This window comes from Pseudomonas sputi, assembly GCF_021603585.1.
GTDB classification, from domain to species: Bacteria; Pseudomonadota; Gammaproteobacteria; order Pseudomonadales; family Pseudomonadaceae; genus Aquipseudomonas; species Aquipseudomonas sputi.
This window is the reverse complement of record NZ_BQHI01000004.1, coordinates 57,672-173,014: the sequence shown is the minus strand read 5'-3', so window position 1 is coordinate 173,014 and position 115,343 is coordinate 57,672. Positions and strand designations below refer to the sequence as shown.

The window sequence follows — 115,343 nt, the reverse complement described above, 5'->3', positions numbered from 1 at the left end:
CAAAGGGTCAAGTATTCAGGCAGTGCGAAACGGCGTCCGGCGCCCGCTGCCTCGTTTTCCCTAGTCATGAGAGGGCATTTTTTGTCTACATCGAACGCGTTGATCAGTGCAAAAGCCGCCACCGGCATCGAAGGGCTGGACGATATCCTGGCCGGTGGCCTGTCCCGCAGTCACGTTTTCTTGCTGGAGGGCGAGCCTGGAACCGGTAAAACCACCGTCGCGTTGCATTTTCTGCTGGCCGGTGCCCGTGCTGGCGAACGTTCGTTGTACATCACGCTGTCCGAAACCGAGCGCGAATTGCGTCAGGGCGCGGCGTCCCACGGCTGGGAACTTAACGAAAACATCGAGATTTTCGAGCTGACACCCCCGGAAAGCCTGCTCAACGCCGAGCATCATCAGAGCCTGCTCTACTCCTCCGACCTTGAACTGGGCGAGGCGACCAAACAGATTTTTGAAGTGGTCGAGCGCTTCAAACCCACGCGGGTCGTGCTCGACAGCCTCTCGGAAATCCGCCTGCTGGCACAGAGTTCCCTGCGCTACCGCCGGCAGATTCTGGCGATCAAGCATTACTTTGTGCGTTACGACGCCACGGTGTTGCTGCTGGATGACTTGACTACCGAATCCCTCGATAAAACCGTGCACAGTGTCGCTCACGGCGTGATTCGCCTTGAAGAACTGACCCCTAACTATGGCGCCGAGCGCCGTAGGGTGCGAGTGATCAAGTACCGTGGGCAGAAATACCGTGGCGGCTTCCATGACTTCACCATCATGGGCGATGGCGTGCACGTCTTTCCTCGCCTGGTGGCAGCGGAGCACCGCGGCGATTACCCACGGTTGCAACTGTCCAGCGGCATCAAGGAAATGGACGCCCTGCTCGGTGGCGGTATCGAGGCCGGTTCCAGCACGCTGATTCTGGGGCCGGCGGGCACAGGCAAATCCTTGATCACCATGATTTTCGCGGCAGCGGCCGTGGCCCGTGGTGAAAAGGCCGCCCTGTTCATTTTCGACGAAGAACTGGGCTTGCTGTTCGAACGCATGAACAACATCGGCATCGACCTCAAGGCCCTGCAGGCCACCGGCAATCTGCTGATCGAACAGGTGGACGCTGCCGAGTTGTCCCCCGGCGAGTTCTCCCACCGGGTACGACGCTGTGTCGATGAAGGTGACATCAAGACCGTGGTGATCGACAGTATCAACGGCTATCAGGCGGCCATGCCGGAAGAAAACGCGCTGGTACTGCATATGCACGAACTGTTGCTGTACCTGAATCGCAAGGGCGCCGCCACGTTCATGACCGTCGCCCAGCATGGACTGGTTGGCGACATGCAGGCCCCGGTCGACATTACCTATCTCGCCGACACGGTGATTCTGCTGCGTTATTTCGAAGCGCTCGGCAAGGTTCGCCGGGCAATTTCGATCATCAAGAAACGTACTGGCAGCCACGAATCAACCATTCGCGAATACCGTATTTCCAAGAGCGGCATGACCATCGGGGAACCGCTGGATGCCTTCCAGGGCGTGCTGCGCGGCGTGCCCACCTACCTCGGCGCGAGCAACCCGCTGCTTAAGGATGACAACTAGTGACTGTCACCGTACCGCTATCGGAGCGGGCACTGATCCTCGCCCCCTTAGGTCGCGACAGCCAGGTTGCGCTGATGATACTCAACGAGGCCGGATATGGCGGTCTGATCACCCCCGACCTCGCAACCCTTTGTACCGAACTGGAACACGGTGCCGGGCTGCTGGTGATTGCCGCCGAGGCCCTGCGGGGCCCGGAGCTGGAATCCCTGCTGGTATATCTGGATCAACAACCCGCATGGTCAGACCTTCCAATTGTGTTGCTGACGCATCACGGCGGATCAGGACAGGGCCCCTCCTCACAGCTCAGCAAGTTGTTGGGTAACGTGACGTTTCTTGAGCGCCCTTTCCATCCGGTGACCTTGGTCAGCCTGATCTCCACTGCCCTGCGCGGGCGACGACGACAATACGAGGCCCGCGATCGACTGATCGATCTGAGCGAAAGCGAACGGCGCCTGCAATCAACCCTCGAAACCCTTGAGCAGCAAGTCGAGGAACGCACGGCGCAACTGCGGCACAACGAAGAAGCCCTGCGTCAGTCACAGAAGATGGAAGCGGTCGGTCAGCTCACCGGCGGTATCGCCCACGACTTCAACAACATGCTGACCGGTATCATCGGCAGCCTCGAGCTGCTGCGCAGGCGGCTGGCCCGTGGCCGGCTGGACGATCTCGACAGCCTGATCGACCTCGGTGTGACCTCGGCCAACCGCGCCGCTGGCCTGACCCATCGCCTGCTGGCGTTCTCCCGACGTCAGTCGCTGGATTCCAAAGCGGTAAAAATGAACGATCTGGTGCAATCGATGAGCGAGCTGCTGCGGCGCAGCCTCAACGAAAGCATTCAACTGGACATGCGCCTGCACGAACAATTGTGGGTCGCCGAGGCCGACCCCAATCAGCTGGAAAGCGCCCTGCTCAACCTGGTGATCAACGCACGCGACGCGATGCCCGACGGCGGCAATCTGGTGGTCGAGACAGGGAATCAGGTGCTGGGAAGCGACTTCACCGCCGCTTACAGCAACCTGGAGCCCGGCGATTACGTCGTATTGAGCGTGATGGACAACGGCTGCGGCATGCCCGAAAGCGTGATCAATCGCGCGTTCGACCCGTTTTTTACCACCAAGCCGATCGGTCAGGGCACCGGCCTGGGCCTGTCGATGATCTACGGTTTCAGCAAGCAATCCGGTGGTCACGTCTCGATCGACAGCAAGATCGATGAAGGCACCACGGTCAAACTCTATCTGCCACGCTTCCAGGGCCAATCATTGCCTCACGCGCCGGCGCACACAGAGCAGGCCCCCGACGCCGTGGAAGGCGAAACCGTATTGATCGTCGAAGACGACCCGGCCGTGCGCGTGCTGGTCAGCGCGGTATTGAGTGAACTGGGTTATGGATTTGTCGAGGCCAGTGACGCTGACGGTGCCGTGCCTATCCTGAATTCTACCCAGCGCATTGATCTGCTGATCAGTGACGTCGGCCTGCCGGGCATGAACGGTCGGCAGCTGGCAGAAATCGGCCGGCAATACCGACCCGGGCTGAAGGTTCTGTTCATCACCGGTTACTCTGAACACGCCGCCGTCCGCGGCGGATTCCTCGACCCGGGCATGCAGATGATCACCAAGCCGTTCACCTTCGATCTGTTGACGGCGAAGGTGCGGGAAATGATCAAGAGCTGAGGCGGTTCACGCCTCAGGCCAGCAGTTCCTGAATCTTCTCCTGCAACACATCCAGATCGAACGGTTTTTCCAGGATCGGTGCCCGACGCGTGATCGGGCTGCCGGTCTCGCGGATTTCCTGCGGATAGCCGCTGATGAAGATCACCTTCAGATCAGGGCGCAGTTTGACGGCGGGCTCGGCGATCTGCACGCCGGAGATACCGCCAGGCAAGCGGAAATCGGTAATCAACATGTCCAGATGCGGCTTGCTCGCCAGAATCTCGAACGCCTGCTCGCCGTTTTCGGCCTGCAATACGCGATAACCCTGTCCTGACAGGTAGTCTGTCAGCACCATCAGGATCACCGGTTCGTCCTCGACGACGAGTACTACATCTTGTGCATCTACGCTCATGGGAAGCCTTTGTTCGGTCAATAGCTGCTGATACGACCGTGCGGTCACTCAGAGGTTGCGTTTGTTTTGCCGTTTTCCTGGAGCGGTAGACAAACGCGAAACAGGGCGCCCTCGTTGATCTTGCTTTCGACGACGATGGAGCCGCCATGGGCGGCGACGATCTGCTCGGAAATGAACAGACCCAGTCCCAGGCCGGCCACCACCGTCTTGGCGGAGACCCGTTCGAACTGTTGAAAAATGCGTTTCTGATTCTCCTCGCTGATACCGATGCCGCGATCCTGAACCTCGACCCGCGCCTGATTGCCCTGGCGGTAGACGCGTACCTGGATCGGGCTTCTACCGCCGTAGCGCAAGGCATTGGTCAGCAGGTTGGAAATCACCTGCTCGATACGGAACTCGTCCCAACACCCCTCCACAGGACTGTCGGCCTCGAAGGAAACGGTCGTTTCCGCCGCCTCGATCTGCGGGGCAAAGTTTTGCAGCAAAGTGCCCACCAACTGCACGAGATCGAAGCGATTCGGACGGATCGACAGCTTGCCGGTGCGGATCCGCGACACGTCGAGCATGTCCTCGATCAGGCGGATCAGGCTTTTGATCTGGCGCTCGTCGCGATCGACCATGGCGTGCATCTTGTCGAGGGTGAACGCAGCGGCGTTATCCCGGGCCAGGTGCATCTTGCGCAGTTGAGTCTCGAGGATAAGGCCGTTGAGCGGCGTGCGCACTTCATGGGCGACGATCGACATGAAATCGTCCCGCATGCGTACCGCCTGCTCCAGCTCGCCCTGGGTGCTTTGCAGTTGCTGCAACAGCGCTTCCTGTTCGCGACGACTCTGCTCCAGCGCTTCGACCTGTTGCTTCATCGCCTTGCTCTGGCGGTACAGGTCAACGAATACATTGACCTTGCTCTTCACCGCATGGATGTCCAGCGGCTTGTGCAGGAAGTCCACCGCACCGCTTTCATAGCCCTTGAACGCGTAATTGAGTTCACGGCCGGCGGCGCTGACGAAGATGATCGGGATGTTCTTGGTTTTCTCGGTGCCACGCATCAGCTCGGCCAGCTCGAAGCCGTTCATGCCGGGCATCTGCACATCGAGGATGGCCATGGCGAATTCGTGTTGCAGCAGCAGCGACAGCGCTTCGTCCGCCGACAATGCCTTGTAGACGGTGCGGTCTTCGCGTTTGATCAGCGCTTCGAGGGCCAGCAGGTTCTCGGGCAGATCGTCGACGATCAGCAGTTTTGCCTGGATATTACTCAGCATGCGATTCGTTCCAGCTCGACAAGCAGACGGCCGATGCCGTGTATGGGAAGTATGTAGTCCGGTTGATGCGTTTTCAGTGCCGCGCGAGGCATGGTAGCGACCTGCGCCTCGTCCGGGTCCTGCACGATGGTCAGCCCGCCCAGGTTTTTGATTTGCGCCAGGCCCCGCGCGCCATCGTGGTTGGCGCCGGTCAGTAACACGCCGGCCAGCGCCGGCCCGTAGGCATCGGCGGCGGATTCGAAGAGGAAATCGATCGAAGGCCGCGAATGATGCAGACGGTCTTCAAGGCTCAGCGACAGGCTCAGGTCCTGCTCTACCGACAAGTGATAACCCGGCGTCGCGAAGTACACGGTGCCGGGCGTGATGTTCTGTTTATCGATGGCTTCAGTCACTGGCAACGCCACTCGCCGGGAAAATACCTCGGCGAGCTGGCTGCGACGTTCTTCCGGCAAGTGCAGCACGATGATGATCGGTAGCCCAAACCCGGCCCGCAGCGAGCCCAGCAGGGTCAGCAAGGCCTCGACGCCACCGGCGGAAGCTCCGATCACAATCGCCTCGATCCGAGGCAAATCCGCTGCGCTGTTCATGATTTGCGGTAGATCCGTTCTTGTTTCACCAGCGGTTCGAACTGGTTGGAGTAGCCGGAAAAATCCAAAGTTTCCTTGCTGCCCAATACCAGGAATCCACGATGACACAACGATTCATGGAACAATCCGAACGCTCGATCCTGAAGTTTTTTATTGAAGTAAATCAATACATTACGACATGAAATTAATTGAGTTTCGGAGAACACACTATCGGTCGCCAGGCTGTGATCGGCGAACGTCACGTTCTCGCACAGGCTCTTGTCGAAAATCGCATAGCCATAGGCTGCAGTGTAGTAGTCGGCGAACGAGCGCTGCCCCCCGGCCTGCTGATAGTTGGCGGTGTAGGCGCGCACGTTCTCCATCGAAAAGATCCCCTGCTTGGCCTTTTCCAGCGAGCGCGGGTTGATGTCGGTGGCGTAGATGATAGTGCGATCGAGCAGCCCCTCCTCGCGCAGCAAAATTGCCATCGAGTAGACCTCCTCGCCCGTGCTGCAGCCGGCGATCCAGATCTTGATCGACGGATAGGTCTTGAGCAGCGGCACCACCTCCTGGCGGATCGCGAGGAAGTGCGACGGATCGCGGAACATCTCGCTGACCGGGATCGTCAGCAATTGCAGCAACTGCATGAACGCCGTCGGGTCGTGCAGGACTTTCTCCTGCAAGGCCGAGATGGTCGCGCATTCGAACTGGCTCAATGCGTGTTGCACGCGACGCTTGATCGAGGCGCCGGAGTAATCGCGAAAGTCGTAGCTGTACTTGAGATAAATCGCCTCGATCAGCAGCCGCAGTTCGATTTCACTGTTCCGTTCAACGGGATTACTACGTTCCACTAAATGCGTTCCATCTTGGGTAACCACACGCGAATCAGCGAGAACAGGCGATCCAGATCGATAGGCTTGGCCAGGTAATCATTGGCGCCCGCCTGCAGGCAGCGCTCCTGATCGTCCTTCATGGCCTTGGCCGTCACCGCGATGATCGGCAGCTTGCGCCAGCGCGGATCCTTGCGGATTTCCATGGTGGCTTCAAAACCATCCATTTCCGGCATCATCACGTCCATCAGCACCAGGTCGATGTCCTCGACTTCATTCAGTTTTTCAATCGCTTCGCGACCGTTTCGGCCAATCACCACGACGGCACCCTTGGTTTCCAGCGCACTGGTCAGGGCAAAGATGTTGCGTACATCGTCGTCCACCAGCAGCACTTTGCGCCCCTCGAAGACCTTGTCGCGGCTGCGGGCGGTCTTGAGCATCTTCTGCCGTTCATGGGACAACTGCGATTCGACTTTGTGCAGAAAGAGTGTGACCTCGTCCAGCAGACGCTCCGGCGAGCGGGCGCCCTTGATGATGATCGAGCGCGAATACTTGCGCAGTTCGGCTTCTTCGTCGCGGGTCAGGTTGCGTCCGGTGTAGACAATGACCGGCGGGAACGAGCAGATGTCCTCGGTGGACATGCGCTTGAGCAGGTCGTTGCCGAGCATGTCCGGCAGTTTCAGGTCGATGACCATGCAATCGAAAACCGTCGTGCGCAGCAGTTCCAACGCGTCCTGCGCCAGGCCTACAGCGGTGATTTCGATGTCGTCGTCGCCGATCAGGCGGGCGATGCTTTCGCGTTGCAGATCATCGTCCTCGACCAGCAGCACGCGTTTGACCTTCTGCGTCAGCTTGGCTTCAAGGCGCGCAAACACGTCCTTGAGTTCTTCGCGGGTGGTCGGCTTGACGGCGTAACCGATGGCCCCCATGTGCATCGCCGCTTCGACGCGGTCCTCCACGGAAATCACGTGCACCGGAATGTGTCGGGTGCCGGCGTGTTCTTTCAGCCGCTGCAGAACAGTCAGGCCCGAGTGGTCCGGCAGACGCATGTCCAGCAGGATCGCGTCCGGTACGAACTCTTTCGCCAGGTCATACCCTTCATCGGCACCGTGGGCGACCAGGCACTGATAGCCCAGCTCATGGGCCAGGTCATAGAGGATGTGGGCGAAATTCGGCTCGTCTTCCACCACCAGAATGCAGCGGGTATTGAACGGCGCCTTGTTGCGGTCATCGTTGAAACGCGGAATGTCGACAGTAGCCAGCGGCGAAATCGCCACCGCAGGCGCAACGACCGCAGCGGCTGGCGGACTGAATGTCAGCGGTGCTACAGGCGCGTCGCCAGGCTCGCGGTATTGCTGCGGCAGCACCAGAGTGAAAGTGCTGCCCTGTCCTGGCGCGCTGCTGACGCTGATCGAACCGCCGAGCAAGGTCGCCAGATCCCGGGAAATCGACAGGCCCAGCCCGGTGCCGCCGTATTTGCGATTGGTGGTGCCGTCGGCCTGGCGGAAGGCCTCGAAGATGCTTTCCTGCTGATCCGCCGCGATGCCGATCCCGGAGTCGCGCACGATAAAGGCAATGCGGTCGTCCGGCTGGCCGGCAATGGTCAGACTGACAGCACCGTGTTCGGTGAACTTCACCGCGTTGGACAGCAGGTTCTTGATCACCTGCTCCAGACGCTGGCGGTCGGTGAACAAGGTGATCGGGGCATCAGGCTGCAACTCGACACTGAACGTCAGTTGCTTGTCCGCCGCCAGTGGTTCGAACACGCTGCGCAAGCCATCGGCCAGACGTGCCACGCTGGTGTTTTCCGGCACCACTTCGAGTTTGCCGGCTTCCACCTTGGAAATGTCGAGAATGTCGTTGATCAGGTTGAGCAGATCGTTGCCGGCCGAATAGATCGACTCGGCAAACTTGACCTGCTCGGCGCTGAGGTTTTCCTGCGGGTTTTCCGCCAGCAGCTTGGCCAGGATCAGCGAGCTGTTCAGCGGCGTGCGCAGCTCGTGAGACATGTTGGCCAGGAACTCGGACTTGTACTTGCTCGAACGCTGCAGCTCTTCGGCGCGCTCTTCGAGCTGCATCTGGGCCTGATTGAGCTCGTTGTTCTTCTGATCCATGGCGTCGCGCTGCTCGGCCAGGATCTGTGCCTGTTCGGCCAGTTGCTCGTTGGTCTGCTCCAGCTCGACCTGCTGGGTTTCCAGATGTGCCTGGGACTCCTTGAGAATCCGCGACTGCTCTTCCAGCTCTTCGTTGGCGGTTTTCAGCTCTTCCTGCTGCACCTGCAACTCTTCGTTGAGCTGCTGGGTTTCGGCCAGCACTTCCTGCAAGCGCTGGCGATAACGCGCCGCTTCAATGGACGTGCCGATATTGCCGGCGATCAGTTCCAGCAGCGCCACGTCACGGTCGGTGAGCGGACGCAGGAAACCCAGTTCGATCACGCCATTGACCCGGTCGTCATCGCTGGTCGGTACCACCAGCACGCTGTGCGGCAGGCCTTCGCCCAGGCCGGAACTGACCTTGAAATAATCGGAGGGCACCGAATCAAGTCGAATCAGCCGCGCTTGCTGGGCGACCTGCCCGACAATGCCTTCATCGCTGTAGATCAATTGATCCTGTTGTTCCTGCTCGCGGGAGAAACCGTAAGTCGCCACGCGTTTGAGGCCGCCATGTTCCTCGCGCACATACAACGCAGCCACGGCGGTGCCGAGGTACTGGGCGCAGAATTGCAGGATATTGCGCCCCAGCAGATTGACCGTCAGTTGCCCCAGCACTTGCTCGGCGAGCTGGGTCTGGCCGTTGCGCAGCCAGGCTTGCTGTTCCAGACGTTTTGCACTGGCTTCTTGCGCCGCGAGGGTCGCACCGTAGCTTTGCGACAGGTTGAGCAGATCGCGCCGCCCCACATAAGCCAGCAGCCCGCTGATGCCTGCCACGAACAGCAGATAAAGGCTGATGCTCCAGATCGTTGTACGGCGCACATCCTCGTTGCGGGAGGCACGCAGCAACTGTTCGGTTTCAATCACATCTTCGAACTGTTTACGTATTTCGTCGGTCAGGCGCTTGCCCTTCCCCGCTTTGACCGCGGACTTGTAATCACCGCTGGTGCGCTGCAGATCGATCATCGATTGCGCATAAGTCGCCCACTCGATTTGCAGCGCTTGAAGACGACGCAGGCGATCGGTCTGAGCCGGATTGTCCGCGGTCAATTCGAGCAAAGTACTGAGTGCCACGGCGATGCGTGGCTTGGCCGTCTCGTACGGGTCGAGGAAATGCTCGTCGCCGCTGAGCAGATACCCGCGCATGCCCGTTTCCAGGTCCACGGTGAGTTTCACTGCTTCGTTGGCGTTATTGATCACCCGGTCGGTGTGCTCCACCCACTGGATGACTGACAACAAATAAGTGATCAACGAAATAAAGAAAACGGCGCTGATGACGCCGACGCCCAACGGCAAACTGACGTTGCGGCTCAGGAGTTTGCGGAACCGTTGCTCATCAACCGAAGACGGAGAGGACATGGGGCAACCTTGTCGAACTGTTCAAAACCAGAGAGTTTGCCCCAAAAGGGTGGCATGGATCCATTTTTCTCACAGTGTTAGCACTGTTTTCCCACATTTGCCCGCACCGAATCGCAACCCAACGGTTATCCTTGCCGGCCCGTTTGCGCCTATCCTTTTTTGTATCCATTCGGGAACTTGTGGCTATGCGCCACTTACTCATGCAAGAGCCCGGCAATTTTGATCGACCGGCGCAACCATCCCCATTCTTGAGAGCAGCCATTATGTCCAGTCCCGTGTCCACCATTCTTGTAGTCGAAGACGATGCCATCGTGCGCATGCTGATCGTCGATGTGCTGGAAGAACTGGAGTTCAAGGTTCTGGAGGCAGATGGCAGCGAGCAGGCGCTGGACATCCTCAAGGACATGAATCAGCCCATCGACCTGATGATGACCGACGTCGGCCTGCCGATCATGGATGGGCGCCAGTTGGCCACCGAAGCCCGCGTTATTCGTCCCGCGTTGCCGATTTTGTTTGCCAGCGGTTATGCAGAAACAATAGAAGTACCGGCGGATATGCATGTGATCGGCAAGCCGTTTTCGATCGATCAATTACGCGACAAGGTAAAAGCAATTATTAAATAAACATAATAAAAGCCACCCCTTCTAGTGATAGTGAAGGGGTGGCGCCCTCTAAGAGGCACTCTCCCTTCAGCAACTTGCACTTACACGCCAATCGTTGATAGATGCAAGATAATAAAAGAGGATACGCAAAACATAAAACCGAAAAACAAAAGGATTTGTCATGACCGTAATACATTCCGACTTCTCGAACAAAAAATACCTGTCCAGAACTATCCCCATCACCGTAACTGAAAACCATCATGTTACAAGTGACAATAGCGAGCGAGATGAAGTCATATACAAACTAACGCAGCGCGGGGAATACCTCGCCCCTTCGCAAGCTTTCACGCTGGAAGGTGCAACTCTTTCTCTGAAGTCCGGTTCGACGCTTGAGGAAGCGCTTCAGCCGGGCAGAGAAATGCTGCGAAAAATGTCCGAAACTGACGCCTTCAAAAAACTCCTGATCACTCTCAAAGTGCCTGACCACTCATTATTTGAAGTAACTTCCGAAGCCGAATTCATCGTACGATACTCCGGTAAAACTCTGCGCTTTACGAACGCCTCTAAAATTGCACCGGAACTTACAGAAACGCTCGCGACGTTGATTGACATGGCCAAGTTGACCGGAGGTGTAATCACCCTCGCTGATGAGATTGAGTTGATGCAGTGGCTGAAGTTTCATCGCTACATCGTTCCCCGAACCGCTGCCGAAAGCGTCAGATTGACAAAGTCCATGGAGTTGAAACTTCCAGCAAGTCCGCAACTTGGCAACTATTGGGAAATGATCAAAGCAGAAGGAAGCAACTCAGTCACTCTCACTGCTGTTCAACGCAGTGCGCTCCGACAACTCACCACAAGCTATACCAAAGGTCAGTCGCTGCTTGAAAATCTGAGTAATAGCATTTGGGGCGGGCGGTCTATTTCCTTCAAACGCTCGGAAGCTGCAGACGCTGTTGAAGAGCTTATTTCCAGCCCCATCGCTTTGGTGTGGGCTAACGCTTATGTGCGAGATCTAGACTGGTATGGAGCGCGAAACAATCAACCCCAGACAAATGAGTCGCTCAAGCTGATGCTGCTGACTTCGCTCTTGCTCGACCTTCATCCTGAAGTTGGGGAGCAAGAACCTCGCAATCATGTAGCAGGTTTTAACTTATACGCTGTCGAGTACATGGAGAAGTCCTTCGCCGATGTACAAGCGAAATTCGAAAGGCACCTGATCGAGAACCACCGGATTACTGAAAAGAATGTGGCATTGGCCGCTCATCTGTTGCTGGCAGAGGCCGCACCGGAATTTCTGGTCAGAGATCTGCCTCCTACCCTGTCATTGGGCACGCCGCAGTGGGTTGAATTTTGTCGAGTCGTGGCGGTGCAGGAAATCATCGCGCCAGGATCGACGCGCTCGATGACTTATGTACAGCTACAACAGCTGCTGGAGTTTGAAGCGGTCACCGAGTCGCAAAAGACGCTCGTCGCTCTGGCTGCCGTGGATCCGGTGGTTGATTGGGCGTTACTCAACAAAATCGTCACGCCGGATGACGTAAAGGCATCGGCCACGCAATCGCTGCAAGTAGCATTGGATGCGTACGCCCGACACGCCAAGACGCTTGCCGAAACGGCCGACACGTTGTCTCGTCCTCTGCCGACTCGCAAGAGCGTGGCATTGGATATCCTCAAGCAGCTCGCTCCAGGATGTACCTATCTCGAAAAAAAAGTCCTTCATCAAACGAAAAATCGACCGCTGGAGGACGCATACGCCGACCCGTTTCCCGTATCGCCTGTAGAACTGCATATGTCCAATGATCTGGTGACTGGCGACTGGGATCTGAAAAATGGCGAAAGTATCTACAACGCGTTTCCCCGAATGCTCCCCAACCTGATTGCTCCTGATGGTGAATTCTTCCGTCAGTTCCATCGCGACTATGTGGCTCATGTGCGAGCAATGAACATGCATTTGAAATCGGCATTTTCATCGTTGCCACTACCTGATCGGACGCGCCTGTTAAGAGGCAAGGTGACGATATTCACCATAAGACCGTCAGTCGCGAAAATTCAGTCGATCACTAGCCTTCCCTCGAATCCCATCGCCTCAACCCTTGAGGCATTCCTGAAAGTAACAGAGCGTGAACCGACAGAAAGTCATAAGGATATAGAAGAGGCAACGGGGCGCTACGGTGTGGTCATCTGTTCACACTTTGAAGGCCGAGTGACTTGCTACGAATTATTCACCTTACACGGTGTCTGCCGCGAAAATAACGACCTGGCAGCGCTTATCCAAAGGGAAAAGCTTTTAAGCACAACTGTTCGCAGCAGCGATAAGAACTACTTCCCACCTGCGAAGGTGCATCAGTTGCCCACAGACATCGAGTGTTATACACATGGGGTAACGCCAGGCCTCGTCAACGTCAGTTCCGGTGTAATCGATAAAATCGGTGAGTTATCAGGTTCTCCACTGGTTCCAGAAATCAATGGTTATTACCAGAGCTTCTATTCGACAGAGTTCGACCCATTGGTGAACTTCGTGCTCAAGCACCGGCCCATCGCGACCTACGATGAATTGGTAAAAGAGTGCTGGGGACAGACCAGTCTGGAGGCGCTACGAGCAAAACGTGAAAAGGATCTGGATACGTTTCTCAATTTTGTCGTGCCCTTCAAATCCTGTATCGAGGATCTGAATTCAAACGATCTGGATCGGCAGCTCCAGGGGGTGTCGGCGTGTACTTTAGAAGCCGCGATGACTGTCCTGTTAGTCGTTGGAGCGGTGGCCAAGATTGCCAGTCTTGCCGCCAAAAGCATGAGCCTTGCTACCAAGGCGAGCGCGATCGGTTCAGCGGGACTTGGTTTGGTGAGCAACCTGTTTAATCCATTGGACGGAGCTTCCGACTTGCTGTTGCACGGCGCAAAGCTTTTGCGCAAAGGGTGGCGCAGCAGTGTGGCCGCAATCGATAACGCGATTGCCGATGCGCGCAAATGGTCGGCTGGAGCGCCGTACCGCAAACTGCCCGCAACTGTTGACCCAGACACTATTCGTCTTGGGACCTGGAGGCCCGCGCAAACTTCCCAGGATGTCTTCCAGGTATGGGGTATACGCCACAATGACGAATGGTACGCTCTGAACCGATTGGGCCAGCCTTGGGGAGCCAAACTGGAGAATTTCAATTACAAATTCAAACTACCTACCCTGCCATGGCACAGGATCCTGCCCAAAAGCTACACCAAGCATTACATCAAGAAGGCTATTCCGATCGCCAAAACCAAACTGGACAATGCCATCAGCTTATTGGCCGATGTAGAGTCGAATACTGATGTTCGTAAGGTTCTCGAGTATATGTTTGGGACAGGATCCAGCGAGGCTGCCCAACATTTGGGGCTGAAACTGCGAGCAATACGCAAAGATCTTGATGCTTTCACGCTCTCCAATTTGTCGTTCAAAAAGGCCGATGTCAATGCACTGGCAGCATTGAATGTGCCTGATTACAAAAATTGGAAGAAGGCGGTAATCAACGGCGTTGTACATAAAGAATCGATCAAGAGATTTATCAAGATTTTTCCGGAGCACCTGGATGATTTTTTTCGCGCTGCAAAATACGACGAAGCCAGAATTGCCGACGTCTTGATCCATGAGATGTCACATGGCGCGCCTGGCACCCTTGATCTGTATTATGGAAAATCTCTGAATCGTGTTGAATTCGACGCAGCTTCATTAATTGATCTTGCACGCAACCCCCGCATGATTGATCCGTCATTTCCGAACCCTTACAGGACAGCGAACACCGAAAAATTCACTCATTTAAATAACTTCGAATCCATTCGCCCCAGCCTTCCAACTCTTGTTCAGAAATACCCAGCCTTATACAACGCAGACTCTTATGAAGTAGCAGTCGCTCTCCTTGACCAAACAAAATCCGACCCTGTCGGGTTTTACATAAATATGGCAACCATAGAAACTGCGCTACGCAACACCGAGATCGATCAGTTCATCGGTACATTAGAAATAAATCTTGTCAAATCAAAGATCTGACATTTTGCTCCCAGTGCAAAGACGATCTGAGTGATTAAACACAAAAATGCCAGTCCAGTTCGGGACTGGCATTCTTGCATCTACCATTTTATCCAGAACAATAAACTCAGCGGCCACGCAACCGAGTGCCCAGTACCGCCAGCGGATCAAGATCATCCAGCGCTGTGGTTTAATTGCGCCCTTTCCGCGCCTTTTAGCGCCTCCCGTTTGCAGCAAAGGAACACCCTTCATGACTCTCCTTCCCATCACCAAAGTCCTGGTCATCGGTTACGTCTGGCCCGAGCCCCGCTCTTCGGCAGCCAGTGGGCATGTGATGCAAATTCTCGAAACGTTCTTGCAGCAAGGCTGGGACATTACCTTCAGCAGCCCGGCCGGCCCCGGCGAGCACAAGTTGGATCTCACCGGGCTGGGCATTCGCGAGGTCCCGATCGAGCTGAACAACAGCAGTTTCGACACGTTCATCAGCGAGCTGGCGCCGGATATCGTGCTCTTCGACCAATTCATGATGGAAGAACAGTTCGGCTGGCGGGTGGAAAAACACTGCCCCGACGCGATGCGTGTTCTGGAAACTTCGGACTTGCAGAGCTTGCGCCATGCCAGGCATCAGCGTTTGAAGGATCGGTTGAAGGCCTGCGATGACGCGAACGACTTCCATGGGTTGTTTGCGCCTGCACTGCACGAAGAGTTCAGGCTGATGGCTGACACCGACCTGGCCATGCGCGAGATTGCCGCGCTGTATCGCTGTGATCTGAATCTGATGATCTCGCCGGTGGAAATCGAACTATTGGTGCAGCAGTTCAAGTTGCCAGCAGAACTCTTGCACTGGTGCCCGTTGATGGTTGATCCGCCCAGCGCTCCGCCAAAAACCTTCGATGAGCGCGTGGACTTTCTCAGTATCGGCAATTTCCGTCACGCGCCGAACTGGGATGCCGTTTTGTGGCTGAAATCGACAATCTGGCCGCTGATCCGCGAGCAACTGCCCAAGGCGCAACTGCGTATCTACGGAGCCTACACGCCCCCCAAGGCAGCAACCTTGCACAATCGCGCACAGGGGTTCCATATCATGAACTGGGCGGAAGATGCCTTGCAGGTCATGTCTGATGCGCGTGTTTGCCTGGCCCCCCTGCGTTTCGGCGCGGGGATCAAGGGCAAGCTGATCGATGCAATGCTGTGCGGAACGCCGAGTGTCACGACGCCGACAGGGGCTGAAGGCATGCATACCCATCAACCCTGGCCGGGGGCAATCTGCCGTACCGCGCAGGACTTCGCCAATGCCGCGGTCCAGCTTTATCGCGACGAAATACTCTGGCAAGCAACCCAATCCCATGGACAAACACTGCTCGAAGATATTTATCAGCGAGCCGTCCATGGGCCGGCACTTATCGACAAGTTGCTTGAGTGCCGCAAAAACATTCAACAACGAAGACTCAACAATTTCACCGGCAGCATGTTGCGCCATCATTTACACAAGAGCACACAATACATGTCTCAGTGGATCGAGGCTAAAAACCTTAATAAATAGCAGCGTCAGAAAACTATCCAAACAATCATCAACAAATTGCATCAACACTCACGTAGCCAGCCAATGATTTAAACCCTATAAACATCCTGCAAGTGGCTCTTCAAGCAACTAACATACCGCCACTTTTTTTGATCACTTATGCAGGATGCACTAATGGCAACTTCCAACTGGATGAGTACGACCCCCGACATCGACGCTCTGAACATCTGCGAACTGACACTGCCCGGCACTCACAACGCGGGCAGTGACTGGCGCGCCACCTATCCGTTTTTTGGCCCTCCACGTCACTGGCTGGCGTGTCAGCACGATACTTTTCATGCACAACTGAACCACGGCGCCCGTGCGCTTGACATTCGTTTGAAATATGAACCCAGTGGTGAAGGACCTCGGAAGTTCGTCATGCACCACAACGGCCATACCAACTCCCGAACGCTGAGAGACCTGGCCACCGACATAAACAACTTTCTTGCAAACAATCCGGATGAATTCATTGTCCTGGACTTCCACAACCTGGAGGGCGATGACTTCGATTTCGAATACTTCAACAACACGATTCTCAACTTGCTGGGAGACCGTCTTGTACCTCGCGCCAACCAGTCCCTCACACTTCGGGAACTAAAAGGCATCAGTCCGAAACAGCGTGTTTTTGCCGCTGCAAGATCGCACTGGAAATTCGACTACAGAGTATTCCACGATCAAATCAGTCATAAATGGTCCGGAAACGGCATTACCAACCCTGATGAATTGCGGCAATTCATTGAGAAAGTGATGGAAAACCCGCCAGGCACATGGAATGTCTGGTCGTTATCCGCCACCAGCTATACCGTCCTTGGTGGTCCCGTCGACATACATGACGAGCTGAACAAATGGTTCGACCTGGATAACAGTGACTGGGCATTGAAATGCAACATCATTAACGTCGACTTTCTCGAGGAGTCGGATCTGGTGGAATTTTGCCGCGTCGCCAACGTGTTCAAAGCCCGCCAACGCGCTGCCTGACCCGCAACGGAAACTGGCGCAACGCGCGCGCAAAGAGGCATGATCGCCGGGCGATAACAAAAAAAGCACAAGATCATGACCCGAACCGTCCGCGTCACCGACCCCTCGTATGAATTGATGGATGACCACAACGGGTTGTCCATCATCTATCGCCAGCACGGCTTTCCCTGCCCGCTGGTGCGCTGGCACTTTCACAAGGAATACGAGCTGCACCTGATCGTCGCCAGTTCGGGCAAGGTGTTCATTGGCGACTACATCGGCAACTTCTACCCGCAGACGCTGTTCCTCACCGGCCCGAATCTGCCGCACAACTGGATCAGCCAAGTGGCCGAAGATGAAGTGGTCGAGAAACGCGACATGCTGGTCAACTTCACCGATGAGCTGTTCGAAAGCGGCCATCAGGTATTCGCCGAACTCAAGACCCTGGCGCCGCTGCTCGAGCGTGCGCAATACGGCATCGAATTCCGCTCCCCGCAGACAATCCGTCAGGCCATGACCCTGATGCAACGCATCGCCGATTCAAACGGCATCACCCGTCTCGGGCACTTTTTCATCCTGATGGAATTGCTGGCGGCCTGCGACGACTACCAGCTGCTGTCCGGCGCAACCACGCCGCAACTGGCCGACGAGCACAACATCGACCGCACCAACCGCGCGGTGGATTACATTTTCGCCCACTACGCCCGCGAGTTGCCGCTGGAGGAAGTCGCCGAGCACCTGGGGATGAAGCCGACCTATTTCAGCCGCGTGTTCAAGCAGGCCACCGGGCGTAATTTCATCGAATTCGTCAACCGACTGCGCATCAGCAAATCCTGCGAACTATTAGCCGATGGCGACAAGCCGGTGACCGAGGTGTGTTTCGAGTCGGGCTTCAACAATATTTCCAATTTCAACCGGCGTTTTCAGCAGCTCAAAGGCATGACGCCTTCGCATTACCGGCGGCTGGTGGCGCAGCGCCTGACCGAACAAAACCACGGCTGAGCGCGTAAAACCTGTACGCATTCATGCCCGCCGCCCTGCTGAAATGCCCTTCCCTGCGTTTATCACGCCAATCCCGAGTGCAAAAAAGTATCGATTCAAGTGCTAGGGATGATTTGTCAGCCCTGCTTTAGAAGGCTGTAATCAGTGCACAGTCTTCCCCCGCTGGAAGAACACAAAAACAATAACTGTCCTTCTGCCCCCACCGGGTGCAGAAAAGGAGTGCACGATGCAACCCACTGCAAAAGCTCTGCTGGCCCTCACCTGCATGACCCTCAGCAGCGTCAGCCTTGGCGCCCAGACCCTGACCATCGCCACCGTCAACAACAGCGACATGATCCGCATGCAAAAGCTCTCGAAAACCTTCGAGACCGAGCATCCGGATATCAAGCTCAATTGGGTGGTGCTGGAAGAAAACGTCCTGCGTCAGCGCCTGACTACCGACATCGCCACCCAGGGCGGGCAGTTCGACGTATTGACCATCGGCATGTACGAAGCCGCACTCTGGGGCGCCAAGGGCTGGCTCGAACCGATGAAGGATCTGCCGGCCAGCTACGCCCTCGACGATGTGTTCCCGTCGGTGCGCGAAGGCCTGTCAGTCAAGGGTTCGCTGTACGCCCTGCCGTTCTACGCCGAAAGCTCCATCACCTACTACCGCACCGACCTGTTCAAGGAAGCCGGCCTGACCATGCCCGAGCGTCCGACCTGGGAACAGATCGCCGGCTTCGCTGAAAAACTCACCCACAAGGACAAGGAACAGTACGGCATCTGCCTGCGCGGCAAGGCCGGCTGGGGTGAAAACATGGCACTGATCACCACCGTGGCCAACGCCTATGGCGCGCGCTGGTTCGATGAGCAGTGGAAACCGGAATTCAACGGCCCGGAGTGGAAAAACGCGCTGAACTTCTACGTCGACACCATGAAGAAGTCCGGCCCGCCGGGTGCCTCCAGCAACGGTTTCAACGAAAACCTCGCGCTGTTCAACAGCGGCAAGTGCGCGATCTGGGTCGATGCCAGCGTCGCCGGCTCGTTCGTCACCGACAAGACCCAAAGCAAGGTCGCCGATCACGTCGGCTTCACCTACGCACCGCATCAGGTCACCGACAAGGGCTCGGCGTGGCTGTACTCGTGGGCACTGGCGATTCCGACCAGTTCCAAGGCCAAGGATGCCGCCAAAGCATTCAGCGCCTGGGCCACCTCCAGGGAATACGGCGAACTGGTCGCCAAGACCGATGGCATCGCCAACGTTCCGCCGGGCACCCGCGCCTCGACCTACAGCGATGCTTACATGAGCGCCGCGCCGTTTGCCAAGGTCACGCTGGAATCGCTGAAAGCGGCTGACCCAAGCAAACCGACCCTCAAACCGGTGCCTTACATCGGCATCCAACTGGTGACCATTCCTGAATTCCAGGGCGTGGGCACTCAGGTCGGCAAGCTGTTCTCGGCAGCGCTGATTGGCCAGACCACGGTCGACCAGGCTTTGACCGCCGCGCAGCAAACCACCGAACGCGAGATGAAGCGCGCGGGTTATCCGAAGTAATCCTGCGAAAAGCTACTCCTGACTCCTGTGTGAGCGAGCTTGCTCGCGAAAGCAATCTGACATTCAACATGGATGTCGACTGAAAGTCCGCTTTCGCGTGCTGGCGCGCTCCCACCGGGGATCTCCATAGGTCTGTATGACTCGGTTGTGATCGCCATGAATACTTCAACTGCCAAAGCCCACATCGACCTGTCGCAGCCCCGGCGCAAAAGCCGGGTGGCCAATCCCGGCTGGTTTCTGGTCAGCCCTTCGGTGGCCCTGTTGCTGCTGTGGATGATCGTGCCGCTGGGCATGACCGTCTATTTCTCGATGATCCGCTACAACCTGCTCGACCCCGGCGTTAACGAGTTCGTCGGGCTGGAAAACTTCACCTACTTCCTGACCGACTCCGGCTTCATTCCCGGCGCCACCAACACCTTGCTGCTGGTAGGCAGCGTGCTGCTGATCAGCGTGGTGTTCGGCGTGTTGATCAGTGCGTTGCTGGAGGCCAGCGAATTCTTCGGCCGCGGCATCGTGCGGGTGATGCTGATTTCGCCGTTCTTCATCATGCCCACCGTCGGAGCACTGATCTGGAAGAACCTGATCTTCCACCCGGTATCCGGGATCCTCGCCTACCTCTGGAAGCTGTTCGGCGCGCAGCCGGTGGACTGGCTGGCGCACTACCCGCTGCTGTCGATCATCATCATTGTGTCGTGGCAATGGCTGCCCTTCGCGATCCTGATCCTGATGACCGCCATGCAGTCCCTCGACCAGGAACAGAAGGAAGCTGCCCGCCTCGACGGCGCCGGCCCGATCGCGATCTTCTGGCACCTGACCCTGCCGCACCTGGCGCGGCCGATTGCGGTGGTCGTGATGATTGAAACCATCTTTCTGCTGTCAGTGTTCGCCGAAATCTTCACCACCACCAACGGCGGCCCCGGCTACGCCTCGACCAACCTCGCCTATCTGATCTACAACCAGGCGCTGGTGCAGTTCGACGTCGGCATGGCCTCGGCCGGCGGGCTGATCGCCGTGGTCATCGCCAACATCGCCGCGATCATTCTGGTGCGGATGATCGGCAAAAACCTGACTGACAAAGCCTGAGGCCTGCCATGACTCTTCAACAATCCCGCCGGCTGCAAAGCCTGCTGCTCGGCACGCTGGCCTGGGCCATCGCGATCATCATTTTCTTCCCGATCTTCTGGATGGTGCTGACCAGTTTCAAGACCGAAATCGACGCCTTCGCCACGCCACCGCAGTTCATCTTCACCCCGACGCTGGAGAACTACCTGCACATCAACGAGCGCAGCGACTACTTCAGTTTCGCCTGGAACTCGGTGGTGATTTCCTTCAGCGCTACCGCTCTTTGCCTGCTGATCGCAGTGCCGGCGGCCTACTCGATGGCGTTCTACGAAACCCAGCGCACCAAAGGCACGCTGTTGTGGATGCTCTCCACCAAGATGCTGCCGCCGGTGGGCGTGCTGATGCCGATCTACCTGCTGGCCAAGAGTTTCGGCCTGCTCGACACGCGCATCGCGCTGATCGTGATCTACACGCTGATCAACCTGCCGATCGTGGTCTGGATGGTTTACACCTACTTCAAGGACATTCCCAAGGACATCCTCGAAGCCGCCCGCCTTGACGGCGCCACCCTCGCCCAGGAAATGCTCCGCGTGCTGCTGCCGATCGCCAAGGGCGGCCTCGCGTCGACCGTGCTGCTGTCGCTGATCCTGTGCTGGAACGAGGCGTTCTGGTCGCTGAACCTGACTTCGTCCAAAGCCGCGCCACTGACCGCGTTGATCGCCTCCTACTCAAGCCCCGAAGGGTTGTTCTGGGCCAAGTTGTCGGCCGTTTCGACCCTGGCGTGCGCACCGATCCTGATCTTCGGCTGGATCAGCCAGAAACAACTGGTGCGCGGCCTGTCGTTCGGCGCCGTCAAATAAGAATTCGCAAAAGGAGCGCCACCATGGCCAACCTGAAAATCAAGAATCTGCAAAAAGGCTTCGAAGGTTTTTCCATCATCAAGGGCATCGACCTTGAGGTGAACGACAAGGAATTCGTGGTGTTCGTCGGCCCGTCGGGCTGCGGCAAATCCACCCTGCTGCGACTGATCGCCGGCCTTGAAGAAGTCAGTGGCGGCACCATCGAACTGGATGGGCGCGACATCACCGAAGTCAGCCCGGCCAAGCGCGATCTGGCGATGGTGTTCCAGACCTACGCGCTGTACCCGCACATGACCGTGAAGAAAAACATGTCGTTCGCCCTCGATCTGGCCGGCGTACCGAAAGCCGAAGTCGAGAAAAAAGTCGGCGAAGCGGCGCGCATTCTCGAACTGGGGCCGATGCTCGAGCGCAAGCCGAAACAGCTGTCCGGCGGCCAGCGTCAACGCGTAGCCATCGGCCGGGCAATCGTGCGCAACCCGAAAATCTTCCTGTTCGACGAACCACTGTCCAACCTCGACGCCGCCCTGCGGGTGCAGATGCGCCTGGAACTGCTGCGCCTGCACAAAGATTTGAAAGCCACGATGATCTACGTGACCCACGATCAGGTCGAGGCCATGACCATGGCCGACAAGGTCGTGGTGCTCAATGCCGGCAAGATCGAGCAGGTCGGCTCGCCGCTGGAGCTGTATCACCACCCCGCCAACCTGTTCGTCGCCGGCTTCCTCGGCACGCCGAAAATGGGCTTCCTCAAAGGTCAGATCGCCCGTATCGACGGCGCGAGCTGCGAAGTCTCGCTGGACGCCGGCACCCGCATCACCCTGCCGTTCAACGCGGCGAACCTGAGCGTCGGCAGCGCCGTGACCCTGGGCATTCGCCCGGAACACCTGGAACTGGCGCAAGCGGGCGACTGCACCCTGCAAGTCACCGCCGACGTCAGCGAGCGGCTGGGCAGCGACACCTTCTGCCACGTCAAGACCAACGCCGGCGAAGCCCTGACCATGCGCGTGCGCGGTGATCTGGCGAGCCGTTACGGCGAACAACTGAACCTGCACCTGGACGCTGCCCACTGCCATCTGTTCGATGCCGACGGCGTGGCGCTGACCCGCCCGTTGCGCGCGGCCGCCTGACTTCGAGACTGACCCGATGAAACTGAACCAGCAAAACCTCAATCGCCTGGCCGCCGAAGTGCAACTGCCGGCCTACAGCCTCAGCGATACCCGTCAAGGCATCGCCCACATTGGCGTCGGCGGTTTCCATCGCGCGCATCAGGCGTATTACACCGACGCGCTGATGAACACCGGCGAAGCGCTGGACTGGGCCATCTGCGGCGTCGGCCTGCGCGCCGAGGACCGCCGCGCCCGTGATGACCTCAAGGAGCAGGACTACCTGTTCACCCTGTTCGAACTGGGCGACAGCGACGACACCGAAGTCCGCGTCATCGGTGCGATCCGCGACATGCTGCTGGCCGAAGACAGCGCCCAGGTGCTGATCGACAAACTCGCCGATCCGCAGATCCGCATCGTCTCGCTGACCATCACCGAGGGCGGTTATTGCATCGATGACAGCAATGGCGAGTTCATGGCACACCTGCCGCAGATTCAGCACGACCTGACTGACCCGCAACAGCCGAAAACCGTGTTCGGCTTCCTCTGTGCCGCGCTGGCCAGGCGGCGTGCGGCGGGCATTGCGGCGTTCACGGTGATGTCCTGCGATAACCTGCCGCACAACGGCGCGGTGACCCGCAAGGCGCTTCTGGCCTTCGCCGCGCTGCTCGATCCGGACCTGCGCGACTGGATCGACGCCAACGTCAGCTTCCCCAACGCCATGGTCGATCGCATCACGCCGATGACCAGCACCGCCCATCGCCTGCAACTGGCGGACAAACACGCCGTCGACGACGCCTGGCCGGTGGTTTGCGAGCCCTTCGTGCAATGGGTGCTGGAAGACAAATTCGTCAACGGTCGTCCGGCCTGGGAAAAGGTCGGCGTGCAGTTCACCGACGATGTTTCCCCCTACGAAGAGATGAAGATCAAACTGCTCAACGGCAGCCATCTGGCGCTGACGTACCTGGGCTTTTTGAAGGGATACCGCTTCGTTCACGAAACCATGAACGACCCACTGTTCGTACGCTACATGCGCGCCTACATGGACCTGGACGTGACCCCGCAACTGGCGCCGGTGCCGGGCATCGACCTGACCGAGTACAAGGACACGCTGGTGGCGCGGTTTTCCAATCAGGCGATTGCCGATCAGCTTGAGCGTGTTTGCTCCGACGGCTCGTCGAAGTTTCCCAAGTTCACCATTCCGACGATCAACCGGTTGATTACCGATGGGCGCGAGACCAAGCGGGCGGCGCTGGTGGTGGCGGCCTGGGCGCTTTACTTGAAGGGCGTGGACGAGAATGGCGACACTTACTCGATTCCGGATCCTCGGGCGGCGTTCTGTCAGGGGTTGGTGGCGCAGGATGCTTTGATCACTGAGCGGCTGTTGGGGGTTGAAGAAATCTTCGGTACAGCGATACCGCGTTCGCCAGAATTTGTCGCAGCCTTTGAGTGGTGCCTGAACAGCTTGCGCGAAGAAGGCGTAACTCGAACTCTCGAACACCTGTTGACCTGATCGTTCCCACGTCGAGGCGTCGAACCGTCCGCGTGGGAGTGCATCAATGGACGCTCTGCGTCCGCTGTTGAATGGGGACGCGGAGCGTCTCCCGGGCTGCATTCCCACGCAGAGCGTGGGAACGATCTGGATCTTCGTGGAGCGCACATGAATAACCAACAACTCTTCCTCGGCATCGACTGCGGCACCCAAGGCACCAAAGCCATCATCCTCGACGCCACCAGCGGTCAGGTCCTCGGCCAGGGCGCTGCCGCGCACACGATGATCAGCGGCGCCAACGGCCGTCGCGAACAAGACACCGCGCAATGGCTGGAGGCCTTCGCCCTCGCCACTCGCCGCGCCCTGCTGGCGGCGAATGTCGACGGTCAATCGATCCTCGGCATCGGCGTCTCCGGCCAGCAGCACGGGCTGGTACTGCTTGACGATCAAGGCCAGGTGCTGCGCCCGGCCAAGCTCTGGTGCGACACCGAAACCACGGCAGAGAACGATCAACTGCTCGCTCATCTCGGTGGTGAGCAAGGCTCGCTGGAACGCCTCGGCGTGGTCATCGCACCGGGTTACACGGTGTCGAAACTGTTGTGGACCAAGGAACAGCATCCAGAAGTGTTCTCGCGCATCGCGCGGATCCTGCTGCCCCACGACTACCTGAATTTCTGGCTCACCGGCCGTTCGTGCAGCGAATACGGCGATGCATCCGGCACCGGGTACTTCAACGTGCGCACCCGCCAATGGGATTTGCAGCTGCTGCGTGACATCGATGCCAGCGGTCGTCTGCAAGCCGCGCTGCCGGAGTTGATCGACGCTCATCAAGCGGTCGGCACGATCCTGCCGGCGATTGCCGAACAGCTGGGTATCAACCCCAACGCAGTGGTGTCCAGCGGCGGCGGCGACAACATGATGGGCGCCATCGGCACCGGCAATATTCAGCCGGGGGCGATCACCATGAGCCTCGGTTCTTCCGGCACGGTGTACGCCTACGCCGAGGCGCCGAAGGTCAGCCCGGATGCATCGGTCGCGACTTTCTGTTCCTCGAGCGGCGGTTGGCTGCCGTTGATCTGCACCATGAACCTGACCAACGCCACCGGCGCGATCCGCGAATTGTTCGACCTCAATCTCGATGCCTTCAACGCCTTGGTGGCCCAGGCTCCGATCGGCGCCGAGGGGGTGAGCATGTTGCCGTTCCTCAATGGCGAACGCGTGCCGCCCCTGCCCCACGCCACCGGCAGCCTGCACGGCCTGACCATCGATAACCTGACCCAGGCCAATCTGTGCCGCGCCGCTGTCGAAGGCACCACCTTCGGCCTGCGTTATGGACTGGATCTGTTGCGCCAGAATGGTTTACAAAGCCGCAGCATTTGCCTGATCGGCGGCGGTTCGAAAAGCGCGATATGGCGGCAGATCGTCGCCGACATCATGAACACCCCGGTGATCTGCACCGAGCAGAGCGAAGCCGCCGCCCTCGGTGCGGCGATTCAGGCGGCGTGGTGCACGTCGTGGTCGAACGGCCACGAAGACACCCTGGCCGCCCTGTGCGAGCGCTGCGTGAAGCTCGACCTGAACAGTGAAACCCTGCCGATCACCGCGAATGTCGCGGCCTTCCAGCAGGCCTATGAACGCTATCGACTGCATGTCGCAACCTTATAAAGAGCAAACAACTATGTACCTGGTGTGTGGCGAAGCACTGTTCGACTTCTTCAGCGAAGACGATGCCGGCGGGCAGGCATCGAAAGTCAATTTCAAGGCGATTGCCGGTGGCTCGCCGTTCAACGTGGCGGTGGGTTTGCGTCGGTTGGGCGTTGATTCGGCGCTGTTCGGCGGGTTGTCCACCGACTACCTCGGCCGACGCTTGCAGCAGGTGCTGCAGGATGAAGGCGTCCGCCCGGATTACCTGGTGGATTTCGCCGCGCCGACCACCCTGGCGATGGTCGCGGTGGGCGCCAATGGCTCGCCGCATTACAGCTTCCGCGGTGAAGGTTGCGCCGACCGGCAGTTGAGCCTGGCGCACCTGCCAACGTTGGGCCCTGAAGTGCGTGGCTTGCACTTCGGTTCGTTCTCGCTGGTGGTGCAACCGATTGCCGACACGTTGCTTGCGTTGGTACAGCGCGAAAGCGGCAAACGCCTGATCAGCCTCGACCCGAACGTGCGCCTCAACCCCGAGCCGAACATCGACCTGTGGCGCGAGCGGATCGCCACGCTGGTGCCGTTGGCGGACCTGATCAAAGTCAGCGACGAAGATTTGAGCCTGCTGTATCCCGAGCAAGACCCGCAACGCGTCATCGAAGGCTGGCTGCAGCATCGCTGCCAGGTGGTGTTCCTGACCCGTGGCGGTGAAGGCGCAACAGTCTTCAGCCGCGCTCACGGCTCATGGTCGGTGCCCGCCTCTTCAGTGAAGATCGCCGACACCGTCGGCGCCGGCGATACCTTCCAGGCCGCGTTGATCACTTGGCTGACCGAGCATGAGCTGGATTCGGTGGAAGGCGTGCAGCACCTCAGTCGCGAACAGATCGACGGCATGCTCAGGTTTGCCGTACAGGCCGCCGCCCTTACATGCAGCAAAACAGGTCCGGATTTGCCTTATCGCCACCAGTTGACCTGAGCGCGTAGACTGGCGCCCTTTTTTGCACGACGGGATGACGGCTTTTGAATTCGCGGCGCACGGTTGGACTGTTGGTATTGGCGGCACTGTTGACCGGTTGCGGAACATCGCCGCCGCGTTCGCCGGAAAACCTCTGCGAGATTTTCCGCGAAAAGAGTGATTGGTACGACGCGGCGCAAGTCACGCAAAAGCGCTGGGGCGTACCGATCCAGGTGCCGTTCGCGATCATGTATCAGGAGTCCGGCTACCGCTACGACGCCAAGACGCCGCGTAAATACCTGTTGTGGGTGATCCCGTGGGGTCGGGTTTCGACGGCCTCGGGCTATGCGCAGGCCAAGGATGAGGTCTGGTCCGACTACCAGAAAAGCACCGGCCGCTATGGCGCCGACCGCGAAGACTTCGATGACGCCATCGACTTCGTCGGCTGGTACATGGACAAGACCACCTCGATCAACGGCGTGTACAAGTACGACGCCTACAACCAGTACCTCAACTATCACGAAGGCTGGGGCGGTTTTCGCCAGAAGACCTACGCCAGCAAGGCGTGGCTGATGCCGGTGGCACGCAAGGTGCAGAACCGCTCGGACATGTACGGTCAGCAATACGCAGCGTGCAAGGATGATCTGAATCGCGGGTTCTGGAGCCGGTTCTGGCATTGGCTCTGATCCCAAGCCGAAAAAAAACCATCACGAGTTAACTCGCGATGGTTTTTTCGGCCCGGATTTACAACACCGAAAAGTTGTAACTCACAATCAACCGGGTCTCATCCACGTCCCGGGCAAACTTCTCGTAGTTCGTCCGATACGTCGCATTACGCAAACGCAGGCTCACGTCCTTGAACGTCCCGGTCTGGATCACGTACTTCAGTTCGCTGTCGCGCTCCCACTCTTTGCCTTCCTGATCGCTGCCCGGGACCTTGATGTGATCGCCGTTCACGTAACGGGTCAGGAAGCTCAGGCCGTTGATGCCAATCGCCTTGAAGTCATAGTCGTAACGCAGTTGCCACGAACGTTCCTGGGCGGCGGCGAAGTCGTTGACCTGCACGTAGTTCACCAGGTACGGGTTGCTGCCATCCAGATACGGCATCGAGTTGTCGCCGTTCATGCGCTGCCAACCGGCGCTGAAGGTGTGGCCGCTGATGCCGTAGGACAGCATGCCGCTCAACGCCCGGTTGTCGATTGAGCCGGCTTTCGCATCGCCGCTGTCGGCGCTTTTCAGCAAACGCAGATCGGCTTTCAGCACACCGTCACCCAGCGGCTGATTGGCCAACAGACCCACGAAGTGCTGGCGATAGATGTCTTCCAGCTCGGCGTAGTGATATTGCGCGGTCAGGCGATCATTGATCTTGTAGTCGAAGCCGTACATGTCGAAATGATCGGCGGTGGTGTTGCAGGCGTAGCGCTTGTTCTTGCAGTGCACGCGGATGTCTTGCGAATCGGTGGAGTCCCGGGCGGTGTACTTGTCCAGGCGTGCGGCCATGAAGGTCAAATCCTTCACCTCTTTGGAGGTCAGCATCGCACCGTTGAACATCGTCGGCAGCAGACGGCCATCGTTGTACTTGAGCAGCGGCAGATCCGGCAGCAGCGCGCCGTATTTCAGCACCGTGTCCGAGACTTTGACCTTGGCGGTCAGGCCCATCTTCGCGTACTGACCTTTCGAACCGCGCGGATTCTCGCCGCTGGACGGCAACAGGCCGCTGTTACTGCGGTCCGGGCTGGAATCGAGCTGAAAACCCGCCATGCCCAGCGCATCAATGCCGAAACCGACGGTGCCTTCGGTGTAGCCCGATTGCAGATTGAGAATGAAACCCTGCGCCGACTCTTCGCGCTTGGACGCGCCCTGATCACTGGAGGTGTGCCCGTCACGGAAATCGCGGTTGAAGTAGACCGTGCGCGATTCGATCTTCGCCGTGGTGTCTTCGAAAAAACCGCTGGCCTGGACCTGCGCGGTAAAACCGGCGCACAGCACAAAGGCTCCGAAGCCAAGCGAATGGCGCGGGGTGATGAGGGGAAATGGGGGACGCATTGAAAACTCCAACAGAACAACGATTGCGCTGGGCGCAAACAACCAAAAACAGCTCCCGTCCCGGAACAGTGAAGCACCGTGAGGAAGTGAATACGCGGGGGTGAACGGCAATGATGGCAGATGGCTTTGACGTGCTACAGGCGACTTTAGTCTGAAACTGACTGGTTGTTCCCGGACGCGGTATTCAGCGTTCGCGACAGATTGGTTCGTCCGCAAGTGCCTGTTTTACTGGGCCAAACCGTGGGCCTAAGGGTTTTCCCTATGGCTTCGGGCCTGTGCATCTACGGCATTTGCGCCTTGAACGAGGCGGTTTAATCCTGCACCATCCGCCCACGCTAATCCAAAGGACGGAAATCAAGGCATGCTGGACGCCAATGCTACCCACATTACCCTCACGCTCGAAGGCGCTTCAGCCGACCTGCAAGTCCTCAGCTTTACCGGTCGCGAAGCCCTCAACGAACCGTTCCGTTTCGACCTCGAACTGGTCAGCGCCCGTCCCGACCTCAACCTTGAAGAACTCCTGCACAAGCCTGGCTGCCTGACCTTCGGCGCCACTGGCGAGGGCAAGATTCACGGCCTGGTGTATCGCATCGAGCAAGGCGATTCCGGCAAGACCCTGACCCGTTACAGCCTGAGCCTGGTGCCGCAACTGGCCTACCTGCGGCACAACCATGACCAGCAGATCTTCCAGCAACTGACGGTGCCGAAGATCATCGCCCGCGTCCTGGAAGATCGCGGGATTCTGGCCAACGCCTACAGCTTCCAGCTCGGCGCCGAATACCCGGAACGCGACTACTGCGTGCAGTACGACGAATCCGACCTGCATTTCATTCAGCGCCTGTGCGAAGAGGAAGGCATTCACTTCCACTTCCAGCACAGCAGCAGCGGCCACAAACTGGTGTTCGGCGACGACCAGACCGTGTTCCGCAAACTGAAACCGGTGAACTATCAGCAAGACTCCGGCATGACCGCCGACAAACCGGTGATCAAGCGTTTCAACCTGCGTCTGGAAACCCGCACCAGCCGCGTCAGCCGCCGTGACTACGATTTCGAAAAACCGAAGATCCTGCCCGAAAGCGCGGTCAAATCCGCGTTCATGCCAGACCTGGAAGACTACGACTACCCCGGCCGCTTCACCACGCGCGAGCGCGGCAAGTTCCTCTCGACCCGCGCGCTGGAGCGCCATCGCAGCGACTACAAACTCGCCGAAGGCAAAGGTGACGAACCGACCCTGACCAGCGGCCACTTCATGACCCTGGCCGAGCACCCACGCGCCGAGTGGAACGATTTGTGGCTGCTGTTGGAAATCTTCCACGAAGGCAAACAGCCGCAAGTGCTGGGCGAAAACGTCACCAGCGACGTCACCGACAACAAGAGCGATTTCCACCAGGGCTACCGCAACAGCTTCGTGGCCACCCCGTGGGACGCCCACTACCGCCCTGCCCTCGAACACCCGAAACCGAAAGTCCTCGGCAGCCAGACCGCCATCGTCACCGGCCCTGCCGGCGAAGAAATCCACTGCGACCAGTACGGCCGCGTGAAAGTGCAATTCCACTGGGACCGCGAAGGCCAGGCCGACGACAAGACCACCTGCTGGCTGCGCGTCGCCAGCGGCTGGGCCGGCGCAGCCTACGGCGGCATCGCCATTCCACGGATCGGCATGGAAGTGCTGGTGACCTTCCTCGAAGGCGACCCCGACCAACCACTGGTGACCGGCTGCCTGTACCACAAAGAAAACGTCGTCCCCTACGACCTGCCGGCGAACAAGACCCGCAGCACCTTCAAGACCCTGAGTTCACCGGGCGGCAAGGGCTATAACGAGTTCCGCATCGAAGACAAGAAAGGCGCAGAACAGATCTACCTCCACGCCCAGCGCGACTGGGACGAGAACATTGAGCACGACCAGAAGATCCGGGTTGGCAACGAGCGGCATGACACCGTCGAAGCCAACACCTACAGCGAGTTCAAGGTCGAAGAACACCGCATCACTCACCTGGATCGCATCAGTGAAATGCGCGCCAACGATCACCTGACCGTCGCCGTGACCCAGCACCTCAAGGTCGGCACGGCGCAACTGGTCGAAGCGGGAACCGAGATCCACTACTACGCCGGCCAGAAAGTCGTGATCGAAGGCGCCATGGAACTGACCGCCAAGGCCGGCGGTAGCTTCGTTAAAGCCGATGCCGGCGGCGTGACCATCAGCGGCGCCGAAGTGAAGATCAACACCGGCGGCGCGCCGGGCGTGGGGACACCGGCAGCGCCGTTGTTGCCGGGGCCGATGAAGGTGGTGGATGCGGATAAGGCTGGGAAAGCACCGCTGCCCGCCCGCCTGAACGAATCAGGCATCACACCGCTGTGCGGAAAACAGAGTAACGGCGCTTGCAGCCGTAAGGATTGCACATGCATGTAAAAGCGCTGAGTGCTTTGCTGGAAGAGCCTCGCTACAACTTCTCGGACCTGCCGGCAGCGAACCCATCGCTGTGTTTCATCATCGACCAGGGGCTTCAGCCACAAGCCATGAGCCGGCTCTACCGGGTGGGTGAGCCCGTAGTTTGCGAAGGGCTGTTTTTCCGAACGGAATTCGTCGAGATACCCGATGGCCCCTTGTGGCTGGTCGCCCCCCGAGGCAGCAAACTGGCTGCAGAAGCTGCAAAACTCTGCGAAGAACACTTTTCGGGAATTGCGATCTCGACACCCGACCCGGAAAAAGCCCTGGCTCATGCACGCTGGCTGCTCAAAGCCAACGACGGTTCCGGAGGGCAAAGCTTGCTGAGTTACCACAAGCCGAGCCTGTGGGCAGCACTGGCCTACACCGCCGAAAAGGCCTTCGATCAGTTGTTGGGGTGTTGGTCGGCCGTTTACGCCCCCGCGCCAGGAAACTTTGGCCAGCAACGTGGTCCATGGTTAGCCTGGATGGCTAACGCGGAATCGACATGGTCGGGTGACCAGGCGGCATTCAACCTTCCGATGGCGGCCGCGCAAGTTCAGGCGCGCCTCGGATGGGTGTATTGGGTGGATGAAGAGTACGAGGCGTTTGGCGAACCCGGCGAGGATCGTTTGAACGATATTGCTGACAATCTCGATCTGCTGCTCAACAACAACATTTATGACGGCGACCACCTGCTCAAACTGGGTCATGCCGTAAACGGTCCACTGTTTGAAACACAGCCTGAGATCATGGCGATCCTGCAATCAAAGGACGAGTCGTTTATCAAAGTAGATCGGCTCCTGGAATCAGCCGCCGTCGCCCAACGTTAACGGCGACGCGACAACAGAACGGAATCACCATGGAAATCACGAATCACGCCGTCATGCCCGGCGAAACCCTGGGCCAGATTGCCTCGCGCTACAACAGCACCGTGGCGCAACTGCGCCAACTCAATCCCTTCATTACCAATCCGAACAACGTCAAGGTCGGATGGAATCTGAGCGTACCGAAAAGCGCGCAAGCCGCGTCAGCCAAACCGGCTTCTCAGGCACCCGCTGCGTCTCAAGCGCCCGCACAGGCATCCACCAATCCGCCGGCTCAGTGTTCGGCCGAAGACCTGGTTGAACTGGACCCCGTCAAGGACGCTCCAGAGGGGTCCTCAAAAACCTACAAACCCTTTGCCCGTGCGTGCGATAAAACGTATGCCAGCGCCATTTATGCAACAGAGGAACAAGAGTTCTGGCTGCTGCCTGAGCGTGCGGTGTCTGCCATTAAAGAATCGATGTTCGCCCTGGAGAAAATGATTGCGCCGAACAAGACCCGCGATGCGCGCCTCAACGGGCTGCAGGAGTCAGGTCTGCTCGAGTACTTCCTGGAACCCAAGTTGAGCAACTTCCTCACAGGCGCAAAGCGTGCCCGCATGGAAGAGTTCGAAGCGATGGGCGATGAGATCGAAATCGATCCCGCCACCGCCAAAAAGAGACAGAACGAAGCCAATCGAAACAAACCCGCGGCGGCTCCCGCGCAACCTCCTCAGGAAGACACCGCGCAGTCTCGTATGGACCGTTTGAATGCGGACATCGCAGGTCAGGAAAGTATCCGCAAAGAATTTGTCGACTTTCACAAACGGCGGGCTGAATGGCTTGCGCTGAAAAAAGAGGCTGTAGCGGCCGCAAAGCTTGAAGGCTACTCCTACGAAAGCGGGACGCTGTACTCCAAGGATGCCATTGAAGCCCGTGCCCGCGTGCAAGCGTATCTCGAGGCCCGGAAAAAGCTATTCGCCAATAAAGACTTCAAGCAGGTGTCACTCGAAGATGTCGCCAAGGCCCTTGCTGAAAAGAAAAAAAGTTACGAGAACATCTGCACCGGCATGACCGACTGCACCGCCGACCTCTTCGCTTACGTTTACACGTTGCACAAGAACGCCGACGCGCTGAATTACCACGATTACACCGAATCCATTATCAGAGTTTCAGAATACGGTATCGCGCTTCCAGAGTTCGCGCTGATCAGTGATGGCCTGCCATCGGGCATTGCGCAATTCAAGTTGTACATGGACACCGAGAAGAAACAGGCGGAAATAACTGCACAGCTCCAGGAAAAATACAAACGCTGGATCGAAGCCACCGGACAAAATGCCCAGGCACCGGCGGGCCTTGTTGACGTCGAGCGAGCCGAGTGGGATCGCCTGCAGAAAATCAAGGAAGACCTGCAGGCAACAGCCCAGCGGAATGTGATCGCGGCCAAACCGGGACGACATCTGATCTGGGAACCGGAAGAGTTCCAGCCCAAACCCGTCGACCGCATGGTTAAACCCGGTTTTCCTTTGCGTGAAGTCAGCCTCTCGGATGCCAAGGGCACGCCTCTGGGCTGGTTCAGCATGACGAACCTGAAAGACTTCAAAAAAATCATGGCGGAGGATGCACAAAAAGCCAGTCGCTCCTACAAGAAGATGGGCGAAAGCTTACCGACCGATGCCACGGAAGACTCGGATAAAAACAGCGAAACCAGTTCGTTCCGCCAGTGGCTTATCGCGCAGGGCGCGATGAAGTTCAGCGATCAGACAGGTGACTGTTTTGATGAAAAAGGCTGGTTCAAGGCCAATGACTTTTACGCTTATCTGAAAAAACAGGGCTACAAAGTCACTGAGTTGGAAAACAGTGCAACATTGACCAGTTGGGGGAAACACCTTCAGCAACTGGTCTTCAAGAAAAGTGTGCGCGGCAAAATCCGACTGTTCGATAACAGCCCTCAGGCTCAATTCGTCCGCTGCCTGACCCCTCCCCAGCCAAGCATTCACGGTGAAGTGAAGCTGGAAGGTCCGAAAATGAGCGCCGCCGAAGGCTTTCAGATGTCGGCCAACATGGGTTTGAGCCTCGACCTGGCCCGCGGCGAAGTGCAGTTGATGAAGGTCGACATGCCCGCCAAGGAAAGCGCCAAAGACATCACCCTGGATTACCTTTTGGACGGCAAAGCCCAGCAGATGAGTTTTGGCCGATTCTCCTTTCACTTTGGTGTAAAGGCCTGGGGCTACGCTGGCGCGTCGCTGTTGCTGGCCGGTACCGTCGAGTTGAACCCCATCCTCGGCAACGTCAAATACGGAGCCTCCCTCAGCCCCGTCAAACGCGCACAGCGCGAGGACGCCTCGGCCAAAGAAGAACGTGCAGATCACGATGCGGCCAAGAAGGCCAAGGCCGACAGCGGTGACAACAGCCCTACCCCCGACCTTGAACACAAATCAACGTCCGGTACCTATGTCGATACCAAAAGCACAGACCAGGTACTCACCGGCAAAAAAGCCAATGTGCAAATTGAAAACGGGGCAAAGGCCACCTTCAACGTTTTCGGAGGTCTGCAAGCGGCCATCGAACTCACCGGCGCATTGAACTGGGCCCCACCCAAAGACCTCGTCGCACTGCGCACTGCACCCACCATGGGTATCGGCAGTGACAAAGACGCGAAAAAAACCAACCCATGGCTGACCCTCGCCAAGCTGAGTGGGTCTGTAGGGGTTGCGCTGGGTGCGGGATTCCAGGGAACCGCGCAGATATCCCTCGATAACGGGCGATTTATTCTTAACTTGAAAGCGGCAGTGGTACTGGGGCCAGGTGCTAACGGCAGCTTTAAGTTCGAGATTGGGTATGAGGCGGTGGTTGACATCATCAACTTGTATCGAAAAGAACTGCATAAAACCAAAGGCCGTAAAGTCGAATGGATGGACCCAGAGGCAAGTGAATATGCTTCAGCGCTCAACGCATTGGGCGCCGCAGGGTTGAATGTGGCGATGGCGTATATGATGCGTTGGGATGTTGTGATGAGTCTGTATGAAGCGTTGACTCGGAGTGGCAAGGGGGGGCCGATTGCGGACACAATCATGTATTACAGTGACAAAAAAGCTCTTGAGGAATGGTGCATCAATGCCATTCCGGATGCTCTAGGGCCCTTGTTCAGAACCTTAATTAGCACTCCGGAAGCGTTCACTATCACTGCGGCATCAGGAACTAATGGAGTAGCTGATGAAAAGCGGGTGTACAACCAAGCTGAGGCTCACGTTCTGCAACAAAAAGCCATTGAACGAATTCTTGATTGGATCGTTACCAACGCAAAAAAAACGAACACTATCGACAAAGCACAAAGTCAGTTTGAGTTTGCATGCATGTCTATGAACGAATTCGGCATAAAAGATACTAACGCAAAAATGTCTTACTGCAAAAATCGGATGCTACTGGATAGCTTCATGTCCGAAAGCGTACGCGCGCTCTTCGATGACACCGGCGTTGAAGCCCGAAAATACTACAAGTCCCATGTAAAATTGCTTGGCGCCAATTCTGCCGAGTTCTGCGAACAAAACTATATCCCGCAGCCCAACTACTCTCCTAGCGGCGCAACACCATTTTTAAAGAGTTATTAATAAATGGCACCTTTACAATTGAAAGCAAAAGAAAACACAACACTAGCAATCACATATTTGTTTCTAATAGTCTTGAGCAGTGCCGTATTTGCCAGCCCCACCTCAAGCGCCGCACAAAAAGAACAGAAAGGCATAGTTCTGTACAATCAATTAAAGTTGGACTCTGCAATTCAAGAACTAGAGCGCGAGGCCAGCAGTGGGAGTATTGACTCACAATATTACCTAGGAGAAGCGCTTCGCAAGAAAAGTCGTTACATGTCTCCAGAAGCGCAACACTGGTATGAGACTGCAGCAGAAAACAATAACGTATATGCAATGATACAACTGGGCCGAACAAAAAATGACCTTTGTGAAAAAATTGGAAATTGCCCTCCAACCAAAAAAACACAAGCCGAATGGTTTTCACTCGCTAAAGACTTAGTTCTGCCAAGAGCGGAGAAAGGTGATCCTGAATCGCTATACCTAATGTATGAAATCACACTAAACCGGGAATGGTTGGAAAAATCCGCTAACGCCGGATATTCGCTTGCACAATATTGGATGGCTGTTAGCGAACGACAAGGCGAAGGATTCTTTCTGATTCCCGGAAAACGTGATGCCTCTGTTAAAAAATGGTTATTACTGTCCTCTGAGGGCGGATATCCAAAAGCCATGATGGACTACCTTCAAATTCTATTCGAAGAAGGAGATATGGCAAATATTCGCCATTGGCTAGAGATTGCCGCAGCAACTGGTGATCAGGCTGCCATAAGCAATTACGGTGCCTACGTAGCGCATACGCCTGACAAAGTTGGTTACTCACTTGACTTGGTCAAAGGCTACGCACTGTTCACCTTACTTGGAGAACTTGATGACAGCGGTGGAATTGGAAGGTATGTTGAACGAAAAAGTGAAGAGATTCGTGAAAAAATGACTCCTGCACAAATCGAGGAGTCAAAGATAGTGGCTAAAGAGTGGAAGGCAACTCACCCGCCCCTCTCTTTTTTTCCTGACAAGCTAGGTAACTAACACCAGTGCTGCTGATACGCCACCTTGTTTTGGCATTAACCATTGCCACCTATACTGCGACCGGCTTAGCAACCCCGCAAGGAAGCGAGCCAACTTTAGGCGTGAGTTTGTACAACCAGCTTAAAATTAGCTCAGCCATCTCCGAGCTGGAAAAGGAAGCACAATCTGGAAACGTGGAGTCACAGTATTACTTGGGTGAGGCTCTAAGGAAGCGCAATCGCTATATGAATTCCGAAGCGCAACACTGGTATGAAGCAGCTGCAAATAACGGCAACATTTACGCGATGATCCAGCTGGGTCGAAGTAGCCACGACCTGTGCCAACAAATTAAGAATTGTCCCTCAAGCGAGAAAAGTCCGGCTGAGTGGCTTGATAAAGCCAAAGACTTAACATTTCCCAAAGCCAATGAAGGTGATCCCGAGTCTTTGTATTTAATGTACGAAGTGACACTGGAACGCGAATGGTTAGAAAAGTCCGCGCGTGCTGGTTATGCGCTTGCGCAGTACTGGATGGCTATCGGCGACCGGCAAGGTGAAGGATTTTTTCTTATACCGGGAAAACGTGAAGAGGCCGTCAAACAATGGTTGAAAATGGCTTCGGAGGGTGGAAACTCAAAAGCAATGTTGGAATACATTGAGATTCTTTATAAGAAAAATGATCTTGAAGGTGTCCGATACTGGCTTCAAGCCGCAGCTGAAACTGGGGATCAAAAAGCAATCAGCAGCTACGGTTCTTACATTGCCCATGCACCTGACCAGGTTGGTTACCCACTGGATCAAGTCAAGGGTTATGCACTAATCAGTCTACTGAAAGAGTTGGATGGGGGCGGTGCCATTCAGGAATTCGTCGAGGATACACTCGAGGAGATTGGAGGCAAGATGACTACCGAGCAGATTGAACAGTCGAAAGCCGTGGCAAAGGAATGGAAGGCCACCCATCCACCGCTCTCCTTTTTTCCCGACAAGCTTGGACGGTAATTCAACGTCCTCCCCCCGATTACACTAATTCACGCATAAAAAATAGCGGAAGGAGTGAAGTGCATTGATGCCTCACTCCTTCCGCTATTTAGTTACAGCGTCAAACCGGCGCCTGCCAGTTCAGCATTTTCTGCTGCGCAACCTGAAGTAAATCGCTGCCATCCTGCGTCAGCAGGTACAGCGCATGGGTGATGTGGGGAATGTCCTGGACATCGGCGTGTTTGAAGCACAGGCAGTGCAGGGTTTCGAGCAGGTCGCTGGCGGCGCGGATGCGTTGCACGGCGGCTTCGAAGAGGTCTTTCGGGTTGGCTTGGGTGTCGATGACCAGCGGTGCGCTGTCGGTGACGCCGCTGTTGAGCGGGAGATAGCGGGCGGAGCTTAGTTTCAGGATTGGCATTGGAATTACTCGATTAGGTTGTAAGTAACCGCCGACACCGTGACCAAACGATGGGGAGGCGGACTGTGCGCAGGCTTGGTCAACCGAGAACAACCCAACTCAGCACGCCCGAAGGCGACCCTGCACACAGCCGCCACTGCAATGCACTTCGAGGACATAGATGTCCACGGAGCGAATAATGGCACACTTGTGAGGGCTGTTATTTTAGGTGACCAAACCTAAGCCGCTGATTTTGCAGCGACGCCAAACCATAACCGCCCCACTCCAGCCCTCGAAAGCAGACAAGGCATCCACCCTTGTAGGAATCCGCCGAGACTCCCCCGCGAAACAATCCCCGCCCAGACAGCCGGCATTCAGCCCGGTTAACCATCGCTTAACGCCGCGGTCAAAAACTCTACTGAACCGCACGCCCTCAGCCCCTGGCTGACGCCCAGTGCGGCAGGTTTGGCTTGCAACATGCCGAACTCCATTTCCGTCGCACCGGAGTCCATCATGAACATTCGTCCGTTCCTGCTCACCACCGCCCTCGCCTGTACCGCGTTTGCCGGGCTGGCCCAGGCCAATGACACCTCCAAGGCTGCTTCCTATGAATACGGCATGCCGCTGCATGTAGCCAAAGTGGTTTCCCTGACGGAGCCGCCGACGCAGGAGTGCAAGGTCATCACCGCCGACATGAAGTACCTCGACAACACCGGTAAACCGGAAGAAATTAGTTACAGGAAATTATCTGACGCCTGCAGTTTCCAAAACTGACAGAAAGCTCTGATTTGCGGCTTTGCGGTAGGCGAGCACGGGTCTCGAGGGGTATGCTCGGGGCCCTCTTCACTGCCGCAAGGATTCGCCATGCAGTTGTCGTTTCGCACGCTCTCGACCATCACCTTCTCTCTGTGTTTTCTGCTTTCCCTGGCCTGGGGGCTGGCGCCGCAGGTGTTGTTGGCGATCTGGAGCATTGAGTATTCGGAGGCAGCCGGATTCGTCGCACGGCGCAGCGCGGTGCTGTTTGCAGCGTTAGGAGTGATGTTTTATCTGGTGCGCAACGCGCCGGTGTCGATCGCGCGCAATGCGCTGAGCAACGGCTTTATCGTCGGCTGCTTTGGCCTGGCGGTGCTGGGGTTTGCTGAATGGCTCAACGGCCACGCCGGCCCCGGGATTTTGCTCGCGGTGCTGGTCGAGTTCGCGCTGGGCCTTGGCTTCTTGCAGGCCCGGCGCGTGACGGTCGAACTGGGTGAAACAGTCGGTTAGACGACTCGGGATCGCGGCACTGAATGATGGGTTGCCGTTTGTTGCGCAAGATCCGAGCGCAACCCGGCGATCAGGCCGTTGATTTCGCGACAGCTGTTCAGGTGACTGGCATCGATGCCACTCACCAGCAGCTCAACCTGATCGGTCTGGTGATCGCCATACACCTTGACGGTCATCGACAGATCCGGGGACAGCGTGCACTGGCAGCGTTTCGGTAGAAAACTGCTTTCAATGATGTTGCGGAGTTCCAAGGCAGACAGAAACATGGCGAAACCTCTCCTTATTGTGAGACTGCCAATCAAGTATTCACGTCGACCGTTGCCACGGCTCCCACGGGTGTGTCCCCGCTGAATTCCTTGGGTTGTGACAAGCGGCTGTATTGCGAAATGCCCATTGGAGTGTAGGCGCCCGAACTCGGTGCGCTGCACCAAATCAACGCATAAAACGTGCCTTTCATCAGGTTGCATTCACCTCCTTGCAAATCAATGGCTTGGCCAAAAGACAGGCAACTGGCCAGTTGCAAAATGCAAGATGCGGTCGTGCAGGCACTGCATTTTGCAAGCCGTTGGCGGTTTGCATTCATGGCCCATGGCAGTGAGAATGCCCGTCAACCAACGTACACCCGCCAGGAGGCTTCAATGGGTAATTTCACTGTTTACGCGACGGCCGGTCTGATGCTTGCCAGCCTGTCCACCCTCACCCACGCCGCCAAACTTGAAGACACCGCGCCTTATCCGAAGGCCGAAGCGGGCTTCACCCGCCAGGTTATTCACCTGCCGCAACAGGCCCAGGAAGAAAACTTTAAAGTCGAAATCCTCGCTGGCAAGACCCTCGAGGTCGACTGCAACCGCCAGCGCCTGGGCGGCACCCTTGAAGAGAAAAACCTCGAAGGCTGGGGCTATCCGTTCTACCGCCTGGAAAAAGTCAGCGGCCCGATGAGCACGCTGATGGCCTGCCCGCCCGGCACCCAGAAAAAACGCGCATTCGTGCCGGTGATCGGCGATGGCTTTACCGTGCGCTATAACAGCAAGCTGCCAATCGTGGTTTATGCACCGCAGGACGTTGAAGTGCGCTTTCGTATCTGGTCGGCTTCAGACAAAGTCGGCGTGGCCATTCCCGAGTAACTTGCAGAGGAGCAGCGGCATTGATTACTTGCCACGTCAGATACGTGATTGATCCCTACCAGTTGGACGCATTCGAAGCCTACGCCAAGACTTGGCTCGGCATCGTCGAACGGCTGGGCGGAACGCATCACGGCTACTTCCTGCCCTCGGAAGGCGCGAGCAATATCGCGTATTGCCTGTTCAGTTTCCCGTCGCTGGCGGATTACGAAAGCTATCGCCACATCGCACTGACCGACCCGGAAAGCACGGCACTGGTGGCCGATCTGGTCGAGAAGAAGTTTATCGTCAGCTACGAGCGCAGCTTCCTGCGCCCGCTGCTGCCCTGAGCGCTTCAAGTCCGTTGGCAACTGCTGCTGCCGGGAAATCCGAGTCATCTGACCAAGGAAGGAACCCAATGATGTCCGTCGCCCTGCCCCTCACCGCGTTGATCGCCTTCAGCGGTTATACCGTTTCCGTGATGCTTCAGGCCGAACAGTCGCTGATCGACTTCGGCATCAGCCTGATGTCGCGGCCGGATACCGCGCAAGTGGTGATCGATCTCTATCTGCTGGCAACGCTGGCGGGCGTCTGGATGTACAAGGATGCGCGCAAGCGTGGGCAGTCGGGCTGGTCAGTGGTGCCGTATCTGTTGCTGACGGCGGTGTTTGTGTCCGTCGGGCCGCTGCTGTACCTGGTGGTCCGGGGTCTGCAGGATCGCAAACGCCCGGCCCCGGTCATTTCGCCAGACGCCTGAGCCCGAACAGCATCCCCCCCGCTCCCAGCAGCATCGCCGCCAGGAATAACGGGTACGACACCCACCACGGCGTGCCGGCGGTCATCATGCTGAATTCCGACATGCCACCGATGCTGGCAATCAGGTTGAGCGGCAAGAACACCACGTTGATCAGCGTCAGTTTGCGCAGCAGGTTGTTCATGCTGTTGTTCATCAGGTTGCCCCGGGCGTCGATCAGCCCGGAGAACACCGTCGAATAGATTTCCGCCTGCTTGTAGCACTGGTTGTTTTCGATGATCAGGTCGTCGATCAGGCCGATCGCTTCGCTGCCGAAATGCTGTTTTTGCGCATGATTACGCAACCGCGTGAGCACCGCGCCGTTGCTGTGCAGGGCGTTGATGTAATAGATGAGGCTTTCGCTGAGGTTGAACATCTGCACCAGGTGCTGGTTCTGCATCGAGGCGTTGAATTTCTGCTGCAACTCCCGGGCGACCAGTTTGATCACCTTCAAGTGCCCTAGGTAGTGATGGATGTTGTTGAACAGCAAGTCCAGCAACACATCCAGCGGTGTGTTCAGTGGCTGACGTGTACCGATACCGTGCAACGGCGTGTCGTCGGTGGCGATGACCAGCAACTGGCTCGGCGAAAACAGCAAACCGCAGGACGACACCTCGAACGCCAGGCTGCCACCCCCGGAATAGTTCTCCGGACGTTTCCAGATCAGAAACAAGTGGTCGGGGTGAAACTCGATCCGTGACACCTCGTCCGGGTCGAGTGCCGAGGCCAGCGCATGTTCATCGAGTTTAAAGTGACTGTGCAGCAAGTCGCGCTCGGCGGCGTCGGGATTGCTGAACAGCATGACTTCGGCGTCCAGCCGCTCGACCCGCTGCAACCCGCCGTGGCTCAGTGCAAAGCTGTTGATCATCGGCCGGTTACCAGGCCTGGCCACGACGTTTGAGCTCCAGACGGCGCACGAACTCCTCCAGCACCAGCGAATACAGATCGTCTTGCAGGTAGGCGTCTTCGATGCCGGCGTCGAGGTTCGGGTTGTCGTTGACCTCAATCACCACCACTTTGTCGCCGGCCTGTTTCAGATCGACGCCATACAAGCCGTCGCCGATCAGGTTAGCGGTCTTCACCGCCAGTTCCACCACCGCGCGCGGCGCCTCGTGGATCGCCAGCGTGCGGCATTCGCCGTTGACGTCCTGGCCCTTGGCTTTGTGGTTGTAGATCTGCCAATGGCCCTTGGACATGAAGTACTGGCAGGCAAAGATCGGTTTGCGGTTGAGCACGCCGATGCGCCAGTCGTACTCGGTGTAGAAGAACTCCTGAGCCAGCAACAGCACCGAGTGTTCGAACAGTTCAGCGGTGGCCTCCAGCAAAGCCTGTTGGCTCTCGACCTTGATCACGCCTCGGGAGAAACAGCCATCCGGGATCTTCAGCACCAACGGAAAACCCAGGCGCTCGCCAACCCGCTCAAAGTCTTCGGGCCGCTCCTTGTAGAGAATTTCCGTGGCCGGCATGCCCAGTTGATGGCTGTTGAGCAGATCGGTCAGGTAGACCTTGTTGGTGCAGCGCAGGATCGACGTCGGGTCGTCCATCACCACCAGCCCTTCGCTTTCGGCCTTTTTGGCGAAACGGTAAGTGTGGTTGTCGACACTGGTGGTCTCGCGAATCAGCAAGCCGTCGTACTCGGCCAGCCTTGCGTAGTCCTTGCGTTCGATCAGCTCGACATCGATGCCCATGCCCTTGCCGACCCGCACAAAGTTCTCCAGTGCGCGGGCGTTGGACGGTGGCAAGGCTTCCTGCGGATCATGCAGGATCGCCAGGTCATAACGCGCCACTTGCGGCGAACGCGGAACACGCCAGATTTTGCGACTGAAGCCGTCCAGCGCATTGGCGAACTGATCTTCCTGATCGTCGCGCAACTTATGCAAGGCGCCGGACTTTATACCTTCGATGTGCCAGCCGTTAGTTCGACGAAACTCAACTAACAGAATCGGACACGGAAACACTTCAAACAATTGTCGGGCCAGATCCTGCAACGGCTCGATATGCGTTGTGCCGAAATAAAGTGTCAGGGTGAAACCTTCGGTGTCGCTGTAGAGATGATGGTTGAGGGCTTTTTCCAGGGTTTTATCCAGGTCATCCAGTGCCAGGCCGTAAAGGGATTTTCGGGTCAATTCGCTGATGGTGCGCACCGAAGGAATCACCTTGTGCCCCCGGGCTTCAGCCAGCAGTGAGCAGTAGTAGCCGTGGCCCAGGTACTTGTAGCTGCGGCACAGATTGATTACCTGCACCCGTTTTCCCGGCTCGCTGTCGGGTGGTTGTTCGAGGTATTCCTGGGCCGTCAGGATGTCTTCGCTGGGGAAGTACGAGGCCCAGTCTTCCTTGCGTTCGACGATGATCAACACTTGACTGGATGTTCTGATCTGCGGTTTTAAATAAGTTGCCGGTGGCAAACTTTGACTGGATACTTCGCGCCAATGACCCTGTACCGCTGACATAGAAATTGATCCGTTGGAGAACAAGACCTTTTCTATTAAGCACGAAGTTTTTCGAAAGTCCCGTTTCGTTACGCAACTTTTACGGTGGTCATATGAATGCTGTTTTTCGCCTGGCGGTCGTTGATGATTTGCCCGCGTTGCTGACGCTGGAAATGCACTGTTTTACCACGGACCGGCTCACCCGCCGCAGTTTCCAATGGATGATCACCCGGGCCCACGGGCAATTGTGGGTGGCCGAACGCGAGGGCCAACTGGCCGGTTATGCGCTGGTGCTGTTTCATCGCGGCACCTCGCTAGCCCGTCTGTATTCCATTGCGATTGCCCCCGAGGCGCGCGGCGGTGGTCTGGGCAAGCAATTGCTGCATCGGATCGAGGCCTGTGCGCTCGAGCACGACTGCGCTTACCTGCGGCTGGAAGTGCGCACCGACAATCCTGCCGCCATCGCACTGTACGAGCGCAACGGCTACCGGCGCTTTGCGCTGATCCATGACTACTACGAGGATCACGCTGACGCGCTGCGCCTGGAGAAACGGATTCTCCAGCACCGCGATTCGCGCAACATCAAAGTCCCCTATTACCGACAAACCACCGATTTCACCTGCGGCCCAGCCTGCTTGCTGATGGCCATGGGCGCGTTGCACGCCGATCGTTTGCTGGAACGGCGCGAGGAATTGCAGTTGTGGCGTGAGGCAACCACGGTGTTCATGACGGCCGGCCATGGTGGTTGCAGCCCGCAGGGCCTTGCACTGGCGGCGTGGCGCCGGGGTTTCAACGTACGTTTGCAACTGAGCATGACCGGGCCGCTGTTTCTCGACGGTGTGCGTGATGCGCATAAAAAAGACGTCATGCGCCTGGTGCACGACGAGTTCATGGCGCAACTGAACGACACCGATGTCGATCAATCCATTGGCGTAACGCTGGATTTACCCGCGCTGCTGGCCAACGGTGGTCAACCGCTGGTGCTGATCAGCAGCTATCGCCTGACCCGCTCCAAATCACCGCACTGGGTGATCGTCACCGACTGCGATGAAGACTTCGTCTACCTGCACGACCCGGACGTCGACCACAGTCAGCACCGTCAGCCCATGGACTGCCAGCACGTGCCGGTCAGCCATGGGGAGTTCGAGAAAATGTGCCGCTTCGGTCGTGGCAAATTGCGGGCGGCGGTGGTGCTCTACGCCCGCTCACCCGCATGAACGGGACTACTTGAGTCCGACCTTGTACAGCGAACCGTCGGACTCATCCGTCAGCACATACAGGTAGCCGTCCGGCCCCTGACGTACATCACGGATCCGCTGTTTCAGTTCGCCCAGCAAGCGTTCTTCATGCACCACCTTGTCGCCGTCGAACTGCAAGCGGATCAGCTCCTGCGTCACCAGCGCACCGATGAACAGATTGTGCTGCCACGGCTTGAATCGATCGGCATCGTAAAAAGCCATGCCGGTGACACCCGGGGATTTTTCCCAGACATGGTGCGGCCCGACCGTGCCTTCGGCGGTCTTGCCCTTGGCTTCCGGGATCGGTTGCATGGAGTAGTTGATGCCGTGGGTCGCCAGCGGCCAGCCGTAGTTCTTGCCGCGTTCGATGATGTTCACTTCATCGCCACCGCGCGGGCCGTGCTCGTTTTCCCACACGGTGCCGGTCCATGGATTGAGCGCGGCGCCCTGGGGATTGCGGTGACCGTAGGACCAGATCTCCGGACGTACGCCGGACTGGCCGACAAAGGGGTTGTCATCGGGTACTTTGCCATCGGGGTAGAGGCGCACGACCTTGCCTTGCAGCTTGTCCAGATCCTGCGCGGTCGGGCGGTCGTTGTTCTCGCCCAGGGTGATGAACAGATAACCGTCCCGGTCAAACACCAGCCGCGAGCCGAAGTGATTGCCGACCGACAGTTTCGGCTCCTGGCGGAAGATCACATTGAAGTCCTTCAGGGTTTTCAGGTCGTCCGACAGACGCCCGCGCCCCACCGCCGTTCCGGCCTTGTCACCCGCACCGCCGCCCTCGGCGTAGGACAGGTACACGAGGCGATCCTGTTTGAAATCCGGTGACAGCACCACGTCGAGCAATCCGCCCTGGCCCTTGGCCCAGACGTCCGGCACACCGGTGATCGGCGCGGACAGTTTGCCGGCAGCATCCACCACACGCAGGTTGCCGGGGCGTTCGGTCACCAGCATGCCCTGGCGATCAGGAAGGAAGGCCAGGGCCCAGGGGTGCTCGAGGCCCTGGGTAATCGTTGTGACTTCAAGGGTGCCCTGCTCGCTTTGCAGTTCCTTGGGAGCGGCGGCGAACGCCGGCGTGGCGATCAGTGCACTGGCACACAGGCCGGCCAGAAGGGTTTTACGCAACATGCACGATTCCTTTTGTTCGTGTGAAGGGCTGACAGAAGCGGTTCTGCCATTCAACGGTTGCTCCCGCTGTCACGGGCTGGAGGGTTGGGAATGAAGGTCGGTGGCGTGCTCGGGACCGAGCGCAGCGGCTGACCATTGCCGATACCGCGATTATCCAGGGTCGGCGGGCGTGGCACGGGCACCGTGTTAGGCCCGCGAACGGATGGAGTGCCGGGCTGGGTGCCCTGCATGCTGTTGGGGTTCGCCCGGCGGATCGGGCTGTTGTAGGGATTGTTGCTGTTGCCGGTCGGACTTTGTGCCAGCAACAGCGATGTATGGGTTATTGCGCCATCGGCGTGAACCAGCCCGCCAGTCAGGGCGAGCAACGCAATGCCAAGCAGGAAACGGTTCATGAACGGCCTCTTTCGGTGCGCAGGGACTAGAGCCTTCGAGTCCACGCTACGCCGTGGGTTCGGATTTGTTAACCCGTCACCGCTAAACAAGATGTAACACGGCTTGACCTGCCGTTTACCCCAGCCCCCGCAAACAACGGAAACTTTTAAGCCGGGCCACGGGTCACCCGAACATCACTCGGAGAACAGCACATGGCTCGGGCAATCTGGAAAGGCGCAATCAGTTTCGGTCTGGTGCACATCCCTGTGGCGCTGGTCTCGGCGACGTCGTCCCAGGGCGTGGACTTTGACTGGCTCGACAGCCGCAGCATGGACCCGGTCGGCTATAAACGAGTCAACAAGGTCACCGGCAAGGAAGTCACCAAGGAGCACATCGTCAAAGGTGTGCAGTTCGAAAAGGGCCGCTATGTGGTGCTCAGCGAGGAAGAGATCCGTTCGGCGCACCCGGTCTCGACCCAGACCATCGACATCTTCGCCTTCGTCGACAGTGAACAGATTCCGCTGCAGAACATCGACACGCCCTATTACCTGGCCCCGGACAAGCGCGGCGGCAAGGTCTACGCCCTGCTGCGTGAAACCCTGAGCAAAACACAGAAGGTCGCCCTCGCCCGAGTGGTGTTACACACGCGCCAATACCTGGCGGCGTTGATGCCCCTGGAATCGGCGCTGGTGCTGGTGAAGCTGCGCTGGCCGCAGGAAGTGCGCAGCCTGGACGAACTGGCGCTGGGCAGCGAAGTGACCAAGCCGCAACTGGCCAAGGGCGAACTGGACATGGCCAAACGGCTGGTGGAAGACATGACAGCGGACTGGACGCCCGAGGACTACAACGACGAATTTGAAAACAAGATCATGGCGTTGGTGGACAAGAAGGCCCATGAAGGCAAGATCGAAGACGTTGAAACCGTTTCCGCTGAAGAAGAGCGTAAATCGGCAGATGTTATCGACCTGACCGAACTGCTCAAGCGCAGCCTTGGCGGGAAAGCCCCGGCCAAACCTGCCAAGAAGACCGCCAGCAAGGCAACACCGGCGAAGAAGAGCAAAAAAGCCTCATGAACATGAAATCGGGCGACTGTCTCTCAACAGTCGCCCGATTTGTCAGATCAGAATGAAGATCGCCAGCAGACCGCCGAAGATCGCCCATTTTTCCATGTAGTAGAGCTTGCGATTGCGCTTTTTCAGCTCTTTGCCACGCAAGCGAATCTTGTAGATCTTGGTAAACAACCGGTTGATACCGCCGGTGCGGTCACCCGCATCGTTCGGTGCACCTGCCGCCGACATCACGGTGCGGCTGAACCAGCCGTTGAACGCCGCCGCCCAGCGATACTTCATCGGACGCTCGACGTCGCAGAACAGGATGATACGGTTCTGGTCGGTGGTGTTTTCTGCGTAATGAATGAACGTCTCGTCGAACATCACCGCTTCGCCATCACGCCAGTGATAGTTCTCGCCATCGACGTTGATGTAGCAACCGGCATCGTTCGGCGTTTCCAGGCCCAGGTGATAACGGTACGACCCGGCATACGGATCGCGGTGACGCACCAGTTTCGAACCCGGCGGCAACTCGGCGAACATCGCGGCCTTGATCGATCCGATGCTCTGCACCAACTCGGTGGTGCGCGGGCACAATTGCAGCGCCGACGGGTGGCTGTCGCCGTACCACTTCAGGTAGAAACGCTTCCAGCCGGTCTTGAAGAACGAGTTGAAACCGACATCGTCGTACTGGTTCGAGCGCTTGATTTCGCCGGCGCGCAGCAGGTTACGGCCTTCCTCACGGATTTCTTCCCAATGCGTCTGCAACGGGCTCAGATCGGGGAAGTCCTTCGGATCCAGATACGGCGTGTTGGGTTTTTTCGAGAACAGATAAAGGAAGCAGTTGATCGGTGCCAGGAACGAAGAGTGATCACTCAATTGACGACCGAGTTTGTGGCGTACGCGACCGCGCAGGTGAACGTATGCAATGGAAATGACATATACAGCGGCAATGATGAGTTTCACGGAAATCGTCACACGTCAGAAGTGAACAAACTGCGGGCCTTTCGGGCGGTGGCCCAAGGTCTGTGGCAGTGGTCTGAAATAAAAAAAACGTCCCGGTGGCGCATCCTTGAGCCCATGCCGGACAAGGCATTGGGTGAATGGATGGCATTTTAGCCACAGTTTGTAACCAATAGTGAACACTCATCTGTGAAAAACTGTCCTGCGATTGCGCCAAACGGCAATCGGGATGTCACCGCCCTATCGTTTAAAGAGCCAGACCAGTACAATCGCCGCCAAACTTTACGCGCCCCCTTGGTTGATGACGGGATTGTCCCGCCTCAGCGCACTTCGACTCGGGCCAAGCGCTCCGGCTGCACCCTCGCTACTCAGCACGCTTCGCAGGAAAAACCTTTGATTTCTACAGCTAACATCACCATGCAGTTCGGCGCCAAGCCGCTGTTTGAAAACGTTTCGGTCAAATTCAACGGCGGCAACCGCTACGGCCTGATCGGCGCCAACGGTTGCGGCAAGTCGACCTTCATGAAGATCCTCGGCGGCGACCTCGAGCCGTCCGGCGGCCAGGTCATGCTCGAGCCAAACGTACGCTTGGGTAAATTGCGCCAGGATCAGTTCGCCTACGAAGAATTCACGGTGATCGACACCGTGATCATGGGTCACGAAGAGCTGTGGAAGGTCAAGGCCGAGCGCGACCGCATCTACTCGCTGCCGGAAATGAGCGAAGAAGACGGCATGGCCGTGGCCGAGCTGGAAACCGATTTCGCGGAGATGGACGGCTACACTGCCGAATCCCGCGCCGGTGAACTGCTGCTGGGTCTGGGCATTCCGCTGGAACAGCATTTCGGCCCGATGACCGAAGTCGCGCCGGGCTGGAAACTCCGCGTTCTGTTGGCCCAGGCACTGTTCTCCGATCCGGAAGTGCTGCTGCTCGACGAACCGACCAACCACCTGGACATCAACACCATCCGCTGGCTGGAAACGATTTTGACGGCGCGTAACAGCACCATGATCATCATTTCCCACGACCGTCACTTCCTGAACAGCGTCTGCACCCACATGGCCGACCTGGACTACGGCGAGCTGCGTCTGTTCCCGGGCAACTACGACGAGTACATGACCGCGGCGACTCAGTCCCGCGAGCAACTGCTGTCGGACAACGCCAAGAAGAAAGCCCAGATTGCCGAACTGCAAACGTTCGTCAGCCGCTTCTCGGCCAACGCCTCGAAAGCCAAGCAGGCCACTTCCCGCGCCAAGCAGATCGACAAGATCCAGCTGGCCGAGGTCAAGCCATCGAGCCGTGTGAGCCCGTTCATCCGTTTCGAACAGACCAAGAAGCTGCACCGCCAGGCCGTGACCATCGAGCAGATGTCCAAGGGCTTTGACGGCAAGACCCTGTTCAAGAACTTCAGCTTCACCGTTGAAGCCGGCGAGCGCGTAGCGATCATCGGCCCGAACGGCATCGGCAAGACCACCCTGCTGCGCACGCTGATGGGCGAACTGACCCCGGACGCAGGTTCGGTGAAGTGGACCGAAAGCGCGGAGCTGGGCTACTACGCTCAGGACCACGCCCATGACTTCGAAGACGACGTCAGCCTGTTCGACTGGATGGGCCAGTGGACTCAGGGCGAGCAAGTGATCCGTGGCACCCTCGGTCGCATGCTGTTCTCCAACGACGAGATCCTCAAGTCGGTGAAGGTGATTTCCGGTGGTGAGCAAGGTCGCATGCTGTTCGGCAAGCTGATCCTGCAAAAGCCTAACGTGCTGGTGATGGACGAACCGACCAACCACCTGGACATGGAATCGATCGAAGCGCTGAACCTGGCGCTGGAAAACTACCCGGGCACGCTGATTTTCGTCAGCCACGACCGTGAATTCGTATCGTCCCTGGCCACGCGCATCATCGAGCTGAGCCCGAACGGCGTGACCGACTTCAGCGGCACCTACGACGATTACCTGCGCAGCCAAGGCGTAGTGTTCTGAGTCGAATCGAGCGGTAAACAGAAAGCCCTGTCCTTGTGACAGGGCTTTTTTTTGCTGAGCGTTAGTCCAGCGACCGATCGCGTGGGATGCGGGGAAACGATCGTTAGCCTGCTTTCTTTTATTTCAGCACCAAGCCATGATGCGGACTCTCCCACCGCCGCCCGCGAACGAGCCCTCATGTCTGCGCAGCAACAGCCACCGCAAAGCTCCATGGCGATCACCCTGCAGATCGTTTCCATCGTTTTCTATACCTTTATTGCCTTCCTCTGCATCGGTCTGCCGATTGCGGTGCTGCCCGGCTACGTGCATGAACAACTGGGTTTCAGCGCCGTGATTGCGGGATTGGTGATCGGTTCGCAATACCTGGCCACCCTGCTCAGCCGGCCGATGGCCGGGCGCATGTCAGACACCGTCGGCACCAAGCGGGCGATTGTGTATGGCTTGTCGGGGATTGTGCTCAGCGGTGTGCTGACGCTGGTTTCGACGCTGCTGCAGAGCTTGCCGCTGCTGAGCCTGTCGATCCTGATCGTCGGTCGCCTGTTGCTGGGGATCGCCCAGGGCCTGATCGGCGTCGGCACCATCAGTTGGTGCATGGGCCAGGTCGGTGCCGAACACACCGCGCGCTCGATTTCCTGGAACGGCATTGCGTCCTATGGTGCGATTGCCATCGGCGCGCCGCTGGGGGTGCTGATGGTCGCCGATTATGGTTTCGAAAGCCTTGGCATTGCGTTGTCGCTGCTCGCGGCCGGCGCCTTGCTGCTGATCCGCAATAAGCCCTCAGTGCCGGTGGTGCGCGGTGAGCGGCTGCCGTTCTGGGCGGTGTTCGGGCGAATTGCACCGTTCGGCGCCAGTCTGAGTCTGGCGTCGATTGGCTACGGCACCCTGACCACCTTCATCACCCTGTATTACCTCAATCGCGGCTGGAGCGGCGCGGCGTACTGCCTGACCGTGTTCGGCGTGTGTTTCATCCTGTCGCGGCTGCTGTTCATTTCGGCCATCGGGCGTTTTGGCGGGTTCACTTCGGCGATTGCCTGCATGACCATCGAAACCGTGGGCCTGGTCATGCTGTGGCTGGCGCCCTCCACCGCGTATGCCTTGATCGGCGCCGGTCTGGCCGGCTTCGGCCTGTCGCTGGTGTACCCGGCGCTGGGCGTCGAGGCGATCAAGCAAGTGCCCAACTCCAGTCGCGGCGCCGGGTTGAGTGCCTATGCGGTGTTTTTCGATCTGGCGCTGGCGATTGCCGGGCCGTTGATGGGCGCGGTGGCGCTGAATCTGGGTTATTCGTGGATTTTCTTCAGTGCGGCGGTGCTGTCCGTGACCGGACTGGGATTGACCTTGCTGCTCAAGCGCCGGGCCATGGCGTAAACGCTCACTGATCCGCCGTCTGCATGCCCGCGCGGGTCGATCTGCCCAAGGCATGGGAGAAAAACCGCCCGGCCTCGGAAATCAGGTTGCGGTGGATGTCTTCGCGGTCCACGCCATCGGCATCGGTGCACAGCGCCGGCATGGCGAGGATCTGCTCTTCGGTGCACGGCGCCATGAACACGAAGTGCCCTGCCCCGGCCAGCAATTTGAAGTCCGGTGCGGTCGGCAGTTTGCGCGCCAGGGCAGCAGCGTTTTTGTCGAAGGCCACCAGTTTGTCGCCGTCGCCGCTGTAGAGCAGCACCGGTACATGCACATCGGCCAGCGTATGGCGACCAAATTTCAGACTCAACGGCGCCATCAGCAGTAACGCATGCACGCGCGGATCGGCCACCGGTTGCAGATCGTCGCGATCGACAATCAACTCACCCTGAGTGTTGCAGGCATCGCGGTCGTCCGGGCGTTCCTGGCAGTAACGACGCAGACGATCCAGATCAGGCTGCGCACCGGACAGAATCAACGCCGTTTCGCCGCCCGCCGAATAACCGATCACGCCAACCTGTTCGGCGTTTACGTACGGCGCGAGCATGCGGTCGCCCAACGTCGCGGTAATGGCTTCGGAAATCTGGATCGGCCGGCCATACAGATTGCTCAACGTGCCGAGGCGGCTGTGATCCCTGGAGTTGTCGCCGGGGTGAATCACCGCCACCACGACAAAGCCCTTGCGTGCCAGGGACGTGGCCAGGTCGTGCAGCGCCAGCGGCGTGCCGGTGTTGCCGTGGGAGAGCATCAGCATCGGGAAGCGGCCGATGGCGACTTTGGTGTCTTCGCCGGCCTCGACCGAATAGCCTTCCAGCAGGCTCAGGTGTTCGCGGTCGCTGGAGGGATAGAACGCGATGGCGCGCATCGGTTGCAGATCGAGCGGGTCGAGGAACGTCATCTCGTGGTAGCCGACGCTCCAGCGCGGGTGCTGCCCGGGCGCAGCGTGCACTGAATTCAGGCTGCCGAGCAGGCACATCAGTAACGCTGCACAAAGACGCATCATGGGATGCCCCACCCTGTTGTTACTCAATCGAAAGATCCGTGGTGTCCGACGTCCGAAATCCCGAGGCTGGGTGATTCGGCGCGGCGTTGCACTCAGACGTTGATCATCAGACTGCATAACCCGGGCCAGATTATGTAACAGTCAGAAACAAAAAACTCCGCATCTGGCCCTTGCGGAACCAGAATACAGAGTTTTTTCGGGATTGCCTGAACTGGCGCTGTTCTTTACGCAAGCCTTACGCGGCGGCGAACAGTTGCTCGCTGATCTTGGTTTGGGCAGCGCTCATGGCGTTGTTGCGCACTTCTTCGCCGTAGGCCAGGCCTTCGGCACGCACGACTTCGATGTCGGTGATGCCAAGGAAGCCAAAGACCAGTTTCAGATAGTCTTCGTGGGCCACGCCCGAAGCCTGGCCGGCATGGATACCGCCAGCGGTGGACACGATCACGACTTTCTTGCCGCCGCACAGGCCTTCAGGACCGGCTTCGGTGTAACGGAAGGTCTGGCCGGCGACGGCGATGCGGTCGATCCAGGCTTTGAGCTGGGTCGGCACGGTGAAGTTGTACATCGGGGCAGCGACGACGATGGCGTCAGCGGCGATGAATTCGGCCAGGGTGGTGGCGCTCAGTTCGGCTTCGTGCTGTTGGGCGGCGTTGCGCAGTTCAGCGGTGGTGCCGGCGGCCACCAGGGTGGTCGACGAGAAGTGGCTGATGGCGTCGGCGGCCAGGTCGCGGTAGGTCACGACAGCGCTTGGCTCGGCAGCTTGCCAGGCTTTAGTGACTTGACTGCTCAACTGACGGGAAGCGGAGTTGTCGCCCAGAATGCTCGAATCGATGTGCAGCAGTTTCATGTGGAATCTCCTGGAATGAATCGCCGGTGGCGACGGAATGGAGACAATCCTACCGACGAAACCAATAGCTGATTAGACGGCAACAATGCGATAGTTTGTCCCACTGATAGAACAGTCGGATTTCCCCCATGCAAGACCTCAACGATCTCTACTATTTCGCCAAAGTGGTCGAGGCCGGCGGATTCGCCGCCGCCGGCCGCTTGCTCGGCATTCCCAAGTCGCGCCTGTCGCGGCGCATCGCCGAGCTCGAAGAACGTCTTGGCGCCCGGTTGCTGCAACGCACCACGCGACAACTGAAGCTGACGGCGGTCGGCGAGCGTTATCTGCGCCACTGTCAGGCAATGCTGCTGGAAGCGGAAATGGCCGATGAAACGGTGGCCAGCATGTCCAGCGAGCCCCGCGGACGCTTGCGAGTGTCGAGCCCGACCGGGTTGGCCCATGAAATGTTGCCGGTGGTGATCAGCAATTTCCTTGGCAAATACCCTCAGGTGCAACTGGAAGTGACACTGATCAATCGCCGGGTCGACCTGATCACCGAAGGCATCGACGTAGCGCTGCGCGTGCGCGAACACGGCGATGAAGAACCGATGCTGGTGACTCGCCGCCTGCGTCAGGCGCAGATGGTGGTGGTCGCAAGCCCTTCTTTTATGCAGGGCGTGGAAATCAATCATCCGCAGGACTTGAAGCATCTGCCGGTGCTGGGCGCCCTGGAGGCCGACCGCATGGTGCATGTGCGCCTGCTCGATCAGCACGGCAAGAGTTGCGATCTGGCGCTGGAGGCACGTTTGGGCATCGACGATTTCATCGTGCGCAAGGCTTGCGTGCTGGCCGGCCAGGGTTTCACCCTGTTGCCGATGATGTATTGCGAGGCGGAGCTGAACAACGGCACGCTGGTGCAATTGCTGCCGGACTGGTCATTGCCCGGCGGCTGGCTGCAAGCGGTGTATCCGCATCGGCGCGGGGTGATGCCGGCGGTACGCGCATGGATCGATCATCTGGTCGAATCGTTCAATGCCTGTGGAGAGCGGCTGTTATGAAACAAGGGAAGATGAGCGAGCAGGATGTCGCGCAGTTTTGCCTGGCCCTGCCTGGCGCCCGGGAAGACTACAAATGGGGTGGCGTGCGGGTGTTTTCGATTGCCGGCAACAAGATGTTCGCCTTGCAGGGGCTGCGCGGTGATTCGCTGGCGTTCAAGGTCGACAAGGATCTGTTTCTCGGCCACTGCGACCGGCCGGGCATTCACCCGGCGCCGTATCTGGCCCGGGCGCAATGGATCATCATGCACCCGCCCTACCCGCTGGGCGTCGAAGAATTGCAAGGCTTGCTGCAGCGCTCCCATCAACTGGTGGTGAGCAAGCTGCCCAAGCGCGTGCAGGTCGGGCTGCTGCTCTAGAACAGCGCCAGGAGGTTCGAACCGAGGAACAACTGATCGATCCAGAACACCTGATGCAACGCCACTATCACCCAGAACAGCACCTGAAACGACACCTTGCGCGTCTTGTGCCGGAAGACCTGCTGGGCGATCAATGCGCCCGGCCAGCCACCGGCCAGTTCCACGGCGTGCAGGATGTTTTCCGGCGTACGCCAGGCGGCGGCGCGTGCCTTGCGTTTGTCCGCCCAGTACAGAAAAAACGCCAGCACGCTGACCAGTCCGTAAGCGGTCAGCGGTACCAGAGAAATCCCGCGCAGCCACATCGACAGCGAGCCGGACAGCGGCAACGCGCAGACGATCAGCAGCACCACCAGCTTCAATTTCAAGTGCTGGATATTGCCACCGGAAGGACCGCGATCCGGGCGGCGTGCTCGGGAATCACTCATGGCTTGGCTGCCGACCAGTCAACCCAGCCGAACTGCCAGGTCGCCAGAATCACCAGACCGAAGACGATCCGATACCAGGCGAACGCCGCGTAGCTGTGGCTACCGATGAACTTGAGCAGGCCGCGCACCGCGATCATGGCGAAGATGAACGCCGTGACGAACCCGATGGCGAACACCGGGAAATCTGCCGGCACGAACAGGTCCCGATACTTGTAGCCCGAATACACCGCCGCACCGACCATGGTCGGCATCGCCAGGAAGAACGAGAACTCGGTGGCGGTCTTGCGCGACAGGCCGAACAACAGGCCGCCGATGATGGTCGAGCCGGAGCGCGAGGTGCCGGGAATCATCGCCAGGCACTGGGCGAAACCGATTTTCAGCGCATCCGTCCAGCGAATGTCATCGACCGTTTCGGCGTGTACTTCATGCTGGCGCTGCTCGGCCCACAGCATCACGATCCCGCCCACCACCAGCGCGGCGGCCACGGTGATCGGGTTGAACAGATAGTGGTGAATCAGATCGGCGAAGACCACCCCCAGCACCACGGCGGGCAGGAAGGCGATCAGCAGGTTGGCGGTGAAGCGCCGGGCACTCGGCTGGGTCGGCAGGCCGATGACCACGTCGAGGATCTTGCGCCGGAATTCCCAGACCACCGCGAGAATCGCGCCGAGCTGAATGATGATGTTGAACGCCATGGCCCGCTCGCCTCCAAAATCGAGCAAGTCGGCGACAATGATCTGGTGTCCGGTACTGGAAATGGGCAAAAACTCCGTCAGCCCTTCTACAACTCCTAGAATCAATGCCTGCAAGGCCGTCCAAAGATCCATCAATCCCCCAGAGAGCGATGCGCAGAGGCATGCCCCGATAGTATTTTTTTACGTTCACTGCGTTCAGCGTAGCGGATTAAGGCTGTACCGATTCCGCACGCACAGGATCCACACGAAACAGTCAAAATTCCGTGAAAAATCAATTTCGATTCAGGTTTTCACGCGCGGGGCCGAAATCCTAACAGACAAGCCGTAATAGCGCTGCCGCGTTCTACGACTTGGGTCGCGTATGCCCGGTCACCGAAACGTGGTTGGATGCTGGCGGTGGTTTATTACAAGAAAAAGAATCCGGAGTGACAGCGTTATGAACAGCTTGCGCAGTGTGTCGATCAGCCGACGCTTGTGGCTCATCTTGATTGTGGCGGTGGTCATGCTGCTGACATTGGGCGTGTTGATGCTCAAGCAGATCCACGATGACCTCTACCACGCCAAGGCCCAGAAAACCCAGCATGTGGTGCAGACCGCCAGCGGTTTGCTGACTTACTACCAGGGCCTTGAAGCCGCGGGTACCCTGACCCGCGAGGCGGCGCAGAAACAGGCGCTGACCGCGATCCGTGGCCTGCGCTATGACCAGAACGATTATTTCTGGATCAATGACCTTACGCCCGTGATGGTCATGCACCCGACCAATCCCAAGCTTGAAGGCCAGAACCTCTCGGCGATCCGCGACCCGGACGGTTTCGCGGTGTTCAATGAAATGGTCGCCATCGCCAAGGCCAAGGGTGCCGGCATGGTCGACTATCGCTGGCCCAAGCCCGGCGCCAGTGAACCGGTGGCCAAGACCTCTTACGTGAAATTGTTCGAGCCATGGGGCTGGGTCATTGGTTCGGGCGTGTACGTCGACGACGTGCAGGCCGAGTTCCAGGGCCAGGTGATCAAGGCATCCGTGGTCGGACTGGTCATCGCGGTGATCATGGCGCTGCTGGTGATTCTGATTGCCCGCAGCATCGTTCGCCCGTTACAGGAAACCGTGAACGCCATGGCCAATATTGCCAGCGGCGAGAGCGATCTGACCCGCAGCCTCGACACCCACGGCGAGGACGAAGTCACTCAGCTGGCCCAGCACTTCAACGCCTTCACCGCCAAGCTGCGTCGGGTGATCGGTGACTTGCAGCTGTCCGCCAGCGCACTGGGCCAGTCGTCCAGCGAACTGGGCAATGACGCGACCCAGGCCCAGCAACGCAGCCAGCAGCAGTCGCAGCAGATGGAGCTGGTAGCCACTGCCGTCAACGAGGTGACCTACGGCGTGCAGGACGTGGCAAAGAACGCCGAACATGCCGCCAGCGAAATGCGTGATGCCGAAGCCCAGGCCCAACAAGGCCAGATCAACATCGACGGCAGCCTGCAACAGATCGACAAGCTGTCCGGCACCATCGATCAGGCGGTGGAAGTCATCCGCACGCTGGCGACCGAGAGCACTCAGATCGGCAGCGTGCTGGAGGTGATCCGCTCGATTGCCGAACAGACCAACCTGCTCGCCCTCAACGCCGCCATTGAAGCGGCTCGGGCTGGAGAACAGGGTCGTGGTTTTGCGGTGGTGGCCGACGAGGTGCGTTTGCTGGCTCAGCGCACGCAGAAGTCCACGGCGGAAATCCAGACGATGATCGAACGCCTGCAAAATCATTCCGAGGCCGCCGTGAAGGTGATCGGCGACAGCAGCAAGGCGTCGCAACTGACCATCGAACAGGCCGGTCTGGCCAGCGCCAGCCTCAATGCCATCGGCCAGGCGTTGCGTAACCTCAATGGCCTGAACGCCTCGATTGCCAGCGCAACGCTGCAGCAGGCGCACGTGGTCGAAGACATCAATCAGAACGTCACCCAGGCGGCGGGCCTGTCCCACAGCACGGCATTGGCGGCCGAGCAGTCGAGCGTGGCCAGCGTAAAACTCGGCCAGCTCAGCGAACAACTGAACGGGCTGCTGCGCCAGTTCCGCGTCTGATCCGTGCAACAGGCGGGAACTCGTTTCCCGCCTGTTTTTCGGTACAATCCGCTCCCTCTTTTATTCCCCCCAAGGATCCTGCATGTCCGGGCTTGAACTGTTTGCCGCCGCCCTCGGTGTGATCGCCGTGTGGCTCACGGTCAAACAGAATCCGTGGTGCTGGCCGATCGGGCTGGTCATGGTGTCGCTTTACACTTGGGTCTTCTTCGAGGTGAAGCTGTATTCGGATATGTTGCTGCAGGTGGTTTATGCCGGGCTGCAGATCTATGGCTGGTGGCAGTGGACGCGAGCCGGGACGATGCATGACGGGCGCGAAGTCAGCCGGCTCGACACCCGCTCGATTGCGCAGGGCCTGGCCATTGGCGCGGTCGGCAGTCTTCTGCTGGGCGCCGCCATGGCTCACTGGACCGACGCAGCACAACCCTGGCTCGACGCGGCCCTGACCGGTTTCAGCCTGGTCGCCCAGTTCTGGATGGCTCACAAGCGTCTGCAATGCTGGGCGCTGTGGTTCGCGCTGGATGTAATCTTCGTCGGCCTGTTCCTTTATAAAGGGCTGTACCTCACGGCGGCGCTGTATGCCCTGTTCACCCTGATCGCGGTGCAAGGCTGGCGCGAATGGCGTGCCGATCCGGCGTTGCAACGATGAAGGTAATCGTACTGACCGGCCCCGAATCCACGGGCAAAAGCTGGCTGGCGGCCGGGATTCAACAGCAGTTCGGTGGCTTGCGGGTGGACGAGTATGTGCGCGGGTTCATCGAGCAGAACCCTCGGGATACGTGCCTGGCCGACATCCCCGAAATCGCGCGTGGCCAGGTGCAATGGGAAGACGCGGCACGCGCGCAGCAGCCGCAACTGCTGATTCTCGATACGCATCTGTTGAGCAACATCCTGTGGAGCCAGACGCTGTTCGGCGACTGCCCGGCATGGCTGGAAAGCGAATTACTGGCCCGTCATTACGACCTGCACCTGCTGCTCTCTCCCGAACAAGTCGAATGGACGGACGATGGTCAGCGCTGCCAGCCCGACTTGAGTGAACGGCTCGCGTTCTATCAGGCCACCCGGACCTGGCTGGAAACCCATCACCAACCCTTGCAGATCATTCAGGGCAACTGGCTCGAACGCCAGCAGCAAGCCTTCGAAGCCGTTCGCGATCTGCTCGCGAGCTGACCCGGTTTTTGGGGCGTTTGACCCGGCGCCCCCCCCTGTTTTGGGGGCAAAGTGTCCGTTCCTGAAACACTCCTGCAGGTGCAAAGGGCCCATCTCACGGCCCTTCATCCCATTGTCATCCGACTTGTTACGCAACTGAAACACCTACGCGCAAACCCGTGTCCCAGAGCTTTGCAATGGCCTTGGCGGGTTGCGTAGGGCCTTTATTGTTTCAACGTTGAAACAGTATTGGTATCAGCCCTCAGCAAACTCGCCCCAACCTGTTGAAATGCCTTAACTTTCAAAAAGCGGCACAGCTTTCGCTCTCTTCTTCACAACGCTGAACAGGCTCAGCCCACTGAAGAAGGAATTGCCGTCGTGGGGAACATCAATAAAGCCTTCACCTGCCTTCTGCTGGTCGGATCAGTTGCCAGCCCATTTCTCAGTTTCAACGTTCAGGCCGAAGGCAATGGCGTGATCGTGCTCAATCGTGATGTCCAGCCGATTCCCATCGGGCGCAGCGGCGGCAAAGACCCCTATCCGACCACCGTCAATGCCAACCCATCTGCCCGTATCAATTCGACGCTCAGCAATACCGAACTCAGTGATGGTGACTTTGCCCGTGTAGCCAGCGGCTCCTCCATCCGCGGCAACATCAACACCCCCAGCTCGAACCTGCCCGGCATGAACAACCTGACCAACCAGAACGGCCTGCCCGGCATGAGCGGCGGTCATGGCGGGGGCGCGGGCAGCTCGATTTCCAATACCGTAAACCGTGCAATGAGTTCCGGCCTTGCTCCGCTGACCCGCATGGCTGGAGGCCAGTGACATGAATCGTTCCCTGCTCCTGCTCGCCCTGCTCGGCTGCTCCAGTGCGATGGCCGATCCGAGCGCTGTGAACACCGCGACCATTCAAGACTCCGGCGCTCAATACCGTGGCAACTTCAACGTCAACCAGGCCGCCGGCGATCAGATGCAGCAGGCCAACGTCAAGGCGATCGCCATTGGCAGCGAGTCCCACGCCAGAACCAGCGTGCAGCAGAAAATCGACACCCCCGCCGACCGCTCGATCAACGCAAGCAGCAACATCGGCGGCAGCTCTTTCAGTAATGGCAACGGGATCCTGGGCGTGAATCAGGGTGCCGGGGCCAACAACCAGATGGCCAACGTCACACGGGTCAGCATCAGTGCCGGCCCGCAAGCCGTTGACGACAGCACCCTTTCTCAACAGAACGTGGCGTTGTTACCGAGCTCAGGAGCAACTGGCACCTCACCCGGCAGTCGCCAGGTCACGACAAGTGATCAGGCCTTCACCGGCAGCCGAGGGGTAATCCAGGTGAACCAGAGTGCCGGGGTGGGGAACCGAATGGCTAACACCCTGAGCATCCGGGTCGCAGACTGACCCAAATAAAAGCAGTGCAATTAGAAAGTACCAACACTTAACCAACTAATAAGCACGGAGAAACACCATGAAACCTACAATGGCCCTCAAACCACTGGTTTTCGCACTTGCAGCAGTGATGGCAATCGCAGCACAGGCAGGCGGTCGCGATGATGATCGCGGTCATGGTAACGGGCACGGCAATGGTCATGGCAACAACCATGGTCCAAAAGGCCCAACCCTGGAACAACTGCTGCAAATCACCGCCGGCGCTGGCGCTGCAGTGCTCGATGCACAAAACAGCGATGGCAACGTGGTAACAAACCAGGGGACTAAAAACGACGCGAAGGCTGACAACTCGCTGAACGGCTCCAACGGCAACATGGGCGCCAACGTTGCAGCCGGCGACGGCAACCAACAAGACAACGCCGCCGCACTGGCCACCGCCGACGAAAGTTTCATCTTCGGTACTGCTGTTGCTGCCTCGAGTGCCACTCAAGTCAACAACAACAACTATGTGAAAAACTTGTCGACGACCAACACCGCGACCCTCAACAACGCGGGCAACAACGGTTCCGGGAACATCGGCATCAACGTGACTTCCGGCAACTTCAACCAACAGAAAAACAACCTGGCAATCGCCGTATCGGGTGGTCGTGTAGCCACTGCCGCCGCTGCTGCCAACCAGTCCTCCACTGGTCTGGTCGTCGACAACAAAGGCGTGCAAACCTACAAAAAAGACACCCTTACCGGTACCTTCGCAGCCGCTGGTGTGTTCAAGGCCAAAGGCACTGCGACCATCGAAGACGATGACCACCACGGTGGTTATGGCAACCGTGGCGGCGGCCACGGCGGCAACGATGACCAGAAAGCCAAGTTCGAAGCAGTGGGTACCTTTGGCCTCGCTGGCGTGACCACTCAGCAAGTGCTGACCAAAGATGGCTGGAAAAACCCTGTAACCAACACCGCAACCATGACCGGTTCGATGAACAACTTCTCCGGCAACGGCGGAGCCAACGTCTCGGCAGGTGTGGGCAACCAGCAAAGCAACTCGCTGTCCATCGCCGCAGGTTGCAAAGCCTGCATGTAATCGCGATCGAAACGAAAGCCCCGGAAACGGGGCTTTTCCTCAGTCCGCAAAGGCGTATCGATCATGCGTAAGACTGCCCTCCTTGCTCTGCTTTGCTTCTGCGGCCTGACCCAGGCTGCCCAGATGCCCGTTGCTGCCCTGCCTGGCGGCACGCTGGTCTACAAGAACGTGCAAAGCATTCGTGAGCGCAAGTTTGCCGACATCGTCGAACAGAAAACCGACTTCAGCTGCGGCGCCGCCGCACTGGCGACGGTATTGCGCCAGGCCTATTGGCTCGACGTCGATGAGGAGCACATCATCAAAGGCATGCTGGTCAATGCTGACCAGGACCTTGTCCGTACTCAAGGTTTCTCCATGCTCGACATGAAGCGCTACATAGAAAGCATCGGCATGCGCGCCAGGGGCTACAGGATCCCACCGGAAAAACTCGACGCAGTCACGATCCCGGTGGTGGTACTGATGGATATTCGCGGCTACAAGCATTTCGTGGTGATGCAGCGGGCGGACAAGGATTGGGTTTACATCGCAGACCCGGTTTTAGGACACAAACGCTACTCCCATGATGACTTTGTCAAAGGTTGGAACAGCATTGTCTTTGCCATCGTCGGCCCCGGATACGACAAAACCAATGCATTACGCAGTCCTCCGACACCGCTGACGGCCAAAAACAAGCTGGATGGATTCAACCCGGTCAAAGACGCTGAATTGATGGACTTCGGGTTCATACAGAGCGACTTCTTTTAATCGCCGATTACAAGAGTGGGGCTGGATGTCCCGGGAGCAGCAGATGAAAACCTCATACTGGCTGGCCGCCGCCTGCCTGGCAGCGAGCGCGTCAGGCTATGCCAATGCAGGATTCAAACCCATCGAAATCAAGGACCAGGAGCTCGCTGAGCTACGCGGTCGCTATGTCATGCCGGGCCGGATCATCAGCTTCGGCGTCGTCATGAGCAGTACCTGGCGCAATGCCAGTGGCGACCTGATCGGGGCATCGGCCACGATGCAACTGCAGGCCGCTTCGGTAAAACCCGAATTCTACGTCTCGACCATCAAGGAACACGGCAACGGCAGTACCCCGGAACTGGGAACCGGCTCGGTCGTGGGTGGCGCGGGACTCAACTCCAGCCAGGGCGTGACGCAGAGTGTGCGCGCCGCTGGCGACGGCAATGCCGCCTACAACAACGTTGCAATCAACGTCAAAGAAGCCAGTCAGGCACCGGCACTGATGCCTGCCCAGGGCCAGGCCTTGATGGCCGGCCAGACCATTTCCGGCAGCAACAGCGCCGGCAGCGTTGCGGTCTCGGCCACAGGGGGCGGTATACAAATGGCCATTCAGGCCTCCGGCAATCAGGGTACAGCCTTGCAACAGGTCGCCCAGGGCGGACTGCTGCAAAACACCCGTTTGCTCGGTAACGCGAACGTCGTCAACAACCTGACACAACTCAACGTTGTCCTGAACAATAACGGCATGAGTGCCGGCGCACTGGACTGCAACCTGACTCAACTCAGGGCACTACGCAACATCGGATATTGAACTACGCTGAGTCTCGATCATTGGGCTTAAAGGGACGGCTTATCCATGTATCGATCAGTATCACTGCGTGCTGCTGTATGTTTGAGTACTCTTCTACCTGCGGCAATGTTGCAAGCTGCGCCCGACGCCGATGTAGAAGCCCTGAAACAAGAACTTCTGGAGCTTAAGCAACGATACGAAGTACAACAAAAAGCCCTGGCGGTACTCGAACAACGGGTCCGCCAGGTCGAAGAGCAACCCGCCTCCCCACCCCCAAAACGCCTGGCCAAATCGCCTTCGGACATGAAGGGCAACCGGGTCGCCACCGGCACCGGGGCCGCAGCAGCGTCGGGGGGCGCCGCCGGGGGCAGCGGCGCATCCTACGGCCAGTCGCTGGCCGACGATTCGCAACCGGCACAGAGTGTGTCCAACCTCTACGACGAAGCCAGCGGCTTCTTCGGCGGCGGCAAATTCAGCTTCGAAACCGGTATCACCTATTCGCGTTATGACACGCGCCAGCTGATTCTCAACGGTTTCCTGGCTCTGGACTCGATTTTCCTCGGCAATATCAACCTCGACCGGATCAAGGCCGACACCTGGACGCTGGACCTGACAGGCCGCTACAACTTCGACAACCGCTGGCAATTCGACCTGAACGTGCCGGTGGTTTACCGGGAATCGACCTATCAGTCCGGCGGCGGCAACGGCGGCGCCTCCAACGTCACCACCGAACAGGACGTCAGCCGCGACCCGACTATCGGCGACGTCAACTTCGGCATTGCGTACAAGTTCCTGGACGAATCGGTCAACACCCCGGACGCCGTGGTTTCCTTGCGGGTCAAGGCGCCTACGGGCAAGGACCCGTTCGGGATCAAGCTGCGCCAGACCGATGCCAACTCGAACCTGTTCGTGCCTGACACCTTGCCTACCGGCAACGGCGTCTGGTCGATCACCCCGGGCATCTCGCTGGTCAAGACGTTTGACCCGGCCGTGCTGTTCGGCAGCCTGTCCTACACCCATAACTTCGAGGAGTCGTTCGACGACATCAGCTCCACGGTCAACCAGAAAAACCCGGGCAAGGTTCGCATCGGCGACAGCTTCCAGATTGGCGCAGGTGTTGCCTTCGCACTGAACGAGAAGATGAGTATGTCGTTCTCCGTGTCTGACCTGGTGCAACGCAAGAGCAAGCTGAAACAGGATGGCGGGGATTGGGAATCGGTGGTGTCCAGCGACGCCAACGCCGGTTACTTCAACGTCGGCATGACCATTGCGGCCACCGACAACCTGACCATCGTGCCCAACCTGTCCATCGGCATGACGGACGATGCCCCGGACTTCTCCTTCAGCCTGAAATTCCCGTACTACTTCTAAACCACACCATCATAAAAAGGCCCGCGGCGACTTGCATCGCAGCGGGCCTTTTCAGCTTCCCGGTCTCGGGAAGCGCCGCGCCCTAGCGGATCTGGTGCTTGTGCAGCAAACGATAGAAAGTCGGCCGGGAAACCCCGAGCACTTTGGCAGCAACGCTGAGATTGTCGCTGTGCCGGTTCAACACATCACACAACGCCTGGCGTTCGGCGCGGGTCTTGTAGTCTTCAAGGGTGCCCATTGGAGCGGCGATCGACTGCTGGCTGATCAACCCCAGATCACGGGCCTCGATCTGCCGCCCTTCGGCCAGCACCAGCCCTCGACGCACACGGTTGGCCAGTTCACGGACATTGCCCGGCCAGTCGTGTTTACCCATGGCGATCAGCGCATCTTCACTGAAACTGCGCGGACGACGGCCGGTTTCGTGGCTGTAGAAATGGGAAAAATGGTTGGCCAGCATCGACAGGTCGCCGTGGCGCTCGCGTAACGGCGCGGTCACCACCTGCAGCACATTGAGCCGGTAGTACAAGTCTTCGCGAAAGCGCTTCTTCTCGATGGCGGCTTCGAGATCAACGTGAGTCGCCGCCAACACCCGCACATCGACCGGGATCGGTTGACTGCCACCGACCCGTTCAATGTGTTTTTCCTGAAGAAAACGCAGCAGATTGGCTTGCAGCTCCAGCGGCAGATCGCCGATTTCATCGAGAAACAAGGTGCCGCCGTTGGCCGCTTCGATACGTCCGACCTTGCGCTGATGGGCGCCGGTGAACGCGCCTTTCTCGTGGCCGAACAGTTCCGACTGGATCAAGTGTTCGGGAATTGCCCCGCAGTTGATCGCCACAAAAGGCTTGCTGTGGCGTTGCGACTGCCGGTGCAGGGTGCGGGCGACCAGTTCCTTGCCAGTACCGCTTTCGCCGCGGATCAAAACCGGCGACTCGGTGGGGGCCAGTTTACTCAGCAGTTTGCGCAGTTCGCGGATCGGCTTGCTGTCGCCCAGCAGCTCGTGTTCCGGCTGGTCGACGTGAATCGTGCCCTGACCGCGCAGGCGCGCCATGCCGAACGCGCGACCGAGGGTGACCTGCACCCGGGAGACGTCGAATGGCAAGGTATGGAAATCGAAAAACCATTCGCAGACGAAGTCGCCGACGTTCTGCAAACGCAGCACTTCCTGATTCAGCACGGCGATCCATTCGGTGCCACTGCGGCTGATCAGCTCTTTGACGGCTTCGGGACGTTCCAGGTGAAAAGGCTGTAAACGCAACAGGCCGACATCACAACTTCGGTCGGCGGCATTTTCCAGGCTGCAACTGTCGACGTCCCAACCCACGGCACGCAGACCCGGCAATAATCGGTGGCAGTCGTCGCACGGGTCGACGACCAGTAAACGTCGTAATGCAGGCGCTTCGTTCATGACTGTTCCTTGGCGCCAAATTTTAAGAAATGATCGTAAAAACAGTCATTTGGCAGACCTGACTGTTACGTTAGCAAGAATTTGACGGCGTCTTGTATCGATTGCTTATAGGTGTACAAGTGAAGCAGTTATAAGAAGCGACTTTATTAGTTAGCTATCGACTTGATTCTTTCGCCAGGCTTTCAAAACCGGTCCCTTTATTTGAGCGCATGAAAGAAAGTCGAAATTTCTTCAAAATCCGTGTGACCTGCCAACGGGTTGCGTGCATCAGTACAAGTAACTCGCCGAACGGTAAGCCCAACCGACGGCACATCACTTGATTGGGCACTAAAGAGAGAAGACCCCATGACCGCCCCGCTCCGTATCAACGAAGCTCTTTTGATTGCCAACCGCGCATTTAAACCTTTTCAATGCGTCGCCTGGGCCCCACAAGATGGCAACGGTGAACTCTGCCTCACAGTGATTGACCGCACCAACTCCCACATTGGTCGCACCCACATCCCGAGCAGCGCCTACTCCGATCCGGCGCAACTTGAACACCTGCTGCAACAGGCCCGCGCCGAACTAAGCGAAGAAGGCTATGCGTTGCAATCCTGGTCGATGCCACACTGATATTTGTGGGTAATGCGGATGACGTTCAAGTCATCCGCCCTCTTCTGCTAGTTGCGAATCTATTTCCAACTTCAGTCTTTCTGTAAAACCTTCCTCAATACTTTCGCGCCTGAATACTTGGCAGGCTTGCGACTGGTTCAAAAAGACACTGTTCTGGCACAGTACGACCCTCCACCTGTTATTTCTGTCAGTTGTACTTGTGCGAATTCAGGGATTGAATGTGTCGCTCATGCAGTTTCCCGTTCCACCTCCCGGACATCGGTCGACTCGCAAGGAGATGCATGCATGTCAAGCCAGACCGCTATCGCGCTCCAGACGCTAGCGAACACCGGACAACTCGACAAGACCTTTTCCAGCAGCGGCGTGGCGCAGGTTTACTTCGCCGGCAGTACATCCAGCCTGACCCAAAGCGTGGCACTCGATGCGCAAGGTCGGATTCTGGTCGCCGCCAAGGTGGGGACGGCTCACGGCAGCCGTTTCGGGCTGGCTCGACTGCTTGAGGACGGCTCGGCTGATCTGGGGTTCGGCACTCAAGGCAGCGTGATTGACCGGTTCGCCGCCGGTTTTGAAGCCACCGGCAGCAAGGTGCAAGTCTTGCCCGACGGGCGGATTCTGCTGGCGGGCCTGCACTACGAATCAGAACATCGCACCCTGCCCGCCCTGGCCCTGTTCGATGCTCAGGGCCGACCTGACCCGAGCTTCGGCGACAACGGCCGGCAAATTGTCCGCCTGCCTGGCGACCTTTCCATGGGCACCCGCGACGCCTGGCTACCGCCTGGGGTTCCGGGCGCCGAAGCCTGCGATTTCGCAGTGCAACCCGACGGGCATATCCTGCTGATCGCCAACCATCACTTCGAACTGGCCGATCACGTCGGCATGCTGATCCGCCTCAAACCCGATGGCAGCCTCGACTCATCCTTCAACGGTCGCGGTTTCGTCATGGTTCGCCACTTGTTGCTCAATACCTGGCTCGGCAGCGTGCTGCTGCAAGCAGACGGAAGAATCGTGGTCGCCGGTTCCATCGATTTCCCGCAGGAAGGCCTGCTCGCCCGCTACCTGCCGGACGGCAAGCTCGATGAACGTTTTGCGGTAGACGGCTTCATGGCCTTCAAAGTCCAGGGGCACAGTGCACTGGTCAATCAGGTCATCGAATCGGCGGAGCATTTGCATTGTTTTGGCAGCAGCCGCGATCCGATTCGATGCATGGCTTCATTTGTCCATGGCAATGGTCGCCCTGATCTGCACTGCAACGGCGGACAGCCGCATCTGCTGGACATCGGCCCCAGCGGTTGCCAGTGGAACGCCGCACAGGCAATGGCGGATGGGCGCATCGTTGCAGTCGGGGCGACAATCGGCGGTGTTGAAGCCGATTTCATCGTCGCCCGCTATGGGGTCAACGGCAGCCTTGATCGAAGCTTCGGTTCCGGTAATGGCTGGTTGCGCACGCGACTGGGGCGCAGCCTCGATACCGCCACTTCAGTGGCGATGCAGCCTGACAACCGGATTCTGGTAGGCGGCTATTCGCTGGATGGCAACTACCGTGCATTAGTCGCGCGGTATCTGAATCACTGATGCGAATCCAACTGCACTTGATCTTGCCCATCGCTTACGGCAATTTGCGCGCTTCTTAATATAAGGAGCAACCGATGTCCGGTTCGATGGCCCAAGCGTTCGCGCACAACTTTCTCGGGTATTCGCCCCGCTGGTACAAGGCGTGCATCGTCGGGTTTCTGATGCTCAATGCGCTGGTGCTGTGGACTGTCGGCCCGGTCGCCGCTGGCTGGTTGCTGGTGATCGAGTTCATTTTCACCCTGGCCATGGCGCTCAAGTGCTACCCGCTGATGCCCGGTGGCTTGCTGCTGATCGAAGCACTGCTGCTGAAAATGACCACGCCTCAGGCACTGTATGAAGAGCTGCAGCACAACTTCCCGGTGATTCTGCTGCTGATGTTCATGGTCGCCGGCATCTATTTCATGAAAGACCTGCTGTTGTTCCTGTTCTCGCGCCTGTTGCTGGGCGTGCGATCAAAGGGATTGCTGGCCCTGATGTTCTGTTTTTTATCGGCGTTTCTCTCGGCGTTTCTCGACGCGCTGACCGTCACCGCTGTGATCATCAGCGCCGCCGTCGGCTTTTATTCGGTTTACCACCGAGTGGCTTCCGGCAACGATCCGCGCCAGGACAGCGAATTCAGCGATGACCGGCATCTGCCCCAGCTGCATCACGAGGACCTCGAACAGTTTCGCGCCTTCCTGCGCAGTCTGTTGATGCATGGCGCCGTCGGCACCGCGTTGGGCGGGGTCTGTACGCTGGTTGGCGAACCGCAGAACCTGTTGATCGGCCACGAAATGGGTTGGCACTTTGCCGAGTTCTTCCTGAAGGTCGCACCGGTTTCCCTGCCGGTCCTGGTCGCGGGACTGGTGACCTGCCTGTTGCTGGAGAAACTGCGCTGGTTCGGCTACGGCACACGGCTGCCGGATAACGTACGTGCCGTGCTGGCCAACTACGCCGCCGAAGACAACGCCGAGCGCACGCAGCGCCAACGCGCCGCCCTGCTGGTGCAAGGTTGCGCTGCGCTGATCCTTGTTGCCGGGCTGGCCTTCCACATCGCGGAAGTCGGCCTGATCGGCCTGATGGTGATCGTGTTGATCACCGCCTTCACCGGGATCACCGACGAACACCGGTTGGGCAACGCATTCAAGGAAGCCATGCCATTCACCGCGCTGCTGGTGGTGTTCTTCGCCGTGGTGGCGATAATTCACGACCGGCAACTGTTTGCGCCACTGATTCAGTGGGTGCTGGCACTGTCGGCCGATCAGCAGCCGGGGATGCTGTTCATCGCCAACGGCCTGCTGTCGGCGATCAGTGACAACGTGTTCGTCGCCACGATTTACATCACCGAAGTGAAACAGGCGTTCCTGTCCGGCAACATGAGCCGCGAGCATTTCGAGACGCTGGCGATTGCAATCAACACCGGCACCAACCTGCCGAGTGTGGCAACACCCAATGGCCAGGCGGCGTTTCTGTTTCTGCTGACGTCGGCGATTGCGCCGCTGGTGCGGTTGTCGTACGGGCGGATGGTGTGGATGGCGTTGCCTTACACCGTGGTGATGGGATTGCTCGGCTGGTACGCCGTGAGTTACTGGCTGTAGAAACAACGACGGGAGCCCTGGGGCTCCCGTTTTTTTATGCATGAATCAGCGCGGCAAAATGTATTTCTCGATGGCCTGCGCCACCCCGTCCTCAGTGTTCGGCCCGGTGACCACATCGGCCTGACGCTTCACCGCGTCCTCTGCCTGGCCCATGACGATCGACAGACCGGCAACATGGAACATCGCCGGATCATTGCCACCATCGCCGATCGCCGCCGTCTGCGCCAGCGGCACGCCCAGGTGTTCAGCCAGCGTGACCAGCGCCGAGCCCTTGTTGGCCTCGAGCGCCGTCACGTCGAGGTACACCGGTTGCGAGCGCGACACCTGTGCCCGCCCTTCGACCTTCGGCAACAACTGTGCCTCCAGTTCGATCAGCAGGTCGGTGTTGTGGCTGGTCGCCACGATCTTGTCGATACGCTCCAGATACGGCTCGAAGCTCTCCACCACCACCGGCGGATAGCCGAGCCCGTGCTGCTCGCGCGGCACCATCGGCCCGTGCGGATCCTTGAGCAGCCAGTCGCCGCCGCTGAACACCCAGATCTCGACGTCCGGCTGATCGGCGAACAGCGCCAGTGCAGTCAGTGCTGCCGTGGCCGGCAGGTAATGAGCAACCAGAATGCTGCCGTCCGGATTGACGATGGTGCCGCCGTTGAACGCCGCCGTCGGCAGATCGACGCCCAGGGCTTCGATCTGTTGCAGCATGGCTTTGGGCGGACGCCCCGTGGCAAGGCTGAACAGCACGCCCGCTTCACGCAGCGAACGAACCGCGTCGATGACGCGCTGACTCAAGCTGTGATCGGGCAGCAACAGCGTGCCGTCCATGTCGCTCAACAGAAAACGGATCGGCTCGCTCATCCGAGACCATGCCAGACGCGACCATCGCGAGTCAGCAGGTCATCGGCAGCTTTCGGCCCGTCTTCGCCGGCGGCATAACTCTGCACACTCGCATCCTGTTGCCAGGCGTCGAGGAACGGTTGCACCGCACGCCAGCCGTTCTCGATGTTGTCAGCGCGCTGGAACAGCGTCTGATCACCGGTCAGGCAGTCGTAGATCAGGGTTTCGTAGCCGGTGGACGGCTGCATTTCGAAGAAGTCCTTGTAGGCGAAGCCCAGCTCGATGTTGGCCATGTTCAGCGCCGGCCCCGGCCGTTTGGCCAGCAGGTCGAACCACATGCCTTCGTTGGGCTGGATCTGGATACGCAGGTAGGTCGGCTGCAATTCGTCGACCTCGGTATCCCGGAACTGCGCATACGGCGCCGGTTTGAAGCAGATGACGATTTCGGTGTCGCGTACACTCATGCGCTTGCCAGTGCGCAGGTAGAACGGCACGCCGACCCAGCGCCAGTTGTCGATCATCACTTTCAGCGCCACGTAGGTTTCCGTGGTGCTTTCGGGGGAGACGTTGTTTTCATCGCGATAACCGGCGACCGGTTTGCCAGCGACTTCGCCGGCGCCGTATTGGCCGCGAACCGAGTTTTCTCGCGCTTCCTCGGTGGTCCAGGGGCGGATCGCGCCGACTACCTTGGCCTTCTCGCCCCGCACCGCATCGGCGCCGAACGCGGCCGGCGGCTCCATCGCCACCATGGCCAGCAACTGAAACAGGTGGTTGGGCACCATGTCCCGCAGGGCGCCCGTGTGTTCGTAGAAACTGCCACGGGTTTCAACGCCGACGGTTTCGGCAGCGGTGATCTGCACATGGTCGATGTAGTGGTTGTTCCAGAAGGCTTCGAACAGGCTGTTGGAGAACCGGCTGACCAGAATGTTCTGCACGGTTTCCTTGCCCAGATAGTGATCGATCCGGTAGATCTGCTTTTCCGACATGACCTTGAGCAGGCAGGCGTTCAACGCCTCGGCGGTTTGCAGGTCGGAGCCGAACGGTTTTTCGATCACCACCCTTCTGAAGGCTTGCGGGGTTTCTTCGAGCAACCCGGCGCTGCCGAGACGACGTACCACTTCGCTGAAGAAACGTGGCGCGGTGGCCAGGTAGAACACCGCATTGCCAGTGCCGCTGTCGGCGATTTTCGCCGCCAGGGCTGAATAAGTGCTTTCGTCCAGGAAATCGCCCTGGACGTAGCTGATGCCTTTGGCGAGCTTGGCCCACAAGGCCGGATCAAGCATCTGATCGCCCTTGCCGACCTTGGCTGCCACTTCGGTGCGGATGAAGTCTTCGAGCTTCTGCGCGAAGGCTTCATCGGTAATGGCGTTGTGGTCAACGCCAACGATCCGCAAGCCATCATCCAGCAGGCCGTCGCGACTCAGGTTGTACAGCGCCGGCATGAGCAGGCGCTTGACCAGATCACCGTGGGCGCCGAACAGAAACAGCGTGGTCGGTGGTGCGGGTTCTGCCTTGGATTTCCTGCGGATCGTATGGGTCATTTCTTCGCAGTCTCCACATGGCCGCCGAAGCCGAAGCGCTGGGCCGAAAGAATCTTGTCGCCGAACGTACCCTGGCCGCGGGAGCGGTAGCGCGAGAACAGCGAGTTGGACAACACCGGTACCGGCACCGCTTGTTCCATGGCCGCTTCAATGGTCCACTGGCCTTCGCCGCTGTCCGCCACGGAGCCCGAGAAGCCGTCGAGTTTCGGGTCGCTGGCCAGCGCATCGGCGGTCAGGTCCAGCAGCCAGGACGACACCACGCTGCCACGACGCCAGACTTCGGCGATGTCGGCTACGTTCAGGTCGAAACGCTGATCTTCCGGCAGGCGCTCGCTGGACTTGGTCTTGAGAATGTCGAAGCCTTCGGCGAAGGCGGCCATCATGCCGTACTCGATCCCGTTGTGAATCATCTTGACGAAGTGACCGGCACCGGCGGGACCGGCGTGGATGTAGCCGTGCTCGGCACGGTGATCATCGGACTTGCGGTCCTTGGTGCGCGGGATGTCGCCCATGCCCGGCGCCAGCGCGGCGAACAGCGGGTCCAGACGCTTAACGGTCTCGGCATCGCCGCCGATCATCATGCAGTAGCCGCGCTCCAGGCCCCAGACGCCGCCGGAAGTGCCGACGTCGATGTAGTGCAGGCCCTTCTCGGCCAGGGTTTTGGCCCGGCGGATGTCATCTTTATAGTTGGTGTTGCCGCCATCGATGATGGTGTCGCCCGCCTCGAGCAGATGGCTCAGGGCTTCGATGGTGTCTTCAGTCGGTGCGCCGGCCGGCAGCATGACCCATACCGCACGCGGCTTGGCCAGGCCTGCGACCAGTGCAGGCAGGTCGGCGACGCCGGTAGAGCCCTCGGCGGCCAGGGTGTCGACAAAGGCGGTATTGCGGTCGTAAACAACGGTGGTGTGACCGTTGAGCATCAGACGTCGCGCAATATTGCCGCCCATGCGGCCCAGTCCAATAATCCCGAGTTGCATGTGCTGATGCTCCTTACTACAAATAAAAGTGTGTCAAAGGTATAGCCCAACGCGACTAATGGAGGTTAGTCCAGAGCGTCGGGTTGAAGTTTCCGTGCATTGTGCCCGATCCAGACTGATAACGTCTGGAAACGTGCCGAAGACACAACGACCATGAAAAATAAAAAAGTTCCATTCGCGAGCAAAAGAAATCAAAATCGGCGCCGATAGCAGATCAAGGCTCGAAAACGGAGCTGATCTGCAGTTGAGACACGCCATTTGCGAGGTGAGCAATGGGCACAGTACATACAGCAATGCCGCCACAAACCCTGTACGTCACCATCCGTCGTGACGAACTGCGTCAGTTGAAAGACGAACGCGATCAGCTCAAGCAGGAACTCGCACAATTGCGCCTGCTGACCCAGGGCGCCGAGTCACAGCCCTTGCCGCGCGTGCAGCGTTCGCCCCACGCCTGATCTCCCCGCCCGCTTCGGGAGCGGCCATCGCCGTTCCCGACAGGCTGCACCTCCCGCCCTGTTCGGCAACTAACAAAGTTTTCACACTGGTGTGTTGATACTCCGGCGCATTCTGGCCGTGCGTGTCTGCGCATGGCCGCCGTTCGTCGGGTTCATGCGCCGGTTGCATGAGGCGCCCGGCGGTGGATGTGACGACTGAGCTGGAGTGCTGAATGGCGGTGTTCAAACGCAGCAATACGACTGCGACAGGTTTCGACTGGGCCGGGTTTATCTGGCTGTTCGTGTTCTTCTGGTACTTCTCCGGTATCACCCAACTGCTGATCCAGTTGACCGGCACCTCAGGGTTCACCGGGTTCCGCCAGGCCTTCGTGATGAGCGCCGTGTGGCTCGCACCGATGTTGTTGTTCCCCAATCGCACCCGTCTGCTCGCCGCACTGATCGGCGTGGTGTTGTGGGCCTGCTCGATGGCCAGTCTGGGTTACTTCTTCATCTACCAGCAGGAATTCTCCCAGAGCGTGATCTTCATCATGTTCGAGTCGAACGTGTCCGAAGCCGGCGAGTACATGACCCAGTACTTTGCCTGGTGGATGGTTCCGGCGTTCCTCGCGCACACCGCGTTCGCGTATTTTCTGTGGACCCGCCTGCGTCCGGTGCACCTGCCCCGTGGTCGGGCACTCGTCGCCGCCATGGCAATCCTGGTGGCCGTGATCGGTTATCCGCTGGTCAAACAGACAATGCGCACCGGCAGCTTCGCCCAGGGCTTCGAGAAATTCGAAACCCGCATCGAGCCGGCCGTGCCGTGGCAGATGGCCGTGGCTTATCACCGCTATCAGGAAACCCTGGCTGACATGCAGGGCATGCTGCACAGCGCGAGCAAGATCCCGCCGCTGAAAAACCTCAAGGACTCGGGCGCCAATCAGCCGGCGACCCTGGTGCTGGTGATCGGCGAATCCACCAACCGCCAGCGCATGAGCCTTTACGGTTACCCGCGTAAAACCACGCCGGAACTGGACAAACTCAAGGATCAGCTGTCGATTTTCGACAACGTCATCACCCCGCGCCCGTACACCATCGAAGCGCTGCAACAGGTGCTGACCTTTGCCGACGAAGAAAACCCGGACCTGTACCTGTCCACCCCGTCGCTGGTCAGCATGATGAAACAGGCCGGCTACAAGACCTTCTGGATCACCAACCAGCAAACCATGACCAAGCGCAACACCATGCTCACGACCTTCTCCGAACAGGCCGACGAGCAGGTGTACCTGAACAACAACCGCAACCAGAACGCCGCGCAGTACGACGGCGACGTGATCGAGCCGTTCAACAAGGCCCTGGCCGATGCGGCCCCGCGCAAGCTGATCGTCGTGCACCTGCTCGGTACGCACATGAGCTACCAGTACCGCTATCCGCCGAGCTTCGACAAGTTCCAGGACCGCAACGGTGTTCCGGCCGGCGTGCGTGACGATCAGGTGCCGACCTACAACAGCTACGACAACGCGGTGTTGTACAACGATTTCGTGGTCTCGAGCCTGATCAAGGACTACGCCAAATCCGATCCGAACGGCTTTTTGCTGTACCTCTCCGACCACGGCGAAGACGTGTTCGACTCGGTGGGCCACGGCACTCTGGGGCGCAACGAAAACAAGCCGACGGCGCCGATGTACACCATTCCGTTCATGGCCTGGGTGTCGCCGAAGTGGCGTGAAAACCACGACTGGAGCTTCGCCGGGGATCTGAGCCGCCCTTACAGCAGCTCGCACCTGATTCACACCTGGGCGGACCTGGCCGGTTTGAGTTTCGATGAGCTGGATCGCAGCAAGAGCCTGGTCAGCGCCAGCTTCAAGCCGCGTCCGCTGCTGATCGGCAACCCTTACGAACGCGAACAGCGGGCCTTGATCGACTTCAGCCTGATGAAGCCAAAAAAACCCGCCGCCAGCGTCACAGAGGTGGTACAGAAATAATCAGAAAAGGGCCGGAAACGGCCCTTTCTTCATACTGATGAAACATCTGCAAATAACAATATTTCTCGTTTGACACTAAATCGCCCTGCTCGCCTTCGTCTTTGAGCAAACGGAATTTTTTCCCTCAAAGACAAGGAGCCGGCTGCGATGTTCGCGCCCATCACCCGTTCCATGACCCTCACCCTTGGCCTGTGCAGTGTTGCATTGAGCCCGGACCTGCTGGCTGAAACCGACACAGAACATCAATCGCCCGCCACTGCGCCGGCCCTGGAGCTGGCCTCCACAAGTGTCACGGCCCAAGGCCTGGGCAACACCACTGAAAACACCCACGCCTACACCACCGGCGCCATGAGCACGGCTACGCGGTTGAACCTGTCGATCAAGGAAACCCCGCAATCGGTGTCCGTGGTCACCCGTCAACAGATGGATGACTTCAAGCTCGGTACATTGTCCGAGGCCATGAGCCAGACCACCGGCATCGTGGTGCAGCACAACGATTCGGATCGGGTCAGTTATTCGTCCCGCGGCTACTCGATCAACAATTTCCAGATCGACGGGATGCTCAACACCTTCCAGTACATGAAGTCCGATTCGGACACCATCATCTACGACCGCATCGAAGTCGTGCGCGGCGCCACCGGCCTGACCACGGGCGCAGGCGATCCGTCGGCGACCATCAACATGGTGCGCAAACGCCCGACCGCACAATGGCAGGCTCAGGCCGGTGCGAGCGGCGGCAGCTATGACGATTACTACAGTTACGTCGATGTCGGCGGCCCGCTGGCCTTCGACGGGCGCCTGCGCGGGCGCAGCGTGCTGGCCTATCGCGACCAGGGATCGTTTCGCGACAAATACGCCCTGCAACGGGAAGTCGGCTACGGCATCCTCGAAGCAGACCTGACCGACTCTACCGTGCTGGCGGTCGGCTACGACTATCAGGACAAACAGGTGCAAGGCTCCTCGTGGGGCACTTTGCCCTACTGGAATGCCGATGGCAGCAAGGCCAGCCTGGGGCGCTCGACCAACATGGCGACGTCCTGGAGTTCCTGGCCGCTGCGCGACAAGACTGCGTTCGCCACCCTCGATCAGACCCTGGCGGGCGACTGGCACCTGAAAGCCGCCTACACCCACCGCAAAAGCGACACCGACGGCAAGGTCTACTACGCCGGCGCCGGTTTCCCCGAGCCCGATCGCAGCGGCATGACGGCCTACACCTCGCACATGATCGGCCCGCAGCGCATGAAGGCGTACGACTTCAACCTGTCCGGCCCTTACTCGCTACTGGGTCGCGAACACCAGTTGATGGTCGGTTATGGCGAAGCCGAACGCAGCTCCAGCTCGCCCTATACCGTAGACGGAGCCGTTGCACGCGACTACAGCACCATCCGCGACTGGAAGTACATGGGCGACATCGCCAAATTCCCGGACACGGTGACCGGGCTCACCAGCGCCAAGGACAGCACGGAGCAAAAAGCAGGTTACCTGGCCACCCGCCTGAGCCTGACGGACGACTTGCACGCCGTGCTCGGTACCCGATATGGCAGCTGGAAGGCATCGAAGACCGCCAACACCTTCGACGACAACCTGCAACTGGAAAGCGTCGATGCCAGCCGCCAGCAGCACAACGACATGTGGACGCCCTACGCCGGCCTGCTGAACGACCTGACGCCCGAATACACCGTTTACGTCAGCTACACCGACATCTTCAAGCCGCAGACCTACCGCGACGCCAATCGCAAGTTCATCGAGCCGATCGTCGGCAGCAACTATGAACTCGGGCTCAAGGGCAGCCTGCTGGACGAGCGCCTGAACCTCGCCACCGCCATTTTCTGGAGCAAGCAGGACAACGTGGCCGAAGTGGATGACTCGGTTCCGCCGGATCCGGTGACTCTGGAGGAGTTCTACAAATCCGGTGGCAAGGGCAACAAGGTCAACGGTTTCGAAGCCGAGGTCTCGGGCGAGATCCTCGACGGCTGGAACATGACCGCCGGTTACACCTACACCCACTCGGTCAACGGCGAGAAACAGCGCAGCAACACCAATCAGCCGCTGAACCTGTTCCGCCTGTCCACGGCCTATCGCCTGCCAGGCAACTGGAATGCCCTGACCGTGGGCGGCGCGGTGAACTGGCAAAGCGACGTCTACGGCAACGCCAATCGCCCGGTCGGACGCAATGTCAATGGCCGGATCATCACCGAGCGTGCGCGAATCAGTCAGGACGCCTACACGGTGGTGAAATTGATGTCGCGCTACGAGTTCGACAAACACCTGTCCGCGTCCCTCAACGTCGACAACCTGTTCGACAAGAAGTATTACGACAACGTCGGCTTCTACAACGGCGTGTTCTGGGGCGATCCGCGTACCGTGACGCTGAGCCTCGACTGGAAACTCTGACCCCATTCCCTTACGACCTGCACGCGTCATTCGCGCGTGCAGCGTTCGTCCGGTACGCCGTGGAAACACCCGGTAAAACCTACACTGAACGAGCGTTAACCTCTCGTTAATGCCCTCGACGGACACTGCGCCCCGAGGCTTAGATTCATGGACGAACGGCTCCGACATTTTTCGTAGGAGGCACCATGAAAACCACGACTGCAATCCTTGCCGGTCTACTCACCCTCGCATCCGCCAGCGCATTCGCCGAAGGCGGCGCCGAGCGCATGAGGCATTACTGGGCGAACTTCCCGGTTCATTCCGCACAGAGCCAGCAGGCTGAGGCGAAGACCAACGAACTCAAGGTCCCGGACGACCAGACCGCCCAGGTCACCGAGTCCTATCGCCCTTGAGCGAACGCTTTACCGATGGACCTGCGATGGCTCAGCTCTGGCCCCGCAGATGACAGTTGGGCGCCCTTTTCGGGCGCCTTTTTTATGCCGGCAGATCCTTGATCCAGAACAGCATGCGCCCGTGACTGGGGTCGAACATGCCCGGCGCAAAACCGAATTTGGCGTAGGAATTCTGCGCCACGGCGTTGCCTTCAAGCACTTCCAGGGTGATCTTGCAGCAACCACGCTGACGGGCAATGTCCTCGACCTTGCGCAGCATTTTCTGACTCAGCCCCAGACCGCGAAACTTTGTCACCACTGACACGTCGTGCACATTGACCAGCGGCTTGCAGGCAAACGTGGAAAACCCTTCAAAGCAGTTCACCAACCCCGCCGGCTCACCGCCGACGAACGCCAGTACGCTGAACGCGTGGGGCCGTTTGGCCAGTTCGGCGGGCAGTTGCTGCAACAGTTCAGGGGCAATCGGATGGCCGCCGCCCATCGGGTCTTCGGCGTAATGATTGAGCACCACACCGATGGCCTCGGCATGCACCGGGTTGGTGTAACTGGCTTGAAGCACAAGAATTTCTGCGGAATCCATTTCCTTCCTCGATCGCACGGGGCCCCGGCGCGTTTGATACGCACTGAAAGGCTCAGCGACCTTAGCGCGAGGCAGGTCCCGGCGACAACCCGACGTTTTCAGTGGCCCCAGATAAGCGCTTCGGTCCAGCCCAGCTCGGCGAAATCCTCGGCTCGCAAACCGGACTCGCCGGCGCAGAAGAACTCGTCCAGCTGCGGCGGTTTTACCGAGGTGCCGCTGAGCATCGCGTGGACCTGGCCACGGTGGTGGATCTGGTGTTCGAACAGGTGCGAGATCATCCGCAGACGGCTGTCGTGCTGCGGCGTATCGCGGGCGATGGTGACGATGCGCCCCAGATCGGCATCGCGCAGTTGCTCGCAGTAAGCGATCAAGCGGCGGTCGACATGCGCCTGTTCATGGCGCAAGGCCTGCGTCTCGGTGAAGGGTTCGGCAGCATTGAAGAACACGTAGCAATCGGGATGCGGCTCGTCACCGCGCAACTCGCGTTCCAGCGCGTCGACGTAGAACCCGTCGCAGGTGAGGATGTGATTGAGGGTCAGGCGGATGCTCGGGAAGAAACTCACCCGTGGCGCTGCCAGCTCCGTGTCGTCGAGCTGGCTCCAGGCCTTGGCCAGTCGATGGTTGGCCCAAGCATTCTGATAGGCCATGGTCAGCAAGTGGTGGGACAGGGGCTGAGTCATGTGGCGCCTCCGTGTTTCAGGTTTCGGCGAAGCGTTGCAGCTGCATCTCCTGCAAGCGGCTGAGGGTCCGGCGGAACGGGAATTCCAGATAGCCCTCGGTGTACAGCGCGTCCATCGGCACTTCGGCCTCGATGTACAGCAGCACCTTGCGGTCGTAGCACTCGTCGACCAGCGCGATGAAGCGGCGCACGCCGTCGTCGTGCACGGACAGTTGCGGCAGTTCGCGATCGCCGGCCACCACCCGCTCCGCGCCGTCCTCGGTGCCACGGGCAATCCGCCCCTCGCGTTTTTTCGCGCTGAGGTTCGGCACCCCGCTCAGCAGGATAGCCCGGTAGGTGTCGCACAGCGCGATGAAATCCATGGCGGCGAACGGTTGCTCGCACAGGTCGGCGTAACGGCACCACAGCACCGAATCACTGGCCTGCACCACGTTCAAGGCGCGGTAACCGACCGGCACTGTTTCGTCACTGACGGTTTGCCCGGTGGTCAATGCGTCGAACACCTGGCTCAGCGCGCTACCCTCCCCCGCATCGGCAACCCAGTAACGCTGCTCGATGGCGCCGGGATGCAAGCGGTGATCTTGCGCGCCATTCACCGCGACCACTTGCATGTGCTGCTTGATCGCGGTGATCGCCGGCAGGAAACGATCGCGGTTGAAGCCGTCGGCATACAGCTGATCCGGCGGCAGGTTGGAGGTGCAGACCACCACCACGCCTTCGTCGAACATCACCTGAAACAGGCGCCCGAGAATGATTGCGTCACCGATGTCATTGACGAACAGCTCATCAAAACACAGCACCCGCACCTCGGCCGCCAGCTCCCGGGCCAGGGCCCGCAATGGATCGGCGATCCCGGTCAGTTGAAAGGAACGCTGGTGCACCCAGCCCATGAAGTGATGAAAGTGCTGCCGCCGCGCCGGCACCCGCAGGCTCTGATGAAACTGGTCCATCAGCCAGGTCTTGCCGCGCCCGACCGGACCCCACAGGTAAACGCCGGTGACCGAACGGGCACCGGCGTGCAGGGCTTCATGGCATTTTTGCAAGGCCCAGACTGCGTGTTCCTGGGCTTCATCCTGGATGAAGCCCTTGTGGTCGACGGCGTACTGCCAGGCGCTCAGGGGGGAGTCGAAAGTCATGCGCGGCAGTATGCCACGACGGCTACAGGGAAATATCCAGCCGAGCGATTTTGCCCTGTTCGTTGAGCCGGAACGTGTAGCGCAGCTCCAGCGGACTGCCGGGGAACGTTCCGGAGATCAGCCCTTGCACCAACACCTTGCCGGTGCGCTGCTGGACGCCGAGCACTTCGACCCGTGGCTGATAGCGCTTAGCAGTGTCTTGCATCCAGTCGGCGATGGCCTGCGGGCCGACCTGATGATGGCCCTCATCGAACACATGGGCATCCTCGGCAAAAAAACTGCCGACCCGGGACGTATCGCGAGCATTGGCGGCGTTGATGTACTCAACGATGGCCGGGGCGAGTATCGAGGTGGGATGAAACATGAGTGCAGCTCCTTTTTTCGGGTTCTGTCGCCATCCTAGAACAGCCCTGCGTCAGTTCCTGTCAGGAGTGAAGCGCCCGTTTTCGTCCAGTTGCATCTGCCGCTGCCAGGTGCGCAACAGGTCGCTGCGACGCCCCGGATAGCGCTCGCCCTGCAGGCTGGCGGCGGCAATCCGGTCGGTGCGAAAGGTGCGATAGGCGCCGCGCAATTCACACCACGCGACGATGATCCGCACCTCGTTGAGAAAGCCCAGCGCCAGCGGCCAGATCAATCGCTGGCTCTGCACCTGCTGCGCATCGGCGTAATCGATATGCAGCTTGGCCTGATCGCGGATCGCGTGGCGGAACACGTTCAATGGCACCGCGTTTTGCGGAAAGCCATAACCTGGCGGCCCGGGCATGACGGTCGGATTGCGCAGCGCTTCCTGGGCCTGCGGGTCCAGCACCGCAGCGATCTTCGCCAAGGCATCCGCCGCCGCCTTGCTCAGCACCTCGTCACCGCGCTGATCGACATAGCGCAAGCCCAGCACGATGGCTTCGGTCTCGTCGGCGTTGAGCATCAACGGCGGCAGAAACAGACCGCTGCGCAACACGTAACCGATGCCCGCCTCGCCATGGATCGGCGCGCCGAGTGCGGTCAATTCGGCGATGTCGCGATAGAGGGTGCGCTCGGAGATCTCCAGCTCGGACGCCAGCGTCGCCGCAGTCACCGGGCGTTTCTTGCCGCGCAGCACTTGCAGCAGGGTCAGTAGACGTGTGGTTCGCGACACGGTGTGAGGCTCTGGACAGAAAATTTGCCGGAGCTTAGCAGAGCCTGGTGTCAGAAATTGTCAGGAGCTTTCACCAGGCTCAAAGGGTCACACGTCGACTTTATGCCTGGCCGCGTACAGGCACAGCATCTCCATCGCCAGGGTTGCCGCTGCCAGCGATGTTACGTCCGCATGGTCATAGGCCGGCGCCACTTCCACCACGTCCATGCCCACCAGATTGATCCCGCGCAGGCCGCCAAGGATCTCCAGCGCCTGCACCGTGCTCAGGCCGCCGCACACCGGGGTGCCGGTGCCCGGGGCAAAGGCCGGGTCGAGGCAATCGATGTCGAATGTCAGGTACACCGGGTTGTCCCCGACTCGCGCCCGAATGGCCTCGACGATCGCTTCGCACCCCCGCCGATGCACCTGCCGCGCGTCCAGCACCTGAAAGCCCTGATGATCGTCATTGGTGGTGCGCAAACCGATCTGTACCGAACGCGCCGGATCCACCAGCCCCTCCCGCGCCGCGTGCCAGAACATGGTGCCGTGATCGACCCGTTTGCCGCCCTCGTCCGGCCAGGTGTCGCTGTGGGCATCGAAGTGAATCAGCGACAACGTGCCGTGCTTGCGCGCATGGGCCTTGAGCAGCGGATAGCTGATGAAGTGGTCGCCACCGAAGGTGAGCATCGCGCTGCCGGAACCGAGAATGTGCTCGGCGTGGGCCTCGATGCTTTCCGGGACGGTGTGCGGCGAGCCGTAATCGAAGTCGCAATCGCCGTAGTCGATCACCGCCAGATGATCGAACGGGTCGAACGTCCATGGCCAGTGCCGTTCCCAGGCAATCCCGGTGGATGCCGCACGAATCCCGCGCGGCCCGAAACGCGCGCCGGGACGGTTACTGGTGGCGGTGTCGAACGGCACACCGCTGACCGCCACGTCCACGCCGCGCAAGTCACGGCTGTAGCGTCGGCGCATGAAACTGGTGATTCCGGCGTAAGTGCTTTCGGCAGCGGTGCCATAAAGGCTGTCACGGGTCAGGGCCTGATCGTTTTGCATGGGCACGTCCATCGGTGTGTTCCTGTTGTTATGGAAGGCTATTGGCGGCTGCGGAAAGTGGTCCACAAGCGGGTGCGCTGGCGCATGTCCTTGAGGTTCATGCTGCGGTCGGCGTACAGCCGCTCGCGCACGTCGGGTTTCGGGTAAATGTCCGGATCGTTGCGCACTACTTCATCCACCAGCGGCATGGCGGCCTGGTTGGCGGTGGCGAAAAACAGCGTGTTGGTCAGCGCCGCCACGGATTCGGGGCGCAACATGAACTCAATGAAGGTGCGTGCGGCTTCGGGGTGCGGCGCGTCTTTGGGGATGGCGAGGTTGTCCTGCCACACCAGCGTGCCTTCCTTGGGAATCCGGTAAGCGACCTCAAACGGCTTGTTGGCCTTGCGCGCCTGATCGGCCGCCATGCTCGCGTCACCGTTGTAGGTCAGCGCCAGGCAGACGCTGTCGTTGGCCAGATCATTGATCTGTCGGCCGGTGGCGACGTACAGCACCGAGGGCTGCAACGTCTGCAACAAGGCTTCGGCGGCGGCCAGATCGGTCTTGTCGGTGCTGTAGGGATCTTTACCGAGGTAGTGCAGCGCCAGGCCGATCACTTCCTGCGGCGAATCGAGAATCGCGATCCCGCAATCCTTGAGCTTGCTGGCGTATTCGGGCTTGAACAGCAGATCGAGGCTGTTGAGCGGCACATCCGGCAGCCGCTGCTTCACAGCTTCGACGTTCATGCCCAGCCCGAGCGTGCCCCAGGTGTACGGCACGCCGTAGCGGTTGCCGGGATCGACCGCCGCCAGTTTTTCCAGCAGATCGGGATCGAGATTGGCGTAACCCTTGAGCCCTTCGTGGGGAATTTCCTTGAGCGCTCCAGCGGCCAGACCTCGGGCCAATACGCTGGACGAAGGCACCACCACGTCATAACCGCTGCCGCCGGTGAGCAGTTTGGTTTCCAGCACCTCGGAGGTATCGAAGGTGTCGTAGCGCACGTGGATGCCGGTTTCCTGTTCGAAGCGCTGCAAGGTTTCAGGCGCCACGTAATCGGCCCAGCTGTAGAGATTGAGCGTTTTCTCTTCGGCCTGGGCGGCGATGGAGACGGTAAGCAACAACGCGGGCAAACACAGCTTGAAGACGGGAGCCATGACGAACACCTGACCGAAGGAAGTGGTGGCAGGATGCGCCGTCGGATACATTCGAGAAATATCAAGTTTATTAACCTGACTTTATGCCGGAGTAATGTGATGCTCGGTCAGCTCCACGATGTCGATCTTCAGCTGCTGCGGCTGTTTCTCGGCGTGGTCGAATCCAACGGTTTCAGCGCTGCGCAAGGTGAACTGGGGCTCAGCCAGTCGAGTATCAGTCAGCAAATGGCCAAGCTGGAAACCCGCCTAGGCTATCGGGTGTGCAACCGGGGCAAGGGTGGTTTCAGCCTGACGCCCAAGGGCGAGCAACTGTTGATTGCCGCCCGGGCGCTGTTTGATTCGATCGAAACCTTCCGCCATCAATCCAACGGCGTCGCCGGACGCCTGATCGGCGAAGTGCGCTTGGGCCTGTCGGAAGCGGTCGACCAATCGGTGCTGCAACGGGTGGCCGAGGCGATCCGGCGCTTTCGCGAGCGGGACGAATCGGTACGCATCGAGCTGATCAGCGCCATGCCCGGCGAAATGGAGCGCCTGCTGCTGCAACAGCGGCTGGATCTGGCCATCGGTTACTTCTCCCAAGTGCAGAGCGCGTTCGACTACCGCGAGCTGTTCAGCGAAACCCAGCATCTGTATTGCGCGCCCGGCCATCCGCTGTTTACCGACGAGGCACCCGATGATGGGGCGTTGCAGGCCTGCGACCGGGTCGATCACCCCTACAGGTTCCTGCGCAGTGACGAGCCGTTTCAGGGCAAGGTCTGCTCGGCGCGCTCGGAACAGGTCGAAGGCACTCTCGCCTTCATTCTGTCCGGCAAGCACGTCGGCTATCTGCCCAGCCATTACGCCCGCCAGTGGCAAGACAAAGGCCTGCTGCGGCCGGTGCGCGAAGGCGAGTTGAGCTTTGACGTGGCGTTTCATCTGGCCCGGCATCGGGCGCAGGTGCCCGGCGATGCACAGAAGGCTTTTGAAGAAGATCTGCTGTCAGCCTTTGGTCGAACCTGATCATTTTTTGGAACGCGGAGCGTCCCCGGCTGCATTCCCACGCAGAGCGTGGGAACGATCATGCGTTGCCCTCGCCCCTCGCTTACGGCATCCTGCGCACCCATTTTCCGACCCGGCCCCGCATTGCGGCACGCACACCACCATGACCGTCTCTGAAAAAGCCCCGCGCAACAATGATCTGATCTACGGCCTCAACGACCGTCCGCACTTCACCGCAACGGTGTTTGCCGCCCTGCAACACGTGCTGGCCAGCTTCGTCGGCATCATCACCCCGACCCTGATCATGGGCGGCGCCCTCGGCCTGCAAAGCGAAATCCCGTACCTGATCAGCATGGCGCTGTTCGTCTCGGGCCTCGGTACCTTCGTTCAGGCCAAGCGCTTCGGCCCCGTCGGTTCGGGGCTGCTGTGCCTGCAAGGCACCAGTTTTTCCTTTATCAGCGTGATTCTCAGTGCAGGCTTTATGGTCAAGGCCCGGGGCGGCGGCACCGATGAGATCCTGTCGACGATCTTCGGCGTGTGCTTCTTCGCCGCGTTCATCGAAGTGGTGCTGAGCCAGTTCATCGGTAAATTGCGCATGCTGATCACCCCGGTGGTGACCGGCACCATCATCACCCTGATGGGCCTGTCGCTGATCAAAGTGGCGATGACCGACATTGCCGGCGGTTTCGGCGCGGCGGATCTGGGCGCGGCCAGCCATGTATTTCTGGCGGCGCTGGTGCTGGGCACCATCGTGGTGTTGAACCGGGTGGACGTGCCGTTCCTGCGGTTGGGCGCAATCGTCATCGGCCTGACCCTCGGCTACGTGGTGGCGTGGCTGATGGGCACGGTGGACTTCGCCAATCTGCCAGAAGTGCCGGTGGTCAGCGTGCCGGTGCCGTTCAAGTACGGCTTCAACTTCGACTGGGTGGCGTTCGTGCCGGTGGCGGTGATTTTCCTGGTATCGCCGCTGGAAGCGGCCGGTGACCTGACCGCCAACTCGATGATTTCCCGGCAGCCGGTCAAAGGCCCGCTGTACATCCGCCGGATCAAGTCCGGGCTGCTCGCCGATGGCCTCAACTCGGCCATGGCGGCGGTGTTCAACAGCATGCCGATGGTGACCTTCGCCCAGAACAACGGGGTGATTCAGCTCACTGGCGTGGCCAGCCGTTACGTGGCGTTCTTCATCGCCGGCCTGTTGGTGCTGCTGGGGCTGTTCCCGATGATCGGCGCGGTGCTGCAACTGATGCCGAAACCGGTGCTCGGCGGCGCAGAGCTGGTGATGTTCGGCACCGTGGCCGTGGCCGGCATCAAGATCCTCGCCGAGGCCGGCCTGCATCGGCGCAACATGCTGATCGTGGCGATTTCCGTCGGCATGGGCCTGGGCATTGCCGCCGTGCCGGAAGTGCTGCGCGAACTGCCGCAGGCGCTGCGCAACATCTTCGAATCGCCGATCACCGTCGGCGCGCTGTGTGCGATCGTGCTGAATATCTTCCTGCCGGAAGAATTCATCGAACTGGAAGAAGATGACTTCGACCCGGAAGCCTCTATTCTTCAGGTCATGGAAAACCCCGACCTGCCGGCCAAAGCTGAACCCGCCGCGCCGGCCGCTGTCGCACAGTTGAACCGTTGATCCTGTCCGCTCGATGAAAAAAGGGCTGATACCGGCAACGGTTCAGCCCTTTTTCAATGAGAGAGCATCAATGCGCCGCCTCCAAGCCGTCATCCTGTCCCTGCTTCTGCTCTCCCTCAGCGCTTGTGCGCTGTTCCCCAACCGCGACCCGGTGAACATCAACGTGGTCGGCCTCGAACCGCTGCCGAGCCAGGATCTGGAAGTGCGCTTCGCGATCAAGCTGCGGGTGCAGAATCCCAACGAAACGCCCATCGACTACAACGGCATCGCGCTGGATCTGGAGGTCAACGGCCACTCGCTGGCGTCGGGTGTGAGCGATCAGAGCGGCTCGATTCCACGCTTTTCCGAAACCATCGTCAGCGTCCCGGTGAGCATTTCCGCGTTCTCGGTGTTGCGCCAGACCCTGGGCCTGAGCCAGACCCAGACCCTCGACAATCTGCCCTATGTGCTGCGCGGCAAACTGGCGGGCGGGTTATTCGGCACGATGCGGTTTGTCGACACCGGCAAGCTGAGTTTGCCCAGGGCCAGTGCCGCAACCTGGTAAAGATGCGGTAGCCTGCACCGCCCACTGTCAGAACATGGAAGTCGTGGTTTATGCAAGACACTCCCCCGCTGTACACCGAACGGCTGATGTTGCGCCCGCTTGAACTCGCGGATGCCGACGCCATCCAGGAGCATTTTCCCCACTGGGAAGTGGTGCGGTATCTGAACGTCTTCGTTCCCTGGCCTTACCCGGACGACGGCGCCCTCACCTACCTGCGCGACATTGCGCTGCCCGCCGTTGCGGCCGGCAAAGAGTGGCACTGGACGATCCGCCTCAAGTCGGCGCCAGAACAGTTGATTGGCAACATCAGCCTGATGGACGAGCCGGACAACCACCGTGGGTTCTGGCTCGCCCCGGCCTGGCAAGGTCGGGGCTTGATGACCGAAGCCAGCGACGCCGTGACCCGGTACTGGTTCGAAACCCTCGATCAACCGTTGATGCGCGTGCCCAAAGCCGCACCGAACCTTGGCTCGCGAAAGCTCTCGGAGCGCACTGGCATGCGCTTGATCCGCACGGACGAGGACAACTTCGTCGGCGGCCGCTTCCCGCGGGAGATCTGGGAAATCACCCGCGAAGAATGGCGGCGCCGACAATCCGTCAAACCGTGAAACGCACCCCCGGTTTCGCCCGCTCATCGACGCTCAGCTCAAACACATCCGGCCGCGCATAGTGGCCGACCACGTCGTAGTCGTAGCGGGCGCGGACCAGTTCGGCGGTGTCGATTTCAGCGGTGAGCAGCCCGGCCTCGCCGCGCAACGGCCCGGCCAGCACGTCGCCCATCGGCCCGACGATCACGCTGCCACCGGCGATCAACGGTCGATCCGCCGGCCAGTTGGCGATCTCCACGCCCAGCTCATTCGGCGAGGCCTGCACCTGACAGGCGCTGACCACAAAACAGCGCCCTTCGTGGGCAATGTGGCGCATGCTCACCTGCCACATCTCGCGCTCATCCACAGTCGGCGCGCACCAGACCTCGATGCCCTTGGCGTACATCGCCGTGCGCATCAGCGGCATCATGTTTTCCCAGCAGATCACTGCGCCGAGCTTGCCGACCTGGGTGTCGAGCACCGGCAGCGTCGAGCCATCGCCCTTGCCCCAGATCAGCCGCTCGGTGCCGGTGGGCATCAGTTTACGGTGCTTGGCCACCAGGCCCGCCTGCGGGTCGAAATACAGCGCGGTGCAATGCAAGGTGCTGCCGGCCCGCTCGATTACGCCGATCACCAGGTTGGCACCGGTGCGCGCCGACAGCCCGGCCAGCGCTTCGGTTTCCGCCCCCGGTACATCGATGGCATTGGCGAAATAACGGGCGTAGGCCTCCCGACCTTCCGGCAAGCGATAACCCAGCTGCGTGCCGAACCCCTCGCCTTTCGGGTAACCGCCGAGCAAGGCTTCGGGCATCACCACCAGCGCTGCGCCGGACTCGATGATCGCGGTTTCCCAGCTCAGGATCTGTTCCAGGGTTTCAGCCTTGCCACCGGGCAAGGCGCCGATCTGCAGCGCGGCAACGATTGATTTGGGCATGGTGGTCACTCCGTGTAGTTCAGGTGTTGCTCATTCTCCGGCGCCACAGGATCATGAATAAAGACCGATCCACTGCTGAATGATATGAGCCAGATGAATATCGCAACCGTCGACCTCAACCTGCTGAAAGTCTTCGAAGCCCTGCATGAAGAGTCCAGCGCCAGCCGCGCAGCGTTGCGTCTGGGCGTGACCCAGTCGGCGGTCAGCGCAGCCTTGCGCCGGTTGCGCGAGGTGTATGGCGATCAACTGTTCGTGCGCACCGGCCGGGGGCTGGCCCCGACCCTCAAGGCCAACCAGTTGAAACCGGTGGTCAGCGATGCCCTGAACAAGTGCCGGCAAAGTCTGGCCATGGTCGACCCGACCGCCCATCACTACGAAGGACGCTCGGTCACCGTGGGCCTGTCGGACGATTTCGAAATCGCTTACGGCCGACGGCTGATCGAGGAAATCGCCCGCCGCGCACCGAAACTGCGGCTGATCTTCCGCCAGACCCACAGCCAGATCGTCGCCCGGGCGCTGATGGAGCGCAGTATCGACCTGGCAATCACCGCCGGCGGATTTGCCGAGCGGCTGCTCAGTCGTCAGGTGTTGGGCGAAGGGGGTTATGCGTGTCTGGTGGATCCGGCGAGCCTGGCGCCGGGCCAGCAGCAGATCGATCTGGAGGAATTCGTCACCCGCGAGCACCTGCTGGTGTCGTCGGGCGGTTTTATCGGGATCACCGATGAAGGGCTGGCGGCGCTGGGCCGGACTCGCCGGGTCTGCGCCTCGACCACGCATTTCGCGGCGTTGCCGCACCTGCTCAAGGGCAGCGATGCGGTGGCGACCATTCCGACCCACGCGGCGCAGGCCATTGCTTCAATGAGCGGGCTGGCGCTGCTGCCCTGCCCGCTGGCGCTGCCGCGTTACCCAATCGAACTGGGCTGGCGCACCAGCACACAGATCGATCCGGTGGTGCTGACGGTGCGCGAAGCGATTGGCGCCAGTTTCAGAGCCGAGTGATTACTTGTTGGCCGCCATCAGGCGATTGACTTCACTGCGCACCATGTTGGCGAATTCCGGCGGCGACATGCCGTCCAGTTCGGCGCGCACGAATTCGGCCCATTTGCCCTTGCGCTTGGCGCGCTCGCCGAACAACCGCGCGGCTTCACCCTTGGCTTTGCCCAGATTGTTCTGCCAGAGTTCGAACAGTCGGGATTTTTCATCTTCCAGCGCGGCGCGCTCTGCGAGGGATTTGTCGGCCAGATTGAAACTCATCGGGAATTACCTGCTGCATGAAATGGCGACATCTTACACGCTGGACGGAAACCTCTGACGCTGGTTTTTGCTCCGGATGGAAAATCGCTGCAACTTTTCAAGTCGCGCCACACTCCATTGTTCACTGTCCATTCACCTGCAAGGAGTCACCCAATGGCCCGGAAAACCGCCGTTCAAGCCGCCGAAGAACAAATCAAGGACCAGGCCTTCAGCGAACTTCAGGCGCTGATCGAAGAGTCGGAAAAACTGCTCAAGAGCAGTGCCTCACTGGTCGGCGAGGAAGCGGAGACCCTGCGCGGGCAAATCGCCCAGAAATTGCAGCAGGCGCTGGATTCGGTCACCCACGTGCGTGATCGCACCAAACCCGCGGTAGACGCCACCGAGAGCTACATCGGCGGGCACCCGTGGCAGACCGTGGCGATCTCCGCCGGTTTCGGTCTGGTGGTCGGATTGCTGCTTGGTCGCCGCTGAGCGTGAACCAAAAAGGCGAGCCCTCGCAGGCTCGCCTTTTTCATGTCCGGCAAACACTCATTCGCCGGCCAGTTCTCGCAACTGTGACAGGGTCTGTTGATCCAGCTCGATTCCTTTGGCCAAAGACTTGGCCCGCTGCAAATGCCGCCGATCTCCCGGCAAGCGCTTGAGCCCTACCCCGTGCATCTGCCGCACAAGTTCCTGACTGCGTTCGGCAAAGCTTTGTCCGGCGGTCTTGCTCGGGTCGATGACGATCAGCAACTGACCGGTCCACGGGGTTTTGGCCCCCGGATGGTTCTTCCAGTCGAATTCGAACGAGAAATTGCCGCCGGTCAGCGCGGCGGCCAGCAGCTCGACCATCATCGACAGCGCCGAGCCTTTGTGCCCGCCAAACGGCAGCAACGCGCCGCCTTCCAGAATCGCTTTCGGGTCGCAGGTGGGCTGGCCGAGGCTGTCGACGCCCATGCCCGCCGGCAGTTTGTCTCCCTTGCGCGCGGCGATCTGCACGTCGCCATGGGCAATGGCGCTGGTGGCCAGGTCGAACACGATCGGCGCACCATCGGCCCGGGGCGCGGCAAAGGCGATCGGGTTGGTGCCGAACAATGGCCGGTCGGCGCCGTGCGGCACCACGCAGGTCATGCTGTTGACCACACTCAGCGCCACCAGGCCTTCGTCGGCGAAAGGCTCGACGTCCGGCCACAACGCGGCAAAGTGATGGGAATTGCGGATCGCCAGCACCGCGATCCCGGCGCTGCGGGCCTTTTCCACCAGCAGCGGCCGTGCAGCCGCCAGCGCAGGTTGAGCAAATCCATTGCCGGCATCGACACTGACAAATCCTGAAGCCACGTCTTCGACGTTCGGCACGGCCTGACCGTTGACCCAGCCGCTGTTGAGCGTCGAGACATATCCGGGAATCCGGAAAACCCCGTGACTGTGGGCGCCGTCCCGCTCGGCAGCGGCGCAATTGGCGGCCAGCGTTCGGGCGACTTCGGCCGAGGTGCCGTGACGGGTGAAAATCGTTTCCAGCAGTTGAGTCAGCTCGTCCAGGGACACCGTGGACGAGACCGCATGATCGTGAGGCGCAGACATCTGAAGCTCCAGAATAATTATTGGAGGGAACAACAGCGAACGGACAACCCGCAACCGGATTAACCACATGCAGCCGGCAACCTGTCAACCCTGGCATGCGCAACGACCCGGACGCGATATGTATTTACCACCGGCACCAGGCAGCGTTTTTTTAGCCTTGGGTTTCGATCTATCCACGCGTGCAAACGCCCTTATCGAGACTCGAGATGCCAGCCCCCACGCCACCGTTGTTATTCCCCGAAACCTTCGACTCACCGAGCCTGTGGCCCGAACTGGGCAAGGCCCACGGCCTGAGTGAAAAGGATTTGCGATGGCTCGGCCATGCCAGACTGGCATCCGACGCACTGCGTCGCCAGCAAGACCCATCCATGGTTATCGAGCGTGTTCTGCTTCCCATCGCCGGCGAGGCGCCCGTGCCATTGGCTGGCGCCTTTGTCATCGGTGAAACGCCGGACGACAGGGGGCTGATCCTCTACACCCCACTGGCGGGCATCCAGAAGTTCCACAACCGTGCCGACTTGAAAGAGCGGCTCGAACGACGGCTCAACGACGTCGATGAGCAGGATAAACTGCTGGCGTTCCTGGCCTTGCACCAGCGCCAGCGATTACAGGGCGCGGAGCGTATTTCAATGACGCTCACCCGCTTCACCGGTGACGTCTTCGCCGAGCAATTGGCTGACTTTCGGCAGAGCCTGCTGCTGAATGCCGGCACAATGTGCGAGGAGCTGAAAAAGCTTCCGACACTGAGACAGCTCCTGGAGGCGCTGCTGGATGAACTGCTCCAGCCTCACTTCGGGTCATTGCCGCAAAGCCGCACTCAAGTCAGCTTCAACCGACTGGCCGACCTCATGAGCCTGAGTGACGCCGTACTGATGTACTACCGCCACCAGCATTGGCCAACCGAACAGCCGCCGCACTTTTCCAATCCGGGAAGAACACCGGCCACCGAAGATCAGGCGCACTGGGAGAAAGCGGTCATACACGCTGCAAGCAAACTGCCAGCGCTGTTGTTCCGGCATTTGGAGCGTTATTGGGAAGCGCCATCCGCCCTCGGACTGTCGCGACGCACCCTGTTTGGCCAGGCGCTGGAAGATCAGGCGTACAGCGAATGGATGTCCAGGCGCGAAAGCGGCGTTATCGATGCCGGGCAATTCAACACGCTGCAGCAATTGATCCGGCCGGTCGCTCAGGCCGCACGCTTTCCAGTCGTGGAAAACGTGCGTCTTTGGGAGCGCGAAGCCAATTATGTGGAACTGGCGGGCTCACTGATGATCAGCGAGCCTCATGCCTTTCTCTACACGCCCGCTCACGGCTTGCAACTGCTCAAGGACTACAGGGATCTCAAGGACACGCTGAGGGCAAAATTCCTCGCCAGGGGCCACGAAGACGAACTCTATGGCCTGCTGAGCCTGGACGAACGGAATCGTTTTCTCGGATTCGGCCAGCCGCAAGTGACCGGCGAGCGGATTGTCGGTGACATTTTCAGGATTCTGTTCGAGTCGATCATCACCAAACAACGGCAGAACATCGAATATGCGCTGCAGGTCTTTCGCCACAGCGACGGAGCCGTGAACCTGCACGCCCTGTTCGACAAGAGCCTGGACATCCGCTCGATGATCCATGAACGGCTGCAGCAAATCGATGCGGGCGGACGCTGGAGCACGCATCCAGTGATTGCCGGCAACCAGCAACCTTCCGTGGTGCTGGCGGACAAGGCGCTTGCAGCGATCAAGACGTTCGATTCGGTGGCTGCGCCAATCCTCGAGCAACTTAAGGCTCAGCCGATGGCGAACCTGGCGATCCAGCGCTATTGGCTCGAGCGCCTGAAACCGGATCTGGCCCAAGCCTGGTTCGTGGGGGTCAATGGTGAAGCCAGGCTCCGGTCGCTCACCGGCTCCCTGAGCCCCTCGGTGCAGGCTATTGTCAGCAATGTCATCAATGCCGATCAGCCGAGCCGTGCGCAGCGCTCCGCCCTCAACGGCTTCCGCCCGGACGCTTACGCACTGACGCTTGAATGCGCCGCCCGCCAGATTCCGGTGCCCCTCGCCCACTGCGTCTTCATCACCGAACGTGGCGGGCTCGACGAACAACACTCCGGACGCGCCGTGTTGTGGACCCCGGCCCTCGGGCTGGAGGTTTTCGATACCGTAGCCGTCGCCCGGCAGGTATTGAACCGGCGCCTGGGGGACAGCGACCAGTGCCTGTTCCTGCTGGAAAACATCGCCCCCTCGCAGTACCAGCCCCATCGACGGTACAGCCTGGGACCGTTTCAATACATCGATGGCAATGTATTGCACGAGCGCATGCAGTCCACCCTCGAACACTATCTGGACCGTTGCCAACAGGTGCGCGAACGGATCAGCGACGTCACCCGCCGTGACAGGGCACTGGCAGCATTGCGCGGTGCCTGCTTGCCCACCAACCTGCCGCTGGCCAGCGCCCACGCCCGGGCAATCGCTACCCAGCAGACACTTCCCGCCTGGCTGGGCATGGCACCGGTCCGGGAACAGAAGCGGCATGTCGAGCTGCTGGAACAGTGGTACCGGAGCGTCACTGACGACAAGGACTACCTGTCCGGCGTACCGTCCCTGGTTGAACATGTCGAGCAGACATTGAAATCAATGTTCGACAGCCGCTTCCCCGGTAACCGGCTGGCCCCGCATGAGATCGAGATCACCCCCAATCTGGCGTTGGCCGGCCCGGCGCGGCCTCTGGCGGAGTTTGCCCTGAATCACATCAACGTTGCCCAGGGCACCGGTTTCAGGATCACCTCGAAAAGCGCCAAGACTTTGCCGGCCGGACTGGATCAAACCGCCGTGACGCAAATGCTGCTGTCACTGGCGATACCGACCACCTACGCCCGGAAAGTGATGCAGGCGCTGTCGGCGAACACCCCCGAAAGCCACGCGCGCAAACAACGTTTTTTTCGCCAGCTCCCCTGGCAGCTGCTGCAACATGCCCATGCAGCCAAACTGCAGCAACATCTCTCAGACAATGCCTTCGGCCTGATCCATCAGGTCCTGGACATGCCCGACGCCCTTGCGCGCGCAGCCGTGCCCGGCGCCCATGCCATCGCCAGCCCGCTGGCGCTGATCAAGACTGCCGGGGCAACTGCCGTATTCGTTCAGGGGATGTATGTTTTCACTCCCGGCAAGGGGCACAAGGGCCCTCTGGTGCTCTATACGCCGTATGCCGAGCAGGTTTTCCAGGAGTTCGAGGACGAAAAAAACCTGATTGCAGCCCTCAACATGCCCGGTCTCTTGCAAGACCTGCTGCTGCGCCGTCTGCCTGACAGCGAACGAGCGATATTGCGCAACCTGCTGATGTCGTCCATTGGCCAGACCAGCGAAATGAAACTGGCCATCCATGCAATTGAAGGACATCTGCTGGAGGAGCTCTACAACGACAATCTTCTGCTTCTGGAGCAGCAGTTGGGCACCCAGAAAAACCCTGAATCGCAATTCGACTGGGAGACAGCGAAAATCCTGTTCAGTCAGGAAATAAGGCAGCTCAGCGCTATGTTGCCCGGCAAGCTGGGCTACATTCCTGTTCTCTGGAAAGCCTATGACGACTTCAAGGACTCCGCCGAAGCCCTGCAGAATCACCATTGGAAACGGGCGTTGAAGTCGTTTATCCAGGGCGCCGAGCAAATGGTTCTGGTGGGCTTGCTACCGCAGGCATCGGGCGCAACGCAAGCCGTTGCCGACGAAGTTCAAGCGACGGCTGACACCGCGGAACTGGCCAGCATTGACCTGACGTCACCCGCACGCACATCGCTGCAATCGTTCGAAGTGACAGACGTTGCGCTCAAGGATCTGAAGTTCAATCCGAATCAGGGCACCTACCTGCAAATATCGCGCAACCGCCATTTTGCAGCGGTTGATGGCAAGGTGTATCCGGTCGTCAAAAGCGGTAATGCCTGGCGTCTGGCAGACAGTGTGATCCAAGGTCCGCTCTTCCAGAAAAACGGCCCTCGCATGGTGCGAGTCGCCGATCACCAGACCGTTCACTACGGCCAGGCATTCGGCAGACTGGTCGAACGCCAGAACACCACCTACATGCGCCGCACAATGCTCAATATCGAAGCGCAGGGGATGGATGAAATCCGCATCAGGTTTCCTCTCAAAGCCCGGGCGCTGGTGAATGCCATCGACCAGGCACGACGCTACGCCTTCTATTGCCTGCATAACCTGGTCCCACTCGCCAACGGCGCCCTCCATTCACGAGTGAACCGTTTCCTGAAGGACTTTTTCAATGTGCCGACGGTCACGCTGGAGCTTCTCTCCAGGATCAACGCGGCCATTGTGCCGATCTGCAACGCGCTGGTGGACCCATCCGATGAACTGCTCGACACCGACCGTTTCGTCGTCGGCTCCAACAAATTGCTGCACGATGTCATCGCTTTTGTGCTCGACGGCGATGCGCGGAAGCGGGTGCACTTCACCGAGCATTTTTTCCAGCAACAGCTGGATCATTACAAACCCTTTATTCTCGAGCCGTTCGATGTAGATGGCCATGCGCAGGCATCCACGTTGATACACGAGTTTTCCCATCAGTTCAGCAAGGCACTGGATATCATTACCCTCAGGGCGCGGGAGCCGTTCAGCGACTTGATATCGACGATAACCTCTGGTGGTTTGGCGTTATACAACGACCTGGTCTCCGACCAGCAGTCAGCCCTGTCTCTGAGTACACCGCGTGCCAGGTTGTTCGCCGAGTGGAACGCTGTCCTCAAGACCTGGGTCGATTTCGACAAGGTACCGGGCATGGAACTGATCCACGCAGAGATCCTGCGTCTGACCGGCGCCCGGAACCTTCGTGAGGCGCGCGATGCGTTCCTCGACCAGCAATCTGCAAACGCACGCACCGCTGTCATCCTGCGCAACGCCGATTCCATAGCCCGTCTGATCTGTGAAGTCGGCCGCCAGCTGGATCCTGTGCCAGCCCCCTGAAACAGGCAAAAAAATGCGCAGGCTCGACACCTGCGCATTCTGGGCCACAGCGTTCGGGATCAGTCCTTTTGATCGCGCAAGACATTGCCCGATGCACCGTCGATACGGAATTCGTAAACCACACCGTCAGCCTTGCGCCCTTCACCTTTCCAATAGCCGTCGTTGTCGGCCTCGATTTCATAAACCTCGACATACCCGGCCTTGGTCTTGGCGGTTTCGATGGCCTTCTCGATCGTGATCCATCCTGCGCCGGGACGGTCGGCCAGCGCCAAACCGGCACTCAGAAGGCTGGCTGTTGCGACGAAAGCGGCCAAGGTTTTTTTGATCATTTTTCACTCCATATCCGGATACTGTTTACGGGACATCCTGATTTTTTGGGGGCGATTGAACGAAAAAAGTTCAATGTTTGATGGGCAATTGCCATGACCTTGTTCTCGGCGCCTTCCCCTCAAGGTTAGAATGCGGGAAATCAGGACGAGTCAATGACCCAGAACACCCTCTCGGAAGCCGAATACGATGCGATCACCGATGCCGCCGCGCATTGGTGCATGCGTCTGCACGCCGTTGACTGCACCGCTGAAGAGCGCATGGCGTTTGAACAGTGGCGTGATGCGCACCCGCTTCACGCATTTGAATACGAGGCGATGCTGGAGATCTGGGACGTTGCCGAGCACCTGCCGCGTCCGGAACCCGCACCGGTCGTGCCGATCCGCCAACCGGTCAGATCGTGGCGCCAGTACGCAGCGGCGGCTTCTGTCTGTGCACTGGCTTTGCCACTGGCTGCCTGGGCCGGCTGGAACCTCGGCTGGTTGCCCGACCGTTATCAGCATTTCGCGGCCACCGACAATGTCCGCCATGTCACTCTGGATGACGGCAGTCAGGTCGAGTTGAACCTCAACACCGAGCTGACCTACAGCAATTACAAGGACGAGCGTCGCGTCACCCTGAAAAAGGGCGAGGCGTTCTTCGAAGTTAGCCATGACCTGAGCCACCCGTTCATCGTCAGGGCCGCCGAAGGCCGGATTCGCGTGACAGGCACCCGCTTCAACGTCTGGATGTATGAGGATCAAGTGAAGGTGAACCTGATCGAAGGTTCCGTGTTGGTGACCAGCAATTCCCGACCAGGCGTTGATGGCTTGCGTCTGGGCCCTTCGATGCAGGCACGTTACAAACACGGCGATGACATGCCGCAGATCAGCCAGACCTACGCCAATGACAACTCGCTGGCCTGGCGCAACGGCAAACTGGTGCTCGACAACCTGCCGTTGAGCGAAGCGCTGCCGCAGATCAACCGCTACCTGGCCAAACCCCTGATGCTGGCCGACAACGCCACCGGTTCAATCCGGGTGGGCGGCATTTACAACATCAAGGAGTTGAACAGCTTTGCCAGTTCGCTGCCGAAAGTGTTGCCGGTGTTCCTGACCCGCAACAAGGACGGCAACCCGGTGATCAACCCGATGCCGCAGCAACCTCCCAAAAACTGAAGGCCGTTCCCGTAAGGGCGCGGCCTTCTGCTTTGGCGGCTGTCGCCGGGTTGAAACCGCTGATTAATGCGCCGCGACGTTCCCCGCTTTTTCCAGATCATCGCGCACGGTTTGCACCTGATACTGCGGATCGGCCTTGATCTGCTGTTCGGTGAACGGCAACACACTCCATTGTTTCTTCGAGAAGGCTTCGGTCTGATCCCGGGAATACTTCGACGCCGGATCGCTGGACAGCGAGAACGCCAGCAGCCCCTCGGCATGTGGCCCCTTGTCGTCGAATGTCACGACCTGCAGGTAACTGGTGCCGCTGACCACTTCCAGCTTGCCGTCCTCACGGGGCACACTCTGAATGGCGTTATAAATGCCCAGCGTCCCCGGGCCACCGTGGATCGGCGTTTGCTGACCACCGCTGCTGACCACCTGCACATCCCCCCAGCGGGTGTTGGCGGTCAGGCCCGTTTTTGCCGCCGATTCGGCCGATGCCAAAATGGCCTCGCGCAGTGCCTTGGCCACTTCAGGCTTCTCAACGGCCAGCCCCCTCGGGGTGTGTTGCGCATCCTTGGGATCGAACGCCACGCGCCAGGCCTGCGGTGATTGCTGCATCGCTTGCATGATGTTCTGGAAATGCACCAGACCGATGCCCGACTCCAGATTCGCCCGACCGTCCCATGCCTTGAGACTGCCGCACACCGATTTCAGCGCGGCCTCAGACTGTGAAGCACAGAACTTCAGCAAGTCCGGCACCACCTGGGTCGCCAGGAACACCTGATCGTCCATCACCATGCGTTGCAGATCCTGCACCGAGACCGGGCCTTTTTTGCTCAAGGTTGCCAGACGATCCAGCGCAAAGCGCGAGCGCAGGCCCAGCGGTTGCCCGTCCTGACTGATCAGCGGCGAGAAGCCGGTGAGCGGTTGCGCCGGGTTGGCCAGCCAGGCCGAATCGTTGGAATGCTGGACGAAATCCTTGCGCAACAACTGCGGCAGCTGACTGGCGGCGTAAATGCCCTTCTGCGCAGCTTGCGGGTCGATGTCCCAGGCGCAGGCGCTGTTGGAACCGTCGAGCACGATCATTTGCAGGCCGATGCGCGGGTCGCTGCATTTGGCCAGTTTGTCGGCACCGACGTTCGGCACCACCGACAGGTTCATGTACAGCGTCTGGCCCTTGTCATCCACCACCAGGGTATTGACCCACGGGATGCCCTGGATCGTGTGCACCGAATCCTGCAGATCCTTGAGATTGCCGGCGCGGTTCATGGCGTACCACTGTTTCAACACTCGGTCGTTGTCGAGGTTGGCATCGCGCAGGCTATAGGCGAACTGATTGTCCCAGTCGAGCTTGCCGGGCCACTGCACGATCGGGCCGAACTGCGAGCTGAAGATATCCCGCGACACCGGTACCACTTGGCCGTCCGCCTGCTTGACCTGCACCGTGACCGTCTGTTTGTTCATCGGCAAGGACTGGCCGTCGAGCAGGTAACGGGTCGAATCCTTCGGATCGAGCTGCAGGCGATACAGGGTGAAGTGCTTGGACGAGTCGACGGTGTGAGTCCAGGCCAGGTGTTGGTTGAAACCGATATTGATCATCGGCAGGCCCGGCAGCGCTGCGCCCATCACATCGAGCTTGCCGGGAATGGTCAGGTGCATCTGATAGAAACGCATGCCGCCGACCCACGGAAAATGTGGGTTGGCCAGCAGCATGCCGCGACCATTGAACGAGCGCTCGCTGCCCACCGCCACGGCGTTGCTGCCGCGGTCCAGGGCGAAGCGTTGCTGGCGCGTGTCCGCCAGTTGGTAAGCCTTGGCATCGTTTTCGATCTGCGCAGTGGCCTGCGGCGATGTTGCGCCTGCCAGGGCTTCGGCGAACTGACCGACACCGCCCTCGACCAACAGGCGGCGGGTCAGCTTCACCAGGTCTTCGGCGGCGATATCGCGCACCCATTCGCCCTGGCACTGTTGCGGCAGTCCCTGCTGGCGACGCTCGGCCAGGTAACGGTTATAGCCGGCGGCGTAACCCTCCACCAGATCACGCACTTCGACCGGCTGCGCCTGCCAGAAAGCACTTACCGCCTGCGGCGTATTGAGCCATTGGAAAAAGACGTCGCTGACGCGGTTCTCGCGCTCTTCGACCGTCAATTGTTCCGGCCCGAAGTACCGCGAGCGCTCGCCGTTGACCGTCACGATCTCGTTGGCCAGCAGGCACAGGTTGTCCTGCGCATAGGCGTAACCGATACCGAACCCGAGACCGCGTTCGTTTTCCGCGCGGATGTGCGGTACGCCAAAGCCTGTGCGACGGATATCGGCGCCGGTCTGGCTGGAAGGGCTGAACGCCTGTGCCGGCAGACTCAGCCCGAGAAACAGGCCGGCAAGGGTCAGTCCGGTGAATTGCCTGGAAATAGTCACGCTCGCTCCTGATCGAAATGCCGAAGAGCGAACCGCCCGCCTCCGTGAACACGTCGGGCCCGGCTCGCTCTGAAATCACCCACGCGTCACGCGCAATGAGCCTTTCCAGATAACGAAGCCGTGGAAAAAAATTTAGGGCTCGTTTCAACGAGCAATGCCCGGCTACCGCAACCGACAAGAGAGCATCTGCGAGAGGTATCACCTGCTTCTGTAGGAAACCTCTCATAACTCACAAGAACGCGCCTCAGTCTCCCCCCCTTCGCCGAAAACGCCTTCGTCATCAAATGTAAACACCCACACATCTCTCGGAAACAGCCTCGGCGGCTTCGCTGTACCTTGAAAAACGCAAGAAGTGAAAGGAAAAACTTCCGGCGTTAATCAAGAACACCGCACATTCAAAAGGATATGAATATGCTGCAAAAACCACCGCCCTGGGAGTGGGACGTCGCCGTCCATACGACCGCACCTGCACCACCGGGCACGCCCGTAACACCGCCGACCGGCACCACGCTGCCGAACAGCGGTCCGTTCGGACCGCCACGAAACACCAACGTCTACCAGCACGCACTGCATGTCTTTACGACGCGGCTTGACACTGAATATCAGTTGAAAGCCGGCAACATTGCGCAAGCCATTGAAGCGGATCTTGCAGCAGCGCGACTTGAAGAGTCGACGCACCCATTGCCACCGGTAGCCGCGATTCTGCGGGAACTGGGCGTACGCAGCCGGGTTATCCAGAGAAAAACCGCGGAGCTTCAACGCCAGACAGTGTTGTCACACGGTTTTTTCGGCAGCGACCCCACCCACATCACGGTCTCCCAGTTTCTTGCACGTGCCCAGGCGCTGGATAAACACCTGGCGCCTGACGGTCCGGCACTGACCTTGTGGAGGCAATCATATCGGGCTGCGTTCGAAGCGAGGTTGCTGGCGCAAACCGTTGCGGTTTTACATCAACAACAAGTCAACGTGCACAACTGGCTGGTTGCCGTTCAAGCCAGTGATCAGGCGCAGGCTGCAGCCGCTGAAGCGGCACGCCAGGCAGCGGAGCACGCCCGGATCGTCGCCGAGCAGCAACGCCAGCAAGCGCTTGCAGAAACCGCACGAAAGCAGCGAGAACAAGAAGAACAACGAGTTCGCGAGGAGCAACGGCTGGCGGCGCAGGCACAAGCCCAGCGGGCGGCCGTGGAGCAGGCGCGTCTGGCTGCAGAGGCCGCAGCCCGCCACTTGGCTGCCGAGCAGTCCCGTCTGGAGCAGCTGGCGCAGGCCGCACGCGAAGCCGAGCAAATCCAGAATCAGCAAAGGGCGGAAAGCGCGCTGCTGGAGGAGCAACGCAAGGCACGACAAAGAGCCAGAAGAAAGAAAAAACGCGAGCATCGACGGGCCGCTCGGGCCGAGGCCCGATACCTTGCGGATCAGGCACGGGTTCAGGCGCAGGAACAGGCAAAATCCGTAACGCCCCTGCAAAGTCCGGGAATGGCGAACAGCGGCTCAATGGCCGCGTTCGGCCCGCAGTTTGCCGGTACACAGGGCACTGTCTCGACCAGCCGCGCCACTGCATTGGCGCTCAGGAGCGCCTTGCGCACGGCGGTCTCCATCACTGCAACAGCGGTGACGGTTTCCGCCGCCCCCGTCCTGGTCGGATTCGCCGCCCTTTTGCTTCCCGCTTCACTGGGCAATGGTGATCTCTACTGCGCAAGCGTTCCACTGTCGGAACTCGCTCCGGACCTGACAGCCGATCTTTATGAGTTGGCAGCCAGCGGAGGGGAAGTCGACCTGCCGTTGAGGCTCGCTGCCAGAACCTCGGGCAAACAGACCGAAATGGCGGTTGTCAGCACCGACGGCGTCACCGTTCCTGCCAATGTGCCCGTAAGGCTGGCCCGGTTTGATGCGACAAGAAATGTCTACGTTTCCGGCAGTGTCGATGCCAAGGGCGGCCCAACCCTCACGTGGACGCCATTGGTCGAGCCACTGGATTCATCGACAGATCTGCCGTACCACGATACGAATTTGCCGGTTTACAAGGGCGCGACGATCACTGCGCACAGCGGACGGCTGGATCCGTTTCCGCAACTGGATCTGTACGGCCTCGGTGGATTCATCACCGTGTTCCCGATCGAATCCGGGATCCCTGCGACGTTCACAATGTTCCGGGATCGGCGACTGGATCCGGGGGTTGTCAGCGGAAACGGGCAAACCGTGGCCGGGAGCTGGCTGGGGGCTGCCTCGACCCCCGAGGGTGCACCAATTCCTGCGCAGATTGCGGATACACTGAGGGGGCGGGAGTTTTCGAGTTTCCGGGCGTTTCGCAGGGCTTTCTGGAAGGCTGTGGCTAGCGATGAACGACTGAGTGGCGAGTTTAAAAGGCTTAACCGAATTGACATGAGGGATGGGTTGTCTCCGAGTACCGATCCAGCAGAACACGCAGGTAAAAGGAAGAAAATGGAAATCCACCATGCCAATCCCGTCAGTGAGGGGGGTGCCGTCTACGACGTGGACAACCTCCGGCTGATGACACCTAAGCAACACATCAGAGCCCATTCAAAGAACGGAGAACTGTGAAAATGACCCTGAAGGACAAGCTCGAAAAGTACACGGAAACTGAATATCTGGCGGTAATTGAACGCTTGTTCCAAGGTAAATTTCGATCTGAAAGAGAGCATGATGCTTTCGTCGACAACATCGTCAGCACGTCAGAACACCCAAACGGCACTGGCGTTTTGTACTACCCGGAAGAAGGTGTCGAAGACAGCCCCGCCGGAGTGCTCAAAGCCATTAAAGAATGGCGGGTAGCCAACGGGAAGCCGGGGTTCAAACCTGAATAACCGAAGGGGCGACCGCCTGGAACGTTGAGGACCCGTTTTTGAGGCCGCTGCACTGGCAGCGGCTTTTTTATGCTCGCTCCGCGAGCCAGACACTCAGACGCCCCTTGACTGATCATGCGCGAAAAAAATAAACCCGTTGGTTGGCGGTTTCGCCCAGTAATCACAGGCAAACGACAAAACCACGACAAATTTTCTACATTTTTCGCTTCATGATTTGTCGGGCTGAAACGTCTTGTTTAGAGAGAGCACGAAAAACCTTTCCTGATCAGGCTCTGAAAGGAGAAATCGCATGTACAACCCACTACTACCATCGGACGGTAGCCAGACCCCCAAAGGAGCGCCCATGGGTTCACACGCCGACGTATTCGGGCAGCGGGTCGAGCGTCACGGCAATGAACGCATCCGTTTGCTGCTCAAGAGCTTCGGGCTGCGCACCAGCCTGATTCGCCTCAAAGTCATCGATACCCTGCTGGTTGCCGCCGAGGACGACCGTCGTCTGGGGGTGCGTGGCGTGCATAGCCAACTGCTGGATCTGGACATTCCCTTGTCCTTCCTCAGCGTGCGCGAAGTACTCAAGCGCCTGTGCGCCGAAGGCGTGATCACGTACAACGACGACAAGAGCTACAGCCTCCATCCCCAGGCCGCCGCCGTGCTCAACCACGATTGAGGCGCGCGGCAGACGCCGTCAGGGCTTGACCTTGCGGCGCATCACGCCGTTGATCACCACGACCACCACTGCCACACCGATGGCGATGTACTGGAACGTTTGCTCGCTGAGCTTGCCGGCGTTTTGCAGCCAGGACAGGCCGAGCATGATCAGCAGTACGGCGACGGCGATCAGAATCGAATATTTCAAGCGTTGCTTCTGGGTCATTACAGGTTCCTGAACCGTTGGAATGTATCGGGTTTGTATCGGCGTTGATGCCATGCGCATACCCTTTCACGGGGATGCTTCGCCGCAAACGGGGTCTCATGTTACAGCCGATCAAGAGCTTTGGCTTCAGGCGGCTTTAACCATGAGGATTTTCGAAATGCTGCGTCGAATCACCTGGCTGATTCCTGTCCTTGCACTGCTCACCCTGAGCGGTTGCATCATTTTTCCCCACGGCGGCTGGCACGGCGATCATCGCCACTACGCGCCGCAAGGTCCGGGCGACTACCATCGTTAAGTCATGCCACGGCAAGGATGCCAGCGTCCCTTCATTCAAATGCAACAACTGATTTAGTGACAGCCGAAATGCCCACAGGAATGTGGGCATTTTTCTTAAGACTCCATTCATTATTTTGTCAGGCAATTCGCCCTGGCGAGTAGGCATCCCGACTTGTGCAACATCACGCAACCCCCCGTCATAGAGCGTCACAGCAATGACGTAGGAACAGTCTGACCCCGCCCCTACCCTTTGCACTCTCTCTCGAATCTCGTGGAAGCGTATGCAAAGAACTCTCATCAATCTCTCGCCCCGGCAGGCGCTCGGTTTCTGCCTCGCCATCATGCTGTTCGAATGGCTGACCTACATGGCCAGCGACATGGTCATGCCAGCGATGCTGACCGTCACTCGGGATCTTGAAGCCGATGCCCGTCATATCCCCAACGCGTTCAATCTTTACCTGATCGGCGGCGCGTGCCTGCAATGGTTGATCGGGCCTCTGTCCGACCGGTTCGGCAGACGCCGATTGTTGCTGGCAGGTTGCGCATTGTTCAGTGCAACGTGCGCAGCGACAGTGCTCGCACCCGGCATTGAAACTTTCAACGCATTACGGCTGCTGCAAGGCATGGGACTTGGCTTTGTGGTGGCTGTCAGCTATCCCGCGCTTTCGGAAGTGTTCTGCGAAGCCGATGCAGTGCGCCTGATGGCACTGCTCGGCAATGTTGCACTGCTTTCGCCGCTGATCGGCCCCCTGCTGGGCAGCCTGTTGCTGGAATGGCTCAGCTGGCGCGAACTGTTTCTCGGCCTGGCCATGGTTGCGCTGCTTGCATGGACCGGACTGTACGCCTGCATGCCCGAAACCATCGGCGTGATCCGTCGTGATGGCACGCAACAAGCGCCTGTAACCTTTTCCCTTCGCCAGATCGGTGCTCGATACCTTGCGTTGTCGCGCAACAGAAACTTTCTCGGGACCTGCGTTGCACTTGGCCTGATGAGCCTGCCGCTGATCGCCTGGATCGGTCTTGCACCGCTGTTGCTGGTCCAGTCACTGGGGCTGACAACGCGAGAATATGCCCTGTGGCAGATTCCGGTGTTCTCGGCGGTCATTCTCGGCAATCTGATACTCGACCGATTGCTGCCCACCCGTGAATTGCCGCAATTGATTCGCCTGGCACTGTGGCCGTATTGCCTGGGGCTGCTGACCCTGGTGGCAGTCGCCATGACCAGCCTGCCGCTCATCGCGCTGGTTGCCGGCCTCGCGCTGTACGCCGTGGGCCTGGGCATGAGCAACGCGGCCCTGTATCGGCTGGCGCTGTTTTGCAGCGATGACAGCAAAGGGCTGGTTTCGGCCGCGATCGGCATGATTTCGATCGCCGTGATGGGGGCCGGTGGATCGCTGATTGCCGCTTTCGGCGGCGGTCTTCGCCTCGACTTCTTTGCGCTGCTGGCCGCACTCGGCGGTCTGCTGTGCCTGCCTCTGCTCAACCGGTTTCTGCCTGCTGCGGCAAGGCCGACCGCTCAACATAACGAAAAGGACGTCTGATGTTCCAATTCCCCCACAGCGATACGCTCTGCGCGTTGACGCAACCCTATTGCCCGGATTCCGTGCCGGGCGGGCTGTTCGACCAGGCCATGGCCGAGATCAGCCGTTTCCACAGCCTGCACACCCCGGGCTACGAGCACTGGCTGAACGCCAACGGGCTGACCTTGGACGACCTGGCCAACCTCGACGACTGGTCGCGTCTGCCGCCCATATTCGCCAGTTTTTTCAAGCAGCAACCATTGCTCAGCCCCACCGGCACCCACGCGCTGGAACTGACATCCTCAGGCACCAGCGGTCAGAAAAGCCGCATGCGTTACGACCAGCGCAGCCTGGGGGCGGCCCAGTACATGGTCGAACGCATCTTTCACCATTATGGCTGGAGCACTCCACACACGCCCTGCAACTACTTGCTTTTGAGCTATGAGCCCGAGGGCGCGATCAGCCTGGGAACCTCCTTCACCGACCAGTTCCTGTGCCGGTTCGCCCCCGTCAACCGAGTCGCCTACGCGCTGCGCCATACAGGACGCGGCCATGAGTTCGACAGTTTCGGCGTCATTGCAGCGCTGCAATCCTTCGCCGAAGAAGGCTTGCCCGTACGGATTCTCGGCTTTCCTGCCTTTCTCTGGCAGGCCCTGGAGCGCATGCGAGCCACCCGGGTCGCTGATCTGCAACTGGCCACGGATTCGCTGGCACTCTTCGGGGGTGGCTGGAAAACCCATGCCGCGCAGGAGATTCCCCGTCAGCGACTGTACGAGCGCATGCACCAACAACTGGGCCTTCAGGTCACCCGCTGCCGTGACGGTTACGGCGCGGTCGAGCATCCGGTGCCTTACCTTGAATGTGCTCATCATCATTTCCATGTTCCCGTCTATTCGAAGGTGTTCGTGCGCAATCCATCCGACTTCACGGTTCTGCCGTATGGCCGTCAGGGCTTGCTGAGTTTCGTCTCGCCCTACATTTCATCGAGTCCGGCCCATGCGGTCGTCATGAGCGATCTGGCCACCCTGCATCCGGGCACCACCTGTGGCTGCGGTCTGTCCGCGGACTGGTTCGAACTGCACGGCCGCGCCGCGACCACGGCCGGCAGAAGCTGCGCCATGGCCGCCGCCGAATTGCTGGGGAGGCACTGACATGTACCTGATCAACGGACAGCTGCATGCCGACTGCCGGCTCGCCGACGCACTGGATCAATTGAACCTGGACCTGCCACAACGCCTGGGTAAGGCACTCAGGCACACGACAGTCATCGATGCGGTGGCCGCTTTCGCCACACGACTGCACGATCCGGCTCTCGATCTGCCCCTGGATCCCGATCACCGGCAGTCCCTGATCCAGTTTTGCCAGCCTGAGGCGCTGAAACGCAAGCTGGCACGTGAGCTGGGTGAACAACCGGATACCTTGCGCCGCATCGACTACCGCCAATCACGCTTCGAACGCTGGAGCCCGCTGGGCCTGGTGGTGCACATCACGCCAGGCAATGCGCCCCTGTTGGCATTCTGCGCGATCATCGAAAGCCTGCTGGCCGGCAACGTCAACTGGCTGCGTCCCAGCAGCAGTGACGATGGGCTGACAGCCCGATTGCTGCATGCACTGGCGCAGTGCGACAGCACCGGTCAAATCGCCGGCCACGTCGCGGTCATCCCGGCAACGACTGCGCAGATCGGCCAACTGTGCCAATCGGCCAACGGTGTCTCGGCCTGGGGCGGTGAAGCGGCCCTGCAAGCCATCCGCCAACAACTGCCGGCCGGATGCCGCTGGATCGACTGGGGTCATCGGATCAGCTTCGCTTACCTGACGCCCGACGCTCGCTCGCCAGAGGCGCTGGACGCGGTGGTCGACGAAGTCTGTCGTCTCGACCAACAGGCCTGCTCAAGCCCGCAATGGCTGCTGGTGGACAGCGATGACGAGGATGTTCTGCGCAGTATCGGCAAGGCCCTGGCAGAGGCGTTCGACCGTCGGGCCCACCACTGGCCGCCCCTGACACCTTCCATTCAGGAGGCTTCGCAAATCACCACCGTGAAGGCGATGGCACAGCTGGCTCACAGCTTTGTCGGTACCACCGGCCAGATCTGGGAGGCACCGGGCTGGCGGGTGATCTGGGCGCACGACCGACAACTCGGCCCCTCGCCGCTGTTTCGCACGGTGCTGCTCAAACCGCTGCCCCGCGCACAAATCATCCGTACGCTGTTGCCCTGGCGGAATGTGCTGCAAAGCTGCGCCCTGCTCTGCACCGAACACGAGACGGCCGAACTGTCACAAACGTTGATCTCGGCGGGCGTCACGCGCATCGCCCCCGCAGTATCGATTCACGAAGGTTACGAAGGCGAACCCCACGACGGTGTCTATGCCTTGCAGCGCCTGAGTCGGCGAGTGTCGGTCAGCCTGCCGGTTGCGACGCTGTCCATCTGTGCCACGCTTGATCCACTACCGGCCCCGCCCTGCATCGCAGGTCGTCCGATCATGAACAAGGAAACGTTTGTCACCCGCCCGATCAATCCGGCGGCCCGCCTGTACTTCCGCTCCGGGGGCAGCAGCGGCGTTCCGGCGTTGTCGGGTTTCAGTTACCGCGATTTTGATCGGCAAATGCGTGCCGCCGCCGATGGGCTGTTTGCGGCAGGCCTCGACCCGGCCCGGGACCGGGTGATGAACCTGTTCTTCAGTGGCGGCCTGTATGGCGGTTTCTTCAGTTTTTCCAAAGTGCTGGAGCTGCTGGGTGTCACTCATCTACCGATGGGCGCACCCGCCGATGACGATTACCGCGAAATCGCCCGTTTGATCATCGATCAACGTGTCACCACGCTGGTCGGCATGCCGAGCACCCTGCACCGACTGTTTATCAACGAACAAGCCCGATTGCGTGCCTATGGCGGCATCGAAAAGGTCTTTCTCGGCGGTGAGCATCCCGGCGAACAGAGCCGTGCTTTGATGCACCGCTGCGGCGTCAGGCTGATCCGTTCGGCCATTTACGGCAGCGTCGATGCCGGCCCGCTCGGCCATGCCTGCCCGGCAACATCTGACGGCGTATTCCACTTGATGAGCGATATCCAACACCTGGAAATCGTCGGGTTCGAAGCCGACCGGCCGGTGACCGGCGATGAAATCGGGCGTCTGGTTTTCACCTCGATAGAACGGCAAGGTCAGGACGTTCAGCGATATGACCTTGGCGACAGCGGCCGCTGGATACCCGGCCGCTGTGCATGCGGGCTGCCTGCTCCACGCTTCGAGTTGCTGCAGCGTCACGGCCGGCTGCTGCGCATCGGCACGGACTTCATTTGTCTGGAAACACTGGCTCGGCATCTGCAAGTCGAATTCCAGCTGGTCCTGGAGCATGCACCCGACGGGCTGGAGCGGATGCGGTTTCGCAGTTCCCTGCCTGCCCGCGACGTACATGACCGCCTGCAGGACTACCCGACACTGGCGACCCTCATCCGCACGGGACTGCTGACGGTGGACGCCGAACGCTGTGCGATCGATCAGTTCGCCCGAAACAAACACAGCGGGAAGACGCCGCAGGTCATCGACAACCGTAGCGTGAGTCACGCTCTCTGATTTGCAAGGAATGCACCATGAACACAAGGATTGAGTTGAACGAGCTCGTGGCGTTTGCACGTCGCCATTCAAGCTTTTATGCAGGCCACTTCGCCGATGTGCCCGAACACGTCACTTCGCTGGCTCAATTGCCGGTGATCGATCCCGCTGCCTACTGGGAAGGCAGCCAGGATCTGGACCACTGGCCTGCACTGACCGGCTCTCTGGAAAACGCACTGGTATTCAAGACGGGAGGCACCACCAGCGCCGGCAAATTTTCGGTTTTTCAACGCGAGGAATGGCAAGCGCTGGTGGAGGATTTCGGCCGCAGTTCAAGCAGCCAGTTGAGCGCAGGCGATCGTATCGCCAATCTGTTTTTTGCTGGCGACCTCTACGCCAGTTTCATCTTCACCCACGATGCCCTGGCACATGTGGAAATGGATATCGTCGAATTTCCGTTCACCGGGCATGTCGACTCGCGCATCCTCGCCGATGCCATCGCCCGGCACCGGATCAATGTGCTGGCCGGTCTGCCCGCCCATTTGCTGTCCTTAGCTGCCTGGCTTGAGCAGCACGGACGGGTACTCGAGGGCGTGACCACCCTGCTCTACGCCGGAGAAAGTCTGTTCCCGGCACAACTGCGACGACTGAGCCAGGTCTTTCCCGGAGCACGCATTGCTTCTCTGGGTTATGCCAGCGTCGACGCCGGTTTCATCGGCGCCAGTCAACGTGACTGCGACCTGGGTGAACATCGTGCGGCTGACAACCATAGCGTGCTGGAGATTCTCGACGAGGAAACCGGAGCGGTGATTGACGGGTGCAACCAGGTGGGCCGGCTGGTGGTGACCAACATGAACCGTCGGTTGATGCCGTTGATTCGCTATCCGGTCGGCGATCGCGCCTGTTGGCGAGAGCCCGGTAACGTTCCCCGGCGCAAATTCGCGTTGATGGGACGCTGTGCCGACAGTCAGCGGGTTCGCGTCGGGATACTGACCCTGCTGCCCCAGGCCATCGGCCAGACCGTACAGCGGATTACCGGCAGTGAAGACTGGCAACTGGTGATCGAACAGAACGGCACGAAGGATATCCTTCGCCTGCTCTGGGTACCCGATACCCTGTCGTCGATGGGCGAACAGGCAGACCGGTTACTGCACCGAGCGTTGATCGAAGCCTATCCATTGATCGAAGAGTTGAGCACCGGGCATTTGCTCGAGTTGCAGATCCGGCGCTGCACGATTGAGTCACTGTCACGCCATCCTCGGTCTGGTAAACAGCAGCGTGTAGTCGATCTGCGTGTATACGACAACCTGCACCGGGAGGACCGTTGATGGAAACGCTGATCCTGCGCAGTTACCGTAACAGCGACGCCCGTGCCGTCAGCCAACTGTTCAGAAAGGTCTACGGCAACCAATACGCTCAGCCCCATGTTTACCTGCCGCGCATGATCACGCAGAACCATGTCGGCGGTCGCTGGCATTCATTGGTGGCGGTGTCGGAGGGGAAGATTCTGGGGCACGCGGCGTTGATTCGCGACAAGGAATCACGCATTGCCGAACTCGCATTGAGCGTGGTGGATCCGCAGAGCCGTGGCCAGAACGTGGCCACCCGACTGAGCCGGCAATTGCTGACTCATGCCCAGGCGCTCGGATGCCACGGCGTGACAATCAAGCAGATGACCCATCATCGCTACACGCAACGGATGGCCGCCCGTCTGGGGTTTCACAACACCGGGCTGCTACCCGATCATGCCCCTTCGCCCTTTGGCGAACCGGTGCCAGAGTCGTTGGTGCTCGGCTATCTCCAGATCGACGGACACCAGCGACCGTTGCCAAGCCTCGCATGGCCGGATGGCTGCCGCGAGTTCATGCAGCAGATGGTCGACATGTTCGGGACACGGGACAACGCATCACCCTGGGTCGGCGACCCCATACAACTGGATCAGCGCTGGGGACGCTATGACGGCGTATTGGAATCGCTTGACGACGGATTGCTCAAGCAACTGCAGCAGTTGCCGGACCATTGGCTGATTTCGATCAGGCTCAGACTGGCGCAGGGTTTCGACAGCGCCTGGCGCCAGTTGTCGACCCTGGATTTCACATTCACCGGACTGGCACCCGATGAAAAAGGCTCGGGATGGCTGGCGCTGTTTCATCGCGGATTCCAGCCAAGAACGCTGACATTGGACTGTCCGCGGATGCAACGTCTGCAGGAGGACATGCGGCGTCGGGAACCCAAGGCTCCATGAACGATGAGGCCCGCTCCGTTACCGGGGCGGGCCTGCCTCATCAAGCCTTGGCGCTGACACCTTTGTCGGTCGGAGGCTTGCGCTCTCCACCCTGACCGTAGGTCTGCAGGTTCTGCAGCACATAGATGGCTTTCTTGTACTCGGGGATCAACGTATTGGCGTACTTGTTGCCCTTGAGATTATTGGTCTGGATGGTATCCAGTTGCGTCGCGAAATACTCCAGCGCATTGAACTTGGCATCCGGATCCTTCTGAATGCCGAAGCGATCAAACTTGTCGCCGGCGTTGAGCAAGGTCATGGACGTGATCTCGGAAATCAGGCCCCGACTGCGCAGCATTGCACTGAGGCTGCCCAATTGCTTGGCCGAAACATTGGTGGGATCGAAGCCCTTGATGTTCTTGTGCAGACCCTGCTTGTCCATCTCCGCTGTGCTGATCGCGGTCGGGTCGTTGCCGACCAGGGCCAGCATTTGCTTGACCTTCACGCTTTGAGAAACCGGTTTGCTCGAGCTTCCTGTATCTCGAACCAGCAAACCCGCCTTGGGTTGCCAGGCACCGGTATAGCCGATAGTCATGAGCAGGCTCCTTGCGAGGAAAACATGAAAAATTCCTTGTTGGATGACTTTTGAGTTGCCCGGAGTATCGGCCGGCAAACTAATGGCACCAACTTCTTTCTGCACCTTTTTACAATTTTTGTACATTCACGATACAAACCGGTAACAGCCCCGTAAATGCGGGGTTAGAGCGCTCATGACAATGCGATGAAAGTGGGTTTATTGCTCTAATGTTCGGCACAGTTAGTTCGCATGTAACGGGCCGGATACGTTCCATCGGTCGGGATCGCGGCTTTTAGGACGAAAGTACCTAAAGCTTCCCGAACTCGCGACGATACGCTAGGAAACCCGCGCTGTTTTTTCCCTGCCCACAATAAGAATCCCTGCTCAAGGACCGGTTTCCATGCCCGCATTCCGCACCATTCAGGCTCGCTACACATTGTTTCTGGTTCTGTTCATTCTGTTGCTGTCGGTGCTGACCGTGGTTGGCATCAGCCAGTTGGTCGCGCCCAAGTTGCGCCATACCGAAGAACAGGTGGTGCTCAACCGTATCGCTGAAGTGGCCGAACAGATCCAGGGCGAATTGAACAAGGTCCAGGCGCAACAGCGCAGCATCACCCAGACCATCCCGCTGCTCGACAGCGCGGCCATCGACACCGTGTTGCCGGGGCTGGTGGATCAATACGGTGAGCTCAAAGTATTCGGCGGCGGTATCTGGCCGTTGCCCGGCCAGCGTGAGGCCGGACGCAACAAGTTCAGTACGTTCTGGCACCGTGATGCCTCCGGCAAACTGGCAGTGAACACGTTCTGGAACAGCGACGCGGCGCCCAACTATTACGACCAGAGCTGGTACAAGGGCGGCATGCAGACCCCACGCGGCCAATGTGCCTGGGCCGCTGCCTATAAAGATGACGCCAGTGCCGAGCCGCGCACCAACTGCGCCATGGCCATCCAGAAAAACGGCAGCGCCTGGGGCGTCTCGACCATCGACGTGACCCTGGGCTTCTTCAACGATCTGGTGGCGCGCAAGGAAAAAGACCTCAACGCCGAAATGCTGATCGTCGAGGCCGACGGCAAGATCATCAGCAACAGCTCGCGCATCAGCGGGCCGATCGTGTTGAAGAACATCAGCGAACTGGCCGGCGGCTCGACCTTCGCCAGCCAAGTCAAGGCCGGGCTGCAAAACCGCGAGCAGGCGCAGCGCGTCGAATTCGACAATCACGGTGAAGCCAGCACTTTTTTCATGCGCCCGATCGAAGGCACCCCGTGGTTCCTCGCCACTGCCCTGCCGACCAAAATGCTCACTGCCCAACGTGACGATGTGCTCAGCAGCCTGAGCCTGTTGCAGATTCCACTGGTGATCCTGCTGGTGCTGTTGCAGGTCTACGCGATTCGCCAACTGGTTTCGCGCATGAAAGCGCTGAAAGCCAACATCGATTCGCTGTCCAGTGGCGATGCCGACCTGACCCGGCGCATCACCATTCGCGCTGAAGATGAACTCGGCGCCATCGGCCATTCGGTCAACACCTTCATCGCCTATCTGCAGAACATGATCGGCGAAGTCACCCAGGCCACCGGCGCCATGGCCTCGAGCCTCGACAACCTGCAGCGCACCTCGGCGCACACCAGCCAGATTCTGCTGCGCCACGCCTCGGAAACCGACCAGACCGTGACCGCGATCAACGAAATGAGCTCGACCGCCGAAAGCGTCGCGCAGAACGCTGCCGAAACCGCCGCCTTCACCCAGCGCGCCAACGAAAACGCCGACCGCTCCCGCATTGTGGTCGGTGAAGCGTCCGGCAGCGTGGTGGCGTTGATCGACGAAGTGGCCAGCGCCACCCATAAGGTCGAAAGCATGCAGCAGGATGCCCAGCGCATCACCGAAATCCTCGGCGTGATCGGCGCCATTGCCGGCCAGACCAACCTGCTGGCGCTCAACGCGGCCATCGAGGCGGCGCGCGCCGGTGAACAGGGTCGAGGATTTGCGGTGGTGGCGGACGAAGTGCGTGCCCTCGCCGCCCGCACCCAGGCCAGCACCTCGGAAATCAACGAAATGTTGACCCGCCTGACCCAGGGCGTGAGCTCGTCGGTCAGCGCCATGGAAAACACTCAGGCCAGTTGCCAGTCGGCCGCCGATGCCACCACCCGGGTCAACAGCGGGCTGGACGAAATGGCCGGTGCGGTCAGCCACATCAACAGCCTCAGCACCCAGATCGCCACCGCCGCCGAACAGCAGAGCGCAGTCACCGAAGAGATCAACCGCAGCATGGTGCAGATCCGCCACATGGTCGATGAACTGGTGGAAAGCGGCCAGGCCAGTGAACTCAATACCCGCCAGCTGCTCGAAGCCAACAGCCGAGTGAGCGCGATCATGGGCCGCTTCAAGGTTCGCTGACCGTTTTGTCATCTGGCACTCAGTGGCCTGTCAGCTTTGATCTACGATCATGTTGGCAGGCCTGCCTCGTATCACTTGGAAACACTCCGTTGATGCCAGGCGGGAAAAACCGGTCAAAATGCCTTCCTTTTTGACCGTTCCTCCTCTGAGCCGAGAGCCCTCCATGCGAAACCATCTGCGTCTGGCCGCCCTGAGCGCCCTGTTCATCTCCTCCCTGGCACAAGCCGCCGACCTTATCCCGATCGAAGTCCATCGCGACGCCAACTGCGGCTGCTGCAAAAAATGGATCAGCCATCTGGAAGCCAATGGCTTCAAGGTCGAAGACCATGTCGAAAGCGACATGAGCAGCTTCAAGCAGCAGCACGGCGTGCCGCCGCGTCTGGCGTCCTGTCACACCGCGATCATCAACGGCAAATTCGTCGAGGGCCATGTTCCGGCGGAACAGGTGCTGGCCCTGAGCAAGCGTGACGATCTGCTGGGCGTTGCCGCACCGGGCATGCCGATGGGCTCGCCGGGCATGGAAATGGACGGTAGGAGCGATGCCTATCAAGTGATCGGCCTGAAGAAGGACGGTGCCGATGTGGTAGTGGCGGATTACCCGGCCCATTGATGACGGCGGGCTATTTCGGGCTGTTCCTGGCCGCGTTTGGCGCGGCCACGCTGTTGCCGCTGCAGTCGGAAGCCGTGCTGGTCGGGCTGCTGGTCAGTGATCGCTACTGGCTTTGGGGGCTGTTGGCCGTGGCCACGCTGGGCAATGTCCTCGGTTCGCTGGTGAACTGGTGGCTGGGGCGCGGGCTGGAACGGTTTCAGGACCGCCGCTGGTTTCCGGTCAGCCCCAAGCATATGGAGCGCGCCCGCGTTCACTATCAGCGTTACGGTCACTGGTCGTT

At 59.4% G+C, this 115,343-nt stretch carries 103 protein-coding genes (1 of these 103 only partly in view); 67 read left to right on the top strand and 36 right to left on the bottom strand.

The window, feature by feature from the left end; translation table 11 throughout:
- The first annotated feature begins 81 nt into the window (after positions 1-81).
- Positions 82-1,581, top strand: a complete 1,500-nt coding sequence (locus tag L6D81_RS07655; protein ID WP_236178551.1) for an ATPase domain-containing protein — start codon at positions 82-84, stop codon at positions 1,579-1,581.
- Positions 1,581-3,251, top strand: a complete 1,671-nt coding sequence (locus L6D81_RS07650; protein WP_236178550.1) for an ATP-binding protein — start codon at positions 1,581-1,583, stop codon at positions 3,249-3,251. The genes L6D81_RS07655 and L6D81_RS07650 overlap by 1 nt, the downstream gene beginning before the upstream one ends.
- A gap of 13 nt (positions 3,252-3,264) precedes the next feature.
- On the opposite strand, the gene L6D81_RS07645 is transcribed toward L6D81_RS07650, so the two are convergent.
- From L6D81_RS07645 to L6D81_RS07625, 5 genes are read right to left on the bottom strand one after another with little or no spacing between them, the layout of a single operon-like run.
- Positions 3,265-3,642: a response regulator gene (locus L6D81_RS07645; RefSeq protein WP_007954537.1), complete on the bottom strand. Its 378-nt coding sequence runs from the start codon at positions 3,640-3,642 to the stop codon at positions 3,265-3,267.
- A gap of 44 nt (positions 3,643-3,686) precedes the next feature.
- Complete coding sequence (locus L6D81_RS07640; protein ID WP_236178549.1) at positions 3,687-4,901, bottom strand: hybrid sensor histidine kinase/response regulator; 1,215 nt, start codon at positions 4,899-4,901, stop codon at positions 3,687-3,689.
- A complete protein-coding gene (locus L6D81_RS07635; RefSeq protein ID WP_236178548.1) occupies positions 4,895-5,488 on the bottom strand; it encodes a chemotaxis protein CheB in 594 nt (197 codons plus the stop codon). The genes L6D81_RS07640 and L6D81_RS07635 overlap by 7 nt, the downstream gene beginning before the upstream one ends.
- The gene (locus L6D81_RS07630; protein WP_011334061.1) at positions 5,485-6,318 is read right to left on the bottom strand and encodes a CheR family methyltransferase; all 834 of its coding nucleotides are present in this window, start codon (positions 6,316-6,318) and stop codon (positions 5,485-5,487) included. The genes L6D81_RS07635 and L6D81_RS07630 overlap by 4 nt, the downstream gene beginning before the upstream one ends.
- A complete protein-coding gene (locus tag L6D81_RS07625) occupies positions 6,318-9,806 on the bottom strand; it encodes a response regulator (RefSeq protein WP_236178547.1) in 3,489 nt (1,162 codons plus the stop codon). The genes L6D81_RS07630 and L6D81_RS07625 overlap by 1 nt, the downstream gene beginning before the upstream one ends.
- Before the next feature lie 263 nt (positions 9,807-10,069).
- Between L6D81_RS07625 and L6D81_RS07620 the strand changes: the two genes are divergently transcribed.
- The 13 genes from L6D81_RS07620 (at position 10,070) to L6D81_RS07560 (ending at position 27,264) form a co-directional block, all read left to right on the top strand.
- Positions 10,070-10,429: a response regulator gene (locus L6D81_RS07620; RefSeq protein ID WP_236178731.1), complete on the top strand. Its 360-nt coding sequence runs from the start codon at positions 10,070-10,072 to the stop codon at positions 10,427-10,429.
- A gap of 160 nt (positions 10,430-10,589) precedes the next feature.
- The gene (locus L6D81_RS07615) at positions 10,590-14,426 is read left to right on the top strand and encodes a hypothetical protein (protein ID WP_236178546.1); all 3,837 of its coding nucleotides are present in this window, start codon (positions 10,590-10,592) and stop codon (positions 14,424-14,426) included.
- A 229-nt stretch (positions 14,427-14,655) separates the two neighbouring features.
- Positions 14,656-15,948: a glycosyltransferase gene (locus L6D81_RS07610; protein ID WP_236178545.1), complete on the top strand. Its 1,293-nt coding sequence runs from the start codon at positions 14,656-14,658 to the stop codon at positions 15,946-15,948.
- A 153-nt stretch (positions 15,949-16,101) separates the two neighbouring features.
- On the top strand, positions 16,102-16,947 hold the full coding sequence (locus L6D81_RS07605; RefSeq protein ID WP_236178544.1) for a phosphatidylinositol-specific phospholipase C domain-containing protein: 846 nt from the start codon (positions 16,102-16,104) through the stop codon (positions 16,945-16,947).
- Between the two features lie 75 nt (positions 16,948-17,022).
- Positions 17,023-17,928: an AraC family transcriptional regulator gene (locus L6D81_RS07600; RefSeq protein ID WP_236178543.1), complete on the top strand. Its 906-nt coding sequence runs from the start codon at positions 17,023-17,025 to the stop codon at positions 17,926-17,928.
- Between the two features lie 226 nt (positions 17,929-18,154).
- Positions 18,155-19,465, top strand: a complete 1,311-nt coding sequence (locus L6D81_RS07595; protein WP_236178542.1) for an ABC transporter substrate-binding protein — start codon at positions 18,155-18,157, stop codon at positions 19,463-19,465.
- A 156-nt stretch (positions 19,466-19,621) separates the two neighbouring features.
- Positions 19,622-20,548: a carbohydrate ABC transporter permease gene (locus L6D81_RS07590; protein WP_236178541.1), complete on the top strand. Its 927-nt coding sequence runs from the start codon at positions 19,622-19,624 to the stop codon at positions 20,546-20,548.
- A gap of 8 nt (positions 20,549-20,556) precedes the next feature.
- Entirely contained in the window at positions 20,557-21,387 is an 831-nt protein-coding gene (locus L6D81_RS07585) for a carbohydrate ABC transporter permease (RefSeq protein WP_007957423.1), read from the top strand.
- Between the two features lie 23 nt (positions 21,388-21,410).
- Positions 21,411-22,514, top strand: coding sequence for an ABC transporter ATP-binding protein (locus L6D81_RS07580; protein WP_236178540.1), 1,104 nt, complete (start codon positions 21,411-21,413; stop codon positions 22,512-22,514).
- Between the two features lie 16 nt (positions 22,515-22,530).
- Positions 22,531-24,003 carry a mannitol dehydrogenase family protein gene (locus L6D81_RS07575; protein WP_236178539.1) on the top strand — a complete coding sequence of 491 codons (1,473 nt, stop codon included), beginning with the start codon at positions 22,531-22,533 and terminating at the stop codon, positions 24,001-24,003.
- 147 nt (positions 24,004-24,150) lie between these two features.
- Positions 24,151-25,647, top strand: a complete 1,497-nt coding sequence (gene xylB / locus L6D81_RS07570) for a xylulokinase (protein WP_236178538.1) — start codon at positions 24,151-24,153, stop codon at positions 25,645-25,647.
- Positions 25,648-25,660: 13 nt separating this feature from the next.
- Positions 25,661-26,599 (top strand): carbohydrate kinase family protein, encoded by a 939-nt coding sequence (locus L6D81_RS07565; RefSeq protein ID WP_236178537.1) that lies wholly within the window; start codon positions 25,661-25,663, stop codon positions 26,597-26,599.
- A gap of 44 nt (positions 26,600-26,643) precedes the next feature.
- Entirely contained in the window at positions 26,644-27,264 is a 621-nt protein-coding gene (locus L6D81_RS07560; protein ID WP_085610228.1) for a transglycosylase SLT domain-containing protein, read from the top strand.
- A gap of 58 nt (positions 27,265-27,322) precedes the next feature.
- On the opposite strand, the gene L6D81_RS07555 is transcribed toward L6D81_RS07560, so the two are convergent.
- On the bottom strand, positions 27,323-28,624 hold the full coding sequence (locus L6D81_RS07555; RefSeq protein WP_236178536.1) for an OprD family porin: 1,302 nt from the start codon (positions 28,622-28,624) through the stop codon (positions 27,323-27,325).
- Between the two features lie 361 nt (positions 28,625-28,985).
- On the opposite strand from L6D81_RS07555, the gene L6D81_RS07550 reads away from it, so the two are divergent.
- From L6D81_RS07550 to L6D81_RS07530, 5 genes are read left to right on the top strand one after another with little or no spacing between them, the layout of a single operon-like run.
- The gene (locus L6D81_RS07550; protein ID WP_236178535.1) at positions 28,986-31,034 is read left to right on the top strand and encodes a type VI secretion system Vgr family protein; all 2,049 of its coding nucleotides are present in this window, start codon (positions 28,986-28,988) and stop codon (positions 31,032-31,034) included.
- Positions 31,025-31,882, top strand: coding sequence for a DUF4123 domain-containing protein (locus L6D81_RS07545; protein WP_236178534.1), 858 nt, complete (start codon positions 31,025-31,027; stop codon positions 31,880-31,882). Before L6D81_RS07550 ends, L6D81_RS07545 begins: the two co-directional genes overlap by 10 nt.
- Before the next feature lie 29 nt (positions 31,883-31,911).
- Positions 31,912-35,463, top strand: coding sequence for a LysM peptidoglycan-binding domain-containing protein (locus tag L6D81_RS07540; protein ID WP_236178533.1), 3,552 nt, complete (start codon positions 31,912-31,914; stop codon positions 35,461-35,463).
- Between the two features lie 3 nt (positions 35,464-35,466).
- Positions 35,467-36,471: a tetratricopeptide repeat protein gene (locus L6D81_RS07535; RefSeq protein WP_236178532.1), complete on the top strand. Its 1,005-nt coding sequence runs from the start codon at positions 35,467-35,469 to the stop codon at positions 36,469-36,471.
- A 5-nt stretch (positions 36,472-36,476) separates the two neighbouring features.
- Complete coding sequence (locus L6D81_RS07530) at positions 36,477-37,448, top strand: tetratricopeptide repeat protein (protein ID WP_236178531.1); 972 nt, start codon at positions 36,477-36,479, stop codon at positions 37,446-37,448.
- 100 nt (positions 37,449-37,548) lie between these two features.
- Here the strand turns inward: L6D81_RS07530 and L6D81_RS07525 are convergent, their stop codons facing one another.
- Positions 37,549-37,845 (bottom strand): hypothetical protein, encoded by a 297-nt coding sequence (locus tag L6D81_RS07525; RefSeq protein WP_074690670.1) that lies wholly within the window; start codon positions 37,843-37,845, stop codon positions 37,549-37,551.
- Positions 37,846-38,207: 362 nt separating this feature from the next.
- Positions 38,208-38,345 (bottom strand): hypothetical protein, encoded by a 138-nt coding sequence (locus L6D81_RS07520; RefSeq protein WP_170929350.1) that lies wholly within the window; start codon positions 38,343-38,345, stop codon positions 38,208-38,210.
- Here L6D81_RS07520 and L6D81_RS07515 point away from each other — a divergent pair.
- Positions 38,338-38,598, top strand: coding sequence for a DUF2790 domain-containing protein (locus tag L6D81_RS07515; RefSeq protein WP_236178530.1), 261 nt, complete (start codon positions 38,338-38,340; stop codon positions 38,596-38,598). The genes L6D81_RS07520 and L6D81_RS07515 overlap by 8 nt on opposite strands.
- A gap of 90 nt (positions 38,599-38,688) precedes the next feature.
- Positions 38,689-39,087, top strand: coding sequence for a hypothetical protein (locus tag L6D81_RS07510; protein ID WP_236178529.1), 399 nt, complete (start codon positions 38,689-38,691; stop codon positions 39,085-39,087).
- On the opposite strand, the gene L6D81_RS07505 is transcribed toward L6D81_RS07510, so the two are convergent.
- The gene (locus L6D81_RS07505; RefSeq protein WP_236178528.1) at positions 39,084-39,353 is read right to left on the bottom strand and encodes a DUF1652 domain-containing protein; all 270 of its coding nucleotides are present in this window, start codon (positions 39,351-39,353) and stop codon (positions 39,084-39,086) included. The genes L6D81_RS07510 and L6D81_RS07505 overlap by 4 nt on opposite strands.
- A 372-nt stretch (positions 39,354-39,725) precedes the next feature.
- On the opposite strand from L6D81_RS07505, the gene eco reads away from it, so the two are divergent.
- From eco to L6D81_RS07490, 3 genes are all read left to right on the top strand, one after another.
- Complete coding sequence (gene eco / locus L6D81_RS07500; protein ID WP_236178527.1) at positions 39,726-40,211, top strand: serine protease inhibitor ecotin; 486 nt, start codon at positions 39,726-39,728, stop codon at positions 40,209-40,211.
- A 20-nt stretch (positions 40,212-40,231) separates the two neighbouring features.
- Positions 40,232-40,537: an NIPSNAP family protein gene (locus L6D81_RS07495; RefSeq protein WP_085703035.1), complete on the top strand. Its 306-nt coding sequence runs from the start codon at positions 40,232-40,234 to the stop codon at positions 40,535-40,537.
- Positions 40,538-40,605: 68 nt separating this feature from the next.
- Positions 40,606-40,944 (top strand): DUF2834 domain-containing protein, encoded by a 339-nt coding sequence (locus L6D81_RS07490; protein WP_236178526.1) that lies wholly within the window; start codon positions 40,606-40,608, stop codon positions 40,942-40,944.
- Here L6D81_RS07490 and L6D81_RS07485 read toward each other — a convergent pair.
- On the bottom strand, positions 40,925-41,848 hold the full coding sequence (locus tag L6D81_RS07485) for a magnesium transporter CorA family protein (protein WP_236178525.1): 924 nt from the start codon (positions 41,846-41,848) through the stop codon (positions 40,925-40,927). The genes L6D81_RS07490 and L6D81_RS07485 overlap by 20 nt on opposite strands.
- A gap of 7 nt (positions 41,849-41,855) precedes the next feature.
- A complete protein-coding gene (locus tag L6D81_RS07480; RefSeq protein WP_236178524.1) occupies positions 41,856-43,430 on the bottom strand; it encodes a RimK family protein in 1,575 nt (524 codons plus the stop codon).
- 92 nt (positions 43,431-43,522) lie between these two features.
- Here L6D81_RS07480 and L6D81_RS07475 point away from each other — a divergent pair, with 92 nt between their 5' ends.
- Positions 43,523-44,626, top strand: a complete 1,104-nt coding sequence (locus L6D81_RS07475) for a GNAT family N-acetyltransferase/peptidase C39 family protein (RefSeq protein ID WP_236178523.1) — start codon at positions 43,523-43,525, stop codon at positions 44,624-44,626.
- 6 nt (positions 44,627-44,632) lie between these two features.
- Here L6D81_RS07475 and L6D81_RS07470 read toward each other — a convergent pair whose 3' ends face one another.
- A complete protein-coding gene (locus L6D81_RS07470) occupies positions 44,633-45,778 on the bottom strand; it encodes a PQQ-dependent sugar dehydrogenase (RefSeq protein WP_236178522.1) in 1,146 nt (381 codons plus the stop codon).
- Positions 45,779-45,828: 50 nt separating this feature from the next.
- Positions 45,829-46,170, bottom strand: coding sequence for a hypothetical protein (locus tag L6D81_RS07465; protein ID WP_236178521.1), 342 nt, complete (start codon positions 46,168-46,170; stop codon positions 45,829-45,831).
- 192 nt (positions 46,171-46,362) lie between these two features.
- Between L6D81_RS07465 and ku the strand changes: the two genes are divergently transcribed.
- The gene (gene ku / locus L6D81_RS07460; RefSeq protein ID WP_236178520.1) at positions 46,363-47,223 is read left to right on the top strand and encodes a non-homologous end joining protein Ku; all 861 of its coding nucleotides are present in this window, start codon (positions 46,363-46,365) and stop codon (positions 47,221-47,223) included.
- A gap of 42 nt (positions 47,224-47,265) precedes the next feature.
- On the opposite strand, the gene lpxO is transcribed toward ku, so the two are convergent.
- Complete coding sequence (lpxO, locus tag L6D81_RS07455; protein ID WP_230730821.1) at positions 47,266-48,165, bottom strand: lipid A hydroxylase LpxO; 900 nt, start codon at positions 48,163-48,165, stop codon at positions 47,266-47,268.
- Positions 48,166-48,555: 390 nt separating this feature from the next.
- Between lpxO and L6D81_RS07450 the strand changes: the two genes are divergently transcribed.
- Positions 48,556-50,142 (top strand): ABC-F family ATPase, encoded by a 1,587-nt coding sequence (locus tag L6D81_RS07450; protein WP_236178519.1) that lies wholly within the window; start codon positions 48,556-48,558, stop codon positions 50,140-50,142.
- 177 nt (positions 50,143-50,319) lie between these two features.
- Positions 50,320-51,507 (top strand): MFS transporter, encoded by a 1,188-nt coding sequence (locus L6D81_RS07445; RefSeq protein ID WP_236178518.1) that lies wholly within the window; start codon positions 50,320-50,322, stop codon positions 51,505-51,507.
- 4 nt (positions 51,508-51,511) lie between these two features.
- On the opposite strand, the gene L6D81_RS07440 is transcribed toward L6D81_RS07445, so the two are convergent.
- Both L6D81_RS07440 and L6D81_RS07435 read right to left on the bottom strand, forming a co-directional pair.
- Positions 51,512-52,549: an alpha/beta hydrolase family protein gene (locus L6D81_RS07440; RefSeq protein ID WP_236178517.1), complete on the bottom strand. Its 1,038-nt coding sequence runs from the start codon at positions 52,547-52,549 to the stop codon at positions 51,512-51,514.
- A 235-nt stretch (positions 52,550-52,784) separates the two neighbouring features.
- Entirely contained in the window at positions 52,785-53,396 is a 612-nt protein-coding gene (locus L6D81_RS07435) for an FMN-dependent NADH-azoreductase (RefSeq protein WP_221614699.1), read from the bottom strand.
- 128 nt (positions 53,397-53,524) lie between these two features.
- Here L6D81_RS07435 and L6D81_RS07430 point away from each other — a divergent pair, with 128 nt between their 5' ends.
- Positions 53,525-54,433: a LysR substrate-binding domain-containing protein gene (locus L6D81_RS07430; RefSeq protein ID WP_236178516.1), complete on the top strand. Its 909-nt coding sequence runs from the start codon at positions 53,525-53,527 to the stop codon at positions 54,431-54,433.
- The gene (locus L6D81_RS07425; protein WP_236178515.1) at positions 54,430-54,789 is read left to right on the top strand and encodes an MmcQ/YjbR family DNA-binding protein; all 360 of its coding nucleotides are present in this window, start codon (positions 54,430-54,432) and stop codon (positions 54,787-54,789) included. Before L6D81_RS07430 ends, L6D81_RS07425 begins: the two co-directional genes overlap by 4 nt.
- Here L6D81_RS07425 and L6D81_RS07420 read toward each other — a convergent pair.
- Both L6D81_RS07420 and L6D81_RS07415 read right to left on the bottom strand, forming a co-directional pair.
- Positions 54,786-55,214, bottom strand: a complete 429-nt coding sequence (locus L6D81_RS07420) for a DUF1294 domain-containing protein (RefSeq protein WP_236178514.1) — start codon at positions 55,212-55,214, stop codon at positions 54,786-54,788. The two genes, L6D81_RS07425 and L6D81_RS07420, sit on opposite strands and share 4 nt — an antisense overlap.
- On the bottom strand, positions 55,211-56,041 hold the full coding sequence (locus L6D81_RS07415) for an undecaprenyl-diphosphate phosphatase (protein ID WP_236178513.1): 831 nt from the start codon (positions 56,039-56,041) through the stop codon (positions 55,211-55,213). The genes L6D81_RS07420 and L6D81_RS07415 overlap by 4 nt, the downstream gene beginning before the upstream one ends.
- Positions 56,042-56,345: 304 nt before the next feature.
- On the opposite strand from L6D81_RS07415, the gene L6D81_RS07410 reads away from it, so the two are divergent.
- From L6D81_RS07410 to L6D81_RS07370, 9 genes are all read left to right on the top strand, one after another.
- Positions 56,346-57,980, top strand: coding sequence for a methyl-accepting chemotaxis protein (locus tag L6D81_RS07410; protein ID WP_236178512.1), 1,635 nt, complete (start codon positions 56,346-56,348; stop codon positions 57,978-57,980).
- A gap of 82 nt (positions 57,981-58,062) precedes the next feature.
- The gene (pnuC, locus tag L6D81_RS07405; RefSeq protein ID WP_236178511.1) at positions 58,063-58,626 is read left to right on the top strand and encodes a nicotinamide riboside transporter PnuC; all 564 of its coding nucleotides are present in this window, start codon (positions 58,063-58,065) and stop codon (positions 58,624-58,626) included.
- Entirely contained in the window at positions 58,623-59,147 is a 525-nt protein-coding gene (locus L6D81_RS07400) for an AAA family ATPase (protein ID WP_236178510.1), read from the top strand. Before pnuC ends, L6D81_RS07400 begins: the two co-directional genes overlap by 4 nt.
- Before the next feature lie 357 nt (positions 59,148-59,504).
- On the top strand, positions 59,505-59,954 hold the full coding sequence (locus tag L6D81_RS07395; protein WP_236178509.1) for a hypothetical protein: 450 nt from the start codon (positions 59,505-59,507) through the stop codon (positions 59,952-59,954).
- A 1-nt stretch (position 59,955) separates the two neighbouring features.
- Complete coding sequence (locus L6D81_RS07390; protein WP_236178508.1) at positions 59,956-60,528, top strand: adhesin; 573 nt, start codon at positions 59,956-59,958, stop codon at positions 60,526-60,528.
- 67 nt (positions 60,529-60,595) lie between these two features.
- The gene (locus L6D81_RS07385) at positions 60,596-61,597 is read left to right on the top strand and encodes a heme utilization protein (RefSeq protein ID WP_236178507.1); all 1,002 of its coding nucleotides are present in this window, start codon (positions 60,596-60,598) and stop codon (positions 61,595-61,597) included.
- 63 nt (positions 61,598-61,660) lie between these two features.
- On the top strand, positions 61,661-62,341 hold the full coding sequence (locus tag L6D81_RS07380; protein ID WP_236178506.1) for a C39 family peptidase: 681 nt from the start codon (positions 61,661-61,663) through the stop codon (positions 62,339-62,341).
- Positions 62,342-62,384: 43 nt separating this feature from the next.
- Positions 62,385-63,131 (top strand): hypothetical protein, encoded by a 747-nt coding sequence (locus L6D81_RS07375; protein WP_236178505.1) that lies wholly within the window; start codon positions 62,385-62,387, stop codon positions 63,129-63,131.
- Positions 63,132-63,176: 45 nt separating this feature from the next.
- A complete protein-coding gene (locus L6D81_RS07370) occupies positions 63,177-64,481 on the top strand; it encodes a hypothetical protein (RefSeq protein WP_236178504.1) in 1,305 nt (434 codons plus the stop codon).
- 82 nt (positions 64,482-64,563) lie between these two features.
- Here L6D81_RS07370 and L6D81_RS07365 read toward each other — a convergent pair whose 3' ends face one another.
- Entirely contained in the window at positions 64,564-65,889 is a 1,326-nt protein-coding gene (locus tag L6D81_RS07365) for a sigma-54 dependent transcriptional regulator (protein ID WP_039768186.1), read from the bottom strand.
- A 345-nt stretch (positions 65,890-66,234) separates the two neighbouring features.
- On the opposite strand from L6D81_RS07365, the gene L6D81_RS07360 reads away from it, so the two are divergent.
- From L6D81_RS07360 to nhaB, 3 genes are all read left to right on the top strand, one after another.
- A complete protein-coding gene (locus tag L6D81_RS07360) occupies positions 66,235-66,501 on the top strand; it encodes a hypothetical protein (RefSeq protein WP_236178503.1) in 267 nt (88 codons plus the stop codon).
- A gap of 285 nt (positions 66,502-66,786) precedes the next feature.
- On the top strand, positions 66,787-68,073 hold the full coding sequence (locus tag L6D81_RS07355; protein ID WP_236178502.1) for a delta-60 repeat domain-containing protein: 1,287 nt from the start codon (positions 66,787-66,789) through the stop codon (positions 68,071-68,073).
- Positions 68,074-68,147: 74 nt separating this feature from the next.
- Positions 68,148-69,650 carry a sodium/proton antiporter NhaB gene (gene nhaB, locus L6D81_RS07350; protein WP_236178501.1) on the top strand — a complete coding sequence of 501 codons (1,503 nt, stop codon included), beginning with the start codon at positions 68,148-68,150 and terminating at the stop codon, positions 69,648-69,650.
- Positions 69,651-69,695: 45 nt separating this feature from the next.
- Here the strand turns inward: nhaB and L6D81_RS07345 are convergent, their stop codons facing one another.
- From L6D81_RS07345 to gnd, 3 genes are read right to left on the bottom strand one after another with little or no spacing between them, the layout of a single operon-like run.
- Positions 69,696-70,505, bottom strand: a complete 810-nt coding sequence (locus tag L6D81_RS07345; protein WP_236178500.1) for an HAD family hydrolase — start codon at positions 70,503-70,505, stop codon at positions 69,696-69,698.
- The gene (gene zwf, locus L6D81_RS07340) at positions 70,502-72,025 is read right to left on the bottom strand and encodes a glucose-6-phosphate dehydrogenase (protein WP_236178499.1); all 1,524 of its coding nucleotides are present in this window, start codon (positions 72,023-72,025) and stop codon (positions 70,502-70,504) included. The genes L6D81_RS07345 and zwf overlap by 4 nt, the downstream gene beginning before the upstream one ends.
- Positions 72,022-73,002, bottom strand: coding sequence for a phosphogluconate dehydrogenase (NAD(+)-dependent, decarboxylating) (gene gnd / locus L6D81_RS07335; protein ID WP_236178498.1), 981 nt, complete (start codon positions 73,000-73,002; stop codon positions 72,022-72,024). The genes zwf and gnd overlap by 4 nt, the downstream gene beginning before the upstream one ends.
- 272 nt (positions 73,003-73,274) lie before the next feature.
- Here gnd and L6D81_RS07330 point away from each other — a divergent pair, with 272 nt between their 5' ends.
- The 4 genes from L6D81_RS07330 (at position 73,275) to L6D81_RS07315 (ending at position 78,204) form a co-directional block, all read left to right on the top strand.
- Positions 73,275-73,457, top strand: a complete 183-nt coding sequence (locus L6D81_RS07330; protein ID WP_236178497.1) for a DUF6026 family protein — start codon at positions 73,275-73,277, stop codon at positions 73,455-73,457.
- Positions 73,458-73,669: 212 nt separating this feature from the next.
- The gene (locus tag L6D81_RS07325; RefSeq protein ID WP_236178496.1) at positions 73,670-75,418 is read left to right on the top strand and encodes a phosphoethanolamine transferase CptA; all 1,749 of its coding nucleotides are present in this window, start codon (positions 73,670-73,672) and stop codon (positions 75,416-75,418) included.
- A 147-nt stretch (positions 75,419-75,565) separates the two neighbouring features.
- Positions 75,566-77,812, top strand: coding sequence for a TonB-dependent siderophore receptor (locus L6D81_RS07320; protein WP_236178495.1), 2,247 nt, complete (start codon positions 75,566-75,568; stop codon positions 77,810-77,812).
- Positions 77,813-77,997: 185 nt separating this feature from the next.
- Positions 77,998-78,204, top strand: coding sequence for a hypothetical protein (locus L6D81_RS07315; RefSeq protein ID WP_085603949.1), 207 nt, complete (start codon positions 77,998-78,000; stop codon positions 78,202-78,204).
- An 82-nt stretch (positions 78,205-78,286) separates the two neighbouring features.
- On the opposite strand, the gene L6D81_RS07310 is transcribed toward L6D81_RS07315, so the two are convergent.
- The 7 genes from L6D81_RS07310 to L6D81_RS07280 all read right to left on the bottom strand — a co-directional run bounded on the left by L6D81_RS07310 (position 78,287) and on the right by L6D81_RS07280 (position 83,896).
- On the bottom strand, positions 78,287-78,784 hold the full coding sequence (locus tag L6D81_RS07310) for a GNAT family N-acetyltransferase (protein ID WP_236178494.1): 498 nt from the start codon (positions 78,782-78,784) through the stop codon (positions 78,287-78,289).
- Positions 78,785-78,882: 98 nt separating this feature from the next.
- Positions 78,883-79,464: a DinB family protein gene (locus tag L6D81_RS07305; RefSeq protein ID WP_236178493.1), complete on the bottom strand. Its 582-nt coding sequence runs from the start codon at positions 79,462-79,464 to the stop codon at positions 78,883-78,885.
- A gap of 16 nt (positions 79,465-79,480) precedes the next feature.
- Positions 79,481-80,599, bottom strand: a complete 1,119-nt coding sequence (zapE, locus tag L6D81_RS07300) for a cell division protein ZapE (RefSeq protein WP_236178492.1) — start codon at positions 80,597-80,599, stop codon at positions 79,481-79,483.
- A 22-nt stretch (positions 80,600-80,621) separates the two neighbouring features.
- Complete coding sequence (locus L6D81_RS07295; protein WP_236178491.1) at positions 80,622-80,963, bottom strand: nuclear transport factor 2 family protein; 342 nt, start codon at positions 80,961-80,963, stop codon at positions 80,622-80,624.
- A gap of 51 nt (positions 80,964-81,014) precedes the next feature.
- On the bottom strand, positions 81,015-81,731 hold the full coding sequence (locus L6D81_RS07290) for a helix-turn-helix transcriptional regulator (protein WP_115077845.1): 717 nt from the start codon (positions 81,729-81,731) through the stop codon (positions 81,015-81,017).
- 87 nt (positions 81,732-81,818) lie between these two features.
- Entirely contained in the window at positions 81,819-82,778 is a 960-nt protein-coding gene (gene speB / locus L6D81_RS07285) for an agmatinase (RefSeq protein ID WP_236178490.1), read from the bottom strand.
- A 26-nt stretch (positions 82,779-82,804) separates the two neighbouring features.
- Positions 82,805-83,896, bottom strand: a complete 1,092-nt coding sequence (locus L6D81_RS07280) for a polyamine ABC transporter substrate-binding protein (protein ID WP_236178489.1) — start codon at positions 83,894-83,896, stop codon at positions 82,805-82,807.
- A 99-nt stretch (positions 83,897-83,995) separates the two neighbouring features.
- Between L6D81_RS07280 and L6D81_RS07275 the strand changes: the two genes are divergently transcribed.
- The 4 genes from L6D81_RS07275 to L6D81_RS07260 all read left to right on the top strand — a co-directional run bounded on the left by L6D81_RS07275 (position 83,996) and on the right by L6D81_RS07260 (position 87,656).
- A complete protein-coding gene (locus L6D81_RS07275; protein ID WP_236178488.1) occupies positions 83,996-84,895 on the top strand; it encodes a LysR family transcriptional regulator in 900 nt (299 codons plus the stop codon).
- Positions 84,896-85,037: 142 nt separating this feature from the next.
- Positions 85,038-86,504 (top strand): nucleobase:cation symporter-2 family protein, encoded by a 1,467-nt coding sequence (locus L6D81_RS07270; protein ID WP_085667096.1) that lies wholly within the window; start codon positions 85,038-85,040, stop codon positions 86,502-86,504.
- A gap of 70 nt (positions 86,505-86,574) precedes the next feature.
- Positions 86,575-87,048 carry an LEA/WHy family protein gene (locus tag L6D81_RS07265; RefSeq protein WP_007957522.1) on the top strand — a complete coding sequence of 158 codons (474 nt, stop codon included), beginning with the start codon at positions 86,575-86,577 and terminating at the stop codon, positions 87,046-87,048.
- A gap of 50 nt (positions 87,049-87,098) precedes the next feature.
- Entirely contained in the window at positions 87,099-87,656 is a 558-nt protein-coding gene (locus L6D81_RS07260) for a GNAT family N-acetyltransferase (RefSeq protein ID WP_236178487.1), read from the top strand.
- Here the strand turns inward: L6D81_RS07260 and L6D81_RS07255 are convergent.
- Positions 87,646-88,569 (bottom strand): carbon-nitrogen hydrolase family protein, encoded by a 924-nt coding sequence (locus L6D81_RS07255; protein ID WP_236178486.1) that lies wholly within the window; start codon positions 88,567-88,569, stop codon positions 87,646-87,648. The two genes, L6D81_RS07260 and L6D81_RS07255, sit on opposite strands and share 11 nt — an antisense overlap.
- An 84-nt stretch (positions 88,570-88,653) precedes the next feature.
- On the opposite strand from L6D81_RS07255, the gene L6D81_RS07250 reads away from it, so the two are divergent.
- Positions 88,654-89,568, top strand: coding sequence for a LysR family transcriptional regulator (locus tag L6D81_RS07250; RefSeq protein WP_236178485.1), 915 nt, complete (start codon positions 88,654-88,656; stop codon positions 89,566-89,568).
- Here the strand turns inward: L6D81_RS07250 and L6D81_RS07245 are convergent, their stop codons facing one another.
- Entirely contained in the window at positions 89,569-89,823 is a 255-nt protein-coding gene (locus tag L6D81_RS07245) for a hypothetical protein (RefSeq protein ID WP_236178484.1), read from the bottom strand.
- 153 nt (positions 89,824-89,976) lie between these two features.
- On the opposite strand from L6D81_RS07245, the gene L6D81_RS07240 reads away from it, so the two are divergent.
- Positions 89,977-90,294, top strand: a complete 318-nt coding sequence (locus L6D81_RS07240) for an ElaB/YgaM/YqjD family protein (RefSeq protein ID WP_236178483.1) — start codon at positions 89,977-89,979, stop codon at positions 90,292-90,294.
- A gap of 57 nt (positions 90,295-90,351) precedes the next feature.
- Here the strand turns inward: L6D81_RS07240 and L6D81_RS07235 are convergent, their stop codons facing one another.
- A complete protein-coding gene (locus L6D81_RS07235; protein WP_236178482.1) occupies positions 90,352-91,383 on the bottom strand; it encodes an Ldh family oxidoreductase in 1,032 nt (343 codons plus the stop codon).
- 206 nt (positions 91,384-91,589) lie between these two features.
- Between L6D81_RS07235 and L6D81_RS07230 the strand changes: the two genes are divergently transcribed.
- Positions 91,590-96,335, top strand: a complete 4,746-nt coding sequence (locus tag L6D81_RS07230; RefSeq protein WP_236178481.1) for a dermonecrotic toxin domain-containing protein — start codon at positions 91,590-91,592, stop codon at positions 96,333-96,335.
- Positions 96,336-96,394: 59 nt separating this feature from the next.
- Here the strand turns inward: L6D81_RS07230 and L6D81_RS07225 are convergent, their stop codons facing one another.
- Positions 96,395-96,664 (bottom strand): PepSY domain-containing protein, encoded by a 270-nt coding sequence (locus L6D81_RS07225; protein ID WP_236178480.1) that lies wholly within the window; start codon positions 96,662-96,664, stop codon positions 96,395-96,397.
- A 153-nt stretch (positions 96,665-96,817) separates the two neighbouring features.
- Here L6D81_RS07225 and L6D81_RS07220 point away from each other — a divergent pair, with 153 nt between their 5' ends.
- Complete coding sequence (locus L6D81_RS07220; protein WP_236178479.1) at positions 96,818-97,819, top strand: FecR family protein; 1,002 nt, start codon at positions 96,818-96,820, stop codon at positions 97,817-97,819.
- 63 nt (positions 97,820-97,882) lie between these two features.
- On the opposite strand, the gene pvdQ is transcribed toward L6D81_RS07220, so the two are convergent.
- Positions 97,883-100,219, bottom strand: a complete 2,337-nt coding sequence (pvdQ, locus tag L6D81_RS07215) for a bifunctional acylase PvdQ (protein WP_236178478.1) — start codon at positions 100,217-100,219, stop codon at positions 97,883-97,885.
- A 411-nt stretch (positions 100,220-100,630) separates the two neighbouring features.
- On the opposite strand from pvdQ, the gene L6D81_RS07210 reads away from it, so the two are divergent.
- The 3 genes from L6D81_RS07210 to L6D81_RS07200 all read left to right on the top strand — a co-directional run bounded on the left by L6D81_RS07210 (position 100,631) and on the right by L6D81_RS07200 (position 103,708).
- Positions 100,631-102,778: an S-type pyocin domain-containing protein gene (locus L6D81_RS07210; RefSeq protein WP_236178477.1), complete on the top strand. Its 2,148-nt coding sequence runs from the start codon at positions 100,631-100,633 to the stop codon at positions 102,776-102,778.
- Between the two features lie 2 nt (positions 102,779-102,780).
- Complete coding sequence (locus L6D81_RS07205) at positions 102,781-103,041, top strand: bacteriocin immunity protein (RefSeq protein WP_236178476.1); 261 nt, start codon at positions 102,781-102,783, stop codon at positions 103,039-103,041.
- Positions 103,042-103,330: 289 nt separating this feature from the next.
- Complete coding sequence (locus L6D81_RS07200) at positions 103,331-103,708, top strand: fe2+ zn2+ uptake regulation protein (RefSeq protein ID WP_236178475.1); 378 nt, start codon at positions 103,331-103,333, stop codon at positions 103,706-103,708.
- Positions 103,709-103,726: 18 nt separating this feature from the next.
- On the opposite strand, the gene L6D81_RS07195 is transcribed toward L6D81_RS07200, so the two are convergent.
- Positions 103,727-103,915, bottom strand: coding sequence for a hypothetical protein (locus L6D81_RS07195; RefSeq protein ID WP_236178474.1), 189 nt, complete (start codon positions 103,913-103,915; stop codon positions 103,727-103,729).
- Positions 103,916-104,072: 157 nt separating this feature from the next.
- Here L6D81_RS07195 and L6D81_RS07190 point away from each other — a divergent pair, with 157 nt between their 5' ends.
- The 6 genes from L6D81_RS07190 (at position 104,073) to L6D81_RS07165 (ending at position 111,505) form a co-directional block, all read left to right on the top strand.
- Positions 104,073-104,210 (top strand): hypothetical protein, encoded by a 138-nt coding sequence (locus L6D81_RS07190; RefSeq protein WP_236178473.1) that lies wholly within the window; start codon positions 104,073-104,075, stop codon positions 104,208-104,210.
- Between the two features lie 262 nt (positions 104,211-104,472).
- Entirely contained in the window at positions 104,473-105,732 is a 1,260-nt protein-coding gene (locus L6D81_RS07185; protein ID WP_236178472.1) for an MFS transporter, read from the top strand.
- Positions 105,732-106,862, top strand: a complete 1,131-nt coding sequence (locus tag L6D81_RS07180) for a LuxE/PaaK family acyltransferase (protein ID WP_236178471.1) — start codon at positions 105,732-105,734, stop codon at positions 106,860-106,862. The genes L6D81_RS07185 and L6D81_RS07180 overlap by 1 nt, the downstream gene beginning before the upstream one ends.
- A gap of 1 nt (position 106,863) precedes the next feature.
- Positions 106,864-109,281 (top strand): aldehyde dehydrogenase family protein, encoded by a 2,418-nt coding sequence (locus tag L6D81_RS07175; RefSeq protein WP_236178470.1) that lies wholly within the window; start codon positions 106,864-106,866, stop codon positions 109,279-109,281.
- Positions 109,282-109,298: 17 nt separating this feature from the next.
- Entirely contained in the window at positions 109,299-110,588 is a 1,290-nt protein-coding gene (locus L6D81_RS07170; protein WP_236178469.1) for a phenylacetate--CoA ligase family protein, read from the top strand.
- Positions 110,588-111,505 (top strand): GNAT family N-acetyltransferase, encoded by a 918-nt coding sequence (locus L6D81_RS07165; RefSeq protein ID WP_236178468.1) that lies wholly within the window; start codon positions 110,588-110,590, stop codon positions 111,503-111,505. The genes L6D81_RS07170 and L6D81_RS07165 overlap by 1 nt, the downstream gene beginning before the upstream one ends.
- Positions 111,506-111,545: 40 nt before the next feature.
- Here the strand turns inward: L6D81_RS07165 and L6D81_RS07160 are convergent, their stop codons facing one another.
- A complete protein-coding gene (locus tag L6D81_RS07160) occupies positions 111,546-112,079 on the bottom strand; it encodes a hypothetical protein (protein WP_236178467.1) in 534 nt (177 codons plus the stop codon).
- Positions 112,080-112,461: 382 nt separating this feature from the next.
- On the opposite strand from L6D81_RS07160, the gene L6D81_RS29815 reads away from it, so the two are divergent.
- From L6D81_RS29815 to L6D81_RS07145, 3 genes are all read left to right on the top strand, one after another.
- Positions 112,462-114,453 (top strand): methyl-accepting chemotaxis protein, encoded by a 1,992-nt coding sequence (locus L6D81_RS29815; protein WP_085696421.1) that lies wholly within the window; start codon positions 112,462-112,464, stop codon positions 114,451-114,453.
- 163 nt (positions 114,454-114,616) lie between these two features.
- On the top strand, positions 114,617-115,063 hold the full coding sequence (locus L6D81_RS07150) for a DUF411 domain-containing protein (protein WP_236178466.1): 447 nt from the start codon (positions 114,617-114,619) through the stop codon (positions 115,061-115,063).
- Positions 115,063-115,343, top strand: partial view of a YqaA family protein gene (locus L6D81_RS07145; RefSeq protein ID WP_236178465.1) — the 5' portion only. 154 nt of this gene lie beyond the right edge of the window; 281 of the gene's 435 nt are visible here — the first part of the coding sequence; the start codon lies at positions 115,063-115,065; its stop codon lies off the right edge, out of view. The genes L6D81_RS07150 and L6D81_RS07145 overlap by 1 nt, the downstream gene beginning before the upstream one ends.

Excerpts from the sequence above, each read along its gene's own strand:
- ku (WP_236178520.1), top strand. The coding sequence starts at position 46,363 with ATGGCTCGGGCAATCTGGAAAGGCGCAATCAGTTTCGGTCTGGTGCAC.
- L6D81_RS07490 (WP_236178526.1), top strand. The coding sequence starts at position 40,606 with ATGATGTCCGTCGCCCTGCCCCTCACCGCGTTGATCGCCTTCAGCGGT.
- L6D81_RS07255 (WP_236178486.1), bottom strand. The coding sequence starts at position 88,569 with ATGCCCAAATCAATCGTTGCCGCGCTGCAGATCGGCGCCTTGCCCGGT.
- L6D81_RS07600 (WP_236178543.1), top strand. The coding sequence starts at position 17,023 with ATGACCCGAACCGTCCGCGTCACCGACCCCTCGTATGAATTGATGGAT.
- pnuC (WP_236178511.1), top strand. The coding sequence starts at position 58,063 with ATGTCCGGGCTTGAACTGTTTGCCGCCGCCCTCGGTGTGATCGCCGTG.
- L6D81_RS07435 (WP_221614699.1), bottom strand. The coding sequence starts at position 53,396 with ATGAAACTGCTGCACATCGATTCGAGCATTCTGGGCGACAACTCCGCT.
- L6D81_RS07150 (WP_236178466.1), top strand. The coding sequence starts at position 114,617 with ATGCGAAACCATCTGCGTCTGGCCGCCCTGAGCGCCCTGTTCATCTCC.
- L6D81_RS07370 (WP_236178504.1), top strand. The coding sequence starts at position 63,177 with ATGTATCGATCAGTATCACTGCGTGCTGCTGTATGTTTGAGTACTCTT.
- L6D81_RS07355 (WP_236178502.1), top strand. The coding sequence starts at position 66,787 with ATGTCAAGCCAGACCGCTATCGCGCTCCAGACGCTAGCGAACACCGGA.
- L6D81_RS07210 (WP_236178477.1), top strand. The coding sequence starts at position 100,631 with ATGCTGCAAAAACCACCGCCCTGGGAGTGGGACGTCGCCGTCCATACG.
- L6D81_RS07485 (WP_236178525.1), bottom strand. The coding sequence starts at position 41,848 with ATGATCAACAGCTTTGCACTGAGCCACGGCGGGTTGCAGCGGGTCGAG.
- L6D81_RS07275 (WP_236178488.1), top strand. The coding sequence starts at position 83,996 with ATGCTCGGTCAGCTCCACGATGTCGATCTTCAGCTGCTGCGGCTGTTT.
- L6D81_RS07415 (WP_236178513.1), bottom strand. The coding sequence starts at position 56,041 with ATGGATCTTTGGACGGCCTTGCAGGCATTGATTCTAGGAGTTGTAGAA.
- L6D81_RS07225 (WP_236178480.1), bottom strand. The coding sequence starts at position 96,664 with ATGATCAAAAAAACCTTGGCCGCTTTCGTCGCAACAGCCAGCCTTCTG.
- L6D81_RS07565 (WP_236178537.1), top strand. The coding sequence starts at position 25,661 with ATGTACCTGGTGTGTGGCGAAGCACTGTTCGACTTCTTCAGCGAAGAC.
- xylB (WP_236178538.1), top strand. The coding sequence starts at position 24,151 with ATGAATAACCAACAACTCTTCCTCGGCATCGACTGCGGCACCCAAGGC.
- zwf (WP_236178499.1), bottom strand. The coding sequence starts at position 72,025 with ATGACCCATACGATCCGCAGGAAATCCAAGGCAGAACCCGCACCACCG.
- L6D81_RS07360 (WP_236178503.1), top strand. The coding sequence starts at position 66,235 with ATGACCGCCCCGCTCCGTATCAACGAAGCTCTTTTGATTGCCAACCGC.
- L6D81_RS07345 (WP_236178500.1), bottom strand. The coding sequence starts at position 70,505 with ATGAGCGAGCCGATCCGTTTTCTGTTGAGCGACATGGACGGCACGCTG.
- L6D81_RS07295 (WP_236178491.1), bottom strand. The coding sequence starts at position 80,963 with ATGTTTCATCCCACCTCGATACTCGCCCCGGCCATCGTTGAGTACATC.
- L6D81_RS07505 (WP_236178528.1), bottom strand. The coding sequence starts at position 39,353 with ATGTTTCTGTCTGCCTTGGAACTCCGCAACATCATTGAAAGCAGTTTT.
- L6D81_RS07250 (WP_236178485.1), top strand. The coding sequence starts at position 88,654 with ATGAGCCAGATGAATATCGCAACCGTCGACCTCAACCTGCTGAAAGTC.
- L6D81_RS07325 (WP_236178496.1), top strand. The coding sequence starts at position 73,670 with ATGGCGGTGTTCAAACGCAGCAATACGACTGCGACAGGTTTCGACTGG.
- gnd (WP_236178498.1), bottom strand. The coding sequence starts at position 73,002 with ATGCAACTCGGGATTATTGGACTGGGCCGCATGGGCGGCAATATTGCG.
- L6D81_RS07555 (WP_236178536.1), bottom strand. The coding sequence starts at position 28,624 with ATGCGTCCCCCATTTCCCCTCATCACCCCGCGCCATTCGCTTGGCTTC.
- L6D81_RS07235 (WP_236178482.1), bottom strand. The coding sequence starts at position 91,383 with ATGTCTGCGCCTCACGATCATGCGGTCTCGTCCACGGTGTCCCTGGAC.
- zapE (WP_236178492.1), bottom strand. The coding sequence starts at position 80,599 with ATGACTTTCGACTCCCCCCTGAGCGCCTGGCAGTACGCCGTCGACCAC.
- L6D81_RS07380 (WP_236178506.1), top strand. The coding sequence starts at position 61,661 with ATGCGTAAGACTGCCCTCCTTGCTCTGCTTTGCTTCTGCGGCCTGACC.
- L6D81_RS07240 (WP_236178483.1), top strand. The coding sequence starts at position 89,977 with ATGGCCCGGAAAACCGCCGTTCAAGCCGCCGAAGAACAAATCAAGGAC.
- L6D81_RS07430 (WP_236178516.1), top strand. The coding sequence starts at position 53,525 with ATGCAAGACCTCAACGATCTCTACTATTTCGCCAAAGTGGTCGAGGCC.
- L6D81_RS07185 (WP_236178472.1), top strand. The coding sequence starts at position 104,473 with ATGCAAAGAACTCTCATCAATCTCTCGCCCCGGCAGGCGCTCGGTTTC.
- L6D81_RS07520 (WP_170929350.1), bottom strand. The coding sequence starts at position 38,345 with ATGTTCATGATGGACTCCGGTGCGACGGAAATGGAGTTCGGCATGTTG.
- L6D81_RS07165 (WP_236178468.1), top strand. The coding sequence starts at position 110,588 with ATGGAAACGCTGATCCTGCGCAGTTACCGTAACAGCGACGCCCGTGCC.
- L6D81_RS07605 (WP_236178544.1), top strand. The coding sequence starts at position 16,102 with ATGGCAACTTCCAACTGGATGAGTACGACCCCCGACATCGACGCTCTG.
- L6D81_RS07475 (WP_236178523.1), top strand. The coding sequence starts at position 43,523 with ATGAATGCTGTTTTTCGCCTGGCGGTCGTTGATGATTTGCCCGCGTTG.
- L6D81_RS07270 (WP_085667096.1), top strand. The coding sequence starts at position 85,038 with ATGACCGTCTCTGAAAAAGCCCCGCGCAACAATGATCTGATCTACGGC.
- L6D81_RS07610 (WP_236178545.1), top strand. The coding sequence starts at position 14,656 with ATGACTCTCCTTCCCATCACCAAAGTCCTGGTCATCGGTTACGTCTGG.
- L6D81_RS07190 (WP_236178473.1), top strand. The coding sequence starts at position 104,073 with ATGCTGCGTCGAATCACCTGGCTGATTCCTGTCCTTGCACTGCTCACC.
- L6D81_RS07550 (WP_236178535.1), top strand. The coding sequence starts at position 28,986 with ATGCTGGACGCCAATGCTACCCACATTACCCTCACGCTCGAAGGCGCT.
- L6D81_RS07515 (WP_236178530.1), top strand. The coding sequence starts at position 38,338 with ATGAACATTCGTCCGTTCCTGCTCACCACCGCCCTCGCCTGTACCGCG.
- L6D81_RS07390 (WP_236178508.1), top strand. The coding sequence starts at position 59,956 with ATGAATCGTTCCCTGCTCCTGCTCGCCCTGCTCGGCTGCTCCAGTGCG.
- L6D81_RS07375 (WP_236178505.1), top strand. The coding sequence starts at position 62,385 with ATGAAAACCTCATACTGGCTGGCCGCCGCCTGCCTGGCAGCGAGCGCG.
- L6D81_RS07425 (WP_236178515.1), top strand. The coding sequence starts at position 54,430 with ATGAAACAAGGGAAGATGAGCGAGCAGGATGTCGCGCAGTTTTGCCTG.
- L6D81_RS07420 (WP_236178514.1), bottom strand. The coding sequence starts at position 55,214 with ATGAGTGATTCCCGAGCACGCCGCCCGGATCGCGGTCCTTCCGGTGGC.
- L6D81_RS07510 (WP_236178529.1), top strand. The coding sequence starts at position 38,689 with ATGCAGTTGTCGTTTCGCACGCTCTCGACCATCACCTTCTCTCTGTGT.
- L6D81_RS07365 (WP_039768186.1), bottom strand. The coding sequence starts at position 65,889 with ATGAACGAAGCGCCTGCATTACGACGTTTACTGGTCGTCGACCCGTGC.
- L6D81_RS07305 (WP_236178493.1), bottom strand. The coding sequence starts at position 79,464 with ATGACTCAGCCCCTGTCCCACCACTTGCTGACCATGGCCTATCAGAAT.
- L6D81_RS07265 (WP_007957522.1), top strand. The coding sequence starts at position 86,575 with ATGCGCCGCCTCCAAGCCGTCATCCTGTCCCTGCTTCTGCTCTCCCTC.
- L6D81_RS07545 (WP_236178534.1), top strand. The coding sequence starts at position 31,025 with ATGCATGTAAAAGCGCTGAGTGCTTTGCTGGAAGAGCCTCGCTACAAC.
- L6D81_RS07195 (WP_236178474.1), bottom strand. The coding sequence starts at position 103,915 with ATGACCCAGAAGCAACGCTTGAAATATTCGATTCTGATCGCCGTCGCC.
- L6D81_RS07410 (WP_236178512.1), top strand. The coding sequence starts at position 56,346 with ATGAACAGCTTGCGCAGTGTGTCGATCAGCCGACGCTTGTGGCTCATC.
- L6D81_RS07640 (WP_236178549.1), bottom strand. The coding sequence starts at position 4,901 with ATGCTGAGTAATATCCAGGCAAAACTGCTGATCGTCGACGATCTGCCC.
- speB (WP_236178490.1), bottom strand. The coding sequence starts at position 82,778 with ATGGACGTGCCCATGCAAAACGATCAGGCCCTGACCCGTGACAGCCTT.
- L6D81_RS07160 (WP_236178467.1), bottom strand. The coding sequence starts at position 112,079 with ATGACTATCGGCTATACCGGTGCCTGGCAACCCAAGGCGGGTTTGCTG.
- L6D81_RS07315 (WP_085603949.1), top strand. The coding sequence starts at position 77,998 with ATGAAAACCACGACTGCAATCCTTGCCGGTCTACTCACCCTCGCATCC.
- L6D81_RS07220 (WP_236178479.1), top strand. The coding sequence starts at position 96,818 with ATGACCCAGAACACCCTCTCGGAAGCCGAATACGATGCGATCACCGAT.
- L6D81_RS07445 (WP_236178518.1), top strand. The coding sequence starts at position 50,320 with ATGTCTGCGCAGCAACAGCCACCGCAAAGCTCCATGGCGATCACCCTG.
- L6D81_RS07645 (WP_007954537.1), bottom strand. The coding sequence starts at position 3,642 with ATGAGCGTAGATGCACAAGATGTAGTACTCGTCGTCGAGGACGAACCG.
- L6D81_RS07620 (WP_236178731.1), top strand. The coding sequence starts at position 10,070 with ATGTCCAGTCCCGTGTCCACCATTCTTGTAGTCGAAGACGATGCCATC.
- nhaB (WP_236178501.1), top strand. The coding sequence starts at position 68,148 with ATGTCCGGTTCGATGGCCCAAGCGTTCGCGCACAACTTTCTCGGGTAT.
- L6D81_RS07470 (WP_236178522.1), bottom strand. The coding sequence starts at position 45,778 with ATGTTGCGTAAAACCCTTCTGGCCGGCCTGTGTGCCAGTGCACTGATC.
- L6D81_RS07465 (WP_236178521.1), bottom strand. The coding sequence starts at position 46,170 with ATGAACCGTTTCCTGCTTGGCATTGCGTTGCTCGCCCTGACTGGCGGG.
- L6D81_RS07625 (WP_236178547.1), bottom strand. The coding sequence starts at position 9,806 with ATGTCCTCTCCGTCTTCGGTTGATGAGCAACGGTTCCGCAAACTCCTG.
- L6D81_RS07385 (WP_236178507.1), top strand. The coding sequence starts at position 60,596 with ATGAAACCTACAATGGCCCTCAAACCACTGGTTTTCGCACTTGCAGCA.
- L6D81_RS07175 (WP_236178470.1), top strand. The coding sequence starts at position 106,864 with ATGTACCTGATCAACGGACAGCTGCATGCCGACTGCCGGCTCGCCGAC.
- L6D81_RS07180 (WP_236178471.1), top strand. The coding sequence starts at position 105,732 with ATGTTCCAATTCCCCCACAGCGATACGCTCTGCGCGTTGACGCAACCC.
- L6D81_RS07170 (WP_236178469.1), top strand. The coding sequence starts at position 109,299 with ATGAACACAAGGATTGAGTTGAACGAGCTCGTGGCGTTTGCACGTCGC.
- L6D81_RS07205 (WP_236178476.1), top strand. The coding sequence starts at position 102,781 with ATGACCCTGAAGGACAAGCTCGAAAAGTACACGGAAACTGAATATCTG.
- L6D81_RS07540 (WP_236178533.1), top strand. The coding sequence starts at position 31,912 with ATGGAAATCACGAATCACGCCGTCATGCCCGGCGAAACCCTGGGCCAG.
- L6D81_RS07440 (WP_236178517.1), bottom strand. The coding sequence starts at position 52,549 with ATGATGCGTCTTTGTGCAGCGTTACTGATGTGCCTGCTCGGCAGCCTG.
- L6D81_RS07320 (WP_236178495.1), top strand. The coding sequence starts at position 75,566 with ATGTTCGCGCCCATCACCCGTTCCATGACCCTCACCCTTGGCCTGTGC.
- L6D81_RS07580 (WP_236178540.1), top strand. The coding sequence starts at position 21,411 with ATGGCCAACCTGAAAATCAAGAATCTGCAAAAAGGCTTCGAAGGTTTT.
- L6D81_RS07585 (WP_007957423.1), top strand. The coding sequence starts at position 20,557 with ATGACTCTTCAACAATCCCGCCGGCTGCAAAGCCTGCTGCTCGGCACG.
- L6D81_RS29815 (WP_085696421.1), top strand. The coding sequence starts at position 112,462 with ATGCCCGCATTCCGCACCATTCAGGCTCGCTACACATTGTTTCTGGTT.
- L6D81_RS07575 (WP_236178539.1), top strand. The coding sequence starts at position 22,531 with ATGAAACTGAACCAGCAAAACCTCAATCGCCTGGCCGCCGAAGTGCAA.
- L6D81_RS07280 (WP_236178489.1), bottom strand. The coding sequence starts at position 83,896 with ATGGCTCCCGTCTTCAAGCTGTGTTTGCCCGCGTTGTTGCTTACCGTC.
- eco (WP_236178527.1), top strand. The coding sequence starts at position 39,726 with ATGGGTAATTTCACTGTTTACGCGACGGCCGGTCTGATGCTTGCCAGC.
- L6D81_RS07595 (WP_236178542.1), top strand. The coding sequence starts at position 18,155 with ATGCAACCCACTGCAAAAGCTCTGCTGGCCCTCACCTGCATGACCCTC.
- L6D81_RS07480 (WP_236178524.1), bottom strand. The coding sequence starts at position 43,430 with ATGTCAGCGGTACAGGGTCATTGGCGCGAAGTATCCAGTCAAAGTTTG.
- L6D81_RS07615 (WP_236178546.1), top strand. The coding sequence starts at position 10,590 with ATGACCGTAATACATTCCGACTTCTCGAACAAAAAATACCTGTCCAGA.
- L6D81_RS07245 (WP_236178484.1), bottom strand. The coding sequence starts at position 89,823 with ATGAGTTTCAATCTGGCCGACAAATCCCTCGCAGAGCGCGCCGCGCTG.
- L6D81_RS07535 (WP_236178532.1), top strand. The coding sequence starts at position 35,467 with ATGGCACCTTTACAATTGAAAGCAAAAGAAAACACAACACTAGCAATC.
- L6D81_RS07590 (WP_236178541.1), top strand. The coding sequence starts at position 19,622 with ATGAATACTTCAACTGCCAAAGCCCACATCGACCTGTCGCAGCCCCGG.
- L6D81_RS07400 (WP_236178510.1), top strand. The coding sequence starts at position 58,623 with ATGAAGGTAATCGTACTGACCGGCCCCGAATCCACGGGCAAAAGCTGG.
- L6D81_RS07200 (WP_236178475.1), top strand. The coding sequence starts at position 103,331 with ATGTACAACCCACTACTACCATCGGACGGTAGCCAGACCCCCAAAGGA.
- L6D81_RS07260 (WP_236178487.1), top strand. The coding sequence starts at position 87,099 with ATGCAAGACACTCCCCCGCTGTACACCGAACGGCTGATGTTGCGCCCG.
- L6D81_RS07310 (WP_236178494.1), bottom strand. The coding sequence starts at position 78,784 with ATGGATTCCGCAGAAATTCTTGTGCTTCAAGCCAGTTACACCAACCCG.
- L6D81_RS07525 (WP_074690670.1), bottom strand. The coding sequence starts at position 37,845 with ATGCCAATCCTGAAACTAAGCTCCGCCCGCTATCTCCCGCTCAACAGC.
- L6D81_RS07635 (WP_236178548.1), bottom strand. The coding sequence starts at position 5,488 with ATGAACAGCGCAGCGGATTTGCCTCGGATCGAGGCGATTGTGATCGGA.
- L6D81_RS07230 (WP_236178481.1), top strand. The coding sequence starts at position 91,590 with ATGCCAGCCCCCACGCCACCGTTGTTATTCCCCGAAACCTTCGACTCA.
- L6D81_RS07330 (WP_236178497.1), top strand. The coding sequence starts at position 73,275 with ATGGGCACAGTACATACAGCAATGCCGCCACAAACCCTGTACGTCACC.